Source organism: Pseudomonas sp. PMCC200344, from assembly GCF_030053095.1.
Taxonomy (GTDB): domain Bacteria; phylum Pseudomonadota; class Gammaproteobacteria; order Pseudomonadales; family Pseudomonadaceae; genus Aquipseudomonas; species Aquipseudomonas svalbardensis.
Map to the genome: position 1 here is coordinate 3,730,318 of NZ_CP125618.1, position 113,051 is coordinate 3,843,368.

The following is a 113,051-nucleotide window of genomic DNA, read 5'->3' on the forward strand; positions in this document are numbered from 1 at the left end:
CGGCATCCTCGATGATGAGCAAGTCATGCCTGCGCGCAATCGTCACCAGCGACTCGCGCTGATCGGCACTCATCACCCACCCGAGCGGATTGTGCAGCGTCGGCATCGAGTACACCGCCCGCACGCGGCGACTCCGGCACAGACGGTCCAGCGCCTCCAGATCAGGTCCCTGTTCGGTCACGGGAATGGGCACGATTTCAAGGTGCAAGGCTTCGGCCAGTACGATGAATCCGGAATAGGTCAGCGCATCCGCTGCAATCACATCACCGGGTTGCAGCAGCGCCATCATCGTCACGGCCAGCCCATGCTGGGCACCACTGACCATTAACACTTGCTCGGCATCCACCGTCAGCCCTCGGGCGAGCAAATGGCGCGCCACCGAGGCGCGCTCATGCAGGCGCCCGGCGTGTGGCTGGTAGCGCAACAGGGATTCCAGATCACCGCCCGAGGCGAGCTGGCGCAGTGCATTTCGCAAGAGTTCTGCCTGCCCGGGCAGCGAGGGATAGTTGAAATTGAGGTCGGTCATTCCCACGGCAACATTTTTCTGATCAATACCCAAGCCAGGCGGCAACGACGTCTCCCGCACGAACGTGCCTCGCCCCGTCTCGCCACTGACCAGGCCCATGGCTTCGAGCTCTGCATAGACCCGACTGGCGGTGACCAGCGCCAGCCCTTCTGTCGCCGCGAGTTGACGATGCGTCGGCAATCGCGTGCCTGGCAACAATCGGCCTGACCGGATGTCAGCCGCCAAAGCATCCACTAATGACTTGTACCGTGAGCGAGGCATACCGAGATGTATCCATGACAATTTTTTGATTGTAGTGATCGTCGATCATACGATGGAACTCTGCAAATTGAGAGTGCCCTCAGATGGAACGGACCCTGCAAAACCCAACGACGGAAAAGACCGCGAGCGGATGGCTCAACGGATTCATCGGCGTGCTGATTTTCAGCGGCTCGCTGCCGGCCACACGGCTGGCCGTGCTGGAATTCGATCCGGTGTTCCTGACCGTTGCCCGAGCGGCGATTGCCGGGCTCCTGGCGCTTTGCATGCTGGTGCTGTTTAAAGAACAACGTCCCGCCAAGCGTCAGCTTTTTCCTTTGGCTATCGTGGCAATGGGCGTCGTAGTAGGGTTTCCACTGCTGACGGCGCTGGCGCTTCAGTACGTGACGTCGGCGCATTCCATCGTCTTCGTTGGCCTGTTGCCGCTCGCCACTGCGGTGTTCGGCGTGTTGCGCGGCGGGGAGCGTCCCCGGCCGGTGTTCTGGTTCTTCTCGGTGCTGGGCAGCGCGTTGGTCGTGGGGTTTGCGGTCTCTCAGGGCCTGACCGCTTCGCCGACCGGCGACATGCTCATGCTGCTGGCCATCCTTGCCTGCGGGCTGGGTTACGCAGAAGGCGCAAAGCTTTCAAGAACCCTGGGTGGCTGGCAGGTGATCTCTTGGGCATTGCTGCTGTCGCTGCCCGTCATGATCCCGTTGACCTGGTTTCTGGCCCCGGCTTCGTTCTCGGGAATCACCCCATCCGCGTGGCTCAGCCTGGCGTACGTATCGATCTTCAGCATGCTGATCGGTTTCGTATTCTGGTACCGCGGGCTGGCCCAAGGGGGGATTGCCGCCGTCGGCCAGCTGCAACTGCTACAGCCGTTTTTTGGTTTGGCGCTGGCGGCCACGCTGCTTCACGAGCACGTCAGCATCGGCATGCTGGGGGTTACCGTCGCGGTGATCCTTTGCGTGGCCGGGGCGAGAAAGTTTTCGAAGTGAGCGGGCGCAACAAGCGTTGCTGCCAGTTTCCGCCATTGGCGCGCTGACACTCCTCTTCAGAATCGAACTGCACATGGGCCGATACCGGGCTGACGGGAACGTCCGCTTCGCTTAACGCCATTGCAGTCAACTCGACCATGCGCTCGCCCTGCCCACTGGCCAGCGCCTGATCCTTGTTGGCCTGCGTATCGAAGACCCAGATGACCCTCAGACTGGAGGGAAACAGGTCGTAATCGATCTCGTGGGTCAGCCAGCAGAACCCGACGATGTCCACTTTGGCCGTCTCACACGCCTCGGTCAGGGTGGCAATCAGGCGACGCTCGATGTGCGCCTGATCGCGTTTGCTTAACGGCATGGTTGGGTCCTTGTGACGGGTAAAAAGAAGCCATCATACGACACCTCCATGTCCTCTTTGGCGGACGCACTGCGCCCAGCGCAAATATGTCTCTTGCCCCCGTGAACCTTGTGTTGAAGCCCCAGTCATAGCCGAGCCGTGAATTCCACTTGCCCGCTCAGAGCTATTCATCCATGCGCCAAACCCTCCTGTCCGTTCGCGTTGCCTCGCTCTGTTTCATTCCTCTGTTTTCCCTGTTCGCCAACCCCGCCCACGCCGGTGCCGAAAGGCAGTTGGTGGAAGCCATCAACGACTACCGCGCTCACCCCGATCGCTGCTTGGGACGCGCCGGCCGAGCGTTATCGCCATTGGCGTTGAAGTCGAACCTGGCCTTGCCGATCGGCTATGGCGGCGGTTTGCGCGATCGATTGAAAGCGTCCGGCTATCAGGCGGTGACGGTGCGCACCATTCGCGTGGTCGGTGCGCAGGATGCCGATGAGGCCTTCGACATGCTCCAGAGTGATTACTGCGGGGCATTGCTCGATACCCAATATGCCGACATTGGCGTCAGTCGTGCCCGGAGTGAGTGGCAGGTGGTGCTGGCGCAACCCGTGCTGGACAATCGTGTGGGTGATTCGCGAGCCGTCAGCAAAGCGTTGCTGGCACAGGTCAATGCGGCACGCTCAAAGCCGCGCCTCTGCGGTCGTCAGCGCTTCGCCGCCGCACGGCCACTGGCCTGGAACGCAGCCCTGGGCGCTGCGGCGCAAGGGCACAGCAAAGCGATGGCCTACGGCAACTACTTCGCCCACCAGGACCCCGACGGTGACATGCCCGCGGACCGGGCCAGAGCGGCTGGTTTCCGTGGCCGGCAGATCGGCGAGAACATCGCTGCCGGCCAGGGTTCACCGAGCAAGGCAATGTCGGGCTGGCTGGCCAGCCCGGGGCATTGCGCCAACCTGATGAACCCGATGTATACCCAAATGGGCGCAGCCTATGCGGCGGACGCGCGTAGCGATGAAGGCGTTTATTGGACGATGTTGTTTGGCGCACCTTGAATGATTGAGCGGCGCCTTATTGAGGGCGCCGCACCGCCCTCACCTTTCCACTGCCACCGCCGCCGCAAAAAAACTGATCGCCACCGTCCGATTCAAGCCCCGACACGCCGACGCCGGCCGGCAGCTTCACGCTCTCCAGCACCTCGCCGGTGGTCGAATCGATATGGCGTAACTCACTCTCGTCTTCTTCCCAGGTGCCATGCCAAAGCTGCCCCTCGACCCAGGTCACCCCGGTGACAAAGCGGTTGGATTCAAGGGTGCGCAGAATCGCGCCGGTCTCGGGATCGATTTGATGAATCTTGCGATCCCGATATTCACCGACCCACAACGTCCCTTCCGCCCACGTCAGCCCTGAGTCACTGCCGCCAGGCGCCGGGATAGTCGCGGGTACACGGCCGGTCTGCGGGTCAATTTTCTGGATGCGATCCTCGGCGATCTGGAACAGGTGCTGGCCGTCGAAGGCGGTGCCGGCATGGGCGGCGACATCGATTGAACGCACTGTCTTGCCGCTCGCAGGGTCCAGGGCGTTGAGTTTGTCGCCGGTGGCAAACCACACGTGCTGGCCGTCCCAGGTGACGCCATGCACCTTGTCGACACCGGCAAAGGGTCCATATTCACGGAGGATTTGGGCTGCTGACTGTTTCATGTTGGCATTCCTCGTTACGGGTGGGTGGCGTTCATCCTAGTCACTCGGCAGTGGCACCGGGAGTAACAAGGTCGTCGCGAAACCCGGCACCGGCGGGGTCATCCAGCGACGTGCCCGACCGCGACCGAACGACTGCACCTTGCCCGCGCGGGCCAGTTCATCGAGCGCTCGTTGCACCGTGCGCTGGCTGGCACCGAGGGCCAGCGCCAGGGCCGAGCTCGACCACGACTCACCGTCGACGAGGAAAGCGAACACCTGCGCGTGCTTCTCTTCGGCGTGTTGCGCCAGCACCACAACGTCAGAGGCAACCAGCGCCACCAGCGCAAAACCCCGTTGGGTTGCAGTCACGCCGGCCAAGGGTTTAAGCATCGCACGCAGTCGCCCGATTTCGACTCTCAATCGTGCGCGAAGGGACTCATCGGCGTGCTTCAAACGAAAGGCCTGGGTAATCAGCGTTTCCCTCGACACGTCGGCCGGCCACGCTTCGGCCAGTGCCCGTGCGAGGGCGAACAAGACCGGGCGTGTGGCGAGGGAAACCGACATGCCGGCACCACGCACGACGTAGCGACAGGCGTCCACGACCAGCGACGTGGACGCGAGCAACGCTTCAACCTCATCCAGCAACAGAGGCCGTTCTTCGCCATGGGCAATCAAACGCGCGACGGGCGTGTTCAGGACAAGGGCAGCGTTTTCCACCTCGGCCGTCAGCGCAGGAATATCGGCGTCGCGCGCGGCGTGCTCGGCCCTCGTGAGTGCAGACCGCGCCTTGTTCGTCTCGAGTCGCCGCATCGCGATCCCCGCCACGACCAGTTCGTGGGCGGCGCGCAATGCCGGCGGCAATGGCGCGGGGTCAAGCTCGGCGAGCAGCACGTCGGCCTCGTCGAGATGCCCGATCAGCAGCAAACGCCGGATCTGCAGATACCGCGCATGAGCGGCGTTCACTCGATCGCCGTGTGCCTCAAGCGTCACCCGCGCAGCCTCGAGTGCCTTCACCGGCCAGCCCAACTCCCGGGAGGCCAGCGCGATCTCGGCCTCGGCGACCACGCACCGCGCCCGAGCCAATGCCTCCTTCGGACCGAAGGCCCGCGCCGCCCTCTGCACCAGCGCCTTGGCTCGCACCAGGTCGCCCAGTTGCGCCATCGCAATCCCGCGCAACGCCAGCGCCGGCGCATCGTCGCGCAACGCGACCCGGTTCAGCGCGCCGAGCGGATCACCCGCAGCCAGCGCCTGCGCTGCGGCCGTGATCAGCGAGTCCATCGCAATCCCGCCACCGTTGTCACTCCCACCGTCGGATGTTCGCTGTTGAGTCTAATTCACGATCCTCCACCAGGCTTCCCCAGAAGCGCTCGTAACTCTTGTTTCGCAGCACGACAGGACAAGCTTTATCTATGCGCATGGGATTTCCACGCTTTTGGCTTCGGTGAGCAACCGCATGTTTATCAGCGCCACACGACGCCCATCCAGCGCCAACCGCTCCTCAACCCCATACGGCACAAACCCGAGCTGCGGATACAGAAGCAGCCCTGCCGTATTCTCGTTGAAGCACGACAGCTGCACCTCGCGTGCACGATGACGTTCAAACGCCAGCCTCACCATCGTCTGCACCAAAAACTTCGCGATCCCTTTCCCCCGAGCCTTGGGCGACACGATCACGTTGCCTATCGCGCAAACGCCATCGCGCTCAAACCTGTAAAAGTTAGCAAAGCCCATCACAGAACCGTCCGCCTCAACCACCGTTGAGTCGGAACGTTGAGCAATCGAAGCCTGCAGTTGATCCTCCGTCAGCGGGTACTGAGCCTTCGGGAACATAAAAAACAGCTCTTGGGGATTTTGAGGAAAGTCGCAAATCGTCAGGACATCTTCAGCGCTGACGGGGCGGTGGGTCAGGTGCATGGCTTGGATCCATCCAAGTGTCGGGGTGACAGATTACTTTTTGCAGGGGATGGATAGAAGCTTCCATTTCAGGTTCGCCACGGCTCCAGTCCGACTTTTGCGACCAACGGCGGGGATGGTCGATCAGTCCCGTGGTGCCGAAGCGAAAACCGTCTAATCCGATGGTTTCAGCCCATCAATCAGACTTGGATCGTCGACTGCGCAGCACGCCACAAATAATTGCTTACAAAATAGAAAATCATTAAACCCGATCGTGTACTACCGAGTGTTAGTTTGAGCGCTTTATCGGGCCATGAGATGCCAAAGTCTTAATTATGCGCATCAAACTTCCCAGCGTTCCTGCCTTCGGTGCATACCTTGCACTCTCTTGCCTTTTTGCGGCTGCATGGTTCGTCAATCCTGCCAATACGCATTCCTCCTTTGCCCTGGTAAATCCAGTAATGGCAGTGGCCGGCCAAGTGGCCAAGCCCATCTATACCAGCCGTTTCGCCTCCTCCGGGCTGGTGGATTTCGTGCATTCCTCGGCGGTGACCGCCTTGCCCGACGGTAGCTTGATGACGGTCTGGTTCGCTGGCTCCCGCGAAGGCGCGGCCGATGTGCAGGTGCGCTCTGCCCGTTTCGACCCGAAAACCGGCGAGTGGGGTGCAGAAAAAGTATTGGCGACTCGGGATTCGACCCAACAGGGCACCCGAAAATACATTCGCAAGCTGGGTAACCCGGTGGTTGCCCTCGCGCCGGATAATCGCGTGTGGCTGTTCTACGTGTCCGTGTCCATGGGTGGCTGGGCCGGCAGCGCGGTCAATGTGATGGTTTCAGACGACTTCGGTGAACATTGGTCCGCTCCGCGCCAGCTGATTACTTCACCCTTTCTGAACATCAGCACCCTGGTCCGGTCGGCACCGGTGTTTCATGCCGACGGCTCCATCGGTTTGCCGGTCTACCACGAGTTTCTGGGCAAGTTTGCCGAGTACCTCTACTTGAGCGCAGACGGCGATGTGATCGACAAATTCCGCATCAGCTACGGCAAAAACTCATTGCAACCCACGGTGGTTCCACTGGACGGCCAGCGCGGCATCGCCTTGCTGCGCTATGCCGGCAACACCCACCACCGTGTGCTGGCGACCCGCACCGAAGACGCCGGTCAAACCTGGAGCGAACCTTATCCGCTCGATCCTTCGAATCCGAATTCATCGTTGGCTGCCGTCGCGACGCCCGAACATGGGTTGCTGGTGGCGCTCAACGACCTGCAGGAGGGGCGTTTCAAGCTGAGTTTGTATGGGACCGACGCAGAAATGGACGATTGGCGCTCGTTGCGGGACCTGGACAAGTCACCTGATCCCGAAGGCGCTCCGTTTTCCCCCGAGGCCTACAAGGAAATCATCGGTAAAGAGTTCCGCGGTTCCAGCGGCGCGCTTCGCCAACCGCTGGAGGCGCAGTTCCTGGACAACCTCGACAACCGTGTCTGTAAAAACCAAGGGTGTGAGTTTGAATATGAATACCCGTACTTCATCCGCAGCCCCGACGGGATGTATCACTTGGTTTATTCCTGGAACAACACCTTCATCAAGCACGTCACCTTTAACGATGCATGGCTTAACGAGCGTCGCAAATGATCAGCCTGTGGCAAGCCCATGTCAGCTTCGCAATGATCATCTTCCTGGTGCTGCCCTCTTTCGGCTTGCACAGGACCTGGCGGATCGCACTGTTGGCCGTATTGCTGGCAGCCAGCTTCATATCGCTGGACGGGTTATCGTTGGCCGCCTATTTGCGCAGCTACATTGATGACCTGGCGATCACCTCCATGGTGTTCATGGCGTGGGGCTGCTTGCGTCGGCTGGACATACTGCCACCTGCGCGGGGTAAAACCGGCGTACTGATCCTCTTCGCCGCGATGGCCCTGGTGCTGTACCCGGCAACCCTGGGCATGAGTGATCTGGACCCCTATCGGTTTGGCTACAGCCCGCGCCCCATGCTGATTTTCGTCGCTGCGCTGACACTGGGCCTGTTTTACCTGCGCAACGGCCTGGCCGTCGTGATGCTGGCCAGCGCGACCCTGGCCTTCATTGCCGGGATCAAACCTTCGCAAAACTATTGGGATTACCTGGTTGATCCACTGCTGGGTCTGTATTGCTGCATGGCACTGCTGATGCCTGCCGTGCGCTGGACGTATCACCGGGCAACCAAGCGCCACGGTGCAGTGGGCGATGTGTCCAGTTCCGTTTGAGATTTAACGACTTTATTAACAGGGGAACAGGGATGGGTTGGCTGCACTCGAGACGTTTACATTACTGGCTGGGCGCGACAGCGATTACGTTTGCGCTGTTTGCTGTGCTTCGGGTCATGTTCTTTTTCGGCTATTCCGGTTTCGACGCCAGAGCGCTGATCGACCAAAATGCCGTCATGGAAACGCTGGGGATCGGCTTTCGTTTCGATTTGCGCCTGGCCATCCTGGCGATGTTGCCGTTGGCGTTACTGGCCTGGATTCCTCGCTGGAACCTGATCGGCAGCCGTCTGCTTCGCCGGATCGCCCGCGTGTATCTGGTCGCGGCCCTGAGCGTCCTGCTGCTGATTTACATCATCGATTTTGGTCATTACGCCTACCTGGGCGTGAGGATCAACGCCACCGTGCTGCGCTTTATCGAGGATGCGCAAATATCCCGTGACATGGTCTGGCAGACCTACCCGGTGATCTGGATTTCATTGGGTTGGCTGGCAACGGTCACGCTGGTGACACTGGCCCTGGTGCGTCTCGAACGCGTGACGCTGGACCGCCCTCGCAAAGCCATTCGCCGGCTCTCCGCGACATTGGGTGGCGCGTTGATGGTCGTGGTGGTGCTGCTGGGCATTTTAGGTCGTGTCGAAAACATGAACCTTGAGAACCCGGTCCCGTTGCGCTGGAGCGATGCGTTCTTCTCGGGCAATAACCAGGTTGCCGCGCTGGGCCTGAACCCGGTGTTGTTCCTCTACGACACGGTCAAAGTCGGCCAGTCGCGCTATGACGAAACGCAGGTGCGCGAACACTACGCGGTGATGGCCAACTACCTGGGCGTGGACAAGCCCGATCCGCAAACCCTTGATTTCGTCCGTCACCAGGCGCCGCAACCCTACAAAATACCGGGTTCCCGGCCGCCGAACGTGATGTTCGTCATGCTCGAATCGCTGGGCACCAGCGCCGTCGGGGCCTACGGCAACCCGATCAATCCGACGCCGAACATCGATCGCCTGGCCACGCAGAGCTGGTTCTTCGAGCACTTCTATGTGCCCGTGACGGGGACCGCAAAAACCGTATGGGCCAGCATTAGCGGTGTGCCTGACGTCACTCGACAGGAAACCGCGACGCGTAATCCGTTGATCACCAAGCAAAACACACTGATCAATGCTTTTACTGGTTACGACAAGATCTACACCATCGGCGGCAACTCCGGCTGGGCCAACATGAATGCCTTGATTCGGCAAAGCATCGACGGCGTTCGCTTGTTCGAAGAGCGGGACTGGAAGTCCCCGGTGGTGGATGTCTGGGGGATTTCCGATCTGGACCTGTTCAAGGAAACCGACCAGATCCTGCAAGCACTGCCCAAGGACAAACCGTTCTTCGCCTATGTGCAGACGGCCGGGAACCACCGCCCCTTCACGATTCCCAGGACCAATGATGGATTCGAGGTCAAGCACCCTACCCTGGCCGAAGTTCAGGCCGCAGGGTCGCGCAGTGTCGAGCAGTACAACGCCGTGCGCTTGCTGGACTTCAACATTGGTCGCTTGATGGAAATCGCCAAAGCAGGCGGCTGGTACGACAACACCATTTTCGTGCTGTTTGGCGACCACAACACCCGAATCGCGCAGATCCCGTTCCTGGCACCGGCCTACGAGCAACTGGGTCTGGAAAGCAACGCGGTGCCGATGATCATCCACGCACCGGGTTTGCTGGGGACGCGTAAGGTCAAGGAAGCGGTCGGCCTGGTGGACTTGCTGCCCACCGTGGCGGGCATGGCCGGCCTTGAGTTCCGCAACAGCGGCATGGGCCGTGACATTCAGCAGCCCGCGCCCGAGGGTGAACGCGTGGTACCGCTGGTACTGCGTGAGGGAACATTCCCGCTGATTGCCGGCGTGACTCAACACTACATGGTGCAGATGGAGCACGACGGCAGCTCGCCAAGTCTCCATGACCTGGCCTCACCGACGCCGCTGGACAACGTCGCCGAGCAAAACCCTGAAGAGTTCAAGCGCCTGTCGCAACTGACCCGCGCCATGCACGAAACCTCAAGGTTGATGCTGTACCAGAACGTGCGAAAGTAGCGGCTTTCCCGCGTCTATGCTTCAAATAGACGCGGGGCCTCCCCGTGACGCCAGTAAAAGACTCTGCCTATCACGACCCAATACTCCCCCTATTAGCTGACTTCCCAACTGGGGTCTAACCTTATCCGAGCGTCGGCACCATAAGCCGGCCGGTAAAGAGCTGATAAGGAGATAGGAATGGGTCAGAAGCCTGACTAAACCTGCCGTAGGCCACCGTGCAGGCAACTCGATTGCCGCTGTTCAGAATTCCCGTGTGATCAAAACAATCAGTTGATCAAACTGCTGGCCCTGCAGCCTGTGTCATTGGTTTCGCTCGTTGCTGTTTAACGCCCACGCTGGGCCGGATAGCCGGATGAATACGACCAAAGGTAGCTCACACATGGCAAACGAATCGAAATGCCCGTTCCTTAGCGCCGCTGGCGGTGGCACGACAAACCGCGACTGGTGGCCGGACCAACTGAATCTGAAGATCCTCCATCAGCACTCGTCCCTGTCCGATCCCATGGACGAGGACTTCAACTACGCCGAAGCATTCAAAAGCCTGGACTTTGAAGCGGTCAAAAGAGACCTGACTGCGTTGATGACCGATTCCCAGGACTGGTGGCCGGCGGACTTCGGTCACTACGGGCCACTCTTCATTCGCATGGCCTGGCACGCCGCCGGTACGTACCGCACCGGTGACGGTCGTGGTGGCGCCGGTTCCGGCCAGCAACGCTTCGCGCCGCTCAACAGTTGGCCGGACAACGTCAGCCTCGACAAGGCGCGTCGGCTGCTCTGGCCGATCAAGCAAAAATACGGTCGTAAAATTTCCTGGGCGGATCTGATCGTCCTCACCGGCAACGTCGCGCTGGAGTCCATGGGCTTCAAGACCTTCGGCTTTTCCGGCGGTCGTCCGGACGTTTGGGAACCGGATGAGGACGTCTACTGGGGCTCGGAAAACAAGTGGCTGGGCGGCGACACCCGCTACGGCAAAAAAAACGAGCCCATGCAAGAGCCTGGCGAAGGCCCACTCGTTGCCGAGCCGGGGGAAAATGAGGAGAGCCGCACCGACCAGGGACGCAACCTGGAAAACCCGCTCGCCGCCGTGCAAATGGGCCTGATCTATGTGAACCCGGAAGGCCCGGAAGGCAACCCAGACCCGGTCGCGGCCGGGAAGGACATCCGCGAAACCTTCGCGCGCATGGCGATGAATGACGAAGAAACCGTGGCACTGATCGCCGGCGGCCACGCCTTCGGCAAGACCCACGGCGCCGGACCTGCCGACAATGTCGGCGCCGAGCCCGAAGCCGCTGGCCTCGAAGCCCAAGGCTTTGGCTGGAAGAACAGCTTCGGCACCGGTAAAGGCCCGGACACCATCACCAGCGGCCTGGAAGTAACCTGGACCACCACCCCCACCCGGTGGAGCAACAACTATCTGGAAAACCTGTTCGGCTTCGAGTGGGAACTGAGTAAAAGCCCTGCCGGTGCGAACCAGTGGATACCGAAAAACAACGCCGGCGCCGGGATCATTCCGGATGCTCACGACCCGTCCAAACGTCGTAATCCGACCATGCTGACCACCGACCTGTCGCTGCGATTCGACCCGATCTACGAACCGATTTCGCGGCGCTTCCTGGCCAATCCAGACCAGTTGGCCGACGCGTTCGCCCGCGCCTGGTTCAAGCTGATCCACCGCGACATGGGTCCCCTCTCCCGCTACCTCGGCCCGGAAATGCCGAGCGAGGAGCTGATTTGGCAAGATCCGATTCCAGAGGTCGACCATGCCTTGGTCAACGACAGTGACGTCGCCGCACTCAAGAGCAAACTGCTGGCCTCAGGCCTGACCGTCTCGCAGCTTGTATCTACGGCTTGGGCGGCGGCTTCGACCTTCCGCGGCTCCGACAAACGCGGTGGTGCCAACGGTGGGCGTTTGCGTCTGGCGCCGCAGAAGTTCTGGCAGGCCAACCAGCCTGACCAACTGGCGAACGTACTGGCGAAACTCGAAGGTATCCAAAGCGAGTTCAACAGCGGCGGCAAGAAGATCTCGCTGGCAGACCTGATCGTGCTGGCCGGTAACGCCGGCGTCGAACAGGCGGCGAAAAATGCCGGTCAAACCGTGACGGTGCCTTTCTCGCCAGGACGGATGGACGCCTCCCAAGAGCAGACGGACGTGGAGTCTTTCGGCTTCCTCGAACCCATCGCCGATGGCTTCCGCAACTACCTCAAAGGCAGATACAGCGTAGCGGCCGAGCAGCTGTTGATCGACAAGGCACAACTGCTGACACTTACCGCGCCAGAAATGACCGCGCTCATTGGCGGCATGCGCGTGCTGAACACCAACGTCGGGCAAACCAAACATGGTGTGTTCACCAAGCAGCCGGAGGCGTTGACCAATGACTTCTTCAAAAACCTGCTGGATATGGGCGTGGAATGGAAACCGGTGTCGGAGGCTAATGAGGAGTTTGAAGGGCGCGATCGCAAAACCGGCGAAGTGAAGTGGACAGGTACCCGTGTCGACCTCGTCTTCGGCTCAAATGCGCAGTTGCGAGCGTTGGCTGAAGTCTATGCAACCGCTGATGCGCAGGAGAAGTTCGTTAAAGACTTCGTAGCCGCCTGGGCCAAAGTGATGGACGTGGATCGCTTCGACCTTAAGTAACACGAGCGGTATCGCTGAAACTGCAACGCCTCCCACTGTGGAGGCGTTGTGCTTTTTGTCACTTGACGCTTCACGCCGTTAGATGGGAAAACGTGCGTGGCGCGGATGCAAGCGTTGGGTTCACACAAGAATCAAGGACGACTCACAAAACCATGAAAACCCTTCTGTGTTTGCTGATCGCCACCGGCGTCGGCACCGCGCTGCAATATGCCGGTCTCCCCCATGGCCTGTTGCTCGGCTCGATACTCGCGACCGCGTTGATCGCCAGCAATCTGCGTTTTTCTCCTGCGCTGCCCTTCAGCCTTGGCTACGTGCAAATCGTATTGGGGATCGCGACCGGCCTGATGTTCACGTCGTGGAACAGCCAAACCGCGGCCGCCATGTTGCCCAGTCTGGGTTTCATGCTACTGGGCCTGATGGTCCAGAGCGCCGTGGCCGGTTTGTGGCTGCTCAGAGTCTCGGGATGGAACCCGAAGGACTCCCTGTTAGCCGTGTATCCGGGCGCACTCGCCGCCGTGTTCGATTTGCTCGAGTCCGAACGCGCGTCCAGCAAAGTGATCGTCGTGCACCTGGTGCGACTGCTGTCGATCACCGTGCTGGTCAGTTTTTGCATTCCCGGACAGACCGACGTGGCACTTGCCGAGAGCAGCCCGCTGCTCATGAGCACGGTGCTGACCCTGCTGTCACTGATCGCCTTGTGCCTGTTGCTCGGCCGCTTGCTGTTGCGCGTCGGCGTTCCGGCGCCGTTCATGCTCACCGCGATCGTCGTCACCGGCGTCTACCTCAAAATGGGCTATCTCCAGGCCTTCCACCTGCCGTCATGGAGTGTCGACACCGCCGTGGTCCTGCTCGGCGTGCTGATTGGCTCGAAATTCAAAGACATCAGCCTCGCAGAACTTGTCCGCCACGGACGAGCCGGGTTGATGGCCGTCGCCTTGATGTTGCTGATCGCAGCGGCGTTTGCCGCAGTGGCCGGACGGGTCCTGGGCAGCGACCCCTTGTCGTTGTGGCTGGCGTACATGCCTGGCGCCATCGAAACCATCGCCCTCGTCGCCTTCAGTGGCGGCCTGAACGTGGTGTTCATCCTGACCCATCACCTGGTGCGAATGGTCGTGCTGCACTTTGCGCCGGCCTTGGTCGTTCAGGCGCGGCGCTGGCGGGAGGATGTCTGATCGCAGGAAGGACTAAGCGGGAGAGATCGTGGCCAGGGCACCAATCAAAATGGTCAACACCAGAAATCCACCCAGGAAAATCGCCATCTTGCCCATTGGGCCTCCTACATTATGAGTTTGCGGCGCAGCAGTTGCCGCGACTGCGGAGCGTGCCGTTATTGTGAGCCGGTGGCTGTGTGCGTTACAGATGCAGATAGCGCAGGAAAATACGGATCAGAACACCGAATTGGTGCTAGATCGTCTTTAAACGTTAATTCCGCCAGGATCTACTTATGCCGCTGAGTTTTCATAAAATGCACGCCAATGGCGATGACTTCGTCATTGTGGACTCGCGAAACGCGGCCAATCCAATGACAAGTACCCTGGCTCGGCGAATGGGTGATCGGAACCGAGGAGTCGGATTCAATCAACTCGCGGTGGTGCTCGATTGCGAGGATGCAGATGCGCGGTTGATGTTTTGGAATGAAGATGGCTCCACGCTGGATGTCTGTGGCAGCGCAACGCGGGGTGTCGCGGATATGTTGATGCGCGAATCAAGTACCACTTTGATAGCGCTCCAAACCAAGCGTGGTCTACTCACTTGCGAACGGACCTCAACCGGCGCAATTTCTGTGAACATGGGAGAGCCGCTTTTCGGCTGGTCGGATATTCCCCTGGCTCTGGAACTGGATACAGCTGTTTTGCCACTTGCTGGTGACCCATCAGCTTGCAGCATGGGAAATCCGCACTGCACCTATTTTGTGGATGATCTAACAGCCATTGATATAGCGACAATCGGACCGACAATAGAAACCAACCCCCTATTCCCCCTCAGGACGAACGTGCATTTCGTCCAGATCATCAACCGAAAGCACATTCGGTTGCGCATTTGGGAGCGCGGGGGTGGTATTCCACTCGGTTCAGGTTCCTGCTCTTGTGGCGCCGCTGTTAACGGAATTCGTCGTGGCTTGTTAGACCATTCCGTTGAGGTTGAATGTGATGGCGGAACTGTAACGGTTCAATGGGATGGCGTGGGACCTGTCTTTCTTATTGGACCGGTAGAGACTACTTTTTCGGGAATATTCATGGATAGCTTATTACACGTTTTATAGCGGCTATATCGTGATAAACGGAGGAGTTAATCATTCACGACGACCACTGATATCAGCTCAACAACCAGCGCGACATCAGACGCGTCGTCAACGGCATCAATCCGTAGACCATACTGAATGACACCACCCCGGCAACCGCAACCTTGAATAACCAGACCGGCAGACGCAAATCAGACAGTTCAAGCCCAGCCGCCAGAACCCAAGGCACAAAAACGGTCAATGGCAATACGATCATCCAGGACAATAACCACTGCTTCCATCGCTCAACCGTCACCCGCCCTTGCAGCGGCTCAAACCAGAATTTCGAATCATCGTCAGTACGGTGGTAGTCCTGCCGCAGCCAGGGCAACGACTCGCGCAACAAGGCATGACGGACCCGGGATTCCAGCCAGGCCGTGACATGCCCCTTGCTGACAAAGCGCAGGATGATTGCGTAGCGCAAGTGCGAGCCGACCGGTTTGACCACATCCGTCGCCAGGTAACCCGGAAACTGCCGATGGGCGTCGATGGCCTTGTTCATCCATTGCTCATACAACGCCTGATACTGCGGATTGACCTCATGCACAATCACACTGACGCCAATATCAGCGTCAATACTCATGGTTGCTGCCGCCGGAGCATGGCCCGCTGATAGAGGCGTTCGCGCGCTAGAATCATCGGGTCGTGACTGGGTGCGATGCCATCGGGCAAGCGCCCGGGGTTGAAATCAAGGCGCTGCTGGGCGAGCTGCTGTTCCTCGGCCGCGACAAGCGCATCAAGGGTCAGAATCCCCAGCTTGACTTCCTCGTGGCTGCGCGACCAAGGGATCGAACCATCTTCGATGGCATCCCCCGGCGCCGCCAGTTGCACCACCAGACGTAACTTCACTGCCCCCCTGACCAGTCGTGCGCCGATTTCGTCCTGCAAATAATCGGCTGGCATCGCGGCGGCTTGCTGATCACTCAATGCAGGCTCTGCCCGCAACGGTTCAATACGGTAGCGACCGATAAACACTTCACCCTGACGATTGCTGAACACCAGGGCATTCACGCCAAAGTACTCGACACTGGCGTAACTGCTCGGCGCGGGCTTGGGTGTCTGAAGGAAATGCTCCGCGCTTGGATGACTGGCCAGAAAGGTTTGCAGCGGTAGCGGATCCGCCGGCGTGGCGACGTTGGCGGCAATGCCTTGCAAAAAGCTCAGGAAGTCTTCGGGCGTGGCCACTGGAAAGCCGTTGAACGAGTGCGTCACGATATCCGTGAACTCACCGTCCGGCAGCGTAAAGCGAACGGCCAGGCCATGAGGACTGGCCTGCGGATCGCCGTCCTCGGTGGCCGGCACGCCGCTGAAGTTGGAGAACCTCAGCACCACCGGCACCGGTTGCCCCTGCAAATGGGCCGCCCGGCTTAATACCGGGGCTGATGGCGAAGCCGCAAAGGTTCCGCGTAGCAATAAACCCTTGGCATGGGTCGTGCGAAATCCCGGGTGATGGCCGAACGTCGCGGTGAGTGCATCAAGTAAAGCGTCGTAAAGTCTGTCCTGGGACATGGGGGCACTTCTCATGGGCGACACATTATTCTGGTTGGCGGCAAAGGCAGAGGACGCGGCAAGCGTCCCTGCCAGCAGCATGCCAATCAATAATCGGGGTGGCTGCATTGGATTCAGCCTTGGCGCAGACCGGGATTGAGTGCGATGTGTTTGTACTCGACAAAGTCATCCATGGCCGCCACGCCATTGAGGCGCCCCTGCCCCGACTGTTTAAAACCCCCTTCTTCGAACTCGTCGTAGACCACGGCCCAGTCGTTGACCCACACCGTGCCCGCCTCCAGTTCGCGTGCCACCCGCAACGCGCGGTCGACATCGCGGGTCCAGACACTGGCCGCCAGACCGAACTCGCTGTTGTTGGCCAGTTCGATCGCCTCGGCTTCGCTGTCGAAGACCTGCAGCGTCAGCACCGGGCCGAAAGTTTCGCGCTGGACGATCGCCATCTCGGGGTCGCTGACCCGCAGCAGCGTCGGGCGATAGAACGCGCCCTTGGCCAAAGGCCCCTCGGTCACCGGGCCACCACGAACGATGACCTGGGCACCGGCGGTAATCGCCTCCTTCACGATTTGATTGACCCGTTGCACGTTGGGCTTATCGATCAACGGACCCATTTCGCTGGCCGGGTCCGCGGCGGGCCCCACACGCACAGCTTCCAGTCGCTCGGCCAGACGCTCGGTCAACGCCGTGGCGATATCGCGTTGTACCAGCAGGCGCGAACCGGTCATGCAGAACTGACCGGCGAATACCGTCAGGGCTTTCACCAGGGTTGGTACAGCGGCATCGAGGTCGGTGTCGTTAAACACCAACATGGGTGTTTTCCCACCCAACTCAAGGCCGAAACGCTTGAGGTGTTGCGCACCCACGGCTGAAATCGCCCGGCCGGTGGTGGTGCTGCCGGTAAAACTGATCACTGGAACCCGGGGTGACTCCACCAGATGGATGGAGCCGGCCGCGCCCTGCTCGCTGAACAGATTGATCACGCCGCGCGGCAGCGACAGCGCCTCGCTCATGATCCGGGCCACCAGGCAGTTGGTCTGGGCGGTTTGCCCGGGCATTTTGATGACCGTGGTGCAACCGGCCGCCAGCGCCGGTGCCAGTGAGCGAATCATCAGCACCACCGGCGAGTTCCACGGCACGATGATGCCCGCCACGCCCACCGCCTGACGAATCACCAACGATATCTTGCCGGGCCGGGGCTCGGCTGCTCGACCGTATTCGGCACGGGCCAGGGCGGCGTAATAGCGCAATTTGGAGGGCACCATGCTGACCTCGAACTCGGCTTCGGGTCTGATCTTGCCGTTTTCCAGCGCCAGGGTATCGATCAGCTCATCGGCGTTGCGCTCGAAGGCGTCCGCCAGCTCCAGCAAAACCTGAGCGCGCAATTGGCGGTCATCTTTCCAGGGTGTTTCGGCAAACGCCCGTTGCGCCGCTTCAATCCCTTGTTGCGCTTCGTTCAAGCCTCCTTCGGCGTATCGACCAATCAGCTCGTAGGTCGCAGGGTCGATGGAGTCTTTGTAAACACCGGAGTCCAGCCATTGGCCGTCGATCCAGTTCAAAACCGGGGTGCTGTTCATAGAGGCAGGTTCCTGAGGGTCAAGCGTAAAGACGGGCAATGTGCTCGGCGGTGGCAATCACGGTGATGTTGGTGGCGACCGATGGCACGTCGGGGAAGATCGACGCGTCCACGACGCGCAGCCCCTGCACACCGATGACCCGCGCTTGCAGGTCGACCACCGCCCGCGCATCCCCAGGCTTGCCCATCGGGGCCGTCGAGGTCGGGTGGTGATAGGTGTCGAGACTGGCTTTGACACTGGCCAGCAAGGCCTCGTCCGAATCGTTGCCTTGACCGGGGTTGAGCTCGGAATGGATAAACGAATTCAGAGGCCCCGTGGTGCCGATTTTGCGGGCCAGGCGGATGCCATCCAGCAGGCGCTGGCGATCCTTGGGCTCGGCGAGAAAATTCAGGTCGATGTTCGGTGCCACGAACGGATCGCGACTGGCCAGCGTCACCTTGCCCCGAGACAGTGGCCGGGTCAGGGCTACCGCGAGCACGAAGCCAACGCCGGTCGGGCTCTGTTCATGGGGGAACAAATGGGTGGCCGTGATATGCAGATCCAGCTCGCCATTCTCGACAGAACGGCTGTGGGTCCAGAGTTTGGCCCCGATGGCGGGCGACTGGCTGCCGATCAGGTCAGGCCTGGCGGCATAGGCGTTGTAATAGAACGGGTGATCCACCAGGTTCTGCCCGACCGCAAGCTCAGCGACTTGTGGAATCTGCAAGGCTCGCAGGTCCTCGCCAGGGCCAATGCCGGAACGCAACAGGATCGCGGCGCTGCCGTAGCTGCCAGCTGACAGGATGACTTCACCGGCCAGCAGCTTCTCTCCGTTGCCCAGTTGCACACCGACCGCACGAGTACCGTCGAACAGCACTTTGTCCACCAGGCTGTCGGTACGGATATGCAGGTTGTCGCGTGCGCGCACCTCATCGGTGAGATACGCCATGCCGGTGTTGACCCGCACGCCGTTGACGATGTTCATCGGGTACGGGCCCACGCCGTGGGCGTCAGCGTCGTCAAAGTCCTCAATCACCCTGTAGCCGTTGGCGAAGGTCGCGTAGATGAAGGCTCGCTGCATGGGGGTGACATCGGCCTTGCCCAATTGATGCACCGGAAGCGGCCCTTCATGACCGTGCAACGGGCTGGCACCACCGCTGTGGGTTTCCAGCTTTTTGAACGAAGGCAGCAGCTCTTCATAGCTCCAGCCAGGCAGATCCCAGCGCTTGAAGTCGCTGGCACGGGCGCGGATGGCCACCGCTCCGTTGATCGCCGAACTGCCTCCCAGCACCTTGCCGCGCAAGGCGCCGATGGGATGATCGATGTAGCCCGGTCGGGTCTTGTAACCCCATTCGAACTCAGGATTGGCATTGGCACCGACGATGTCACTGCTGGCAATGATCTCGGGGTAGTTGTGCGGACTGTAGCTGTGGCCCGCCTCAAGCAATACCACCTGACGCTGGTTGTTCTCGCTCAAACGACGGGCCAACACCGCACCTGCCGAGCCACCGCCGACAATGATCACGTCAACCGGGGCGCTGTGAGCGGCACGCTTGCCGGTTGACTCCAACGCCTGCGCCAAACCACTGCCCGCCGCCAACGTAGCGGCGGCCACAACACCGCCGGCCAGTACAGCACGGCGAGCAGGATTGTTAAGGGTACTCTTCATCCGTCTTCTTCCCTGTCAGACGCCAGAATGCGTCTGTTGGGAAAAAGCATATGGGAGGGTGCGCAGACTCATAAGTCGGCAAAAGACGATTCCACGTTTCGCTATTCTCGAACGAATCAACGCTGTGGTTGCGAGTGAGCCGTCAGCATTTGCTCCCACGCCGGTGGGCTACCGATCTGTTCGATGAGGAAGTTGATCAGCGCCTGAAGCTTGGGCGAAGCTCGCTGGGATCGCCGGTAAACCGCCGAGATATTGCCGCCTCGAGGGGCATAAGGCGCCAACACCTCTTTCAGTTCACCAGCCACAATGGCCTGCGCCGCCAGGAAGGTGGGCAAAATCGCCAGGCCCATACCGGCCTTGGCGGCTTCCAAAAGTTGATGGCCATTATTGGTGCGCATACGGCAACGCACACGAAACGATTCCAAGGTGTTGTTCACCGGCAGCGTCCACATGCCGTGGGGTTCGCGATTCACATAGAGCATGGCGAAATGCTGGGCCAGCTCTTGCGGTGTTTGCGGTGTGCCGTGAGCGGCCAGGTACTCCGGACTCGCACAGATGATGTGACGGTTGGGCGTAATGGTCTTGGCGACCAGCGAGGAGTCAGGCAACTCGCCGATGCGGATGGCCGCGTCATACTGCTCTTCGTGCAAGTTGACGTGGCGGTCATCAAACTCGACATCCAGCCGCAACTCGGGGTAACGCACCGCGAATGACGACAGAATCGGCGTCAGGTAGCGAATGCTGAAGGCCATCGGCGCGGCAAGCCGCAGGACCCCGCGCAAACTCGATTGAAACGCCAACACTGCATCTTCGGCATCTTCGACATCGGCCAGAATACGCACGCAATAACGGTGAAACACCTCGCCCGACTCAGTCAGCCGGGCCTGACGACCACGCTCCAACAAGATGCTGCCCAGGCGCTTTTCCAATTGCTGGATCCGCAGGCTGACCATTGACTTGGCGATACCCAAACGCCGGGCGGCTTCGGAAATACTGCCGGTGTCCACCACCATGGCGAAAGAATGCATCTCGGACAGTTTGTTCAAGTTTTAGTAATCCAGAGAAAAGTCGGGGGCATACCTTTCAGATGGCATGCCCCCTCAAGGTTTTTTATGCGGACTGGAGGGATTTTTTAATGGCATCGGACAACTTTTCCGCCGTCATGATGACGGTCGGGTTCAAGTTGATCAGCGGGATCTCTGGGAAAATGGACGCATCAATAACACGTAGCCCTTCTATGCCGTAAACGCGCCCCTCCTCATCCACCACGGCGTTTGGGTCATCCGGCAACCCCATCGGGGCCGTCGAACAAGGGTGCTGCAAAGTGCCCACACCTTTTGCCAGCGCGGCACGAATGTGCTCATCACTGTCGTCAATGGATGAGCCTGGATAGAGCTCTTCCACGATCATGCTTTTAAGCGGTTCAGTGTTGGCCAGTTTTCTGGCCAGACGGAAACACTCGATCATTCTGTTCATGTCGTCTTCACTGGTCAGGTGATTCAGTTCGATAACAGGTGCCTCTTCGGGATCGCGACTTTTCAAATGCAGGCGACCGAGGGATGTGCAATGCATCAGTTCCAGACCCAGCGAAAACGCGACACCGGTCGGACTGCTGGCGGGATCGAGCAAATGCGAGGGGGAAATAGCGATATCCAGTTCTTTATCCGAACCGGCATAGGATGAGTGGGTCCACCACTGCGCCCCCACCACCGGATGATCCTGCCCTTTCAACGCTTCTGTTCCACTGAAATTCATCCAGAAGAACGCATGATCGAGCAGTCGAACACCGACCGGCGCCTCTTTGACCAAGGGAATATCCAACACTTCAAGGTCTGCCCTGGGACCGATGCCTGAACGTAAAAGAATGGCAGCAGAGCCATAGGCGCCAGCGCTAAGAATAACTTCTTTGCCGTGGACTTTTTCACCTCCGGCCAACAACACGGACTGAACCTTGCCGCCTTCAATCAGCACCTTGTCGATGAGGCTTTGATCCAGGATCGTCAAGTTTGGACGAGCGCGTACTGCCCGCGTGAGATAGGCCATCCCGGTGTTAACGCGCACACCGTTGATCACGTTCATTGGAATAGCGCCCGCGCCGTTATTAGCGTCGGGATCATTGAAATCGTCGACTTTGTTGGCGCCGCAAGCCCATGCCGCCTCGACCATTGCGCGCTGTACAGGGGTGATGTATTCCAATGACATTTGGTGAATCGGCAGCGGCCCGCTGCGGCCGTGCCATTCTTCTTCACCGTGCGGGGTGCGCTCCATTTTTTTGTAATAGGGCAGCACCTCTTCAAAGCTCCAGCCTTTCAGGCCTTTGGCAGTGAAGCGCGCAAAGTCAAAAGGCAAGGCCCGGCAGGCAACGGCGCCATTGATGGCGGAACTTCCGCCCAGTACTTTTCCACGCGGAACGTAGACCGCTTGCGATTGATCGACCGGCGTTGCGAAATATCCCCACTCATAACGTCCATCCGCGTTGGCGGCGATGATATTGCTGCTGTAGATCGCTTCTGGATACTCATCGGGTTCAAAGGCTCGACCCGCCTCAACCAATAGAACACTAAGTTGTTTGTCTTCTGACAAACGCGCCGCCAATACGGCACCGGCAGAACCGCTACCCAGAATGACAAAGTCGAAAACCTTGCTATTTACAGTCATCTTTCATATCCCTATTTATTGATGTGGCGACTTTGATTTACATCGCAGGTCATGTTCAGCGCATGGTGTTCAGCGCTTCGGTAATGACCTTGGCCACATCTGCGGGGCGGGATTGATGCGGCACATGGCTGGTAGGCAGCGCTGTCGTTGTGGCGTTTATTTTCCTGGCGAGTGCGCGCTGAAGTTCAGGTGCAATCATGCGATCGAGTTCACTGACGATGTACCACGATGGCTTCTGCTTCCACGCGGCCACGCTGATGCGTTCGTCGAACGCTCGGGCATTGATGGCGCCTTGCGTGGCCGCCATCAACCGGGCCTGCGCAGCGGGCACGTCCGGGGCAAAATCCTGCTCCATGCCGTGCTGCGTGAGCGACAGATACCCGGCCTTGTCGGCCACAAATTCGCGCATGCCCGGCGACGGCGGATAGTCTTTACCGAGCTCACCCGTGGTCTGCCCGACGTCCGGGGCGAAGGCGGCCACGTAAACCAGCGCCGCTACCTTGTCACTGGCACCGGCTTCAGTGATCACACTGCCGCCCCACGAATGCCCGACCAGCACCACTTTGCCCGGTGCCGTTTCAATCGCGCGACGGGTTGTGGCCACATCATCGGCCAGTGAATTCAAACCGTTCTGCACGGCCCGTACTTCCACACCTTTGGCCTGCAACAAAGTGATCACCTTCGCCCAGTCAGAACCGTCGGCGAACGCACCATGCACCAGCACCACGGAAGGATCGTTTGCAGCATTGGCCCAACACACCGAACCCAGTGCGGCCAAACCCACAGACATGGCGAGAACTGTCCTGCGTAACATCTGTATCTCCTTAAGTGAACCAACCAAACAGCGGCAATCTAGCCGCCGTGTTGCCTGGTCAACTAGGCCCCAATAGTTGGTTTCTCTTTCCCATACAGTGGACGATCCTTCTTGTATAGTTGGCCTCCTTTGGCTGAATGAACGTCGCCCAGTGCTCGATCTCAATGACCTTCAGTACTTTGTTATGGTGGTGGACCACGGCGGCTTCGCGCCGACTGCACGGGCGCTAGGCATTCCTAAATCCAACCTCAGCCGACGGATCGCACTGCTCGAAGAAAGACTCGGCGTGCGCCTGATCATCCGTAACACCCGCAGTTTCAAAGTGACGGAACTAGGGCTGACGTACTACGCCCATTGCCGTTCAATGCTCAAGGAAGCAGAAGCCGCTGAAGCGGCGGTTGCCATGACCCGCTCAGAACCCGGTGGCTTGCTGCGCGTCACCTGCCCGACGGTGTTACTGGAAGAATGCGTGGGCGGCATGATCACGCGATTCATGGCCATGCACCCGCGAGTCGAAGTGCATCTGGAAGCCAGCGACCGTCAAGTAGACGTGGTGGCCGAGGGCGTTGATCTTGCCCTGAGAGTACGCCCGCCTCCCCTTCAGGATTCGGACCTGGTTAACCGGGTTATGGCCCAGCGTCCACAATGTCTGGTGGCCAGCCCCGCGCTATTGCAGCGCCTGGGCGAACCCCAGGAACCGGAAGACCTGTCACGCTTCCCCAGCGTCCATCACGGCAGTCCGCAACGTGATTACAGCTGGACGTTGTTTCAACAGGATGGCGCGGAATTTACGATTCAACACCGTCCGCAACTCATCACCAAGGGACTGCCCATGCTGCGATGCGCGGCGCTGGACAGCATCGGCATTGCGCAGATGCCTATGTCCCTGGTGCACGACTACATTGATCGCGGGAAACTGGTGGTGGTTTTGCCTGACTGGGCTCCGCGGACTGAAATGATCTACGCCGTGTTTGCGAGCAGGCATGGAATGCTGCCGTCGATGCGGATGTTGATAGATTTCATGGTGGAACAATTCAAGTTGCTGGATGATCCGGCGCGGGGGATGCGGGTGAGTCCGCTGGTTTAATGCTTTTCCGGGCACTAAAAGCCCACTGACCGTCGCCGGTTCAGTGGGCTTTTTACTGCGTGATGCGTCGCTTCAGGCGTTGGGGTCTGGCGGCACAGATGGACGCGCAATTATCAAATAAATCCTTAACCGCTACGCCGCAAGCTCGACGTAGCTCGACTCCCCACCTCCAGTCGCGCCCGACAACCAACCCCATACGAAGGTCAGAGTGGTACGTCCTGCCTGATCAACGCCTACTGTGCCACGAGACCAGCCGGCAAGAATCTCACCATCCGTAGTCAAGCACTGATAAAGAAGCTCAATGGTATCGGGACCAGTCACGCGCCCGACTTGATTACCCATACGGATATGGCCGCCCTGATAAGTACCCCAAATAGCATCTTCCTCGACATGGTAGTGAAATACGGTGCGTGCATCGGATAGCCCGTGGGCGTTGTCTGCTACCGAAAATCGGCGATTGTTCAAACGCTCGCTGATTTGAGAAAAGGGGATTTCCATAAATGTCGCGTCCTTTAGTCGAGATGTTCCATTCCAGCCTTCTATTAGCTTAAGCCATTTTGTCGCGACTAATGAAGGCACTGCTTGGCCGTCTCTGGTGCTGCGAACTCAGGAGCCACCACCGTTTGTCAGCTCCTCAGCACCTTCCCCTTCCCGTTTTTTCCAACGCTGTACACCCCTCACATGGCAGACCTAAATGATGAACAGGACAATTGCTGCTCTCACGATCGCGGGCCTGGCCGCCTGCTCGCTTTTCGCACTTGCGGCCGAAAAGACAACTGAAGAATCTGCTGTGCCACCTGCCGCGCTTCCCGGAATCAACCAGGCTCAGGGCTATGAATCCAAGGAGGACAAGGCCGACAAAAAAGGTGAGGAAGCGGCGGGTTCAAACTCCGGTGCGGACTCGGAAGCGACAGACAAAGATGCGTCGACCTCTAGCGGTTCGAAGGACGTTGAGCAAAAACCAACGCAGTATTGAGATAGCGGTCCGCCCGCTTCAGCCATAGTGTTGCGTAACCTGCAAGAACTGAATGGCGCCTACAAAAAAGCCCACTGACCGTCACCGGTTCAGTGGGCTTTTGATTTGGCCTCTAGTTACAGAGCCATATCAGTCGCAGCATTAGCCTTCGGCGCCTTGGCAGGAGCAGCCGGAGCAGTAGCCGGAGCCACCACCTGACCAATCGCCGGCGGCGGAGTCAGCTGCAACACCTTGGCGGTGTAAGCCCACTCTTCAGCAACCTTCTCAGGACTGCCATTCAACTGAGTGCCATAGCTAGGCACGATCTGGTGCAGCTTTTCCTGCCAGGCTGGCGAAGCAACCTTGTCCTTGAACACCTTCTGCAGCACGGTCAGCATGATCGGTGCAGCGGTCGATGCGCCCGGCGATGCGCCCAAGAGACCAGCAATGGTGCCGTCTTGCGAAGCAACAATCTCGGTACCCAACTTCAGCACGCCACCTGCAGCTTCATCACGCTTGATGATCTGCACGCGTTGGCCGGCTTGCCACAGGCGCCAGTCTTCGGCTTTGGCGTTCGGGAAGTATTCTTTCAGGGCGTTGAGGCGATCTTCGTCAGACAGCATCAGTTGGCCGGCGAGGTACTCGACCAGCGGGTATTCCTTGATGCCGACTTTGGTCATTGGCCACACGTTGTGCGTGGTGGTGGTGGTCAGCAGGTCCAGGTACGAGCCTTCTTTCAGGAACTTGGTGCTGAAGGTCGCGAATGGGCCAAACAGGATGACGCGCTTGCCGTCCAGGACACGGGTGTCCAGGTGCGGAACCGACATTGGCGGTGCGCCAACGGAGGCTTTGCCGTAGGCCTTGGCCAGGTGTTGTTCGGCCAGGGTTGGGTTTTCGGTCACGAGGAACGAGCCGCCTACCGGGAAGCCTGCGTATTCCTTGGCTTCAGGAATGCCGGACTTCTGCAGCAGGTGCAGTGCACCGCCGCCCGCGCCGATGAAGACGAACTTGGCGTCGGTTTCGGTTTTGGTGCCGTCTTTCAGGTTTTTGTAGCTGACGCGCCAGCTGCCGTCTTCGTTCTTGGTGATGTCTTGCACTTCGCTAGACAGTTTCAAGTCGAACTTCGGCGTGGTTTGCAGGTGCGCAACGAACTGGCGGGTGATCTCGCCGAAGTTGACGTCGGTACCGATCGGAGACCAGGTGGCCGCGACTTTCTGGTTTGGGTCACGCCCTTCCATCATCAGCGGAACCCACTTCTTGATCACAGCCGGGTCTTCGGAGTATTGCATGCCGGCGAACAGCGGGCTCGCTTGCAGGGCTTCGTAGCGCTTTTTCAGGAACTTGATGTTGTCATCGCCCCACACAAAGCTCATGTGTGGCGTGGAGTTGATGAACGAACGCGGGTTCTTCAGCACGCCTTGCTGAACCTGCCAGGCCCAGAATTGACGGGAGATCTGGAAGGCTTCGTTGATTTCAACGGCTTTCGGGATCTGAACGTTGCCTTTATCGTCTTCCGGGGTGTAGTTCAACTCGGCCAGGGCGGAGTGACCGGTACCGGCGTTGTTCCAGCCATTGGAGCTTTCCTGGGCGACGCCGTCGAGGCGCTCGACCATTTCCATCGACATGCCCGGTTCCAGCTCATTGAGCCAAACACCCAGGGTCGCACTCATGATGCCGCCGCCAATGAGCAGCACATCGACTTTCTTTGCCTCTTCCGCATGCGCGGACGCGATCCCCATCGACAAAGCCAGCCCCAGCAGGGCCGTGTTCATTTTTTTAAACATGTGTAGCACCTATGATAAAACGCCATCCGCCCTTCCATCCCCACGCTTGAGGCCCCTGGTTCACGGCATGCAGGCAGCATGCTGTGGGTTCCGCACGCATTAGGATTGGAGGGTGGGCACACAAGGCCGACGTGTCTCCATCGACCTCAGTTTATATGTCCCTACTGAACTGACTTTTTATCGTTATTGGCTTCAGCTACTTGAGCGACAGTGATTCTGTTGGCGCGTCTCAAGGACGCGCAAACTGAATAGGTCAAAGCAAGTTAGGGCGAAGAATATCACGACACGGCAAACCCGCGCGTCTGTTCCCGACTTGATAGTCCGGGCACGCGCGCTGAGCCCACTATACTCATCGTGATTTTCTCGACGAGCCTGTGAGGAGCAGTCATGAGCGACAAAAACGATTTGCGCAAATATTCCTCCCTAGTGGTCGACGGTGTGGAACGCGCGCCGGGACGATCCATGCTGCGCGCAGTGGGTTTCACGGACGAGGACTTCAAAAAGCCGCAGATCGGCATCGCCTCCACGTGGGCAATGGTGACACCCTGCAACATGCACATCGACAAGCTGGCGATAGAAGCCGAAAAAGGCGCGAATGCCGCCGGTGCCAAGGGTGTCATTTTCAACACGATCACCATTTCCGACGGCATCGCCAACGGCACTGAAGGCATGAAGTATTCGCTGGTGTCGCGGGAAGTGATTGCCGATTCCATTGAAGTGGTGGCCGGCTGCGAAGGCTTTGACGGCCTGGTGACCGTGGGCGGTTGTGACAAGAACATGCCGGGCTGCCTGATCGGCATGGCGCGGCTGAATCGCCCTTCCATCTTCGTCTATGGTGGCACCATCCGGCCGGGCGCCGGCCACACCGATATCATTTCCGTATTCGAGGCCGTGGGTCAGCACGCACGGGGTGACATCAGCGAGATTCAGGTCAAGCAGATCGAGGAAGTGGCGATTCCAGGCCCCGGCTCCTGCGGCGGCATGTACACCGCCAACACCATGGCTTCCGCGATTGAGGCGTTGGGCATGAGCCTGCCCGGTTCCAGCTCTCAGGAGGCCGTCGGCAGCGACAAGGCGTCGGACAGTTTCCGCGCCGGTCAGCAGGTCATGGAGCTGCTCAGACGAGACATCAAACCGCGCGACATCATGACCCGCAAGGCCTTCGAAAACGCCATTCGCGTGGTGATCGCCCTCGCCGGCTCAACCAATGCCGTGCTGCATCTTCTGGCCATGGCGCATGCCGTGGATGTCGAGCTGACGCTGGATGATTTCGTCGAGCTGGGCAAGGTGTCCCCGGTGGTGGCCGACCTGCGCCCCAGCGGTCAATACATGATGAGTGAACTGGTGGCCATCGGTGGCATTCAGCCGCTGATGAAGCGCATGCTCGCCGCCGGCATGCTGCATGGCGATGCGCTGACGGTCACCGGCAAAACCCTGGCCGAAAACCTGGAAAACGTGCCTGACTACCCCGAAGGTCAGGACGTGATCCTGCCCTTCGACCAACCGATCAAAAAGGACTCCCATTTAGTGGTGCTGCGCGGCAACCTTTCGCCCACCGGTGCCGTGGCCAAGATCACCGGCAAGGAAGGTTTGCGCTTTGAAGGCACGGCGCGGGTCTACCACGGTGAGGAAGGCGCGCTGGCCGGCATCCTCAACGGCGAAGTCAAAGCCGGCGATGTGATCGTGATTCGCTATGAAGGCCCAAAAGGTGGCCCGGGCATGCGCGAAATGCTCTCGCCCACGTCGGCGGTCATGGGCAAGGGGCTGGGCAAGGACGTTGCGCTGATCACCGACGGCCGCTTCTCCGGCGGTTCACATGGGTTTGTGGTGGGTCATATCACGCCCGAAGCCTTTGATGGCGGGCCGATTGCGCTGATTGAAGACGGCGACAAGATCACCATCGATGCTGAAACACGGCAGATTACGGTCGATGTTTCCGACGCCGAATTTGCCGAGCGCAAGACCCGTTGGGTGCGCCCGGAATCCAAGTACAAACGCGGGGTGTTGGCCAAGTACGCGAAGACGGTGTCCAGCGCTTCGGAAGGCGCGGTGACGGATAAGTATCTCTAGGCGTTTCATGCGCGAGCTGGCGTCCGGCTCTGTAGCAGCTGTCGAGCTTGCGAGGCTGCGTTCGGTTCGGGCCGCGTTCGGACGAAGCAGTCGTAAACCCTGAGTGCGCGGTGAATCTGACACACCGCATTGTCTGACCTTACGACTGCTTCGTCCGAACGCGGCCCGAACCGAACGCAGCCTCGCAAGCTCGACAGCTGCTACAGGGATCGCGTTTTGGCTTAGAGTCTGAACCGATCCACCGACTGCGACAGCTTGCCTGCCAGGGTGGACAGCTCATCGGTGGTCGAGGCGGTCCGGCCGATGACCTTGCTGTTGCCTTCGGACATGCCGGCAATCATTTCGACCTGATGGGCGATTTCGTTGCTGGCCAGGCTCTGCTCACCGATGGTGCGGGTGATGTCATTGACCAGTTGCGTGGTGTTCAACGTGGCGTCGAGGATTTCGCGAATCGCGCGCTCGACGTCGGCGGTCACGGCCATGCCTTTGTCGACCTGCGCCACGCCCGCTTCCATGCTGGTCACCGCCTCGCGGGTGCTTTGCTGGATGCGTGAGACCATCGTGGCAATTTCCTGGGTGGAGGCGCTGGTGCGTCCCGCCAGGCTGCGCACTTCGTCGGCCACCACGGCAAATCCACGCCCTTGCTCACCGGCACGAGCGGCTTCGATCGCGGCGTTGAGCGCCAGCAGGTTGGTTTGATCGGCAATGCCCTTGATCACTTGGATGATGCTGAAAATCCCTTCGGACTCCTTGTCCAGCGTGCGGATCACCTGGGCCGATTGCTGCGCCGAACGCGCAATACCGTCCATGTCGTTGACCACCTGATGGATCACACGACCGCCATCCTTGGCCAGTGCCTCGGCTTGATTGGCCATGTTCAGCGCCCGCTCGGCATGCCGGGTGATCTCCTCGATGCTCGCGGTCATTTCGCTGGCGGCCGCCGCCATGGTGCTGGCCGCTACGCTTTGCTGCTGACTGCTCCCGGCCACTTCATGGCAGCCGCTACTCAATTGCTCACTCATGCCGCTCACGCCGTGGGCGTTGCTGCGCACAACTTCGATCATGCCGCGCAGGTCGCGCTGCATGGTCGCGAGGCTGCGAATCAGGGCGCTCGCTTCGTCGTTGTGAGCGGGTTCGACAATCGGTTCGCTCAGGTTGCCATGGGCGATGCTGTCGGCGATGCGGCTGGCGGTCTGCAACGGCCCCATGATGCTCAGAATCACCCAGCGGCCCTGGGCGAGCAGCAATAACAGGCTGGCGATGAGTACGCTGCCAAGGGTGAAGTTGGCGTTGCTGATGACTTTTTGAGTGCCGGCGCTGGTCTGTTGGGTGTTGGTTTCGATCAGTTCACTGAGAGCGGCCATCTGGTCTTCCAGCTGGCTGAACGCAGTATTGAAGGTGCCCAGATCTTTTTGAGCAGCCTCCGGATTTTCCAGCGCCAACCCGACGATCCGTTCGGCTGCGCTGATGTAGTTGTCGAGGCTTGGCTTGATCTTGCTCAGGCCCGCTTTAAGGGTGTCGTTGACCGGCAGCTTGAGGTTTTCACCGAGCATGTCACGAAAATGCGCCGCATGTTCCTCGATGGAACTGCGCACCTCGGCTTTGCTGCTGGTGCTTTTACCCAAGCCCACCACCATCGCGGAAAGCACGTCGGCGCGTAATGCGTCGTGCATCATGTCGGCTTCGAGGTGATTGCGCAGCACGGCCATACTGACCTCGTTTTCATTCACCGCCTCAGCCATCTGAGTGTTCCCCAGGTAACTGACCAGGCTCATGATCAACGCGGTAATCAGCCCGGTGCCAATCAGCAGAATCAAACGTAATTTTATGGACACTCTGTGGATCCTCTCTCAGCACGTTTGTCAGTGGCGTAAAGCCAACTGCGGATTGGTTTGCTGAGGAGGCTATCGGCTGGCGCAAGCCGTTATTTAAGCGAATATCCATACGCGCATGTCTTTACGACATGCGGTATGTTTTTTCGGTTTTGAGGGCGCCTGAATCAGGCAGCGGAGAAGAAGTAGCGCGTCAGGTGAAAGAAGATTGGTGCTGCGAAGCAAATCGAGTCCATCCGGTCGAGCATGCCGCCGTGGCCCTTGATCATGGTCCCCCAGTCCTTGGCGCTCAAACTGCGTTTGATCGCCGACATGACCAGCCCACCGAGAAAACCCATCACCACGATGACGAACGACATCATCAGTGACTGCCAGAAGCTGAAGGGAGTCATCCAGAACATGCAGCCGCCAATCAGCGTTGCAGACAGGCCTCCACCCACCAGCCCCTCCACCGTTTTTGACGGACTCACCAGCGGCGCGACCTTGTGCTTGCCGAAGATTTTCCCAAACACGTACTGCAACACGTCACTCAACTGAACGACGAACACCAGGTAGAACAGCAAAAGTGCGTTTTGCCCCGTGAATCCTTCCAGATCCAACAGCAACAGCGCGGGCGCATGGCTGATGCAGTAAATGCAGATCATCACGCCCCACTGGATCTTTGCCGTCCTTTCCAGGAAGGCGTCAGTGTCCTGACTCAGCACCGCAATCGCCGGTAGCAGCAAGAATGAATACACCGGGATCAGCAGCGTGAACATCGAATACCAGTGCGTACCGATCAGTATGTATTGCAGCGGGATCAGGATGAAGAACGCCGAAAACAGGGCGTTATGGTCACCCCGCCTGGTCGGTGTCAGGGTGATGAACTCCCTGAGCGCGAACAGTGAGATGAATCCGAACAGGACAACCGTTGCATTACCGCCCAGCAGGTAGGAAGCGAAGAAAATGATGACCATCCCCCACCAGGCATTCACGCGCTGATTGAGGTTTTCGATGGTCGAGACAGCGCCTTCCGTTTTGGCCCGCCGGGCCAGCAGTCGACCGGCGAGCGAAGCAATCGCCAGCAAGCACGCCAATCCAAAAAAGAACCACAAAAACTTTGCTTCAAGACTCATTTCGACAGCCCCACAATGGCGTTACGCGCGCGTTCCAGAAACACCTGTTTATCCTCGCCAGCAATCCTTTCCATCGGATTGCCGATACGGATCGTGCAGATGATCGGCAGAGGGACGTGTTTGCCTTTGGGCATGGAGCGATGAAGGTTTTCCAGGTAGATAGGCACCAGGTCGACATCGGGGAAGGTCTCGCTCAACCGGTATAGACCTGATTTGAATTCCCCCGGCAGTGCCTCGGATGAGCGAGTGCCTTCAGGAAAGAAGATGATCGAATGACCCGCCTGCACCACATCGAAAATGGGCTCCAGGGCGTTTTTACCGGGCGCCGGTTTACGGTCAATCAGCACGGCGTTGAGCCCTTTCTGCGAGATGTACGACAGAAACCGGTTCTTTCCCCAGTAATCGGCAGCGGCGATCGGCTTCACATTTAACCTGGCCTCGGGCGGCAGGGCTGCAATGATGGCCAAGGTGTCCATGTGACTGGTGTGATTGGCGAAATAGATTCGCTGACGCGAGAGATCCGGCGGACTCTCCCACCTGGCCGTGACGCCAATAACCAGTCGAAGAACAGAAATCAACGCATTACTGATCCACATGGTCGGCTCCTTTCAGCTGCCTGGCGATCGCCAGCGTTCGCGTGACGCAGGTTGCGACTGAGCCAATGGCGATGACAGCCAGCGCGATCAACAGTACGTAGTGAGTGCCATAAACGCTGGCTTCGACGGCATTCAGCAGCAGTCCTGCGGTCATCACGGCCATTCGATGCTGCTTGGCCATAGGGCCGATGAAGGTCTGCTTGAGGCCAATCGAGCCGCCGAACACCCTGACATAAGCAGTCAGTGCCGCCGCCAGGGCAGCAAACCATCCGAGGTCGGATTGGCCAATGGCATACCCCAACCCTACGATCAGCAGGCTGTCGGCAATCCGGTCCGGGAATTCGTTGTAGAGACTGCCGATATCGGACTTCTTGCCGCCCTCAATCGCCACCATCCCATCGAAGAGATTGCAAAGCAGGCGCAACTGAATGCCGATCGCGCAGCAGATCGAGCCAATGACACCGCTATCAATATTGAGCGCCACGACGCCGGCAAGCGCGAAGGCGATGCTGGCGACGGATATCTGATTGGGGGAAATGTCTCTTTTCACCAGAATGTCGGTGATGCGTCTTGCCCAGCCCGCAGAGCGCGTCTTGATGGGCCTTCTGTTGTCATCCACTAGCCAATATCCCTATAAATGATGAGTTACTACATGTTGCATTGTAATGGCGAGTCGCGCTGACTACACCCAGCAATATGAAGACTTTGCTAACGAACCCTGCTCGCCTAGGACAAAAGTTTTCACCTTCATTTTTCGGGACGTCGTTCTGACCTTAAACCTCGAGACAAGCCCTCAACGCAAGTTAGTTTTTTCTCGGCCGCAGAACATTGCCGAACTGAAAGCGCTGACCGCCGAGAACCTGACCATCACCGTATCGGGTGACGTAGCGTTGGTCCTTCATCACTTCTCGGCACAAGCGCTCAAAGGCACCGAAGTGGTTCCAACCGAAATCGAGAACTTCCAGATTTGGCAAAAACAGAAAGGCCACGGGTTGCTGGTAGGCCGACAAGCGTTCAAGTTCTGATTTTCGTAACGAAGGGGACATCGGTCAGCCAGGCTGCGGTGTCCCTACCCTCCCCTTTTACCTACCGTTGATCCGCGAGTGCGCGGCGGAAAAGTCTGTCGATTCAAACTGCGACCACTTGTAGAAAAGGCCAGCGAGCCTTATAACTCCGGGCCTTATGATCGAACAGATCGGGCTGATGATTCACCGGATTGATCCGTAAAAGCCCTTCTTCGACATCGCTCAAACCGTAAGGCGCATACACCTCGCCGGTCACCACATCCAGACCGATACACGTCCCCCGCAATCAGATACCGATCGATGCCATCCTTTGTCGACTGAAGCTTGGGATAAGCCCTGCCAAATCGCTGACCGTACCAAAGGTGAACCCGTGCCTGGTTCTTGATTTCGATGTTTACGTCGAGGTCGTGAAAGAGTTTCCGGGCGGCGATGATGACTTCATTCTCGGCCTCCCACGACACGTCTTTATCAAAGTAGAAAACGTCGTAATCCTTGATGCCCCAAGCGGCGGGAAGCCCGGCTTGATGATTCCAGACCGCCTGAAAAAGGCAGCCCGCCGTCAACAGGCATTGGTTCAGGCCGAGTGAAGGTAAGCGTCGGGCAATCTCGGCGTTTGCCGGATTGGCCATCGCGATCTCAATCAACGTTTCAGCGGTTAACGTCATGCTCTCTCCATGGGATGCGTCAAATCCTGGGGGCTGACGATACCTTAAAACCGCCTGACGAAAGACCGGACAACTGGGTTTCACTCCACTCGGCAGACCGCTACAGTGGCGCGACCGATACCTGAGAAACGATGAACATGGATGCACTTCACCAAGGAAGTTGCCTGTGCGGCGCAGTGAAATATCGAGTGGCCGCCGAGCTGAAAGCGGTTACCCATTGCCATTGCAGCCAATGTCGCAAGGGCCACGGGGCAGCATTCGCGACGTATGCAAGCGCCCTCAGGTCGGCGATTACGATCGTTGCGGGGGGCGAGACGCTCAAAACCTTTCACTCATCTGAAGGCGTCGCACGACAGTTCTGTGGCGAGTGCGGCTCTTCGCTGTTCTGGTCTGATTCCAAAGGTGATTATTCGGACTGGATGTCAGTGGCGATAGGCACGCTGGATACACCGTTCCTGAGTGAAAAACAGAAACACGTGTGTGTTGCATCGAAAGCGCCGTGGTACGCAATCGAGGATCAGTGGCCACGGACGGAGTGAGCGCTTTCGGCCAAGAAGCGGAACCACATGATGTACATTGATACCTGATCCCAAATTCACTGATGGGAGGGACCGTATATGACGACGCGAACTGAAACTGCCATCCTGGCAGGTGGCTGCTTCTGGGGCATGCAGGATTTGCTGAGACGTTACTCCGGCGTGCTGTCCACGCGGGTAGGCTACTCGGGCGGCGATGTGCCCAATGCGACTTACCGCAACCATGGCACGCATGCGGAAGCGATCGAGATCGTGTTCGATCCGGACCAGATCAGCTATCGCCAGATCCTCGAGTTTTTCTTCCAGATCCACGACCCGACAACGAAGAATCGTCAGGGCAACGATGTGGGTATGAGCTACCGTTCTGCACTCTTCTATCTCAACGATGAACAGAAGCAGGTGGCCGAGGACACGGTGGCCGACGCTGATGCATCTGGCTTGTGGCCCGACAAGGTCGTGACTGAAATCGTGCCCGCAGGCCCGTTCTGGGAAGCAGAGCCGGAACATCAGGACTACCTCGAACACTATCCCAACGGCTACACGTGCCATTTCATTCGGCCAGACTGGAAACTGCCTAAACGAGGGTGATGGTCAGGCCAAAAATGGTCCCGCCGGCAGCTGTCGGCGAGACCGAGTCCGTGTGCTGCACGCCGAATAACCATGCTCCTCCGCCGGAAAAGCCCCGCCCTTCCCTGCCACCACATACAGGTGGTCGGAAGATTTGCCTTTTTCCTCCAGGCGCGCCTCAATGCCCGGCAGGCTACGCTGGCCAATTCGCTCAATCGTCCTCATGCAACTTGATACCGCGGGCGTGAAGCAGATGCGGGATCACCAGCACCAGCAGCGTTAGCGCGAGGAACGCGGCCGATATCGGTTGCGTCACAAACACCAGCCAGTCTCCCTCGCTGATGGACAAAGCATTGCGCAGCTGCTTTTCAGCCATCGGCCCGAGCAGCATGCCGACGATCACGGGGGCGACGGGAAAGTCGAAACGGCGCATCAGCACCCCACCCCAACCGATCGCCAACATCAGAAAAAGGTCGAAGGAGGAATGGCGCATGCCGTACACGCCGATGGTGGCAAACACCAGAATGCCGGCGTTCAGGTACGGCCGGGGAATCTGCAGGAGCTTGACCCAAAGGCCCACCAACGGGAGGTTCAACACTAACAGGATCACGTTGCCGATATACAGCGAGGCCACCAGGGTCCAGACCAGTTCCCCCGACGTCTGGAAGAGCATCGGCCCCGGTTGCAGGTTGTAGTTCTGGAACGCGGCCAACAGAATCGCCGCAGTGGCGGACGTCGGGATGCCGAGCGTCAGCAGTGGCACCAAAGAACCCGTCGCGCTCGCGTTGTTGGCCGCCTCGGGACCGGCAACGCCCTCGATCGCCCCCTCGCCCTTGTTGCCTGCAAACTCTTTCGGGTACTTGCTCAGTTTGCGTTCCGCCGAATAGGACAGGAACGTCGGAATTTCAGCGCCACCGGCCGGAATCGACCCGAATGGAAAACCGATCAACGTGCCCCGAAGCCACGCGGGGACCGAGCGTTTCCAGTCAGAGCGCGTCATCCACAACGAGGTCAAGCGGTGCCGACCGGACGCTTCTTCTTTTTGATACAGCAGGCTGTACAAGGCTTCACCCACTGCAAACAAACCGACCGCCACGAGCACGACTTCGATGCCATCCACCAACTCCGGCACCGCCAAGGTGTAGCGGGCAATGCCCGAGGTCGAGTCCAGGCCGATCAAGCCGATGGTCAGTCCAATCCCGAGCGAGACAAAACCGCGCAGCATCGAAGCACCGAGTACCGCAGACACCGTCGTGAAGGACAGCACCAGAATCGCGAAATACTCCGCAGGACCAAACTTGAGCGCCAGCGTGGCAACAATCGGGGCAAACAACGTCAGGAACACCGTCGCGATGGTGCCGGCAACAAATGAGCCTATCGCAGCCGTTGCCAGGGCCGGTCCTGCCCGGCCGTTGCGCGCCATGAGATTGCCTTCCAGGGCCGTGACCATGGAGGACGATTCGCCGGGCGTATTGAGCAGGATAGAGGTGGTCGAGCCGCCGAACTGCGCGCCGTAATAGATGCCGGCGAACATGATCAAGGCGCCCGTAGGATCGACCTTGGCGGTAATCGGCAGCAACAACGCCACCGTCAGCGCCGGCCCAATACCCGGCAAGACACCAATGGCGGTGCCGAGCAAACAGCCGATAAAGCCCCACATCAAATTGATCGGTGTCAGCGCAGCAGAAAAACCAATGGCCAGGTTCGCAAGAGTTTCCACCTTGATTACCTCCTTCAGCCCGGGTCAGATCCAGGCGTTGACAAGGGGCGGCAGGGAAACCCCTAGCCCGGCGTTGAACAGCCAGTAAATCGGCAGGGTCAAGGCAATGCCGATGGCGAGGTCACGCACCGGACGGCGACTGCCAAACCCCCTCGCCGAACAGGCAAACAGCAGCCCGGCGGCCAACACGAACCCGATGAGGTTAATCAGCACGGCCACCCCCACAAGCCCCGCCGTCACCCAGGCTGCGCCGGCTTTGCCGCTGGGCAACGCTTGGGCAGCTTCGTCGCTGTGGTCTGCCAGCTCGCGAAAACCACCGGTGACGGCCTGATAACACAGCAACAGACCGACAACGCCCAGGAACACCGCGACGGCGTACGGATAGACGTGGGCTCCCAGGATGACGAAGCCCATCTCGGGAGGAAAGCGGAATGCGCCCACCGCCAACACGGCGCTGATGGCAATCACTCCGGCGCCGATCGCCAGTTGTACCGGCACGATTGCGCGAGGCTGAGTCATTTCGAAACCAACCCGACCTCGACCAGCATTGCACGCAGCCGCACATGCTCTTCGTCGACGAATTTGCCGAACTCATCGCCGGTCAGGACGTTGGGTGCCCATTTGTTGGTGTCGATATTGTCTTTCCAGACGTTGCTGTTGGCGGCAGCCACGACGGCGTCGATCACTGCTTTGCGCTGCTCGGGCGTGAGGTTCGCGGCACCGTAAACACCGCGCCAATTGCCGATGGTCACGTCGTAGCCTTTCTCTTTGAGGGTCGGTGCATCGATGCCTTCAGTGCGTTCTGGCGCGCCGATGGCGAGTACTCGGAACTGGCCGTTCCTGATGTATTGGCCAAGCTCGGCATAACCACCGGTGATCACCTTGATCTGCCCGCCCAATGCTTGAGCAACGACTTCACCCCCACCCGCGAAGGCGACGTAATTCACCTTGTTGACCGGCACACCCATTTTTGCGGCCAATTCGGCAATGCCGATGTGATCGATCGACCCCTTGGAGCCACCGCCCCAGGAAATACTGGTCGGCTTGTCCTTGAAGACTTTCAGCAAGTCCTCCAGGGTTTTGAATTCAGACTCCTTACGGACGGCAATCACGTTGTATTCGGTAAACAGCCGAGCAATCGGCGTTACGTCCTTCAAGGTGATTTGCGGTTTGTTCTGTTCAATGGCAGCGACCATGATCGCACCGACAACCAGCAGCGCATTCGGATCACCCTTGGTGCTGTTGGCGAACTGCGCCAGCCCCAATGTCCCCCCTGCTCCGCCCTTGTTCTCGAAGGTGGTGGATTTGGCCGTGTTGGCCTCGATCAAGGCTTTGCCCAGGACCCTGGCGGTCTGGTCATAGCCGCCACCCACAGAACCCGGGGCCATGAACTTGACGGTGTCCAGCGCAAAGGCCGGTGTCGCGAGTGCAGCAGCGGTAACGGCCGTTGCGATGCAGCGGCTGAATCGACGGAACAAGGCGGACATAAGTTGTCTCCCGATTGCATTGTTTTTATAGGTGCCGGGTGAACGTCGATCAGGGCGAAAAACCCTGTTCAATGAACATTGGCCTGCGGATAAGCGTAGGCCATGGTTAGGGAGACAGCATTCAACGAATTCGCTATCGTCATTCGCCTATGAACTGGACAAGCAAGCTATTGATATTCAAACATCTACTTCTTCAGAAACATTTGCTCGACGCAGTGCTGAAAAATGTCGGGCTATTCTAAAAATCCTCCGGTGAAAACACGTCAGGACTCAATGATCTGCAACAGGAGACTTGTCATGAACGGCATGCTCGGCAGCATTGGATTGTCACTGTTACTGGCTGCAACGGCGGCGTTCGCGCATCACGGCTGGAGTGAATACGACTCCAGCACCCCCCTGCAGTTGAACGGCACGATAGAAGAATCCGGTTACTCCCATCCACACGGCTTCGTGCGTCTCAAAACACAAGACAAAACCTGGAACGTCGTCCTGGCACCACCCTCGCGCATGGAGAACCGCGGCCTTTCCCGGGACATGCTGAGTGTGGGGAACACGGCCAGCGTGGTCGGCTATCAGAATCGAAACAAACCCGATGAAATGCGCGCCGAACGCATCACGGTCGGCGGCAAAACCACAGAGTTGAGATGATGCAGGCCATCGATACCAGCGCTGGTTCGGGTCCGGACAGCTGGCTGGACTGGGTGGGTGACTCGCAGCTTGGCGCGGCCATGCGGGGCGACCTGTGGTTGTATCCGATGGTCGAGGTGGTTCACATCATTGGATTTGCGGTGCTTGTCGGCTCTGTGGTGATGTTCGATCTACGGGTGCTCGGGCTGTCGAAAGAGATTGCGGTAACAGCCCTGGCTCGCCACCTCCTGACCTGGTCCATCCTGGCCCTGCTGTTGATCGTGCCCGCCGGGCTGATGATGTTTTCAGCCCATCCCCATGACTTCGCCTCGAATGACATCTTCATCTTGAAGCTATGCCTGATCGCTACTGCCGGGCTCAACGCTGCTCTTTTCCACGTCGGGGTGTTCCGCTCGGTGACCCAGTGGAACACGGGCACTGCGGCGCCTGGAATCGCAAAAATCCAGGCGCTGCTTTCGATTGGGTTATGGGTCAGCGTGGTGATGTGCGGTCGGCTATTGGCGTACACCTGATCATCAGGTATTGGTTTTCAACTTGGTCCACAGGCGAGTAGTCAACCGTGCGATGGCAGCGGGAAGTTCCTCTACGGTAAACAGCTTGTCCAGCACACGTGTCGGCGGGTAAATCGCCAGGTCCTGCTTCACAGCCGGAACAACATATTCATCCGCCGCAAGGTTGGGGTTGGCGTAATGGATGCTGTTGCTGATGTTGGCAATGACCTGCGGTGTCAGCAGGTAGTTCATGTAGGCGTAGCCATTCTTCTCGTGCGGCGCGCTCTTTGGCATGACCACCATGTCGAACCACAGGGTGGAACCTTCGTCAGGGATCGAATAGGCGATTTCAATGCCGTTGTTGGCTTCCTTGGCGCTGGCGGCCGCCTGCACGATGTCGCCATTGAAACCGATCACCGCGCAGACATTGCCGTTCGCCAGGTCGCTGATGTACTTGGAGGCGTGGAAATACTGGACGTAAGGTCTGATTTTGAGCAGCGCCTGCTCGGCTTTCTTGTAATCCGCCGGCTCGTGACTATGGGACGGCAACCCCAGGTAATTCAGGGTGATCGGCAGGATCTGCGTAGGGTTATCGATAATCGCCACGCCGCACTGGCTCAGCTTTTTAATGTTGTTCTCATCAAAAAACAGATTCCAGGAATGGGTGACATCGGTGCTGCCGAAGATCGCCTTGATCTTCTCGACGTTGTAGCCAATACCCGCCGTGCCCCACATGTACGGATAGCCGTATTGATTACCCGGATCATTGACCTCGAGTTTTTTCATCAATGCCGGGTCAAGGTTTTTCCAGTTGGGTAACTGGCTTTTGTCGAGTTTCTGAACCGCCCCGGCTTTGATCAATCGGGACAGAAAATGGTTCGAAGGGCTCACCACGTCATAGCCGGTGTTGCCGGTCATCAGCTTGGATTCCAGCACTTCGTTACTGTCGTGAATGTCGTACGTTGCCTTGATCCCCGTTTCCTTGGTGAACGTGGTCAAGGTGTCGTCGGCGATGTAGCCGTTCCAGTTTGAAATATTGACGACTTCGTCAGCGTAAGTGGCTGCTGACAACGTCGACAGCACGACCATCAGGGAAATGTTATTGACGCGCATGTTCAATCACCGTGTGTTTGATGAGTTTTTATTGTTTGATCGCCGGGTGTTCTAGATTTCTGTTTTGGCCCTGACCGCCTCCACGCGCATTCGAAGCATGGCACCGATATCGAGCAAGGGGCGCGGTGGCAGCCAGCCCGGCTGAGCCCTGCGCATCACCGACTCGAGGATGGGCGAGCTGTCACCCGACGCCAGTTCGGCGAGCAAGCGTCCCCAAAGGGTGCCGCGTGCGACGCCCGAACCATTGCAGCCGGCCACCGCAAACACACCCTCGTCGACCTTGGCGAAATACGGTTGCCCGGTGCGTGAAGCGCTCAAGTGTCCGGTCCAGGTGTATTGAATGTCCTGCTCGCTCAGGAACGGGAAGCGTCGTTGCAAGCCGAGCACATGGTGTTTGCGACGGTGCAAAAGCTCACTGTCGGATAAATCCCGAGATCGGTATTCCGCCGTATTGCGGATCATCACGCGGCGGTCCGGGGTCAGTCGCACCGTGGCGCCCAGTGGCCGGGTGGACAGCACGCCCCAAGGCTCAACCGCGCCGATGGACTTGAACTCGGCGTCGCTGAGTGGTCGCGTGAGGCTGGCGCTGAGTTCCATCGGGAACGTCCCGCTGTCTTCTATTCCGGAGCGCGGGATGAACGCGTTCAGGCACACCAGGACTTGCCTGGCTTCGATGCTTCCATCGGTGCCATTGGCACGAATACGCCCTTTGCCCAAACGCTCCAGACCCGTGATATCGGTGTTCTCAAACAGGGTCACCGTGTCCGGCAGCGTATCCAGCAGGCCCTTCACGTATTTCGCGGGTTGCAGCAGTGCGTTGCCATTGCCGCACCAGATCGCGGCCTGGTAATGCGCGGTGCCCAGTTTTTTGCTCAGCGGTTCGCCTTCCAGAAAGTGCGCAGAGGCGCCGACAGCGCGTAGCGTTGCCAGTTTGGCCGCGACATCGGTCAACTTGGCGGGATCGTTGACGGCGAAGTAGTAGCCCGATTCCCTGAATTCACATTCGATGCCCAGACGAGCAATGCGCTGGCGCACTTCGTCACTGGCAGCACGGGAAATCGAGGTATCGACTTCAAAACCGGCAAATCCCGGGTTGCCGATCAGCTCATCCTTGGCCGGATGTTCGTGACCCACCACGAAACCTGAATTGCGCGCCGAGGCGCCCTGTGCGGCCCGTTGTCTGTCGACAATCACGATGCGCGCCTGAGGGTGCATTTCAGCGAGTGTGTGAGCGGCGCACAGGCCGGTGATACCGGCACCGACAATCAGCCAATCGGCTTTTTGCGTGCCTTTGAGAGCATCGCGAGCGGGTGAACTCCCCGCTTGCGCAATCCAGCCACATACATTGGTCATGCATCACCTCATCTGCCTGTCGTTCTGCAAGCACCGCACATGACGTCATCGCATGAGTATTTCCGGCTAGTGCTGGCTAGAGCTAGAATCTATAAGGCCTGTAGTGATACAACCAACGTTATAAAATCATCGAGCTATTCAAAAAACGCATGGATAAAATTCACCACGTTCCTTCTCTCCAGGCCTTGCAGGCGCTGGTCGAGGTCGCAGGCTCGGGCAGCTTCACGCACGCGGCGCAAAAGCTGTGCCTGACCCAAAGCGCAGTGAGCCGAAAAATCCAGCAGTTGGAGAGCCACTTCGACTTGCCGATGTTCGTGAGGAATAGCCGCAGTGTTCGGCTGACACCGGAAGGCGAGCAGGTGCTTGCGACCGCCCGAAGTATCCTGGCGCAACTGAAAACCCTTGAAGATCGGCTGACACCGCAAAAACGACCCTTCCGCATACGCATGCATGTGTCGCTGGCGGTTCGATGGTTGCTGCCAAAGTTGAGCGAGTTCTATCGAAGTCATCCGCAGGTTTCGCTGTCGATCGAAACCGTGGCCACGGAAGTGGTGGAACCGGCCATCGACAGCGACGCCTACATCCTCTATCTGCCCGAGCCGTCCCGCGATCCTGACTGCCTGACGTTGTTCGAGGAAGCGCTGGTGCCGGTGTGCGCCCCAGGCCTGGGTAGCACGACCCAACCGTTGGAGTCGGTGGCCGATCTCGTGCGTTTCCCGCTGTTGCATCGCTCGGCGGACAAGCATGACTGGTTCCGGTGGCTGCACGCCAATGGCGGCCAGTCACTTGAGGACTACCGCCATATCCCCTTCAACCTCGACGAGTTGGCGCTCGATGCGGCGGCGCGAGGGCTGGGGGTCGCCATGACTGACCTGACACTGGCAGGAGAATCCCTCGAACGAGGCGTGCTCGTCGTTCCGTTCGGCCATCCCTTGAAGACCCGCGGCATTTACGCCTTGAACCTGCAACCTTCCGCCGCCGCTCATCCAGCCTGTTCGCTGATCATGCAATGGTTTGCCCAACAGGCCGAACAGCCAGCAGGCGAAGTTTGACCACCCGGGATTGACCACTACGTTCCGCGCCCCAACCCTTCTCTCGCATTGGCAAACGCAGCGCTCGCCTCTTGAACCAGCTTGCGCCATTCAACGCTGTTGATGAGTCCGGTGCGTTCCATCTCATCGGCAGCCTTGAGCAACTCGTCATATTGCTCTTCAGCATCCATCCGGATTTCGGGCACTTTCAGGAGCTGATACCAGGCCGCCAGGGCTTCGCTCTTTTGATCATCACTCATGCTCAAACTCCCAAATACAGTCTTCATTTGGAAGTTTTCTTATGGGTGGCGTTCCTCGCTCCCGACATACGGCAGTCAGGCATGAAGACAGTCGCACCACCGCCGCTGCCTGGCACACCAAGCCGTCCTGGTACGCAGTCTCCAGCCTCGATCAGACCATCAACCCAGACCTGGAACGCTTCCTCGCCAAACGCAAGAACGCGACCACCATCGAGCTGCCGTCGAGCCATCTGTCTTTGGTCTCCCACTCCAAAGAAATCGCTGACCTGATCCTCAAAGCCGCCGGTCGCCAATCGTAACGTCGGCGCCGTTTCATTACAAAATTGTCATTCAACTGTGGGTCGGCTGTGCGGATCGCCTGGTTAACCTGAATTCACTGTCAGGCAACCCATCGGCAGCCAACCCGCCCCTGAACAGAGGGAATCATCATGAAAATGTTAGTCCTCGGTTTTGCTGCTCTCCTCGCCACCGGTTCGGCGTTTGCCGCTACCCAGACCGCCGAACCTGTCATCCACGACAAGACCGGTTTCTTCGTCCACCTGGATATTGCCAAAGACATATCCAGCAATATCATCACGCAAGAATGCGGCATCGTCCCCGCGCAGCTGATTTACCTCGACCATCAGGGTCGCAAGCACGTGCTGGATTACCAGGTCCAGGGCATGGGTTGCATTGGTGACAATTGAGCAGACGCCTGTACTCACAAAGGATCGGGCTACACTGGCGCCACTGGCTGACCTCTGTAGCCCGCCGCCGCGACAGGTATATCTGGGCCGAACCGATGTTGCTGCGCCGCGCCCTGGCCAACCTTTGCGCCAACGCGATCAAATACGGCGCGCCTGACTCCGAACTGCTCATCCGCGCCACACCCGCGGCCGACGGCATCCGCCTGCAAGTGCGCAACCGCGGCCAGACCATTGCCGCCGAACACTTGCCCCGACTGTTCGAGCGCTTCTACCGCGTCGACGAATCCCGCGAACGCCGGCGCACTCCAACGGCCTGGGCCTGTCGATCGTGGCGACGATCATGCAGCTGCACAATGGGGCTTACAGCGTTAGCAGTGCTGACGGCATCACCTGCTTCGAGCTGTTTTCCGGCGCGGCAATTGGATGAATGAGGTCCCGACGGCATTCCCACGCGGACGGTTCGACGCCTCGACGTGGGAACGATCAAGCCCGGACATGTACCGCGGACGTGTACCGGGCTTTTTTATTTCCTTTTCTGCGCTTTCGATCTGTTCAAGTGGATCTAATATCCACTTCAATTGAAATGGCAAAAAACACCAGCGCCCTTGAGCAGTTTCGGCATAGGCCAATAACGTAACCGACTCTAGACTCGCCCCCAATAAAAATACCGAAACGCAATCGAATCCAGGGGAACCCGCATGAACCCATCCGACATTTTTGTTATCAGCGCCGTCCGCTCGGCCATCGGCAGCTTTGGCGGTTCGCTCAAAGATGTGCCACCTATCCAACTGGCCACTGACGTTTGCCGCGCCGCCATTGAACGTTCGGGGCTGGCGCCTGAACACATCGGTCACGTGGTGATGGGGCATGTGATCCCGACGGAAGCACGTGACGCCTACATCTCTCGTGCCGTGGCGATGAATGCCGGCCTGCCGAAAGAGACGCCCGCCTTCAACGTCAACCGCCTCTGCGGTTCTGGTTTGCAGGCCATTGTCAGCGCAGCACAAAGTTTGATGTTGGGAGACGCAGGCGCTGCGCTGGCGGGTGGCGTCGAGTCCATGAGCCGCGGGGCCTATCTGTTGCCGCAGGCGCGCTGGGGCGCACGCATGGGTGATATGCAAGCCATCGACTACGTGCTCGGCGCTCTGCAAGACCCGTTTGGCGGTTTCCACATGGGCATTACTGCGGAAAACATCGCCGAGCGCTATGGCATCACTCGTCAGGCTCAGGATGAGTTGGCGCTGCTCAGCCAGCAACGGGCGGCCCGGGCGATTGCTGAAGGGCGGTTTACCGACCAGATCGTGCCGATCGAAGTGGCGTCCCGCAAAGGTACCGTGACGTTTGCGACGGACGAGCATGTCCGCGCCGAGGTTAATGCCGAGCAATTGGGCAAGATGAAACCAGCCTTCAAAAAAGACGGCAGCGTCACCGCCGGCAACGCGTCGGGCCTCAATGATGGTGCCGGAGCACTGATCATGGCCACGGGGCAGATGGTTCTCGACCAAGGCCTCAAGCCCATCGCACGACTGGTCGGTTATGCCCATGCCGGTGTGGAACCAGAGCTGATGGGGTTGGGACCGATCCCCGCCACCCGCCTGGTCCTCAAACGCGCCGGCTTGACCGTTGCCGACCTGGATGTCATTGAGTCCAACGAAGCATTCGCGGCCCAAGCGTGTGCCGTGGCGCAAGAACTGGGCTTCGACCCGGAGAAGGTCAACCCGAACGGTTCGGGGATTTCTCTGGGCCACCCGGTGGGTGCGACCGGTGCGATTATCGCCACCAAGGCAATTCACGAACTGCACCGTGTTCAGGGTCGTTATGCCCTGGCAACCATGTGCATCGGCGGCGGCCAAGGCATCGCCGTGCTGTTCGAACGCGTCTGATCGGCCCAAACGAAGACGGTGCCCATTGTGGACGCCGTCTCGTTTTACCGCGATGGAATCTGTGCGAAATGCACTCCGATTTCAGCTCGGTGTAAGTCTCGATCACTGCGCAACCACACTCGCGCCCCATACTCGATTACTGACCAGGCACGACCTTGCCGCAGACACCGCGGACGACCCCGTTGCAGGCCGGTCGGTATCTCGACGGGCATCATTTTTTCAGGCCCGGAGGTTCTACTAAACTACTCAGAACTACGCAGATTCAGTGAATGATTTCACAGTACTGCTAAAGTGAAAGCACGCGTCGCCACATGCTCCCAAAGCCTGTAATTTTCGAAGGTGGGTGGCTAATCACGGTGACGCCAACGCTCTCCAGCGAGGGCAGCATGAACTGAATCGCGTCATCATCGAGCGCGAGGGGCAGCAGACATGAGGTCTAAATATGATATTTGAGCCCAACAGCACCCGTTCCGTTCTCCAGCGAAGAAGCAGTACCAGTATCGTTATTCAGGCTGGTCTCGATTGTGTTGCGGTGACCGGCGTTGCGTGGTTTTTGATCAATTATCATATCGGCTTCATAACGCAGTCCTATGTCATCCTGCTCCTGTTGCTGCTGGGGGCGTTGGCCGTCGTGTACGACCACTATGCTATTTACCGCAGCAATGTTGTTTTTACCGTCAAAGCCTTCAAGCTTTTGAAAGCATGGACTGCCACGTTTGGCTTTCTCGTTGCCATGGCCTTTCTTACCAAGCAAAGCGAGCAGTACTCGCGTTTATTGGTCGGGCAGTTATTTGTTATTGGATATTTTGCTCAGTTGCTTTTGCACCTCGCGACACGCGAGATGCAGAAGACGTTTTTGGCCCACTCGACTCAATTGGAAAACTCGCTCATCATTGGCTCGGGCGAACTGGCCAGCTATCTTCACAAGAAGATCAGCAATAATCCCTGGCTCGGTGAGCGCATAGTCGGCTGTGTGTTGATTGGCGCGGACGATGATCGGGGAAAGGAAAGTCTGGAAGGCGCGCAACGTCTGTCGATACTGGGCGATATCTCCGACCTTGATGAGTTAGTTGTTAAACATGCCATTCGTACCGTCTATTTCGTGACCCCACTGGGTGGCTCAGAGGTCATCCAGGATGTTTATTTAAGGCTGTTCGATAAACACATCTCTGTTAACTGGGTGCCTGACATTTTCTCGTTGCGCCTGATCAACCACAGTGTTCGCGAGATTGCCGGCATTCCCGTGCTGACCTTGTCTGAAACTCCGCTGATGGGGATGCGTCTGTTTCTGAAGAACCTTGAAGACAAAGTCCTGGCCTTTCTCATTTTGGTTCTTGCAGCGCCAGTCCTGGTAGCCGTCGCCATTGCCATCAAGCTCGATAGCCCCGGCCCCATATTCTTTCGTCAGCAGCGCATGGGGTGGAGTGGAGAAGCTTTTCGGATCTGGAAGTTCAGAAGCATGGTCGTCCATCAGCCGGAAGACGGCGTCGTCAAGCAGGCGCAAAAGAATGACCCGCGCATGACCAGGGTTGGGGCCTTTATTCGGCGGACCAGCCTCGATGAACTACCGCAGTTGTTCAACGTTTTGATGGGGGAAATGTCTCTGGTGGGGCCTCGCCCGCACGCTATTCAACACGATGTGCAGTACTCGCCCGATGTCTCTGGCTACTTTGCGCGTCACAACATTAAGCCGGGCATCACAGGCCTGGCTCAGGTACGTGGCTATCGTGGTGAAACGAAGGATATAGATCAGATGATCCGGCGTGTTGACTCGGACATTGAATACATTAACAACTGGTCGCTATGGCTCGATTTCGTCATTCTTGTACGAACGGTGTTTGCCTTCTCCGGCAAACATGCCTATTAGCCAGTCCTGAGTACCTGGACGATCTCAAGGCCATCCATATGTGGTTATACGGGCAAAAGCCAAAACCCATTTCGCGATATCGATTAGCGACTTCCTCGTCACCCGGACCGTCCAGCAACCCAAGATGAAGTGTCAAACTCTGGCCTTCGACAGCAAACAGAGGCGTCTCCCAAAGAAATTGCGCTGCGTCCACCTTGGGCAGTCGAACAAACAAATAGCCGTGATTGCCCAGCGTATCAACATCACCGCCACGTCTTCTCTTCCACTCAAGAAGTCCATCGTCCGGGCGTGCCAGGCAAGTGCCGATATCATAATAGTCAAAACCATTTTCTATCGGCCATTCAAGCGCCATGAACGTGGTAATCGAGTTGATTTCACTTATCCAACTTCAACTGACTATCAACCGCTTGAGATTCAGCACCCAGTAGAACCTTTACAAATTCCCGCTGTGTTTTCCTGCCCACATAGAGAATGTCGTGGAGGCTATCTTCCCGCAGTCTGAACCTGACAATTTCCCCGCGCCAAAAACAGGCTCGCCCAAGTATATCCCGCGGCCAGGCAGCAGCTTTCCTTAGCTCAAAACACATCGAAGGAGCCGGGAGATATAAACTTACGCATCAACTCTGCTATGTATTCTTTCATTTGGTTATTAGCACAACTCAAGGAAGGGGTATTTGAGTTTACAAACCATCTATTTTGAACACGTCACCTATCCCTTATCCCTGTAGATCAATGTGCGCAACAAGAACATTGGATTACCCACCACATAACGTCTGAATAATCGCTTTGGCTCACCTATCAACCTGAACACCCACTCACAACCGAGTCGACGCACCCATTGCGGAGCACGCGTCACCTTGCCACCGAGAAAATCCAGGATCGCCCCTCCGCACACGACCAGACAGGGCACGCCGCTGACGGCTAACCTGGCAGCAACGGCTTCTTGCTTGGGCATGCCCATACCCAACACAACCAGTTCCGGCTGAAACTGTCGGGCAAGGTTTATGTAAGCATCCACTGGCGCGAAACCATGGTGAGCAGAAACTACATTGACCGCAAATAGCGCTTCGCCACGCTGCACCGCATTGGCTAGAAAGGGTTCTTCTGTGCCCCAGAAAGCCACGCGCCGGCCCTTGAATGCTGCCAGTAATTTGGGGATGAAATCGGTGCCATTCATATTTAGCCCTGGCTCCAGGCCGAGTCGACGAAACAGGATGGCCATGCCGGAGCCATCCCGTAACAACACGTCCGCAGCCAGCAGCGCGTTAAAGTAGTCGGTATTGGCTGCCACCAGATTCATGGCATGGGCATTGGCGAACCCGAGCACTGTCGTCACGTCAGGTCTGGATAACGCATCAATCAAGGCTTGCTCGTCATCAACATCGCTGACCACCCTGAGTTTCTGGGTAATCGTTTGCCAGCTGTGCTGCCAGGATAAAGCACGCATTAGCTGTCATCTCGCTTCGAACGCACCCATTCAACCTGGCGCTTAAGCAAAAATCCGAGATACAGAGGGATTTTCTTCAGCGCGTAGAACGGCGCATACAACAAGGCTGAAAAAGAAATAATCCCGCGACCAAATTGGCTCCATGCCAGCAAAATAGTGACACCCAATATTGCCACCCCGGAAGAAGCTATCAATGCTGGCGCCAACGCTCCGGACAGCATAAATACCAACCATGACAGACCAAATACAACCCCCAAGGCCAACGTCAACAAGGCCAACGGAGGGACCAGCAAATCCAGCGTCATCGCCAGCAGACTCCAGTTACGCTGGCCAATCGACTCCACCAGCAACTTTGGCGTATCCCCAAGGATTACCCCTAGATGACCATGTTCCCAGCGCGTACGCTGGGTAGTTAAGCCTTCATCGCTGCGCGGAAAATAACTGGTCACCAGTGCATCGGGGCAGAACAAAGGCGGCTTGCCGCTTCGGCATAAATCCAGGCCCATCTTCAAATCTTCAACGATGTGGCCACTGGCCAAATTGATCAACGTCAGGTCCCGCCAGACGACAGCCATTCCCGTGCCCATTAGCTGACAGGGCAAACCAAGCCGGGTCCAACCCTGCGGCCGTACCCGATTCTTCACGCACCAGGCAAACTCGGCAAGCCGCACTTTCAGCCCGGAACCTGCTGGAGCACGCATTAAATTAAGTGCTTGCGCTGGCCGCCCTGAGTCGATGCAACAGATTGCCAAACGCTCAATAGAACCCTCGGCCACCTGGCAATCCGCATCGATAACAATCATGACGTCCGGCGCATCGCTCGCCAAATGACGCACCCCACAGTCCAGCGCATAACCCTTGCCCCGCTGCTGATCATTGCTGCGCTCCACCACCTCGGCACCCGCCATGCGGGCCAGCGCCGCCGTGTCGTCAGAACAGTTATCCGCCACCACCAATAGGCGATCACCCAAAAGCAACTGCGGCCGAATGCTGTTTAACGTCGCGACGATGATCGAGGATTCATTGTGTGCCGGTATCAACACCGCCACCCGCGGTCGCGATCCTTGCGCCGACACGCGCGACCGTGCAGGCAGACAGGCCATCAGCACCTGCACAAACAGCACCAACACCGGCAGGAGGATGAGTATCATCAGTGAGCTGAACAGCCAACCAAGTAATGTGATCATGCTTGCGCCCTAAACAAATTAGCCAACTTGGCCGCTTCGATATCGATGTCGTGTCGCTCCAACACTCTCTGATAAGCCGCCTCGCCCATCCGCTGCAACACCTCGACAGGTTGCGCGAGGCAGTCCGCCAGTGCCGCCGCCAACTCATCCACCGCTCCAGCGGGAAACAACCAACCGTTCTCACCCTGTCGCACTAACTCGGGAATGCCCGCCACATAGCTCGTCAGTACGGGTCGGCGTAACGCCATGGCTTCCATGATGACCACCGGCAACCCCTCGGCGAAGCTCGGCAACACCAAGGCCCGCGCCGCAAGAATCTCCGCCCGCACCTGATCGCTGCTGATCCAGCCGGTAATTCGCACCCGCGCCTGCAAGCCATGCCGTGTAATAAGGGTTTCGATTTCCGCGCGCATTTCTCCATCGCCGGCCAGTACTATCTCGAACTCCACGTCTTGTGCTGCCAGAATGCGGGCGGCCTCAAGCAACAAAAGCTGACCCTTCTGCTCACACAAACGACCTACACAAACCAACCGCGGCGTGGCTGGCACGGCAACGGCCGGGACGTCGTGAAACGCGCGCTCCAGGCCACAATGCACCACCTTTACCCTTGCCCAGTGTGCATGAGCCACCCAGCGAAACAGCTGACTGCGCCCATAAGAACTGATAGCAGCGACAAAGGCAGCGCGCCGAACTTTCTCGCCCAAGTGAATAAACTGCGGTTTGTCGAACTCTTCCGGCCCGTGCACGGTAAAACTGTACGCCGGCCCACCGAGTACATTGGCCAGCATCACCACCTCGGTTGAGTTGGTGCCGAAATGCGCATGCACATGCTCGGCCCCAAACGCCTGCAACCAGGTCAGCACGCGACACGCCTCGGACAAATAAATCAAATGGTATGGCCAAGGGCGATCGGCACGCTGGCCCATGCGTAGCGCCAGCCACAGCGCCGAAAAAAAACGTCGCGGCTGGGCGCGCAACACCTGAAGCACAGGCACTAACAGCTCTTTGACTCCGCCCTGCAGCACATACTGGGTTTTATCGCGTTCGGCCACGTCCTCGGCATCCACCAATTCGGCATCCCAGCCACGCAGGGCAATGCGCTGCACCACAAAACCCTGTCGCTCTAACGCCAAAATCTCGCGACGAATGAAGCTATGGCTGACTTTAGGGTATTGATTAATGAAATAAGCGATACGCATAGGAACCAGACTTAGTTGTCGTTGCGGTGGATTATTACTGCAAGTAATCCCACAGTAGTACAGGTATCAGGAACGTCAACTAGCCACACGGCTGCAGCTATAACTACCTATCAACACGCTGTCTATCTTTTTAAAGGTGTCGTCCAGCAGCTCATAGCGCCTGCGATACATGGCACGTTTTTTTGAAGCAATACTGTCGAGCGGTTTCCTGGACAGCATCATGGGAATCTCAAAAAAATCTTCGTGCTCCGATGGAGTCGCTCCATGCTCTAACCAGATCACATCATAATTTGCCGCCAGTTCCAGAGCTTTGTGAGCGCCAAAATACGGATGACGATGGTGGCGATACCCATCCCCTACCGCATAAATTTTTTCAACACCAATATTGATGGCAATGTATTTAATAACTTCGATCAGAAAGCTTCTTGGCCGAAGGCCTTCAAAGTCTTTTGTCAGGTCCCTATAGATACTCAACGACAGTTCACTCTCGACGCCTTTATGTATCCCTTGAACGGCGCCGATAAAAATACATAACTCTGTGTCCGTGCGACACAAGGTGAAGGCTATTGATGCAATGCGCAGGTCACCCTGAAACAAGTTCAGTACCAGCTCGCCTTCACGCATAAACCATATCGGACGATCCAGCACCAGGGAACAGCCAGCCGCAAACTCCGACAAATCACTCAGCAGCAAATTGTCACTTCGCCCCAACAGCAATAGCTGCGGACAGCTTTTGGTAACCACTTCGTAATGCGAGGCCAACACACTAAGTTTATTCTTGGGGCTCCAGCTGCTACTGATGTATGGCCAATGAACAACGCCTACACAATCCCCGCCTAACTTTTCAACACCGGACTTACCCAGAGCGCTCGACATACGCCCGCAAAACAACTTTAGCTCGGACCAGTTTTTTGCAACTAAAACCAACATTTTAAATTTATTATTCAATGCCCTTAAAGAATACCCTGCGTGTAAAAAAAACACGCTCTTTAATATCACCCAATTATTCATATAAGTCTCACTTGTATTCGATCAACGCCGTCTTGCCGGCGCCGAATCTGTTCAGTAGAAACTTGACTTGCCCGAGCATCTCGGGAAATTTCCCCAGCACGAGAAAGAAAGCCCGCAGCCAGTTTTCGCGCCTGGATCTATCGCCCCCGCGGGCGAGGCGCACGACCTGTAATGGATAGACCAGCAGCACAAGCAGCCCAAACCATCCCAACACCAAACTCGCGATAACAGTCGCCAGCGGGACACCCAATCCCCAGAACCAGGCACGGCGCGACTCACGCAACCAATGTTGCTCCGGTGCGGCCCCATGCAAAAATGCGCCCTCGGCAAAGGCATATCCACCGCGCAGGGTACGCTGCCACCATTGGCCGAACCGGGTCATGGTTGCATCGTGCAAGGTCATTTCCTCGCCCAGACGCCAGACCTTCCAACCATTCCCACGCAGACGCACGCACAATTCAGGCTCTTCCCCGGCAATAAGGCCCGGTCGAAACCCGGACGCTTCGGCGAAGGCGTCAGCCCGCATCAGCGCATCGCCACCACATGCCCTGGCCTCACCTACCGGCGTATCCCATTCGAAATCACACAGTAAGTTGTAAACCGAATGCTGCGGAAAACGTTCACGGCGCCGTCCACAGACCACCGCGACGTCAGGATGTGTATCAAGAAAGGCCTGCGCCCGGGGCAGCCAACCGTCGACAACCTCACAATCACCGTCGACGAACTGCACAAAACGCATCGTCGGCAATAAGCGTTGCATGCAGGCAAATCCTTCATTGCGCGCACGTGCAGCCGTAAAGGGAATCGTCATGTCCAACTCGACCACCTCGACCCCAAGCCTCAGTGCTATCTGCACTGAACCGTCCGTTGATCCAGAGTCGACATAAACAACCTTTTCCACCGAACCGACGAGAGAAATCAGACAACGCTCAAGCCGTAGGCCTTCGTTGCGACCGATAACAACGACACCAATCCCCATAGCCATGGCGTTCACTCAGCGACGCAATTGAAGTAATCCATCGGGTGGTTCATGAGAACTCCCTCGCTTCTGTGTACTTCCTTTTCTTGATTGTCGCAGGCACGCCCACGGCCACCGAGTCGTCCGGTACATCGGTCAGCACCACGGCATTGGCACCAATCACGACATTGTTACCAATGCGGATATTGCCCAGCACTTTGGCCCCTGCACCGATATCAACATTGTTACCCATCACCGGCGCAATCGGCTCATTCACATTCTTTAGCCCCACGACGACGCCATTGCGGATACGGCAATCATCGCCGAACTGCGCAAAGCCACTGATCACGATTCCGCCGAAATGATCGATGACGAAGTTGCGCCCGACCACAACCTCACACGGCAACTCGATACCCGTGACGATCTGCACCAGTTTGAAGAGCACTTTGTATATAAAGGAGAACAACTTGCGTAACAGTGCCGGTCGCACACCGTAACGCCAGCGCCCAAAGCGATAAACCACCATCACCCAAAATCCCTGAGCCCCCCAATCTCCGGCGTATGCACGCAAGTCAGCACGTATGTTTTCGAACATAAATGGCTCTACCGTGTTGGTTGGCTAGCGAATTTGGTATCACGCAGCAACGCCCAGGTCACACGAGTATGCTGCCAACATGGCCCTAAAGCGGCCCGACCGCGGCCTTTCAATAGCGCCTTGAGCGCCACAATCAAATCACCCAGACTCACCAGTAGCATATGTGAGGCCAAACCAGGCAGACCGTGGTGCTTGCGGAAGTACAAAAGCTCACTTTCGATTTGTAACGTGGGTAGCTGGCGACTAGCCGCATTGAGTGTGTCAACAGACTTGGCACTTTCACCGCCGATATGCACCACCGTGGTATGCGGGTAGTAAACGACCTTCCAGCCTGCCTGTTTAACGCGTTTGCAGTGATCTATCTCCTCGAAGTAAAGGAAGTAGCGCGGATCGAACAAGCCAACCTGGTCGATGACTTCACGGCGGATCAGGTAATAGCACCCGGGCACCCAGTCGCACTCACGCACCGAAGCATGATCCCAGGCCATGTCGTCGACCCTCTTCACCACAGGGAAAAAGCGTTCAAGCCCTGTATGCGAAAGGAAGACATTCAACGGCGTCGGAAAATAGCGACAGGAGGGCTGTAAATCTCCCTCTCGTCCAACCAACCGAACGCCAAGGACACCGCAATCAGGATGAGCCTCCATGTACTCGAGGGTCTTGCTCAGGGTATCCGCAGCAACGAAGGCATCGGTATTGAGCAGCAACGCATACTTGCCCTGCAGGTGTTCAACCAATTGATTATTGGCACGCCCAAAGCCAACATTATTTTCATTGGCCAGTTGCAATGCCTCTGGACAAATAGTTGCCAGGCACTCCAGCGAATTATCGGCAGAGGCGTTGTCCACCACCAAATAGCGCGTGCGACCCACACTATTTGACTGGCGTAACGCATTAAACATCGGTTGCAACAGCGCCGCTGTATTGTAATTAACTACCAACACGTCAAGGGGCGCACTAACCATTGGGTTGCTCGCCAAAAAAATATTGCACTCTCATTTTTTTAAGCTTCGGCTCAAGTTCCGGATCGAATTCACCGCTGCGTTCCCTGATGAGGTCAATCCACGGGTAAGCGGCGCAACGTTCTTCGACTTTCGCCAACAGATCTTCCAGCGTACAAATAACCTTGGCTGGATTACCCGCAACCACTACCCCAGGCGGAACATCTTTCACCACTACTGCGCCGGCTGCAACAATTGAATCCGGACCAATAGTCACACGTGGCATGATGATTGCGCCATAACCGATAAAACAATTATCACGTATATCGATAGGGCCGACAGAGTCAAGTTTTGTACCAAAGCGTACATCGAGCAAGCCGACTATTCCATCGTGGCCGAACAGTGTGCAATCAGATAAAGCTATATTATTTCCGAGTCGTACTAGCGTAGGGTCAGGTATGTTGCACCCAAGATTGATCCATACGTTTTTACCGACGGAGTGCAGAGATCCCCATCGAGCCAGGTGTTTAGCCCATTCATACCCGTCGGGTTTACAGAATTTTTTATAGAGCGAGGTTCCACGCCCCGTTGTTTTGGCAATATGAGCAATAGTACGCTTTAGTAGACCAATCATCCTGTCAGCCTCAATAATTCAGCGATAGACATCTGTGCCAAGGTTAGATACACCCTGATTCTTCATTACCACTACCCTAAGAGTAGACGCTTCCCTAAAATCAAACACTCAAATAATCCACACATGCTACCCCTCAGGAATACCTGCCCACCCCGGGCCCCATCTGATGGTTAAGATAATCTGCCAGCCTTAGAGCAAGTTGCAAAAGAGGCATCGTGGGGTTACAGGCACCGCCTGTAGCGAATACACTGCTGCCCGCAACGTAAAGATTCTCGACACCAAACACTTTGCAGTTCTCGTCGACCACGCCAAACTCAGGCGAAGCCGCCATCCGCGTGGTCCCCATATGATGAGCATGGGGATTGAGCTTCAGTGGCAAATCAACGTCATACACACATTCTTCCAACTTGACGAAGCCCAGCCCTGTGTCGGCAAAACACTTTGCCACTTCGAGCCCTATGGACTTGACGGTTTCCCTGTCTGCAGGCGTTAGCTCCCAATGAATCTTGACCTTCCTCATCCCTAACGCATCTCGCTCGTCGAGCAATGAAATGCGGCTATTGGGGTTGGGAAACTGCTCGATCAGCGTGCCGAGCACCCCATCTCCAGGGCAATCGAACTTGGCAATAAATTCAACCTTGCGCTCCGCACCCACTTCGCAAACGAGGTTCTCGAAAAAGCTCTTGATGGCAGCCATTCGCCCATAGGATTTCACTTCAGCTACGAGCGTGGCCGTCACATTCCCTTTACCTGACTTGTGCTCCATCACGAATGCATCGGTCGTGAAGTACTCCTTCCGAGCATCTGTACCCTGCCCGTCTTTCAGGATGAAGTTTCCCATTTCCACGTTCAGGTGCTCCATGAAGCATCTACCGACGAAACCATCCTTGCTTACGATACCGCCAGCTGCCAGGGACTCGCTGTTGAGCAGGTGCCTGGCATTCTCGATCGCGCCTGTCGCCAGAATGAATTGTTTTGCCGTGACTCGCTCTCGATGCAACTCGTAGTCCGAGACGATTATCGTTGCTATGCGGCCGGTCTTGCTGTCGAACTCAAGATCGACGCAATTGCAATGGATGAAGACATCCAGTCCCTCGGTCTCATTAAGTTCCTTGGCATATTTTTGTGCAAATCGCGTCGGCGGGCTTAGTAGAAAACGATCAGCGTCAAAGTCGGTGCCGTCCAAAGTCGCATTGATAGCCTTAAATCCGGAGTGCGGCGGAAGATCGACAATATCCATGGCCGCCGACAGATTACGCTCGATCTCGGAAAACGCGATGGGCCAGCCGGGCACGGGCACCGGCGGGCCTACGGTAAAGTCCGACTTTTCGAATGGACGGCATCGCCCGGCCCAGTGATTGGAGGTCCCGCCAAGAAAGCGCAGGCGTGTTTCCTGAGCGTAGACGTCAAGGCCTGACGATGAGACTTTGTAGAGGTTCTGCGAGGCCGACGAATACTCGTGCCCGCCGCCCTCGACAAGCACCACACGCCGACCATTACCGGCTAAACGCAAGGCCAGCGTAATGCCGGCCGGCCCACCACCTATGATGCAGACGTCATAGTGGTCGCGGAGTTCTTTCTGCGATTGGTAGTCTTTGATCATGCTTGTGTTTGCCGAAAATGCTGGGCGGGCAGCACCCATCCGTTGATAACAACAAACTCGGATTTAGCAGCAGAAGGCCGGGCAACGGCTTTGAAAAATCCGAACATGAGCCCTCCAATACTCAACAGAGCAGAGGCCTGGAGGAAGCCTCTGCGCCCCATCACAGAGGTATTCAAATCAGTTTCTCTCATGATTCAAAGCCCCACGACATCGAGATTGCGTTGGAAATTTCAACTACACATCAAGGCCACATTTTTTTGGCAACCGCCATCAACACCTCAATGGCGACGCTGTGCCACAGCTTTGGAAACATCAAGAGAAATAGATCAAATCAAAGCCATCTAGCAAGATCCGTCACTAACTTCCCGAACAAAGCCCCCACCGCCAGCATTGGCAGCACTACCAGTTCACGCTTGAGACTGAACAGCCCCAGACGACAATTGACATAAAAAACCAGGATAAGCGTAGGAAACGTGTACAGGGCAGCGCCCCAAATCGCATATTTGACCCCACCAATCGCCAGTAGCAGAGGCAGCAGCACCCACAACGAGACCACGCGAATAATGTTATCCATGGCCTGGTACTTGGTGAGTCCCAAGGCAATCCAGACCTGATTCGCCAGCATGTAGCGCATTGTGAAAAAAGAGAGTGAAAGAATGGCCATCATGTTGCCAGCCTGAGCGTAACGCTCATCGTACAAGATGCTGATGAGCAGTGGACTGCCGGTCAGGAACAGTCCACAGAGAAACAGGAAGGCAAGATCGATCATCAATTTCAAGCGGTAGTACAAAGCGTGGAGCCTTACGGTGTCATTAGTTCTTGAGGCCTCACTGAAGGCCGGCAAGGCAACGGCACCGGCTATCTTTTGCATCGCAAGCTGAACAGCTCCCAAAATCAGCACGGCAATGGAGTAAACGCCCAGTTCGCTGGTCGTCATGCTGCCGCCGAACCAGATACGATCACCGTACATGGCCAATACGCCCACTGCCGACGACAACAGTATCCAACGGCCGAAGCCGACTAATTCATCGAGCGCAGAACGCTCCCACTGTAGACGGTTAGAAGGGCCCTCAAACCAGAAATGCCCCAGCAGCGTGCTGACCATCGATTGGACCAGACCTGCAATCACCAGCGACCAGATGGACCTGGTGAAGTAACCGATGCCCAGCATGACCAACAGCCCGACGACCTGAGACGCAAACTCGCTGAGTACCACTTTCTTTTGCTGGAAAGCGCGCACTGCCAGGTCGATTTTGGTCGACTGAAAACCAACGATGATTGCCGAGAAACCGGTCACGGCCAACACCAGCGGCAACTCGGGTGCAGCGTAGGTGGAATTGGTCGACCACAGATTGAGGGTCTGTGCATACCAGGCGAGGGCCGCGAGGAGAAGTGTCAAAGCAAAAAGGATAAAGCCACGCACGATCTGCACGGTCCAGATGGTATTGAGAAATACTGGATCGTCGCCACGCGGGCTCTGGATGATGTTCTGGCGCAAGCCGACATCGGAAAGCATGTGCAGAATCAGCGAAACGGTGATGGCGATCATCATGATGCCGAACATCTCCGGCATCAGCAGACGGGCCATTATCAGGTTGCCGCCCAAGCGAAAGGCTTGAGACGTAACCAGCGCCCCCAGATTCCATGCCCCGGCAGAGATCGCTCGCTTACGAAGGCCCAACGATGGCGACGAATCAACTAACGACATAACATCATCCCCGGACTCAATGGCTCAAAAGGAACTATAGTCGCGTTTGGCCATTCCACTAGCCGTCGCTCATCAATCAATAAGTCCAATCATCCATGCCTGAGCACTTCCGAGCGTTAATCGTCATTCTGGTCCTTACTGGCATCGTATTTGCCATGGCACGTCGACCAGCAGCAGACCTGATTCCCGACCGTAATTTCACTCGTCGGCGCAATCTGTGGTTCATATTGACGCTTCTGGCATTTGTGTCGCACAGCTTCTGGGTGTACGCGGGCATTGCCGCGATCGTTTTGACCTTCGCACAAAATCGCGAACGCAATCCCGTGGCGCTATTTTTCCTTCTGCTGTTTCTCATCCCGCCGGCCACGGCGGAGATTCCGGGCTTCGGCCTGATCAACTATTTTTTTGCCCTTAACCATATTCGTGTGCTGGCACTGTGTGTGTTGCTTCCGGCTTTTTTCGCTCTGCGCAAGCGCGCCGACACGGTCCCTTTCGGGCGCACCTGGCCTGACAAACTGTTAGCGGCCTACCTCCTGCTGACGAGTCTGCTTTTCCTGCGCGAAACCACGGCCACCGACACCTTGCGCCAAATGCTCTACCTGTTTATCGAAGTTTTTTTGCCTTACTACGTTGCCAGCCGGGCGCTGAAGAACCTCAGCGACTTCAAGGATGCTCTGTTCGGTTTTGTACTCGCCGCCATGGTGCTGTCGCTTATAGGTCTCTTCGAATATGCCAAGCACTGGCAGCTTTACAGCGCGGTTGTCTACGCCATGGGCATGCAATGGGATCCCGGCTACTTGAGCCGTGGTGGCTCATTACGCGCCAGTGCCACTACCGGTCAGGCCATTGCGCTGGGTTTCGTCATCAGCGTGGCCATCGGCTTTTACCTGTACTTGCAGGAGGAGGTACGTAGCAAATTGCAGCGTAGCCTCGGCGCACTGTTGCTCGCCGGTGGCTTGTACGCGCCGCTGTCGCGTGGCCCCTGGATCGGTGCAGCCGTCATGATCGTCGTGTTCATCGGCACTGGCCGTAAAGCGATCAGACGCCTGATGCTGCTGGCCGCCGCCGGGGTGCTCGCCCTTCCCTTGCTGGCCGTCGTGCCGGGCGGGCAAAAAGTGCTTGATCTGCTACCGTTTATCGGCTCGGTGGAAGTCGAAAATATCACCTACCGACAGCGCTTAATTGATAACGCCGTGATCGTTATCCAGCGCAACCCTTGGCTGGGTTCTTTCAATTTCCGCAGCACACCGGAAATGCAGTCCATGATTCAGGGCCAGGGGATCATCGATATCGTGAACACCTATATCGGCATAGCGCTGTCGTTCGGTTTGATTGGTTTGACGCTTTTCGTGGTTTTTTTCGTCAGTGTTCTGCAGGGCATCCGCAAGGGGATGCGTTCGTTCCCCAACGAAGACGATGAGGCACGCCGACTCGGACGTGCACTTCTGGCGACACTGGCCGGGATCCTGATCACCATCGCTACCGTTAGCAGTATCACGGTGATCCCCGTGGTGTATTGGTCGGTGGCTGGACTGGGCGTGGCCTACGCTCAGATGGCACGCAGGTTCAAGCTCACCTCGACGGCTGTCACGGCGAGTGCCCATCTCCAACTCAGGTAGAACCCATGATCCAGTTGTTGCGCCGCCCCCAGATACTGCTCCTGCTGTTGTTTGCTATTTGGCCGTTTCGTACCTGGGCGTCGGACTGGGTCGTCAGTGTGGATGAGCGCAACGGCCTGCCAACGCTGATGCGTGGCGGCAGTCCGGTAGTTGCTACGACATTCTCGTTTTTCGGGCGCAACTGGGAATGGACGTATTTGCACACTGAATTCAAGGTAAACACCCCTTATCGATACTCCCTTGCTGGTAAAAACAAAGCGCTGGATTTCGACTTGACTGCGCAGATTCAGAAGCAAAACGAGCAAAAGCTGATCTGGAACTTTGCCCTGGATGCACACAGCGGGAAGTCTGGCGTTTCAGGTGGTGGCATCGTCTTCGAATTCGACCCCGCTCTTTTCGCTGGAGAAATGGGCGAGCCCACTTTGCTACCCGACAACCGCGGCTGGGCCTGGGGCAATGCACAAGGTCGACGCATCGAAATGCGCTTCGAGCCCGCACTGGCGGGTGTGTACTTTGAACCGGGCAGCAAATCCGAGATCCGCGCTTTTTTCTACAAGGACACAATCAAAACTGGTCGTCAGGATTTCACAGCCACCTTGAGCGTTTCGGGCGATGTAGCGGTCGGCCCGACCACTACCGAGCGCTTCGGGCTGTCGGACCCAAAGAGCTGGCCGACTGACAAGCTCGATTTGAAAACCTCGCCGGTCGACTTGTCCTTTCTCAACGCTCAGGAAAAACCTGCCGGCAAGCGCGGCTTCATCAAAGCATCCGGCGAGCAATTGCTATTTGCCGACAACACTACGGCGCGTTTCTGGGGCACCAACCTTTCGGCCTACACGCTGTTCCTCACGCCAGACGATGCAATCAAGCAGCAGGCCAAACGCCTGTCGGCACTGGGCTTCAATCTTGTACGGCTGCACCACCATGACTCGCCATGGGTCTTGCCGAATATTTTTGGCGACGGCAGGGTTACGCGCAGCACCCAGCAACTGAGCCCGGAATCACAGAAAAAAATCGACTGGTGGATCAAGTGCCTGAAAGACGAAGGCATTTATGTGTGGCTCGATCTGCACGTCCAGCGAGTCTTTACTGAAAACGACAACATTTATGGCTTCGATGAATTGCCAAAAGAAGAGCAAAATTTTACCTATCTCAAGGGCTATTCCTATGTGAATCTCACCATTCAGAAAGCCATGAAGCGCTTTACCGAAGCCTACCTGACCCATGTAAACAGCTATACCGGTCTCGCCTACAAAGACGACCCGGCGATTGCCGCCGTACTGATTACCAACGAAAACGACGTCACCAACCACTTTGGCAACGCCCTGTTGCCAGACAAGAATTTGCCGAAGCACAACCGCGTCTACATGGCGGAGGCCGAGGCTTTTGCCAAACAGCACAATCTGTCTGCAAACCAGACCTGGCGCTCCTGGGAGCCAGGCCCCTCCAAGCTGTTCCTTAACGATCTGGAGCGACGTTTCAACGTCGACATGATTCAACACCTGCGTGGAATAGGCGTGAGGGTCCCCATCGCCACGACCAGTAGCTGGGGCCGCAATGGTCTGAACTCCCTGCCGGCCCTTACTGCCGGCGACGTAATCGACGTCCATAGCTACGGGGGCTCGGGACAGATAGAGAAAAACCCGCTCTACAGCGACGGCATAGTGAATTGGATTGCCGCCGGCCAGGTCGCCGGCAAACCCCTGACCGTCACCGAGTGGAACAATGAGCCCTTCCCGACACCAGACCGTCACTCGCTGCCACTCTATATCGCCGGCACCGCCAGACACCAAGGCTGGGATGCACTGATGCAATATGCCTACAGCCAGGAACCATTGGGGGGCGAAGGAATGAGTGCCAACAACTGGCACGCCTATAACGACCCTGCAATGCTGGCCACCCTGCCCGCCGCCGCCTTGCTTTATCGCCGTGCAGACGTTCGCGAAGCAACAACGACCTACGTCTTCGCGCCGACGCCAGGCACCCTGTTCAACCAAATAATTACACCGGCCAACTCTGCTCTACTGCGCACAGCCATGGAGAAAGGCAAGCTGGAAATCGCGATGCCACAGACGCCGGAATTGCCTTGGTTGCAGCAGAGCGTTATCCCAAGCAATGCACAGGAATTTCATGACCCTGACCAGTCGCTACTGGACGCCAATGCCAGCGAGTCCACGACCGACACGGGTGAGCTAAAGCGCAATTGGAAACAAGGTGTCTACACCATCAATACGCCGCGCACCCAGGCCGCTACCGGCTGGATCGGCGGCGAGTCGATCAGCCTTGGCAACATTCAGGTTCAAGTGAAGACCGCCAACGCCAGTGTGGTAGTGCAAAGTCTGGACGACGCACCTTTGGGCCGATCACAGGATTTACTGATTTCGTTAGGCACCCGTGCCATCCCCCAAGACGGCGACAAAATACCTTTTTACGTTGAGCCCCTCGAGGGCACGCTAACCATCCAGGCGCCGCAAGGCTTGACACTGTTTACCCACGGCATTCTGGGGCAAATGAAGAAGCTGCCCGCGACCTACCTTGATGGGCGCTATACAATCAAGTTCGACAGCTTGCAGGCGTCGAATTGGTTGTTTTTGAAAAAAGGCGTCACGCAAGCACAACCTTAGACGACGCGCAGCCGACCTCAACCTGATGGAACAACGCCTTGCGGTGTTGTTCCGCGCGGGATATTTATTGGGCGTCAAAATCAAACGATGGAACATAGCCTGCGCCGAGCAGATGTGGACATTTCGACGATACAAAATCATCACTTAATAAATCATCCGAACTTTTATACTTATTCGTGAGAACCCCTGTGATATTTAAAAGAGTATGTGGCAAGGAGGATATGCTGATTTTCTGACTTTCTCTTTCCTTCAACTTTAAAAGCTTGAGCGATTGCTGGCTTGAAACATTATCGGACGCCCAGATAAATGCCGAAACCGGGAGATCATATTTATTGCCAATTCCATGACCCAAGAGCCCTCGACTGTCATCCATCATGTTTTCACCATGATCCGATGAATAAAACAAGACAGATGGTTTTTTGCTTGACTTCAATTGATCAATAATTGCGCTTAATAACCAGTCCGTATATAAAATACTATTATCATATTCTGCGGTAATCTTGTCTTTGAAGCTGCCTGTTGACGGCTTGAATTTATCGAATTGTTCCGGGTATCGGCGTGAATACTCGAAATGACTACCCTTGACATGAATAAATATGGCTTTCTTTTCTGTCTCGCTTTTATTTAGTATTTTTTCATATTCTGAAATCAATGCTCCATCATAGCTTCTCTCAAAATATTGACGGTATTGTGCCTCTGCGGCTATTTGTGGAATTATTCCGCCAAAACTATCAACCTCCTGTACAGACAACCAATAGGTCATGTACCCGGCTGCGCGATATATACCCACCAATGATTTTGTTGACGCAATGGCGTCCCAATCCGATATAGGCTCCAGGCTCAGCATTGAAGGAACCGCGAACGAGGTATAGGGGGCTGTCGTGCAGATCTGATTAAACTTGAAAAGCCCCTCCTGCTTACTTAGATTCGGGGTTGTTTCCTTGTTATAACCGTAGAGGGACCAGTTGTGCGGTCGTGATGACTCACCGATCACAAAAACAATGGTTTCTATATTTGATTGATTCGACAGGCTGGTTATTTTTACATCAGATTCCCGACGGCGCTTGATAAGCTCCTCCGTCCCCAAATACAAGTTTGCAGTAAGGGCAATTTGCGATAAATAACCTACTGGTGTGCTTTGATCTTTTGCAAGGAGATCCATGACTGCAGATTTCCCGAAAGAATTAAGTTTGACGGTTTTATAAAAGTACGCCCCATACCCCACTAGCAAGGCACTAACAACCAAAACAAAAATACCTTTGTTTTTATATAATTCGCGCTTATGCAGACCTATTAACCCAGCCCCATAGCAAAATATGAAAACCACCAAAACGATACTGATGGGCTGCCAATAGGTCGGTAGAAATTCGCTGGCTTCCTGATAGTTTGTCATGCCAATAAATATATAGGCAGCTGTTAATCTCGAGTTGAAATTCAAAACCAAAAAGAGATCAATAGCTGCTACCAAATAGAACGGCAACAGAATAATGTGAACCTTGAATTGATTAGATGCAATAAATCTAATTGCCAACAGCCACAACACCGACATGCCAAGGGTGTAAAAGACCAATAAATCAATTTTAGAGTACTGATGGTTTGTTAGCGTTCTAACAATCAACGGTGATAGCAGAAATGACCATAATACAAAATTTGGCCATTCTGCTTTAAATATTTTTGATGAGTAATCGATAATTTTGGCAGAGTTTTTCATTTGATAATTATTCTCGTAGGTAACCCGCATTCCTCCTCAGAGGGTAGCTTCAATTGGCGCGCTCGCTGTATCTTGTTCGAAGTATTCTCTCCTTTGGCGTTCCAAACGTAGCGAGTCTCGGCTATTGCCAGCAAGCTTGTAGCGAAAAATCCAACTTGACCTTTAATGTAATGGTCAGACGGATCGCACTGACGTTTCATTCGGTGCTTGCACAGCAATAGTGCCCAGGAAATCGGAGATCAGGATGAAATTTTTGGTGGTGGGTGGCGCGGGCTATATCGGCTCGCACATGGTGAAGCAGCTACTGAGTGCAGGTCACGATCTTGTGGTGGCAGACAATTTCTCAACGGGTTATCGCAGCGCGTTGAGGGGCGGGACGTTGGTCGAACTGGACATAGCCGATGAACAGGCGCTGCAGGCCCTGTTTGCGGGACACCACTTCGATGCCGTGTTCCACTTCGCCTCCTTTATACAGGTGGGCGAATCCGTCGCTGAACCTGCCAAGTACTATCAGAACAACTTCGCTGCCACCCTGACGCTGCTCCAGGCGATGGTTTGCGCCGGGGTTAAAAACTTCATTTTTTCCTCGACCGCCGCCGTCTATGGTGACCCGGTGTATGTACCGATCGACGAGGAGCATCCCAAGGTCGCGATCAGCCCTTATGGTCGCAGCAAGTGGATGGTGGAGCAGATGCTTGAAGATTTCGACCGCGCCTATGGGCTGAAATCGGTCTGCCTGCGCTACTTCAACGCCGCCGGAGCAGATCCTGAAGGACAGTTAGGTGAACGCCATGAACCGGAAACTCACCTGCTGCCCCTGATCCTGCAAGCCGCCTCCGGACGGCGCGCAACCATCACCGTCTATGGCCGTGATTACGACACGCCTGACGGCACTTGCATTCGCGACTACGTCCACGTTGTCGACCTCGTTGCCGCTCACGCGCTTGCCGTGGATTATCTGCTGGAAGGGGGTGCAAGCACGGCGTTCAACCTCGGTAACGGTCAAGGTTTCTCAGTACAGCAAGTGATAGATACCGCGCGCTACGTGACCGGCCAGGATATCTCTGTCAGCGAAGCGCCACGTCGCGCGGGCGATCCACCACGCCTTGTGGCCGATCCCCGCAGGGCCAACACATTACTTGGCTGGCAAGCGCAATTTGGCTCACTTGAACAGATAGTGGCGCACGCCTGGAGCTGGGAGCAGAAGTATCCTTGGCACTGAGCGTCGGCGCTAGCCAATAGCGCCGACCTCCTGCGGGTGATGCTCTAGTAGTAAGAGCGGTTTTCGGGCTCGGCTTTGTTCAACACCGTGCCAATCAGATTGGCTGTCCCAAGATGATGCAGACTTTCCTCGATCTCTTTCTTGCTGTTCAATCCATTAGCGACAACGAGCAGGACGCAGTCGAACCTGGGCAAGACGTTAATCACATCATCGGAACTCAACAACGGCGGCAAGTCGAAAATCACGATGCGTGAGTTGTAGCGCTCGCGCAGATCAGCAATCAAATGGCTCACTGCAGGCGATGACAACACCTCGGTGGAAAGAGGAATCGGCTCACGCGTCGGCAGGACCACAAAGCGCGGCAAGGTCGGATTGACCAGTACTTCTTGCAGTTCAGCTTCATCTGCCAACAATTCATTAAGCGATTGATCCATCGGCAGACCCAGATACTCACCCACCTTCGGACGACGCAAGTCGAAGTCCACCAGCAACGCCGTCTTGGTCGTGTGATGCGCGATACTCATCGCCAGGTTTATAGCCAACACCGTCTTGCCTGCCCCCGGAGTCGGCGAGGTGATGGCGAGCGTGCGCCAGCCATTTTCTTCCATGATTTTCAGCACTTGTGTACGCAGTAGGTCGAATGCCCCGCCCATATTCGAATTTTTGTTGTAAGCCACAATGCGGTTGCGCTCAAGGTGATCTGGTCGCAAAGGTACAACCTTGGTTTGCACATAACTGAGTGCATTCAGACCTGTGGACTGCGCGGTCGGTGTCATGGCTTTTGACGAGGTCTGTTGCTCGGCGTTTTCGGTATCGAGATTGATTATTTCCATGGCTATATTCCTTATGCAAACCGGCCCAGAGCTTTAAACATCAGAAGATCCAGAGGCATGTAGAGGAAGTGCAGGAGCACCAGAAAGATCGCGATTATCACGACTCCACAGACGATCAATAGCGTTCGCCACTTCCTGCGACGTGCCAGTTCAGCCTTGGTATGAATGTAGGGAATGGAAACCAATACGCGTCTACCCAGCACGCTGGCCAAGGCCTGGGCACCGCGCACACGCTGACTCATCATCTCGAGGAGCATCACCAGCGCGCCAGCACCCACCGGGGCAAGCAAGAAACCCATGGCAACCACTTTTTTACGGTTCGGCCGTACCGGCTTTTCGGGCATCAGCGGTGACTCCAGAAGAACAAAACGCTCGGCTTTGTTTTCCTGCTCCAGGCTTTCGGAAATTTTCGCACCCATTTCCTTCGTGCGAATCTCCTCATATTTTTTACGAGCGTTATCATGGTCACGCATCACCGTGACCAAGCCGCGTTCGACTTGCGGCGTCTCAAGAATTTGCGCCTCGTATTCGGCTATTTTTCCGAGTATTTGCTGCTTTTGATCGGCCAGCGACTTGATACGTGCTTCTGCTGCGGAGATCCGCGTCTGGGCCTTGGCAACGTCCAGATTGACCGAAGCCGCTGCACCATCAGCACCTTTGCCAGCCTTAAGTGCAGCAATTTTGCGTTTGACGGCACGCACGTCGGGGTGGGCTTGCGTATACAGCGACTGCAACCTGGTGTACTCCGCTTTGAGGCTAGCCAGATCCTGTGGTTTATCAACTGCCGCACCGGGTGCTCCAGGCTTGGTCGCTAGCCCGGCATTCGCGGCGGAAAGCTCCAACTCATTGAAGCGCAACTCCTCACGGGCAGTTTTGTAGTCACGGTCGACCTCTTTAAGCTCGGTTTCGGCGCGCGTCAACATATTCATGCGCAGCTCTTGATGCTCGGGCAGCGCGTTGCTGTGTGCCTGCTTGAAGTCCGCCAACCGGTTCTCCAGGGCTTCCAGCTCCACCCTGAGCTTGTCCGCCTCCTGCGTCAGGAACTCTGTCGTTTCACTGGCGCGTTGGGTGCGCTGCTTGATGTTTTCATCCAGAAACAGCGTCACCAGCTCCTTGGCAACTTTGTTCGCAATCTCTGGCTGCCTGTGCTCAAAGGAAAGACGGAAAGCAATCGTCACCTCTCCGCGCCCCTTGACGACAGCACTGACCAGGGAGACCGCAATCGCATTGCGCATTTCTTCGATCTTCTCGGTAACGCTCAGTTGCCGAGTTTGCGAAGCAAAAAGATTGTATTTGTCGATGATCCCTTCCAGATGCTCACGGGTCATCACGCGCTGGCGAATGACTTCGATGCGCTCATCGGCAAAGGTATTGTTGTTGGCCGCCACCAGGTCTGGCGAAATCTGTTGAGACTCCACCAGAATCGTGCCGGATGACTCATAGGTAGGCGGGAGAGACATCGCTACCGCTATGCACACGCCGAGTATGACCACGAAACTCAGGATCAACAGCAGGGCGTGGTGCTTGATGATAGCTAGGTAGTCGTTGAACGACATTTCGTATTCAGAGGCCATATTTCTCACACAGCTGAATGTCAGAGACCGGGGTAACTATAAGTCAACGTCAGCCCGACGACGTTTGCAGTGGCATCCGGCAAGCCATCTTGCTGGCGTTGTTTGTATGTGTAGGATAGGCGTGCAATCCAAAAAGGCGAGAGTTCTTGGCTAAACCAGGCACTGTAATTTTGCAGGGTATTCGGCGTCCGGCCTTTGGCGTCTTGCCAGGAGACATCGAAACCGGTGCGTCGGGTCTCGTCGACGGCATAGCTCCATGTCCCCCTCAGGGCATCAACCTCGACGAAACCACCGTCCCCGCTGGCGAGAGTGCTACGACTGGCGTCGATGCTGGTATCAATACGCTCACCGGCATATTGCAACATTAAACCGCCCTGGCCTTTGGGGCCGCTACCGGTGCCGGAGACTTGGTTGAGACCCGCGTAGGCCGTCCCCTTAAGCCGCTCGGAGAATTGGACATTCAAGCCGACCGTGGGGGTGTAGCTGTTTGAGGAAGCCACCGCAGACCCCTCCTCCGGCTCATAGCGCCTCACGCCAAAACGGGTGAACAGCTCGACCTGCTCACTCCATGCATAGTTCCAGCTGAAGCGGGTCGCCAACTCGTCATAGTCGGTCAGTGAATCAACATCGTAAGTGACATGAGTGTAGTCAGTCTCGTTAACCAGGGTACTTCTCTCGCTGAGAGCGGTGCTCCAGTTGCCGCCTACCAAATACATCTTTTGCGTGCCATCGGAGGCCACTACGCCGGTTTCCTGAACCACCGTGGAAAGCGTAGAGTTTTCTTCATACCTCGCCGTGAGTCCAAAAGCACCCGTTTCGGTCTCGCGCTGCCACCCTAACCTTAATCTGGGATCTTCACGGTCCGAAACGATCGACGTATCCGACGAACGCACGATATTTACCCCGAGACCGAACTGGAACTCATCCCGTCCGGAAGTACCCACGAGGCTGTAATCAGGGGCGATGATGGTCCGGGTCACCCCCTTCTCATCACTCGTGAGCAGCAGTGGGTTGCTGTCGTACTCGACCGTCGAAGGCACTGCTATGGCTGATTGCCAAGTAGCAGCATAGGTCATGTCTGAACACGACAATGCCAGGATTGCCGTCGCAACCCCGGTCGTTCGAAATCCAAGCAAGATAATCCTTAGTGCCTCGCGCAAGGCTAAGGCACGACCAGCGTATCGCCGGCTTTAAGTAGAAAATTGGTGGACATGTCATCCCCCGACATCAACTTGCTGTAGTTGACGCGCAGGATCTCTTGTCTAGCCCCATTGAGTCGCACGACCTTAATGTCGTCCTTATCGGCGAATTTGTCGAGCCCGCCCGCCATGCTTATTACCTGCAGCACTGACGTTTGACCTGACATATGCACGGTGCCGGGTTTCAGCACTTTGCCCTGAACGTAGACGAGATTACCTTCGGTGCCGGTGACGACAACGCTCACCTGCGGATCAGGTATGAAAGCCTCAAGCTTGACAGCGATTAGCTTCGCGACAGCGGTGGCATCAAGCCCCGCAACAATGACTTGCCCTGCCAGCGGGAAAGTAATGCTGCCATCGGGAAGTACGCGTACATCCTGTTTGAGCTTGTCTTCGCCCCACACGGAAACAGAAAGGTTATCTCCCGGACTCAGCCGGTAAGTCGGATCGTTTTCGACGGCATTGGAAATGCTGGGCCAAACAGCCAGCGCGCAGAGCACAGGTATCAATGAACGGAACATCGGGATCCCTCCGTCTAAGTAGCCATGCAAGGAGTCTAGAACAAAAAAACCTAGTCAAATCACTCTAGCCTATTTCACGCCAAAGAAATGCCTAAACAGCATTCCCCTTGAGCGTCTGGGCGGTCAATTTCGCCAATGCAACACACCCGAAACCGGAACGTTAGTACAAAACAGCAGAATCGTGTTATTTAACAACAGCTTGGAGCAAGCAATCCACCCGCAATGTATTTCGCGCCAATATTATCTACACCATGCCCGCTTGAACCGGCTCAACTGCGACACTGTCAGCCTGACGATGACTACGTTTGTCAGTGCAACTAACTGATATCAGCAATTACAAACCAAGCATCATTGCAAGACCGGTATTATCCGCAAAAACAATACATAAAGCCGTGTGCCCAGCCAGCCACTAGAGTGACCATCTAAACAGCCCTTATTGCCGAAAACGTTAACAACCACTACCTATATCTTCCGTCGGTTGGCGACCACAATAAAACCAAACAACGCGGAAGAAAATAACCATGCTGCCGCAGAAAGCGGTACTGCATTGGGTTGGTTGATATCAGATACCCCCACCAGACTTTTATCCTGGAGAGATGAATCAATCTTGAAGTTCTTATTGTCAACCGCCGCCATTAATCCGTCACGCGAAGAAGAATTGACGGATACATCCACGCCCGAGTCTGCGTGATGAATGACACTGTTAACTTTCGCAGAATGGGCATCATCAACGTAAATATCAGTAATCAATGAAGGCAAGCCAAGGCCCTTTCCAAAAGTAAGCAGTGCGCCACCCGCGTGCTCTTTGAGAGCAGTACAAAGTTGAGGCCCTAACTCCTCGCACGCGCTGCTTACGCGACTAATTTCATAGGCCAAACTGGTCGCTTGAGCACTAGCAACGGCTGCACCATTCAGGATCACAGACAACAACACGAATTTAATGACAAGTGTTGAGCGCATAACACCGCCTCCTTGCGTAGGGGGTTATTCTTTTGTCGGTTGAAGGAATCTTTATCGGCTAAATTGAGCCTATAAGCACATCGCCATTACGTCAATAGCTCGTCACAATAATAAATCGAAATTTTATCTTAGGGAGGGTGGCGTCAAAATAACGCCACGACAAGCACGTCAGTCCAGTGAATTCTATCCATGTGAAATAGCATCACGCATGGGCGCTAGCCCGCACCAGGACACTGGCACACGACCCGTCGCAGCGCCTTGCACCGGGTCACGAAGCACCTTCGCAATGGCATGGGCTCGACCGCCGACGACGCCTGTAACGGCGGGTTTGTCGGCAACTTTCTGAAAGTACCCGGCGGCTGAGAGTTTTTGACGCATGAAGACAGCATGGCAGGTAAAGATTCCCCGTGCATTCTCAGCCCTGGAACACTGTAGAAGTCTCGGCGCTGCGCCAGGGAACCATGCTCAACCTCCCTGGCACCCGCGCCGTGCAGATCAATGCAATGCGCGTAAAAGGCATCGCGATTGAAGACAGGATGAATGACTGACCATTACTTCGGTTGCGCCACCGTACGCAAATAAGGTTTCACCGTCTTGAAGCCATCCGGGTACTTCTTCCTTGCGTCGTCGTCGGATACCGAAGTAGGAATAATCACGTCCTCACCCGGACGCCAGTTCACCGGCGTGGCAACCGTGTGCTTGGCGTTTAACTGAATAGCATCGAGCAGCCGTAACACTTCATCGAAGTTGCGCCCGGCACTCATTGGGTAGACCAGCATCGCCTTGATCTTTTTATCCGGGCCGACAATGAATACTGAACGCACCGTGGCGTTGTCCACGGCAGTACGAGCGCCGCCACTGGCGTTCGGGTGAATCATGTCGTAGAGCTTGGCAACCACCAGATTCTCGTCGCCGATCATGGGGTAGTTGACCGCATGGCCCTGGGTTTCTTCGATGTCTTTGGCCCAGGTCTGATGGTTACCGACCGGGTCGACGCTGAGACCGACAATCTTGGTGTTGCGTTTGTCGAACTCCGGCTTGAGCCCGGCCATATAACCGAGTTCAGTAGTGCAGACCGGGGTGAAGTCCTTCGGATGTGAGAACAGGATGGCCCACTTGTCGCCAATCCATTCGTGAAAATGGAGCGTGCCTTCGGTGGTTTCGGCGGTGAAATCCGGTGCTTCGTCGCCAATACGAATGGTCATGTGCGTTCTCCTCGCTGTGAAGGGTAGGGAAACTCTCGGAACGACCCAGTATAGAAGACCTTGAAGACTTCGCTTTACACCCCGCCGAAGGGCTGGCGCCAGCGGTAAATACCCGGACCCATCGGAGCTTTCCGCCCGGTGCCCATTCACTGAGCACCTATCTGGTGTGTCTTCTCGAACGGGTGCTGCACGCCGATTTACGAGACAAAACTTCATCCCGAAATGCTGCCTATACTGCAATCCGGGGTCGATAGAGAAAACGGACGCCAAGCATTCAGCCTGTCAGGTTGAGGTCATGGAAGTTGACGCCGAGCCGTCAGGAAATGCAGAAAGTGGCCCTCCTCTGACGCTGCGCGAATAAACCGCCTGACGCCTGGTTGATGAGGTGTACTTCAATCGGACACAACCCAGAAGACGTAAGGAATTGCCTCCTGTCGGCAGTGCTTACGTACGATTTTTTCCGAAATCTGCGGGTTCCCCAATCCAACTGCCCCTGATTGTCTGCGCTAAGGACCTGACAGATGAATGTGATCGAATATTTTGATCGAGTAAGAATCATCAATATCTCGTCAAGAAAGGATCGCCGTTTAGAAACAGTAGAAGAATTCTCTCGCAACGGCTTTCACATTGATGATGAAAAAATAGGCTTTTTTGAGGCTGTTACGCCCAGTGAGGGAAATGGCTTCCCGAGCGTCGGGGTCAGAGGCTGCTTTTTGAGTCATCTGGGGGTGCTGGAAGAGGCTATGCGCCTGAATTTGAAAAATATCTTGATCATGGAAGACGACATACAGTTTTCCAGACATATTTCTCAATATGGAAGAGAGGCGATCGAGTCTCTGGAAGGTATGGAGTGGGACATCGTCTATTTTGGGCATCCGTTTGAAGAAAATTCAAACTTGCCCGCTTGGAAAGCAGTCGACCGGCCAATACATTTGGCCCATTTCTATGCTGTAAACGGAAAATGCGTTGGGAAGTTGAGGGATTTTTTATTCCAGGTTCTGGAGCGGCCACCGGGACATCCTGACGGAGGTCCGATGCATTATGACGCTGCGCTCAATACGCTTATTCATAAGAATAAAGAAATTCTGGCTTACTATTTCACCTGGAATTGCGGCTATCAAAGGCCCTCGCGGACGGACCTGCATGAGCTCTCCATCTTTGACAGGGTGCCTCTCCTGCGGCCGGTAATGGGTATGCTCAGGAGGTTAAAGGCAAAAAACCTGAGAAGAACTCGATAGTTTTCTCTCCAATGCCTGACGTAACCAACCCGGCACGGCGCTGGAGCCGTGTCCGGGGATTGTGGCGGACCGCCCTCCTCATTTGCGCGCCAACTTGTACCTGATGCACTCCTCGTAGAAGCTCTCGCGCAGGGCTGCGGGCTTCATCCGCGAATGACTGTCATAGGTCTGCTCGGTAATGCCCATCGCCATCATGTGCATCCACGACTTGCTGAACTTGTAGGTATGTAACTTCTGCCGCGCTGCATACAGTGAAACCCCAGACAGCTTGAGTTCCTGGGCTCTCGCCGCGGTACCTGCGCCCCAGCTGCAAAGGTAACGATCATTCGATGCCAGTTCTTTGGCCTGAACTGAGGCGTCAACGCTCGCCAAGCCTAACGAAATCAGCGCAACCATCACATTCCGCATTTGCATTCGATCCCAACTAACTGAAAATAAATTGATTTTGGTCAACATCTTCAGACTTCGGGGCCAGCAAAATGCCTTAAGTGCGCTATAGCTTGTTTTCTCAGTGTTTTACGGACGTTTTTTGCGGCATTTCAATCCTTTGCTATAGCTAACACTCTCTCCCGCCAACGAATGAGGCAACGGAATGTCAGTCGCAAAGAAAATGACAGTGGGGCAACTGACGATGTTGACAGCCGTCAACATGTTGGGCTCCGGCATTGTGCTGCTCCCCACAAAACTTGCCGAAGTCGGCGGTATTTCCATCCTTTCCTGGCTGATCACGGCCACCGGCTCCCTGGCTCTGGCCTATGCCTTTGCGCGCTGCGGGATGCTCAGTCGAAAGACCGGGGGCATGGGCGGCTATGCCGAATACACTTTCGGCAAGGCGGGCAACTACATCACGAACTACACCTATGGCCTCTCGCTGTTGATTGCCAACGTGGCGATCAGTATTACGGCGGTCGGCTATATCCAGGAGCTGTTCCATGTTGAATTGGGTTCACTGCAAGTGGGTCTGGCGACCATCGCTCTGTTGTGGATCACCACTTTCGCCAACTTCGGCGGCGCGCGGATTACCGGCCGGATCGGTGCGATTACGGTTTGGGGGGTGATTGCGCCGGTGGTGCTGGTGTCCACCATTGGCTGGTACTGGTTCGACAGCAGTGTCTACGCCGCCGGCTGGAACCCCCACAACATGGGCTGGTTCGAAGCCGCAGGTGCATCGGTGGCGATCACCTTATGGGCGTTCCTCGGCCTGGAGTCGGCGTGCGCCAACACCGATGCCGTGGAAAATCCGGAGAGGAACGTACCGATTGCGGTGCTCGGCGGCACCCTCGGCGCGGCGGTGATCTACATCGTCTCCACCAACGTCATCGCCGGTATCGTCGATAACCCTGAACTGGCCTCCTCCACTGCACCGTTCGGGCTGGTCTTTGCCAAGATGTTCACCCCTCTGGTCGGCGACATTGTGATGGCCGCGATGGTGCTGGCGTGCATCGGTTCGCTGCTGGGCTGGCAATTCACTATCGCTCAGGTCTACAAAAGCTCCGCGGACACCGGTTATTTCCTGTCGATCTTTGCCAAGTCCAACAAGGCCGGAACACCCATTGCCGGCATGCTAGTGCTGCTGGCAGTGCAGACGGCGCTGGCTTTTCTCACCATCAGCCCTGACCTGAGCAAGCAGTTCGACACACTCGTCAACCTCGCGGTGGTCACCAACCTGGTGCCCTATATCCTCTCCATGGCCGCGTTGATGACCATTCAAAAGGTATCCAACGTTCCGGCGGGCACGGCGCTGATAACCAACATCATTGCGTGGGTGGCGGCGGCTTACAGCTACCTGGCGCTGTACAGTTCGGGCGCGCAGGCACTGATGCTCGGCGGCGTGGCGACCATCTTCGGATACACGCTGTTTGGCTTCGTCAACAACCGCCTGATCCGCCTCGAAGCGCTCAATAACAGCGTACCGACACAGACCGTCAGCGCTCAGCACATCACGGGCAAGCCGGTGCCGGTCAATAACTTGCAAGCAGTCAGAGTGGAGGCTTAATCATGACGGAACATAGACATTCGCTCGGAATGCTCACGCTGTTGGTCAGCAGCCCACCGGACAAACGCACCGTCTTTGGTCGCGCCCTGCACCAGTTGATCAACGATGTGGAAGAACGCGCCGTCAGGGTGCTGGCGTCGGAAACCTTGAGCGACGCCACGTCGATCCTGTGTTCGGACCCGGCCATTCAATGCGTGCTGCTCAGCTGGGAAATGGATAAAAGCGAAGGCCACGAGGAATGCATCAAATTGCTGGTCAGCCTGCGTGAGCGCAACACGCGGGTGCCGGTTTTCTTGATTAGCGACCGCAGCACCGCGTCGAGCATTCCATTGGTGGTCATGCAGCACGCCGACGACTTCATCTGGTTGCCCGAGGACACCAGCCGCTTCCTCAGCGGACGCATCCTGGCGGCCATCGAACGTTATCGCCAAGCAGCACTCCCTCCCATGTTCGGTGCGCTGGTGAAGTTTGCCCGGACTTATGAATACTCGTGGCACACCCCCGGCCATGCCGGCGGCACAGCGTTTCTAAAGAGTACGGCGGGGCGCGCCTTCTACGAGTTTTTTGGCGAGAACCTGCTGCGTTCCGACCTGTCGATTTCGGTCGGTGAACTCGGTTCGCTGCTCGATCACAGCGGCCCCATCGGCCAGGGCGAGCGTTACGCCGCCAAAGTGTTCGGGGCCCACCGCACCTACTACGTCACCAACGGCTCGTCGATGTCCAACCGCGTCATCCTCATGGCCAGCGTCACGCGCAATCAGATCGCCCTGTGCGACCGCAACTGCCACAAGTCCGCCGAGCATGCGATGACCCTGTCCGGTGCGATTCCGACCTATCTGGTGCCGACCCGCAACCGCTACGGCATCATCGGCCCGATCCTGCCGCAAACCCTGAGCGCCGAAGGCGTAAAAGCCGCTATCGCCAGCAACCCGCTGGTCAAGCAAGGCATCGACCCGACACCGATCCACGCCATCATCACCAACTCCACCTACGACGGCCTGACTTACAACGTCACCCGCGTGGAAGAGTTGCTGGGGCAAAGCGTCGATCGTCTGCATTTCGATGAAGCCTGGTACGGTTATGCGCGTTTCAACCCGCTGTATCGCGAGCGCCACGCCATGCACGGCAGCCCGGACGATCACGACGACTCGAAGCCAACCGTGTTCGCCACCCAATCGACCCACAAGTTGCTGGCCGCCCTCTCCCAGGCCTCGATGATTCACGTGCGTAACGGCCGCAACCCGATCGAACACGGGCGCTTCAACGAGTCGTACATGATGCACGCCTCGACTTCGCCCAACTACGCGATCATGGCTTCGTGCGACGTCAGCTCGGCGATGATGGAAGCGCCCAGCGGGCAAATCCTCACCACCGAATCGATCGAAGAAGCCATCAGTTTCCGCCAGGTCGTCTCGCGCATGCACAACGAGATGCTGAGCAAGGATGACTGGTTCTTTACCTGCTGGCAGCCGCCGACCGTGCAGGTTGGCGCGGCCACAGTGCCGTTCCATGAAGTCGACCCGGTGCTGTTGAAAACCGAGCCGAACTGCTGGGTACTGCATCCCAACGCGGTATGGCACGGCTTCGGTGACATCGAAGAAGGCTACTGCATGCTCGACCCGATCAAGGTCTCGGTGCTCAGCCCCGGCATGGGCGACGACGGCAACCTGCTCGACTCGGGCATCCCGGCCTGTGTGCTCACAGCCTACCTGGGACGTCAGGGCATCGTGGTCGAGAAAACCACCGACTTCACCATCCTTTTCCTGTTCTCCATCGGCATCACCAAAGGCAAATGGGGCACCTTGCTCAATGCCCTGCTCGACTTCAAACGTGACTATGACGACAACGTCGAACTGGAACTGTGCCTGCCGGACCTGCTGGCCGCCAACCAGACTCGTTACGCCGGCATGGGCCTCAAGGACCTGGCCGACGAAATCTTCGCCGCCATGAAGAAACACAAAACCACCGCCAACATGGCCCAGGCGTTCGGCACTCTGCCGCAAGCCGAATTCAGCCCGGTGGAGGCCTACGAAAAACTGGTCAGAAACGACATCGAACGGGTGACACTCGAAGAAGCGGCCGGGCGCATCGCCGCGACCGGGATCGTGCCCTACCCTCCCGGCATTCCACTGTTGATGCCTGGCGAAAACGCCGGGCCTGCGGACGGGCCGTTGCTGGCCTATCTCAAGGCACTGGAAGCCTTCGACAAATCCTTCCCGGGTTTCACCCATGACACCCATGGGATCGAAAGTGAGGGCGGAGTTTATCGCTTGCTGGTGTTGAAATGAGCTAGCACCTGTAGGTGCTGCGAAGTAAAAAACGGGCGCCCTAAGGGCGCCCGTTTTATGTGTATTCTCCTGAACGATAAACCCGTCGGGTTCAAACCCTCACATTGCGTCCCGGCAACGATGATCGCTGGCTGGTTTCCCAATCCTGGACTAGCCCGACGGGCGCATCGGACGCTGGCGGACGACCGCGCCAAACAGCTGTTCGGCGCCGATTACGCCAACTTCCAGCCGCACTCTGGCAGCCAGGCCAACGCTGCGGTCTATCTGGCGTTGCTGCAAGCCGGCGACACCGTTCTGGGCATGAGCCTGGCCCACGGCGGTCACCTGACCCACGGCGCCAAAGTGTTCGTCTGGTTCGCCGAACAAGGTACGCGGATGGGCTTCAAGAACGTTGCCTCCGGTCCTCTGGTGCGCTCGTCCTACCATGCGGACCAACAAGTTCAGCGGGCAACGAACACTGTGGATTCCCTCCTTACTGCTGGATTCGCCCCCCTTTGAAAGCCTCACGCCGTGCGTTGCGTTCGCGCACGCCGGTACAGCGCCATGCCGCCATGCTCCGAACCGGTGACCGTCACAGCCTTGATCAACGGATGATCGACCAAGGCTTCGCCGATTGTGTTGCCGCTGCCACGTACCATCGAGAAAACACCCTCTGGCAGTCCGTTCTCTTGCACCGCCTTGCGGATGATTCGCGCCTGAATTTCTGATGCGCCTGGATGAGCAACGCCCCGACCCCATTCCCGTATTCACCGAGATGACCAGCGTCAACCCCACGTTCATCCTGCCCTATGCGCTGGCCGCACGCGGAGCGCAAATCGGCGATGGCTTTGTCGAGCGCATGCTGGTCAATGTGGGGCAAGCCTGCCTCAGCAACGTCGGACAGCCGCTTCACCTCGTAGACGGCCAATAAAAGCCATCCTTGAAGCAGTCTTTGCCAACCCGCCCGGCGGCGCCCACTCGTTGAGCTGGACCGCCGGTCAAGTCCGCGGACTCAGCCCTTGGCCGCCATCGCGGTGACTTCCACGCGCATGCCTTCGACCGCCAGGGAGGCGACGCCAACGGCAGCCCGAACCGGCCAGGGTTTGGCGAAGAAGCGCTGGTAGACCTCGTTGAAGGCGGCGCGGTCGGCCATGTCGGTGAGGTAGATGGTCAGATGCAGGACCCGGTCCATGGAACTTCCGGCGTGCTCCAGAGCAACCTTGAGCGCCTGCAGCGTGCATTCGCTTTGCAGGGCGATGTCGCCCAATTCCAGACTGCCGTCGGCGCGGGTGGGGATCTGAGTGGAGACCAGTAGGCCGCCGAAACCGGCGACATCCGAGGAGATGGATTGCGGATCGGGGTCGGGGAGAAAGGTGAGATCGTGGTTTGCCATGGGTGTCTCTTGCTTGAGGGGGTAAAGGGGCCGTCGAGTATATAGCGGCTGGAAAACTCAGTGTGGAACGCCCAGTTTGGCAAGGCCCTGCTGACAGAAAAAACTACAATCCAGGGAAAGGTCATTCCAGCAGCGAGACCAGGCGCGGCTCAATTGAGGTCTCAAACACCTCAAGCAGAGCCAGCGTCACCGGCAGCTTGAAGCGCCGGCGTCCCGCGCTGCCGGGATTGAGGTAGAGCTGTTCGCCGCGCCATTCTATGCGGGGCTTGTGCGAATGGCCGGTGATCACCAGCTTTATGCCTGCATCAAGCACGGCTGGGACATCGGCACTGTCATGTACCAGCAAGGTTTGCCATCCGTTCAGGTCGAAACATAAGCAGTCGGCGAGATTTGCTGCCCAAGGGGCGTCCAGATCATTGTTCCCGCGGACCACGTGCAGCGGGGCTATTGACGCCAGTTGATCGAGGATTTCGGGATTGCCGATGTCGCCCGCATGAATAATCCGTTCACAACCCTGCAGTGCAGCAAGGGCTTCGGCGCGGAGCAAGCCATGGGTATCGGAAATCACGCCCACTTTCATACAACGCTCCAGACCCGGTTCACGCATCGGCACCTACTCCTCAAAGCGACTCGTGGCGTCACGGTCGCGCTCGTATCGTCTCGTGAGTGGAAACGGCGGTAACCAGGACTCGCGACGCACAATCCAGCTTTCGTAGGTTGGCATCAGTTGGTCAGGGGCATCCAGGGACCCCAGGTTCACTTCGATTTCGTCGTCGGTGCGCGCAAAAACGGACGAGCCGCAGCGGGGACAGAAAAACCGCCCGGCGTAGTCGCGTGTTTCGCCTTCGATCGTCACCGCACGCTGAGGGAATATCGCGGAAGCGTGAAAAAGCGCCCCATGATGCTTGCGGCAGTCGAGACAGTGACAAAGGCCGACCCTATAAGGGAGTCCCGACGCCTCAATTCGGACGTTGCCGCACAGGCAACCACCCGTGAATCGCTCCATGCTGCGTATCCTCTAAAATCAAGCGGTCGGAATGTGATCCCCCCGACTCAAGGCGCATTGACCACGACATAAGTCACATCGCTGCCCTGATACTGCGGTTGATACCAGGTTGAACCGCACTGCATGTAAGCCGTGTTGTACTGGATGACTTGCACGCAACTGGGGGGCAATTGCGCTGGCGTGAAGATGGACCCGACCACTGCGGCTGTCACCGCGACCGTTGCGGTGACGGCCGCCGCCGCGGCGATCGGATGGTAGTGATCGTCGTAGCCATAGCGACCATTCCCGTCTACGTCGATGTCCACGTCGCGACTGTTGTCGATGTTGACGTTACGGCTGCTGTTGTTGACGTTGGTTCGGTTGCCGACCGTGTTTCCGTCATTGACCCGATTGCCCGCGTTGACGTTGGTAGCGCGTTGCGCGGTATTGCCGGTGTTGACGCGCTGAGCCCTTTGGGCCGAGGGCGGCGGCGCACGATTGACCGATGCCCTGGCGTGCCCTTGGGCGCGCTGGGGTCGGGCATCCACATAAGTGACCAGGCTCAGCGTCAGTACCGAGGTGGTTACGAGCGATAACAACAGGCTCCACGACATCGTCCTGCTCATGTCATTCCCCTCCCTGATCACGGGCTTTCTTCAAAGGAATCGCCACATCGCCCTTACCCGGGGCAAAGGTGAAGATCGAGTCCTTGATGCCCGGCTTCAGGTTCCAGCGATACACCGCGCTGTATTCCGGAAAACCCGGTTCATCGGTGGTAGTGATCACCAGTTTGCACGGCAACGGCTTGTCGGATCGGGTGATCCACAACTGCCAGTCAACGCCCTCCTGCCGAAATGCCAGGTGATCACACAGTTGCCCCTTGATCGTCGACGGGCCGACGTACAGCGCCTCTTTCAGCGCATCGATCTGTGCCTGATCGCTGCCAAACAGAAACAGGTCCTCCATGGGCACCTGAATCCCGTAATGGTTTTCTATCAAGTGCAGCGTATCGGAGACTTCAGGCGGCGCATCCACGGTGGTGTAGTACTTGAGAAACGGTGAATACTGGGTCAGCTTCTTGCCGTTGTAGAAGAACTCTCGCGTTCGAACATCGCCTTCCGTCTTGGCATACATCCGATCGTGACCCACCACTTTCAAGACAGTAGAGGCTTCGGTCTTGATCTTCTGGCCGGACTCCAGAACGGTATCCCGGGACACTTCGGCGTCGACCTGAAACGTCGGCAGACTGCGTAGGTAGTTGCCCATATCGATGAGTTTATCGACGACTTGCGGGTTAATCGTCGGGGTGGCGTCCGGTGTTGACGGATCGTCGGCGCGAGCGCCCGGGGCCAGTGCAAGGGTGAACAACAGGCAGAAAGCACTCGCGTTGACTTTCATTGATCCCGCTCCTGGGCCTGTGCACGACTCTTAAGCCTAGACCCGGCGTGTCTCGTTCGCCAGAAGGGCAAAAACCCTATGGGCAAACCGGATTGGAGCACTCTATGATTGAACCCCATGACCACCACGCCTCCGATCCGCCAACCCTGCCCGCCCGGCGCCTGCGACTGCGGGCGTGACCCGCTGCTGGAAACACTGGGGGCGGACGTGCGTATCCTGTTTCTGACCCGTTCGGAAGAAAAGCGCCTGGTTGAACGCCTGGAAAACCTCCAGAGCCTGAGTGACCTTGAGCGTGTGCAACGGCGGATGTATGAGCAGTTGGGCATCCGCGTGGATATCGTTCCCAGTTTCAACGAAGTACGCACCATGCGTGGTATCGGTATTAACCTCAGTGAACAACCGGGGCTATGCCGCAAAACCCGTCAGTCGATCCCGGCCGCGATTCGTCGCTCACTGGAGAAACGCCCGGAGATTGCCTACGAGCTGCTCAACGCCAACGACCTGTTGCGCGATGCGTGAAATCAGCCCCCATGAACCTCGTCCTCGAAGCACCTGCAAAATTCGTTGCCATGCAACGAAACAGGATCAGCGGTCATACGCAGAGTCTGGCCTGCTGCTATGCCTTCTCATGGGCGCAATGCTTTCAAGCCAGTCAAGGATGAAGCTGGACACTCAAGCGTGACCGTGGTCCCGGCACCCGCCAGGTGCGCGAAGAGCAACAGGTGCCAATCCGTAGCAGGAGGTGGCAAAGGTTATTCATAGTCAATTGGTCTATCAGTTCGGCAAATCGTAACAGCGCGATCGAGCGTTTCCTCAAGACTGGGGGTGCTCCACCCGCTGGCGTCAAGATGCTGGGACGCTGGCACGCCGTCGGTGGTGCAGCCGGTTTTGGCGTGGCAGAGGCCAGTGATCCGGAAGCCATTCAGAAGTGGGTGCTGGAATGGAGCGACCTCATGACCATGGAGGTCCAGGCGGCACTGACCGATGAACAGATAGCGCCGCTGCTGGCGGGCGCTGTCCGCAAGCAATAGTCGTTGGGGCGGCGAGCCGGGCTCGCCGCCTCATGCCCTCCCCGCACGAACTTTTACTGAGCCCATGGGCGAATTCTGGCGCATTGCGGCCGGCCACCTATGCTCTGAACGAGGTCACCGACATAAATCCATGGAGCACACACCACAATGAACCTGTCCCGAAAACTGTTTATTGGCGCTGCGCTGGCCAGCCTGCTGCTCGGCGGTTGCACCTCGAAAGTCACCGAGCGTGAGCAGTATTCCGGTTTCCTTTCCAACTACAACAACCTGCAGCAGGTCACCACCACCAGCGGCGAAACAGCCATGCGCTGGGTGAGCCCGTCCTGGAATCCAGAAGCCTACAACACCGTAGCCTTCAACAAGCTGGAACTCTACCCGGCGCCCAAGCCCACTGAGCGGGTTAACCAGCAAACCCTGGACGAGTTGCAGAGCTACATGACCAGCAAGGCCAAAGGCGTGCTGGGCCAGAAATATCGGGTGGTGACGAGCGAAAAATCAGCGCCGGCCGGTTCTAAGACATTGATCATGCGCGCGGCGATCACCGGGGTGAGTGCCGAAACCGAAGGCATGAAGTGGTATGAAGTGGTGCCGATTGCCGCCGTCGTGGGGGGTGTTTCCGCTGCCAGTGGTCATCGCGATCAGGACACCACACTGTTCATCGAAGCTGAGCTTGTCGACGCCAGCAACAACCAGACCGTGGCCAAAGTGGTGCGCAAAGTCTTCGGCACCACACTGGAAAACGCCAGCCAGAAGATCACCACCAAGGATTTCAAAGTGGCGATCGACAAGCTGACCAGTGACTTACAGGCATTTATCAAATAGTCCGATTGCTTTTTGTAGGAGCACGGCTTGCCGGCGATGGCGTTCTCAAGGGCGCTATCGCCGGCAAGCCGTGCTCCTACAAGGGTGTGCAGGCTATTTTTTCATCCCTACCCGCCGCCGCATCTCGGCGGTGATCGACTGCCGGGTTTTCTTCAGGTCCTTCCAAGGCTCATCACCGACCTCGGCCAGGCGTTCATGCACCGTGTGCACGTTCCACTGATTGCCACCCTTGAGCTCGCCTACCTCCTCGCGAAAGATCGGCACCGACACCGGCAGCCCTTCTCGGGTGCGCACGGCGTAGGCGCAGATGGTCGTCGCGCCGAGACCGTTGCGCAGGTAATCGATGAAGATCCGCCCTACCCGGTTCTTCGGGCCCGACACGGCGGAAAAACGCTCCGGCAGCAACTTGGCCATGTGGCTGACAATCGCATGGCTGAAGTCTTTCACCTCATCCCAGCCCAGCTTGCGGGTCAGTGGCACCACCAGGTGAATCCCTTTGCCGCCGCTGGTCTTGAGGAACGCCTTGAGCCCCAGTTCATCGAGTACCGAGAGGGTCAGTTGAGTCGCCTCGACCATGCTTTTCCAGGGCAGCGCCGGGTCCGGGTCGAGGTCGAGGACGAAGCGGTCGGGTTTGTCGAGGTTGTCCGAGGTGGCGTTCCAGGTGTGCAGTTCAACGGTGCTCATCTGCACGGCGCCGATCAGGGCTTCGGCGTTGTTGATGATCATCACCGGTTGGCCGGTGAGTGCCTTGTCCAGCGCGGTGATCCCCGGAATGGCCAGGCGCTCGGCGTTCTTCTGGAAAAACAGTTCTCCGGCAATGCCGTCCGGGGCGCGCACCAGCGCCACGGGTCGGTCCTTGAGCTCGGGCAAAATCCATTCGGCGACGCTGGCGTAGTACTCGGCCAGTTGCACTTTGGTGGTGCCGCTGCTGGCGTCGATCACCCGATCCGGGTGAGTGATGCGGACCTTGCCCTCGCCCAGGCCGATTTGTGAGGGCGCGGGCGCGGCTTTCTTTTTGGCAGGGGTGGAAGGTTTTTCGACAGTGGTTTTTTTCGCGGCTGAAGTCTTCACGGCTTTCGGACGCTCCTCGGTAATGTCTTCGGCAGGTTTGTCGTCACGCAGGCCATGGAACACCGCATGACGGACTGAACCTTCCTTGGTCATTTCGGCATAGGCGACCTCAGCCAGCAGCGTGGGCTTGAGCCAGTGCACACCCTTGGCGTCAAAACCGCTCGGCGGATTGACCACCGAAATCTTTTTGCTTTGCAACGGTTTGAGTTGCCCGTAGATGCGCTTGAGCGTCGTCTCGTTGAATCCGGTGCCGACCTTGCCCGCGTAACGCAACTCACCGCTGTCGCGGTCATGCAACCCCAGCAGCAAGGCACCGAAGGCATTGCGCGAGCCTTTCGGGTCGGTGAAACCGACGACCACAAATTCCTGCCGATGCTTGCACTTGAGCTTGATCCAGTCGCTGCTGCGCCGCGACACGTAAGGCGAGCCCAGACGCTTGCCGATCAGCCCTTCCATCTGCATTTGGCAGGCGCTGTTGAGCAAGGCTTCCGGTTCTTCGCTAAAGGCATCGGAGAAGCGCAGCAGCGGGTCTTGATTGGGGTTGAGCACGGTCGACAGCGCCACCCTTCGCTCCTCGACAGGCACCTCGCGCAGGTCCACGCCGTTGAGGTAAGGCATGTCGAACAGGTAGTAGACGATGTTGCCGCTGCGGCCCGAGTCGAAGGCGTTTTGCAAGGCCTGAAAGTCCGGCACACCTTGCTCGTCGGCGACCACCATTTCACCGTCGAGCCAGGCGGATTCGAGGCGTAGCGCCGCCAACGCCTCGGCTTGTCTGGGCAGTTTGTGGGTCCAGTCGTGGCCGTTGCGGGTGAACAGTTTGACCTCGTCGTGGTCGATGCGCGCCATGATCCGATAGCCATCGAACTTGATCTCATAGCTCCACTCGCCGCCCGGTGCCTTTTCGACCAACGTCGCTAGTTCCGGTTTGAGCAGCTCCGGCATTTTGGCTTTGCGGGCACCCGTCAATGGCGCCGACTTTTCCTTGCGCGCCGGGGTGGCGGGTTTTTTGACGGGTTTGGGTTTGGCAGCGGTCTTCGGCTTTTCGGCCACGATGGTCCGGTCACTGAGCACGCTATCGGGTTCGGCGGCAACCACGTCGTAATCGCTCTCGGGTTTCGCCGCGCCGTCCTGATGCTTGATCAGAAACCATTGCTCCTGCTTGCCCGGCATGTGCGTGCGCACCAGGTTCCACAGGCCGCCGAGCTTCTCGCCTTTCAGCTCGAATTTAAGCTTGCCCTTGGCGTACGCCTTGGCCGGATCGTCCTGAGGAATCCACACCCCCCGGTCCCAGACAATCACCTCGCCGGCGCCGTAATGCCCTTCGGGAATACTGCCCTCGAAGGTGGCGTAATCAATCGGATGGTCCTCGACGTGGACCGCCAGGCGCTTGACCTTGGGGTCCAGTGATGGGCCTTTGGGCACCGCCCAGCTTTTCAGTGCGCCATCGAGTTCCAGGCGAAAGTCGTAATGCAGGCGCGAGGCGTCGTGCTTCTGGATGCAGAACTGCAAGGCATGGTCTTTCGCGTTTTTTTTGCCCGAACGTTTACCGGCGGCCGGTTCAGAGGTCGCCGAGAAATCGCGCATGCGATTGTAATCGTCCAGGCTCCTGCTCATGGCGCACCGGCTGACGTAACGCTGCCCCCGATGCCTGGGCCGATACGCGTGACAATCAGGGCGACGACGGCAATGCGTTCCACCCGCTGATAGCCAGGGGTCAACAGTTCTTCACCGAACACATCGGGGTCGAGTTCGTGGTAGGTCCAGCCGAACATCGGCGATTCCAGACGCGGCGCCACCGCATCCAGAAACGGGTCGCGGCCATCGATCATCGCCACGCCGGTGTACAGCACCAGGGACCCACCGGGGGCCAACCGATACAAGGCTTGCTCGACAATGCGCAACGACAATTGCGCGCCAAGCGCGCCGCCGCCATGCCGGTAAGCACGCTCGGCCGGGTCGGCCATGTAAGGCGGATTGGCGACGATCAAGTCGAAGTGGCCGTCGACGTCCTGCAGCACATCGCTGGCCTCGATGCTGACGTTAGCCACCTCGGCGAGCGCGGTATTGACTGCCGTCATGCGTAACGCCAAAGGGTTGATGTCGACGGCCAGCACTTCGGCCTCACGGCGGGCGCGGGCAATCACAATCGCTCCGACGCCAGCGCCGCAACCAATGTCCACGGCGCGCCTGATCGGCGCGAAGCTCTGTTGCAGATGAGCGTGAATCAGTTGTGCAAAACGATAAGTGTCGGGACCGAAGAACACCGCGTCAGCGGCATCAGTGGGGTAACCCGAATGCACGAACAACAGGTCATCGAGGCTTGACCAGCGCACACGACTTTTCAGTCGACCATTGCATTCCTCGAGGACGCCTGCCTGTTGCAACTGCCGCTGCTCATCCACCGACAACAGACCGGGCTCAAACGGCCGCGACCAACCAAATACTTCGCGCAGGGTCCGGGCGCTTTGTCCGAAGACACGGTCGTTGACCCGCTGATGGGTCAGCGGCGTTGGTGTGATGAAACGATAACCGTCGGCCTGCAAGCGGCGCCCCAGTTGCAGTAAGGCCAGATCGGCGGCGCTAAGGTGTTCTTCCTGATTCATGAAAGGCTCCCTATCGAAAACCGGATTTGAGTTCGATGAACCGTCGCGTGGCCATCAGGCCAGCGGGGTGGGCGTGCCGATGGGCGGACAACCACGGAATCAAGACCTGCATTTGCTCGTCGGCGGCAAGCCCTTTAAGTGTAGCGTGCAGGCTTTGGACATCCGGGTCATTGACGGACACTGGCGGTTCGGTCGCGGCACTGCTACCGCGTCGAACCGCGGCCGGCGCTCGCACAGGTCGCCAGTCCCCGGCAATCCAGTCGTGCAGCAGTTGTTTTTCGTAGGGGCTGAACACCCCGAACATGGCCGCGCCGTCGCCATCGACCAATTGCCAGAAACGGCTGGCTTGCGGGTCCTGGTGACGCTTGATCCAGCCCTTGTTTTCCAGGGCGCTGAGGAAGCCTGGCAACTGCTCCGGCGACGACAGCCATTGATTGACGGTCTTGCCTTCAAACCGGCAGTAGTCGGAATGCATGTGCTGACCAAACGGGCGCTTGCGTTCAAGCATGTTCAGCAACTCGCCGTACAGGGCGAACGACTCGATGATCGCGCGACTGCCCTGCCCCAGATCGTTGAGCCGATAACCCAACGCAACCCTGCGCAGAAAGTCTTCACGGTCGCCTTCCACCGGCAACAATTGCAGCACCGATTGCACGGCCTTTTGCGCGTGGCCGGTGCTGGCATTGTCGATGGTCACGTGCAGGGTGAAGTAATACGGATCGATGCCCAGCTCGCTGAGTTCATAGGCGCTGATCAGCAAGTGCAGCGGCAGTTGTTCATAACCGAGGTTGTAGCCGATCACTTCCGGCAAAAAATCGTCGCTGCAATAACCCAGCGCCAATTGCACCGCGCCTTGCAGGTAACGCTGGTCCGGGATGAACGTGTTGTCCAGCAAGCCATGTTCGGCGAGTAGCTTGCGGTAAATCACCACATGATTTTGCGCCGGATTGCCGTCGCCCAATTCTTCCAGATAGGTGCAAATCAGCCCTTCGAAACGCGGGTCATGCCAGTGTCGCAGCAGCCCATACAGCCACGCGCCGTCCACCAGTTTGGTCGGGGCAACGGCTTGCAGGAAAAACAACGCGTGCGCCTTGTTAGTGAAGAACTGCCGTGGCCCGCCGTCCTTGCGCTGTTGCAGGTAGTCGGCGTATTGGCGTGCCACGTCGGTGCAGTGCTGTTCGACAAAGGTTGGCAGTGCCGACAGGTCTCGCGGCATGTCCTCATGCAGGTCCGTTGCTTGCGCAAGTTGAGCCTTGAGGAAGGTTTTGCCGAGTGCGCGCTGGTGTTCGATATCGTCGCTCAGCAATAACTGTTCGTAGATAGGTTTTATGCTGCCGACGGTCAGGATCGCGCGTTCGTGAGCCGGCGGGGATTCAAGTCGTGTCAGGGCAGTCATGGGGTCTTCTCTCGGTCTGAGGCCAGTGGCAGGACGCTGAATCAGCACGTCTCTACATCAGCAGAGCGACACCCCCGGAAGAAAATTCCATCGGCGTTGAAATCCCCCGGACAGACGGGCAAGTGGCGCGGCACCTGGCGCCAGATCAAGTGAATATACTCAGCGAGTGTGGACACACCCTCCGGAGAGCAATCATGCGAACGGTTCATGTCATCGAGCCCGAAAAAACCCCCGACCCGGTCAATGTCGTGGGTGAGGCCATCACCATTCTCGCGGGCGGGGATCTGAGCAAACCTTTTGAAATGCATATCCAGGAAGGCGTGCAAGGCGGCGGGCCACCCCCGCACTTTCATCCTTGGGACGAAGCGTTCTACGTCATTGACGGGCAGGTGGAAGTGACGGTTGCGGGCAAATCCACCACCGTTTCGCCTGGGGGATATGTGCATATTCCTGGTGGGACTGTTCATGCCTACAAGAACATCAGCGCGACGGCGAAGATGATCGGTGTGGTGTCTGATCCGCTCGGCGGTCAGTTCTTTGCCGCGGTGGATCAGCTCAAAGTGCCGCAGGATTTGCCGCGGATACTGGCAATCGCCGAGAGCTTCGGCGTTACGTTTCTGGTGCCGAAAAACGCCTGAAACCCGGTAGAGGCCAGGCTGTTTTTGCATGGAACGATCATCAGGCCATGCCACCTTTGGCCTGTTGTTCCAGATGCACTTGCAGCTCCGGATCGATGTTCAGCGCCGCAGCCAGTTCATCCAGATAGCTACGTTCGGCGTCTTGCTGATCGTCCACCAGCATCACACTGGCCATGTACATCTCCGCCGCCATTCCGGAATCCGTGGCCGACTGCGCCACATCGGCGGCGTCCAGGGGCCGTGCGACTTCGTCATCCAGCCATTGCTGGAGCTCTGGGTCATCCGTGTGGCGGCCGATTTCGGTGCTGATCATCTGCTTCTCGGCGTCATCAATCCGGCCATCGGCCTTCGCCGCCGCAATCAATGCACGAAGGATCGCATGGCTGTGGTCCTCGACTTCCGGGCCGGACAACAGGTCGACAGTGCGCGGTGCCTGTTGCGGCGCCGAGGCCTGGCTCCGTTGCCAGGCTTGATAGGCCTGGAATGCCATCATTCCGAGCGAAGCCAGTGCCGCGTAGTTAGTGCCGCCACCCGAACGGGTCTGGGGCGAACCGCCCATGGTTGAGCCACCGCCCTGCAGACCACCGAGCAAACCACCCAGGCCACCGCCCCCGGCGCTTGAACCGGCACCACCGCCCAACAGGCCACCGAGCAATCCGCCGAGACCGCCGAGGCCGCCTTGGGCCGACGCACCACCGCCACCCTGTTGCGACATTGAGCCTTGGCCGGCCCTTAGTAACTTTTCGAGCAAATCGCTGGTGTTCATGACGATGTCCTCATCGGTTGGAGTGATCCAGTCAGGCAACGATAGTCCTCGCCGGCAAATGCGCCACCACCGTTTGGCTGACGTGAACCCCTTATCGCCCTTGACCCTGATGACCATCGGCTGCAAGTGTTCTACCCTCGCTAACCCGATGCCCACCGGATCAACGAACACATGGACCGCCAAGCGTACGAGGACGAAGGCTGTCGTCGCGGTTGCCGCTCGGCGGTGCTCTATGCCCTCAGTTTCCTGTTCATGAGCAAGGCGCTGTGAATGAGCCTGTCTGGACCCGATCAATCCGTCGATCACTGCGCTTGAGTAAAGCGTATCGCCCTGCGCCGATGTTTCATTTAATACCCCCGGATTTATCCGCGGTATTTTTTTGCGGCCCAGCTAAGATTTACAGATGGTGAACCTTATCCCCGGATATCCGGTCGATACATGCAACCTGACTTGGTTTGCCGACACCCCCAATTGAAGGGGTGATAACAGGCTTGCTTCACTTTCTGGAGAACGCCCCCGTGATATCGACCCTACACATCGCCAGGCTCAAAGCATGGGGTGCCCATGGTTTTACCGCCACCGGCGTGGTCACTGCCTTCCTCGCGACCCTCGCCCTGCTGGAAAACCAGGCCACAAACTGCCTGCTGTGGCTGGGCGTCGCCCTGATCGTCGATGGGCTGGATGGCGCGTTGGCACGCAAGGTCAATGTCCAGTCGGTACTGCCAAGTTTCGATGGCTCGATCCTCGATCTGGTCATCGACTACCTGACGTACGTGTTTATCCCCGCGCTGTTCATTTATCGTTACATCCCCTTGCCGGACTACACGCTGCTGCTGTCCGTGTCGCTGATTCTGGTCTCGTCGCTGTTTTGCTTCTGCAACGTCAACATGAAGAGCAAGGACAACTACTTCCAGGGCTTCCCCGCCGCCTGGAACGTGGTCGCCCTGTGCCTGTACATCATCGCCCCGTCGCCGTGGATCACTTTTCTCACCATCATCGGCCTGGCGCTGTTGACCGTGACCCGGATGAAGTTCCTCCACCCGTTCCGCGTGCGCAAGTTCATGCCGATCAATATCGCGGTGACGGCCATCTGGCTGCTGTGCAGCTTGTCGCTGGTGGTCAACCATCCGGTGATCAACCCGCTGGTGATGGGGCTTTGGCTGCTGATGTCGGCTTACTTCCTGGGGATCTGCATCTGGCGCACGGCGCTGGAGTGGTTCGACAACTCGCGGGGGTAAAGGACTGTAGAGCGTGGCCGACTTCTCCCGCGCACTGCAGAAGTAGGCCATACAGGCTTGAGGGGAACACTTCGACCATGCCCATCCATATCGTGCGCCTCGGTTCACCGCGTGCTGCCAATGAAGGCCTGCGCCTGGGCACGGTACGTCGCCCGCCGCGTGGTGTGCCGAAAGCCGAGTTTGCCAGTCGGGATTTTTATGACGTGTGGCAGCCGCTGTTGTCTCCCAGTGCAGAGTTGGTCGCAGAAGCCAAAGCCGCGGAAGACGCCAAGGCGTGGGAAGCCTTCAAGCGCAAGTTCAAGACTGAAATGAACCACCCGGCGCCCAGCCAATTGCTCGATTTGTTGGCGGCGCTGTCCCATCAAACGTCACTGGCCATTGGCTGTTATTGCGAAGATGAAGCGCATTGCCATCGGTCGGTATTGCGAGAGTTGTTAGAGGAGCGTGGTGCGCAGCTCAAATAGTCGCTCAAGATCGAGCTAACGGATTTCGGTAAGGACACAAGGATTGGGGTCTTCAAATGAATAACCAGATTCGACTCGCCACCCCTGACGATTCGACCACTTCATGACAATTGAAGACGAGGACGCCGTCAACGCCATGCGCATGCTGGCGCGGGGCAGTGATCGGGACGTTCCGCTGGTGGCCGGTGAATCGGCGGTGGCCGGGCTCGCGGGGTTGATCCAGTTGCTCAAGTCGCCCCACCTGGCCGCTGAAGTGGGCATTGATGAGTGCTCACGGATTCTGCTCATCAGCACCGAAGGCGCCACCGCTCCTGCCGTTTACAGCGAACTGGTGGGAGAGACGGTTCAATCGGTTCTGCAACGCCAGCAACTCTGGCTGCAACGAAAATAAGGTGTGGCTGGAGGTTATCAACTTGTCAGTAGAATGGGCTGCCATTCAAAACAGGTAGGAGTCGATCGATGCGCATCGCCTTGCTGTCTGACATCCATTTGTCCGTCAACGCGTTACCTTTTCCCGATGTGGATGCCGATATTGTCGTCCTCGCTGGAGACATCTCCCGACCGGCTACGGCCATCGAGTGGGCCAAATCGTGCCCTGTTCCGATCGTGTACGTGGCAGGGAATCACGAGTTTTATGGCAGCGACTTGATCGCTACCTACCGGCACCTGAACAGGTTGTCGGAAGGTACACAGATCCACGTATTGGAACGTTCGGAGTATCTCCACAACGGCGTGCGGTTTTTGGGTTGCACCCTGTGGTCTGACTATCGACTTTTCGATTCTGCAGAGGATCGGGCACAGGGTATTGATCTGGCTACGAAGCTCATGCGGGACTTCACCCACATAAAAATCTCGCCAGATTTTCCAGATCTGTTCAGCCCGGCAGTTTCCCAACTGATTTTTTTACAGACCGTCGCCTGGCTGGAAGACTGCTTCACCCGCGACAGAACCACTCCCACGGTGGTGGTTTCCCATTTTGCACCGACACGGTTGAGCATAAGCCCGCTGTTTGAGAATTCGCCGATTAACGCGAGTTTTGTTTCAGACCTCGAAGACCGGATCAAGCTATGGCAGCCGGCACTTTGGCTGCATGGCCATACCCATGGGAGCTTTGACTACCAGGTGGGCAAAACTCGCGTCATTTGCAACGCCCGGGGCTATGCAAAAAATGGCATTAATGAAAATCCGGATTTTAATGGCTCATACGTGATTGACCTGGATATCTGAGGCAACACGGCCCTGCCTCCCGGAAGCTGGGTCCAGAAAACCGAGCAAGGCCTGCCGGGTGTCATGCCAGGCCGCCGGATGTTCCATATCGAGGAAGTGCCCGGCGTTCTTGATTGTATGGAACCGGGACTGAGTCGCATGATCGGCGAACAGCCGGGCGTCTTCGACCGAGGTGTACTCATCCCACTCGCCGTTGACAAACAGCAGCGGTATTTCGATGGCAGCGGCACAGGCGACATAGCAATGGGTGTCTTGGGTCAGCACCTCATTGACGTGGAAATGCATCTGCCTGTACTCGTGCTCGGCCAGGCTGCTGACATGGCGGTCATTAAAGCGTTTGAACAGCGATGGCAGGTGCTTGCCGATCGTGCTGTTGATCAAGCGACCGACATTGAGGCGGTCGCAAGCCTGGAGATGGTTCAGGCCGCTCTCCAGGTAATCGCGCATCGGTGTATTGATACGCGCTGCGAATGAATTGATCACCGCCTTCTCGATTCGTCGCGGCCGCTGGGCAAGCGCCAGCAAGGTAGCCGCACCGCCCCAGGAAAAGGACAGCACATGGTGCGCACCAAAGTGTTCGATTAAATCCAGCAGTATCGCTGCCTCGTCTTCCTTTCGGATCGGTTGGCCGTGGAGGTTGTGTTGCTTCGACTGACCGGCGTAGGGCTGGTCGTAGAGAACTACATTGAATCGTGGCTGCAGGTAACGCACCGTTTGGGCAAAAGATGCGGTCGTTGCCAGTGAGCCGTTGACCAGAATGATTGTCTTGTCAGCGGCAGTGTTGAGATAGTGCTCGGTATAAACCTTGTACTTCCCGCAGATCTCGACGATGGCGGTTTTCGGCATCATGACATTTACTTCCTTGAACCCATTGGACTAAGCGCACAGCGTGAGGGATTCCCACAGGGCCCTATCGCAGACAGCAGAACACGTGGACCTGACAGCGAAGTGCCAGGCCAATACATTAATAACTCAGGGTGATTTTCAAGCGTCAACGCATAGGCCTCCTCGGGCTTAATCTGGCAACACGGACAAGCAACAACGGCGCGAGGGTGCTCGGATGGTTACCGTGACCGATTAGTCACTGACTGACCATGTGTTCAGAGTTAAGCAGGGATTTCCTCGTCTGCAAGAACGCAGACGAGTTATTGCGTCGAAGACGGCGTGATGGTCGAACGATGTCACCCAAGACGAGGCGACGCGCGAAAGCTCCGCGGGCGGCCCCCGAGTTATCGGTCCCGTCGAAATACTTGGCTATTGGCCCAGGCCTTGCCTTGGCATCTTTTGCAGTACCTGGCCATCTTTGCGGAATTTCGAGTGTTTATGCCTGATGCTTAGTAGACGACCGCTGCTGCTGATGCAGACCGCAAGCCTGGTGACGATCATGGAATTTATGCAGGACCTGAACAGGGTGTTGAGGTCAGCTACTGAAACGCTGAAAAAACGGGGCATCAACGACGCTTGTATTATTGCCGCTTCATACCCGAAAACGTTCACCTATTGCCGAGAAGGATCGTCAACGCTCTGGAAGTATCTGGCTTTGGATCTGGAACAACAGGCGGCGATCCTGAATCGCGAAAAGCGGCACCTGATTGGTTTGCGATATACGTACCGGGCATCTATTTGACGAGTCGCGTTTCCTTGGAAGGCCTGTATCCGAAGTACGAGCTATAGCACTTGCTGAAGTGGCTGGGCGATACAAAGCCACACGCAACCAACACGTCCACCTGGGACAGCTCCGTGTGCTGGAGCAGTCGACGCGCTTCGGTAATTCGCAGCTCCATGTAATACCGTTGCGGCGTTGTGCCCAGTTGCTCCTTGAACAATCGCTCGAGTTGTCGACGCGAACGGCCGGCGTAAACCGCCAACTGCTCCAACTCCAGAGGCTCTTCGAGGTTGGCATCCATCAGCTTCACCACCTCGCGTAATGGCGCACTCACGCAGACATTCTCAGTCGGTTTTATCCGCCGATAACGCGATTCCTCGAAAGCCAGGATGTCCTCGATACCCTCGACGAGGGCTTTGTCGTGCAGTCCTTTGATCCAGTCCAGCGCCATGTGGAATGCCCCCGAGGGACTGGAAGCCGTGAGCCGGTCTCGATCGATGACGTAGGGCTCACTGGTGACATGCGTCGCCTTGGAGATTTCCGCGAGTGCGGGTCGATGTTCGGGATGAATCGCGCAACGATATCCGTCAAGCAAGCCTGCCCTTCCCAGGAACCATGCGCCGTTCCACAACCCGGCCAGACTGACACCTTGGTCCGATGCAGCCCTCAATAGGGAGATGAGTTCATCCGTCGCTTTGAGTTCTGTCCTGTAACCGCCACAAATGACCAGGAGGTCCAGGTCCTGGATCTTTGAGCCATCGAAACGGGCATCTGGCCGAATGACCAAGCCCAGGTCACTGATGACTTCCTCATCGGTCAAGCCGAACGTTCGGGAAGAGAACAACCCGGGTCGTAGAAGATTCGCGGTGACAATCGTATCCAGTGCTTGCGTGAATGCGGGCAGCGAGAAATGCTCAAGCAACAGAAATCCTGCCCGAACCATTTGAGTTTTCTCGTTGGGGTTCTCATTCAGATAGCGGAGATTTTTCCCCTTCATGCCTCCGCTAAATTGGCGTCGCTCGATCAATGTTCGACCTACTCGGTTACGTAACCCAACCTGTCGTTGGGTGCGTTGATAAACCTCAATGCTAACTGTAGAAGTTTCAAAACCACTAGCGCCATTTTGCGATTGATCAGGCGAGCTGAAAGCCGTGACGTAGCTTTGTGTCACTCGCAAGCTGCGCCTATACGATGGCGGGATACCCATCGACACTATCGGGCCAACGGGTCAGAACCTCGAAGCCGTCATCAGTGACTGCGACCATATGCTCCCACTGAGCCGAGAGTGAGTGGTCCTTGGTGACCACGGTCCAGCCATCAGCCAGGGTTTTCACATGGCGTTTGCCAGCGTTCAACATGGGTTCAATGGTGAAGATCATGCCGGTTTTCAGTTTCAGGCCCTGGCCTGGGTAGCCGTAGTGAAGTATCTGCGGCTCATCGTGATAAATCTTGCCGATGCCGTGACCGCAGTATTCGCGCACGACGCTGCACCCGTCTCTTTCGGCCACCGTCTGAATGGCATGGCCAATGTCACCCAGGGTAGCGCCGGGGCGGACGACGCGAATACCGGCACACATCGCTTCATAGGTCGTCTTTGCCAGGCGTCGGGCATCCGGGCCGGGCTCACCCACGAAGTACATGCGGCTGGTGTCGCCGTACCAACCCTCCTTGATAACGGCAATGTCGATATTGACGATGTCGCCATCCTTTAGTGGCGTGGCCGAAGGAATGCCATGGCAGACCACCTGGTTGACCGATGTACACACGGTTTTCGGGAAACCGTGATAGCCGACATTGCCCGGAATCGCTTTCTGCACGTTGACAATGTAGTCGTGACAGAGCTGATCAAGTTCGTCGGTGGTGACCCCCGCTTTGACATGCGGAGCAATCATGGCCAGCACCTCGGCGGCCAGCGTGCCCGCAGCACGAGACATGGCTATTTCTGCCGGCGTATTGAGCGTGACATTGGCCTTCATTGCTTGGCTCCTGATGCTGCATCAACCTGCGCGCTTTGAGAAAAATCGGCGAGTTCGCACAGCTGTTTTACATCGAGGCCACCAGCCAGTTCGGCACGAATCAGCAAGCGGCAGATGTCGCTGTGGTCCAGGTTGGGATGTAACTCCACAAGCATCCCGATGCGCATCCAGTGCTCGGCTTGGGCGTTGATCGAGCGACTCAACGCATCGCTGGCGACGCGCAGATTCTCGTGCATGGCTTCTGAAATTTTTACGATACCCACTGTCAAATCCAATATGAAATGCATATGGAACGTATATTAGTCGGTAGTCGTGTGAAAATGCAATTTTACGATTTGTAGTCACGCCTGAAGCACGCGACAGCCTAAAAAGTCGCTGGGCGACTTGAAGTCCGACTTCAATAGCTGAGGGAATGAAGTGCTGAGCAATCATCGTTTGTACCCCTACTTGATGATGCTCAGAATTCGTGGCGCAGACGTTAGCCGTTGTTCTTCCAATTGATCGAGTCAGTACCTGCCAGAAAGAGCGCGATTCACCCTTCCACACCGCACCATTCGACTCAGGAGATAACAATGAATAAAACCATTTCTCGTCGTAGCGGAGGTCAAATATTGGTGGATGCCTTGCGCATCCATGGCGTCAAAAGAGCTTTTTGTGTTCCTGGAGAAAGCTACCTCGCGGTTCTCGATGCATTGCATGACGTGCAAGAAGAAATCGATCTGGTGGTGTGCCGCCAGGAAGGTGGGGCGGCCTATATGGCAGAAGCCTACGGCAAGCTCACTGGAGAGCCAGGCATCTGCTTCGTGACTCGAGGCCCGGGTGCAACGAACGCCTCGGTTGGCGTTCACACTGCGTTCCAGGATTCATCACCGATGATTCTGTTCATTGGTCAGGTCGCTCGCGATCAGCAGTATCGCGAAGCCTTTCAGGAAGTTGATTTTCGCCAGATGTTTGGCCCCTTGGCGAAATGGGTCGTGCAAATAGACGACACCCGCAGAATTCCCGAACTGATCAGCCAGGCGTTCCACCGAGCGGTCAATGGAAGGCCAGGGCCTGTAGTGGTCGCACTGCCGGAAGACATGCTGACTGAAATGGCGGAAGTCAGTGATGCCGGGCCTTTCAAACGCGTATTGATGACCCCGGCAGCCGAGCAAATGGCCGCCATGCAGCAACTGCTTGAGCGATCAGAGTGTCCATTGATGGTGCTGGGTGGCAGCGGTTGGGACACCGCGTCAGTGCACGACATCCGGCTTTTTGCTGAACAGCAAAACATCCCGGTTGCCGCCTCCTTTCGCTGCCAGGACCTGTTCGACAATCGACACCCGAACTATGTCGGCGATCTTGGTTTCGCCGCATCAGCGCAACTGTCCTCAGCGGTAAAAAACGCCGATCTGCTGCTGGTCGTGGGCTCCAGAATGGGTGAGGTTTCAACGGGCGGATATGCTGCCTTGGACATCCCGGTACCGCAGCAAACCTTGATCCATATTCACCAAGGCATCGAGGAACTGGGGCGGGTTTACCAACCTGCGTTAGCGATCAACAGCAGCATGTCGACCTTTGCCAAATCAGCCGCAAAGCTTCCAGCGGTGACCAGCCAAATAAAGAGTGAATGGACACGCACCCTCAACAAAAACTACCGCGAAAATCTGCAACACTCGCCCTCCCCAGGCGACGTCCAGATGGCCGAGATCTTTGAGTGGTTGAATCGCAGACTTCCGGATGACGCGATCCTGACCAATGGCGCTGGAAACTATGCCGTCTGGCTTCAACGTTTCTATCAGTTCCGCCAATACCGCACCCAGTTAGGCCCTACCAATGGCTCCATGGGCTACGGCGTTCCTGCTGCTGTGGCCGCCAAACTGACTTACCCGGACCGAGTGGTGGTTTCGTTTTCAGGAGATGGCTGCTTCTTGATGAACGGTCAGGAGATAGCGACGGCCGCGCAATATGGGGCCAATGTGATTTTCGTTGTGATCAACAACGGAATGTACGGAACCATCAGAATGCACCAGGAACGCAATTACCCTGGACGCGTGTCAGGCACTGAATTGCGCAACCCGGATTTCGCCGCACTGGCCCAAGCCTATGGACTGCATGGCGAGGTGGTAACAGCCACGTCCGACTTTGCGCCAGCGTTTGAACGCTGCCTTGAAATGTCCCGGCCATCGTTGATTGAGGTCAGAGTCGACCCTGAAGCATTGACCCCTCGACTTAGCCTGACTCAGATCAGAGAACAATCAAGCAACAAGTGAGCGGGAATTTCTTCTGTTTTGGGCGCCCGGTTCACGCTGTAAAAGGCGCCTTTTTTTAGTTCTTCCCTCGCACGTAATGATTCGCCTGCCTGCTACTGAATTGACAACGGTGCGTTACCACCCAGCGAAAACCCATGGATTGCTGCTTGTGACTCGTGAGTTCATCGACCTGCCCCATCAGGGGGAGGCGCCATCACCCATCAGGATGGGAGCAAGTCCAGTGTGCGCTCAACCTCTTGAATGTCGATTTTGAAGCCATCGCCCTCTGGCGTTCCGACCACAAAGCCAAAATTCTGGTTGTCGCGATCCGTCAGGTACTTGAAGTAGCTGACGAAACGGTTCGGTGGCTGCAGTACCAGCAACGAACCACCCTGCGGCAGTACATTGACACCATGGACAAGCTGGCTCCCTTCGACCCCCACCACGGTTCGCGCCCCGGCACACGTCGCCACTATGGTCGGGACATCGGTTTTCAAAGGATCGACTATGCGAAACCCTCTGCTCTTGCGCAGATGTTCAGCGAGCTCCATTTCATTGCGCAAAAAACGCAAGTCACCGTCGCCACCCCGGAGAATGAACACGCCAGGGTGAGTGTCATAGCTCACGTGCGACAGTAGCTTTTCACCCATGGCACGGAAACGTAAATGCCTGCTTTGATTGTTGCTCACATCGTCGAACAGCACGAGCTCACGAAAAAACGCACTGTGCAAGCGAAGCGGCTTCATATCAAACCAGTCCTCATAGGCGGGGGCCTGGGTAAATAGAGGAAACCTGGCGGATGGCGCTGTGGTTACCGGGACGCCTTCGTCGCATGCCAATGAATAGGTCGGGCAGTCTTCCATCAACCATGTACCAAACCATGTATTCCCATTTTGCGTGCAGTAGGCGGCACCGCGCTCGATCTCGTTTTCCACGAGAATTCGCGGAAACAAACCAGGCTTGAGAGACAACCAGTGACTTGCCTTGTTCTTGTAGAGCGCTCCATCGATCAGCCAGACATCCTTGAGCAGGTAGCCACGTGTCGGGCCTTGTACTACGTCGCCCAGCCCTTCCATTGTGCGAGCGGGATGTTCGAAAGGATAAAAGCGCTTCGCCTCCCATCCTGTCACACGGTCCATTTGATTGGGCAGGAAGAAAGCCGGCGGAGAATGCGATATCCCACCCGGAGCAACATCCCAGCTTTTCACCGCCAGGCTTTTCAAGTTGATCTCCGCCTTTCGTGCGAGTCTTTTTCTTGCCATATACCTGTAGGCGGCAAGGGTCCATTTTTTCCGACTGCCAGTGGTCGAAGTGCTTATTTGCGAGACATCGCTTTCCATGAAGAGTCCTCCCTGCGGGACAGGGTCAATAGCCAGACGCGAAGCGCTCTGTTTATTTCAGTCGTGGAAATTGCTCAGCTGGATGCAATCCTTTTCATAATGGGTGGGGTCTGCAAACTGGCGTAGCGACTACGCAAGGTTTCGAGAAACTGTTCGCCCGAGCTCTTGGCGCAATAAAGATAAATTTTGTGCAGCCCGCCAAATACCATTTCATGATAACGGCTGGCGACCTCCTCATCGCTTGGTCCGTCCGGCAAGCCAAGGTGAAGGGTCAATTCCTTTCCTTCGACAGCGAACAGCGGCGTGTCCCAGAGGAATTTGGCTGTCCCTGTCTTGGGCAGCCGGACAAACATATAAGCGTGATTTCCCAGGGAATCAATATCACCGCCGCGCCTTCTTTTCCATTTCAGAAGTCCGTCATCTGGCCGTGCCAGGCAAAGACCGATGTCGTAATAATCGAAGCCATTGTCTATCGCCCATTCAAGTGCCATGAAGGTGGTAATCGAGTTCACTTCACGCAGTCTTTTGGCATCTGAAAAAATCGCCTCGGTATATCCGAAACGTAGCGTGCTCCAGTAGCGTTTTCCGCCCCGGGTTATTACGCAGCCAAGGTGGCATGCAACAACCTCGTCCTCCAGCATGATCAGGTCGAGCCGACCGACAGTCCTGGCGATCCTGAAAACCTCCTGCGTGGCAAATTGCGCGGCGTGGATGCCTTGCCTTGCCGTGGCATAAGGTCGAAGCATTTCCTTGTCTGCCTTTTCAATGTCTTCATCCAACAGCGTCTGGACCATTCGGTAGCGCGGTCGGTTCTTGCGTATATTTCGACGCAATTCGCTATCGTATTTTGTGGTGATCTCCTCGATGGATCGCCCCAGCGGTACGACGGCACTCAGATACAGGGGTACAAACAAGGCCCCCGAGGTCGGCATTTCACTGACCACTACCACATGATTCGACGCGCCAGATTCCGGTTCGCTGTCGACCATAGGGGAATCACCTTGGGACTTTCCCCTTATGAGAAGCTTGGCCATCTCCCGCTTCTTTTTCCTTCCGATATAGAGGATTTCGTAAGGACTTTCGTTCTGCACTCTGAACCTGGCAATCTCCCAGCGCCAGAAACACGCACGTCCAAGAATGTCTCGCAACCAGTTTGAAGCGTTTCTTATCTCATACCGCATTGAAGGAGATATAAGTTTCCTGACAACTGCCGCCAAGTTCTCTTTCATTTCTTCGTCATCCTTTGAGCTTTCTTTTGGGTAGATCAGAAAAAGATCAAGGCGGAACTTCAAGAGGCGTGCTTAAACCTTGATATAAAAGACATATTTGATGAGGAACGTTCTCACGTTCAGTGACTAGTAAAGATCAAGGTAGCGACTTTGCAAGCGACATGGGGTGTCGCCAGTCGTCTATTTCATGACGCCAATTTTTCTTCCAGACCCGGTAGAAGCGCCGTCAGTATGGCGTTGTCGATCGCCCCCCCCGATCCCGGCCGTCGAGGAGTGGAAGCGCCCTGTTAACTGACGTGGAGTGTCACCCCCAAAATCGTCCTTAGTCAGCGCCCGAAGTATTTAACGGAGCGACTACGTCAGTGCTTGAAGCAGAGACATTAAGAAAGGCATTCCAGATCTCGTAAGCATCGTGATGCCGTTTGGTCGCCTCTTCCCATTCTGGTCCTGAAACACATCTGGAAGAGACCAGCGTCATCATGCCCATCGTTGCGGCGTCCAACTCGATCAGGAAAGCGTGAGACTGGATCCTGAAATCTTCGACCGATGGCATTACGTGTTCCCCCGGCGGATTACACCGCTGTTAAGGAGCGACTGCTCCTCGGACGGTGGAGTACCGCCAGGAGGGAAAATTCAGCGAGTCTGACCGCCGGTACGTTTCATTGCCCTAGCTGATCGACGCCGACAAAAAATCTCGAACTCAAGCCATGGCATTGAATCCAATGTTCAGGTCAATGGAGGTCAGTGATATGAACAGCGATAACAGTGTCAACGACGTCAAATCAAATGCAACGTCAAACGCCGAAAGAGATCTTGAGGACAGGGACCCTGACGCCAAAGGTGTCGATCAGACCAATACGCCCCCTTCAACTCGAACCAAGGAGCAGGAAGCTGAGGAGCTCAGTCGGAAAATAGCTGAGATAGAACGGAAAGTGGCGGACGGTAACTAGCCAGATGCTTGACGCTGGCTGGCGTCAAAAGCGGCCAGAGACGGGGGTCGAGTTGGCCGCTTTTTAATCTTGTTGGGCGCGTAACCGTTGCAAGTGTCGGTGATGTTTTGACGTCAACTCATCCAGTTTCCACCGTCGACGTTGTAGGTCTGAGCTACCACGTATTCACTCTCGGACGACGCGAGGAATATGGCCATTCCCGTCAGGTCATCAGCAGTCCCCATCCGTCCGAAAGGCACCTCTTGACCCACGAGCCTTTTCTTTTCGCCCAATGGCCGATTCTCGTATTGAGCGAACATCGCATCGACGCCATCCCAGTGCTCGCCGTCTACCACGCCTGGCGCGATGGCGTTCACATTGATCCCATGCTTGATCAGATCCAGACCTGCTGATTGTGTAAGGCTGATCACTGCCGCTTTCGTCGCGCAATACACACCCACCAGTGCCTCCCCTCTGCGACCTGCCTGGCTGGCCATGTTGATGATTTTGCCGCCATGCCCCTGCCTGATCATCTGACGAGCAGCCGCCTGAAGGGTGAACAGTGTTCCTGCAACATTGATCGAAAACAAACGCTCGAAGCTGTCGCGGGTGATGTCGACTATGGGCGCGAGATCAAATAATGCGGCGTTGTTGATCAGAATATCCAACTTGCCTGTCTGTGAAATCACAGCTGCAATCGCATCATCGATAGACGCTTGGTCGGTCACGTCCATCTCGACAGCGTAAGCGTTTGGTCCGAGTTCGGCAGCCGTGGCCCGGGCGCGCTCAAGGTTAATGTCAGCGATGGCTACCGTTGCCCCTTCATTAACATAGGCCTGAGCAAAAGAACGGCCGATGCCTCGGGCGGATCCGGTGACAAGCGCGCTTTTACCTTCTAGTCGTTTCATTGAGTGTTCATCCGTTTTCTTGAATGTCGAGTACGCCCAACCGAGGGCATTGAAGTGGATTAAGATCAGGCGGCGCGACGCACCAACGGGGCGACAGCCTTGCCGTGTTCATCGAACAAATGGCAATGCGAAACGTCCAGCGCGACCCACCGCTGCTCTCCATAAGCGACGTCGCAGTCGCCATTGACTCGTACGGTGAGTGCTTCACCGGACTTGGCGACGACGTGGCAGAAGGTGTCACTGCCCAGGCGTTCGGTGACGTCCGTGGTGATGGGCAGTTGCCCTTGATCATCCAGGCTGAGGTGTTCGGGACGTATTCCCACGGTGACCTCGTTGCCCTTGCCCAATGTGCTTCCATCACGAGGGATCAGCAGACGTCGACCGGAGGTCAGTTCGACCTCTACGCCCTGATAACTGTTGGCAACCACGGTGGCCTTGAGAAAGCCCATTTTCGGGGTGCCCAAAAAACCTGCTACGAACAGATTGGCCGGTTGGTGATAAAGCTCGAGCGGCGAGCCAATCTGCTCGATACGACCGCCGTTGAGCACCACCACCTTGGTGGCGAGCGTCATGGCTTCGACCTGATCATGAGTCACGTAGATCATCGTGGCCTGCAGTTCTTTATGCAGCCGGGATAGCTCCAGGCGCATCTGCACCCGCAGGGCGGCGTCGAGGTTGGACAGCGGCTCGTCGAACAGAAAGATTTTCGGATTGCGCACGATGGCCCGGCCGATGGCCACGCGCTGACGCTGACCACCGGACAGTTGCTTCGGCTTGCGCTCCAGCAGGCGTTCCAGCTCCAGGATCCGTGCAACCTCAGTCACCTTGCGCTCGACGTCCTGCTTGTTATCACCCGCCAGATCCAGCGCGAAGGACATGTTCTTGCGCACCGTCATGTGCGGGTACAAGGCGTAGGTCTGGAACACCATCGCCAGGTCGCGCTTGGCCGGGCTGACTTCGGTGATGTCGCGGCCATCCAGTTCGATGGTGCCGCCGCTGACTTCTTCCAGGCCGGCAATCAGGCGCAGCAACGTGGATTTGCCGCAGCCCGACGGGCCGACGAACACCACGAACTCACGGTCGTTCACTTCCAGGTCGATGCCTTTGATGATGGAAAAGCCTTCGAAGCCTTTTTGCAGATTCTTGATTGTCAGGTTGGCCATAATGATGGGCCTCCACTTGTTGTTATTCAGTTGAGCCGTGCGGGCTTTTTTGTGGGAGTGAGCCTGCTCGCGATAAGGCCGTGTCAGTCAACATCACTGTTGAATGACACTCCGCCATCGCGAGCAGGCTCGCTCCCACAGTGGATCGCGTTGAGTCGGCGATCTTCATTTCACGGCGCCGAACGACAGGCCGCGGACCAATTGTTTCTGGCTGATCCAGCCGAAGATCAGGATCGGCGCGCAGGCCAGCGTCGACACCGCCGACAACTTGGCCCAGAACAGACCTTCGGGACTTGAGTACGAAGCGATCAACGCGGTCAGCGGTGCGGCTTTCGACGAGGTCAGGTTCAAGGACCAGAAAGCCTCGTTCCAGCACAGGATCAGCGACAACAGCACCGTGGACGCCAGGCCGCCCTTGGCGATTGGCAGCAGCACCCGGACCATTTCCTGCCACAGCGTGGCACCGTCGAGGCGCGCGGCTTCGAGGATGTCCTTGGGGATGTCTTTGAAGTAGGTGTAAATCATCCAGACCACGATCGGCAGGTTGATCAGCGTGTAGATGACGATCAGCGCGATGCGCGTGTCCAGCAGGCCGAAACTCTTGGCCAGCAGGTAGATCGGCATCAGCACGCCCACCGGTGGCAGCATCTTGGTCGAGAGCATCCACAGCAGCGTGCCTTTGGTGCGTTGGGTTTCGTAGAACGCCATCGAGTACGCCGCCGGCACCGCGATCAGCAGGCTAAGGGCCGTGGCGCTGAAGGAAATCACCACCGAGTTCCAGGCGAAACTGAAGTAATCGCTGCGCTCGTTGATGTGCAGGTAGTTCTCCAGCGTCGGGGTGAAGATGAACTGCGGCGGCGTGGCGAACGCGTCGATTTCGGTTTTGAAACTGGTCAGCACCATCCAGAAGATCGGGAAGAAGATCAGGATCGCGATGGCCCAGGCCAGGGTGCCGAGCAGCAGTCTTTGCAGACGGCGGGATTGTTGAAGGGTCATGGCGCAGGCCTCAGGCTTTGTCTGTCAGGTTTTTGCCGATCATGCGCACCAGCACGATGGCCGCGATGTTGGCGATCACCACCGCGATCAAACCACCGGCGGACGCCATGCCGACGTCGAACTGCACCAGCGCCTGGTTGTAGATCAGGTAGGCGAGGTTGGTCGAGGCGTAGCCGGGGCCGCCGTTGGTGGTGGTGAAGATTTCGGCGAACACCGAGAGCAGGAAGATGGTTTCGATCATCACCACCACCGCAATCGGCCGTGCCAGGTGCGGCAAGGTCAGGTGCCAGAAAATCGCGATCGGCCCGGCACCGTCGAGGCGCGCAGCTTCCTTCTGTTCCTGGTCGAGGGACTGCATGGCGGTCATCAAGATCAGGATCGCAAACGGCAGCCATTGCCAGGACACAATGATGATGATCGACAGCAGCGGGTAGTGCGCCAGCCAGTCCACCGGCTGCGCGCCGAACAGCTTCCAGACGTAGGCGAGAATCCCCGACACCGGATGGAATATCAGGTTCTTCCAGATCAGCGCACCGACGGTGGGCATGATGAAAAACGGCGAGATCAGCATCACCCGGACGATGCCGCGACCGAGAAACTCACTGGCCTCCAGCAGTGCACTGATCAACACGCCGAACACCACGCTGATCAACAGCACGCTGCCGACCAGCAACAAGGTGTTGGTGGCGCCGGGCAGAAAACCCGAATCGCTGAGGAAGTAGCTGAAGTTCTCAAGCCCGACGAACTCGTTCTCGCCGGGGTAGAGCAGGTTGTAGCGGATCAGCGAGAAGTAAACGGTCATGCCCAGCGGCACGATCATCCACAGCAGCAACAACGCCACCGAGGGGCTGACCAGGAACCAGCCGGGGTTGGCCAACCGGCTTTTACGCACCGGTTGGGGAATGTCCATGTGAGCTTTGGCAGTTGAAATATTCATGGCGATAGAACCGATAAGGAACAGACATATGAAGATCAACTGTGGGAGCGAGCCTGCTCGCGAAAGCGGTGTTCCAGTCGCCAGAGATGCATCGGATGTACCGACCTCTTCGCGAGCAGGCTCGCTCCCACATTGAAATGGCGGGTTACTTGGGGTAACCGGCGCGCTTCATTTCACGTTCGGTGGAGGCCTGTGCGGCGGCGAGGGCTTGATCAACCGACATCTGCCCGGTGAGCGCCGCCGAAAAAAGTTTCCCTACAGACGTGCCGATCGCCTGGAATTCGGGAATGGTGACGTACTGGATGCCAACGTAAGGAACAGCCTTGATCGATGGGTGCGCGGGATCTGCGTGCTGCATCATCTGCAAGGTCACTTGCGCGAAAGGTGCAGCCTTCAAATAGGCCTCGTTGTAGGTGGACTGCCGCGTGCCTGGCGGTACGTTGGTGATGCCGTCCTTTTCAGCGACAAGCTGGATGTATTCTTTCGACGTTGCCCACGTGATAAAGGCCTTTGCGGTGTCTTTGTGTTTGGAGGTTGCCGGTATCGCCAGCGACCACGCATACAGCCATGACGAACCTTTGTCGGTCACCTCAGTCGGTGCAGGCGCAAAGCCCACACTGTCGACAACCTTACTCTGCTCTTTATCGGTGGTGAACGAGCCCGCGACGCTGGCATCCACCCAGATCGCGCATTTACCGCTGTTGAACAGCGCGAGAGTTTCGTTGAAACCATTGCTCGACACGCCCGGCGGCCCAAACTTCTTGAGCGTATCAACGTAGAAGTGCGCCGCTGCTGTCCACTCAGGGCTGGACAGTTCCGGCTGCCACTTTTCATCGAACCAACGGGCACCAAAGGCGTTGGCCATGGTGCTCATCAGCGCGATGTTCTCGCCCCAACCGGCCTTACCGCGCAGGCACATGCCGTACTGCCCTTTGTCAGGCTGGTGGAGCCTGGAGGCAAATTCGCCGAGCTGCGTCCAGGTCGGGTGCTCCGGCATGCTCAGGCCTGCTTGCTTGAACAGATCGGTGCGGTAATAGGTGATCGTGCTTTCGCCATAGAAAGGCAAGGCGTAGAGCGTGTTGTTGACTGACAGGCCTTGGCGTACCGAAGGGAAGATGTCTTCCAGGTCGTACTCGGGTGGCAGCCCCGTGATGGGCTCGAGCCAACTCTTGGCCCCCCAAAGCGGCGTTTCATAGGTACCAATCGTCAGCACATCGAACTGTCCGCCCTGAGTGGCGATATCGGTGGTCAGGCGCTGACGCAGGACGTTTTCTTCCAGCACCACCCAATTGAGCTTCACATCAGGATGCTGCTGTTCAAACACTTTGGAGAGCCGCTGCATCCGGATCATGTCGCCATTGTTGACGGTGGCAATGGTCACTGTTTCAGCGGCTTGACTGACAAGGGCGAAGGATAGGCCAGCGGAAAGGAAAAGCGCTTTCGGGATTTTCATCGTAGTGCTCTCCGCTCCGCGCCTTGAACGACGGGAGCTATTATTTTTGTTTGTTAACCACCGCTGATCAAATACGTCTGACCGGCAATGGTGGACGACTGGATTACAACAGCTTAAAAAAGCCCGGACAAACGCATAGCGGATGCTCATCTGATACTTTTTTAACCGAGCGCAACAGAGCGGCCTGAGATCAAAAAAGTATCAGTTGCAGGCAATACGTGAGCTAGCGGGTGCCGGACGAGTAGGCGTATGTTGGTCGCATTCGAAGAACAAAAAAGGGGCATGAGATGCCTGATTCCCGAGCAGCCCTGTTTGAGCAGCGACCCGCCGAGCTGGAGGTCATTCTTCCAGAGCCCGATCATTGCTTTCGCTGGTACGAACACGATTACCCCTACTCCCTGGCTCGCTGGAACCATCACCCTGAATTCGAAATTCATCTGATCCGCCAAGGCAGCGGCAAGCTCGTCGCGGGCGATTACATTGGTGCGTTCGGTGCAGGTCACGTGGCGCTCATCGGCCCCGACCTTCCCCATGACTGGATAGGGGATCTCGCGCCAGGTGAATACCTGGCGGGGCGCGATGTGGTGCTGCAGTTTGATGGCGCAGCCATTTTGGCCTTACGCGCAACGATGCCTGAGCTGGGCGAGCTGCAAAACCTTTTCGAACAAGCACGTCGCGGCCTGGAATTCACCGGGACAACGGCTGCACAGGCAGCACGACTGCTGGAAGACATAGGCCCGGCGCAAGGGCTCGAGCGTTTGATTCTGTTCCTGCAATTGATCAACGCGCTGATGAAAGCCCCCTCGCCTGACGTTCACTTGCTCGCCAGCGCGTGCTACGCGCCCACCCTGGATGCCCGCAGTTCCGAGCGCATCAACAAGGCATTTGACTATCTACTGACTGAGCTCACAGGCGACATTCGCCTGTCGGTTATCGCTCAGCGCCTGGAGATGAGCGAGCCCGGTTTTTCGCGTTTCTTCAAAAGGATTACCGGCCACGGCTTCATCGATCTCATGCGCAAGCTCAGGGTTCAGCGCGCCTGCAGGCTGTTATTGCAAACAGAGAGGTCAGTGGCGGACATCTGCTTTGAGGTTGGCTATGAAAACCTTTCTAACTTCAACAGGCACTTTCGCATCGAAATGGAACAGACACCGAGCGAATATCGTCGAGCAATGGCGATGACGTTATTCAATCGCAACGGTGCTCACCCCTCCCTGCCTTTCAGCAACGCCCATTGAGTGAATGATGCCCCGCGATCGACTCCGATCAGCCAGCAGCACTCCTCTGAGAAAACATTGAGGAAATGACGATGGTATTGCCTCGCGCAGTCGTATTTGGCGAAGCCCTGACCGACCTTGTCCAAGGCATCCCCGGACAATGGAAAGGCTATCCAGGCGGCGCGCCCTGGAACGTTGCACGAGCGCTAAGTCGCTTGGGCGTCAGTAGCGCTTTCGCAGGCTCTATCAGCACGGACTCCCTGGGCGACGAGATCGCCCGGCAGTCAGAGGCGGCAGGTCTGGACGGGCGATTTATCCAACGAGTAGACCGAGACCCCTTGGTGGCCATCGTTCCATCGAGCCGCCCTCCACGATATTTTTTTGCTGGAGATGCCGATCAGTTTTTCGATCCGGGTCTGATGCCGGAAGGATGGATTGACCATGCCCTGGTGTGCCATTTCAGCTGTATCAGCCTGACTCGTCAGCCGCTTGGCGACCGATTGGTAAAACTCGCTCAGCAGGCCAAAGACGTGGGTAAACGGATTAGCTACGATCCGAACTGGCGTAATTTGATGGACAGCCGTTATCGGCAGCAGACGTTCCCGACGATGACCGCCCTGGCCGACATGATTAAACTTTCCGACGAAGACCTTCGGCACCTTTATCCAGGGCTCACCGAACACCAGGCATTGGACGAGCTTCGCGCACTGAATCCAGTGGCTGAAATCCTGTTTACCCGAGGTGAACACGGCATGGTTCTCTATACCCCCAACAGGCGGTACGAGCAGCCGGCTATCGCCGTAGACGTGGCCGATACGGTAGGTGCAGGAGACGCTTGCATGGCCGGTTGGCTGGCATCGGAGTTGCTCGGAATGACCGATTTGGCGGATCGCTTGCGATTTTCATCAGCTTGCGCATCCCTGTCCTGCCGCCATGCCGGGGCCCATGCTCCGACGTTGGCCGATGTGACAGAGTTAATTAATGCGCCATAATCTTGAAGACACGCCGCTCCTTCACTACTGTAATTTGCATTGACATTGGACGGGGCTGGACCGGGTTCCGGTGCTACGCTTTCATTTCCTCGAATAGAGAACGAAGCGATGTCCACCGAACTCACAATCCCCAGACTTTCACGACTGTAGCCATGAAACGGATCCTGATCGGTGGTATCACCGTAGCGATTATCGGCACGATGACGTATGGATTTTTCCAATGGAAAATCGTCGAAAGCCAAAAACAGGACATGCTGTGCGGACAGGCCAAGCAGACGCTGAAAGGCGTGGAAATCCGGGCGCGGGCGTTGGCTGCCGGACTGTCTGTAGAAGCCTATGGCAAGGCTGAAGAAGACGAAGTGGCGACACTCATTGGTGCGCTCGACGCCGCCAAGAGCGACGCTGAGGTCGACTCGGTCATAGAGGCTCACGCTGCCACCATCGAAGCAGAGGATAAGGCTATTGACGCTCAGGTTGATACCCGAGGCGATCAGACATTCCTCGAGCAACGACTCGTGAAACAGCGGATACCGGTCGACGTTAAACAAGAACTGCAACGCGCCGCGAAGGCCGTTAGCGTCATGTGCAGTTAGTGTTCAACAGTGCCCTACCCCACGGCCCCCAAGTAACAGTTCTGGATATCCTCGCGCGCGGCCAACTCGGCCGCCGAACTTTCATCCCCTGTTCTATGCCGACCAGCCCCACCGCAACCGCAACCCGGCCGACAGTCAGGCAGTGGCCTATCTGGTGGTGACGTACCCAGAACGCCTGGACTGAACGAAAAACAATGTGGGAGCGAGCTCCCACAGGAATCTCTTTCACAGGGATCTGTGGTGTTTGCTGGAATGCAAAAGCCCCGGCGGCTGTATGACCGCGGGGGCTTTTTTATGCTTCAGGGATCAGCAGGTGCAGCACATCAGCGGCTTGCCATTGCAGCTCATCATCATCGGCATGCTGCAGTCGTTCATCATTTTTATCATCAGGATGCAGCAGTTTTTCATCATGTCCATGTTCATGCCGGCCATCGGCATGATTTTGCACATCATGCAGTCGGCCATCAGTGTGCATTCCATCACGCACTTCATCGGTGGCATCGGCATGCCCATCATCGGCAGCATTGGCATGGTGGTGTTCATCGGCATTTGCATTTGCATGGCGTTCATCTTGGTGTTGCTCCCTGAAGGATTGAATAGTTGGACGAAGCTGATGGAGTGAATTCCAAGGACTGACGCAGAGGCGACAAGATGATGATCGAACAGCAAAAACGGACGTTAGAACCGCCCAAGTGGGGCCTTCAGGGCAATCATTGCTGTTACAACGACCAGGCCGCTGTTATCACGGACCCAGACAAAGTCATGACGCGTTTTTATAGGTCATGGATATGCGAACAACAGCTATATAAATAACCGAAAGAAATAATCGATCTAAACAGGATCCGGTTTTTTTAAATTCAGCTGCTTATCAGCTCAATAAGGACGTGCCATGCCTAAATGCCTTTTACTGGCCGCACTTTTCCTGGCAGTTGCCGGGTGTGCCAGCCCGCCGCCCGTTTCCGTTCATACAAAAGATCCCGCCAGTTCGACACTGCAAGGCGATGCCTCGCGTCCGGCACAGGCGCAATGGGTCCGCACCGAACTGTATTTTTCGGTGGGGCCATTGGAGAGCAAGGAAGGTGTGATCAGCCCCGCTCGCTGGCGCGAGTTTCTCGATCAGGAAGTCACACCACGCTTTCCGGACGGTTTCAGCGTGCTGGATGCCTACGGCCAGTGGCGCGACCACGGCGCCAGGGAGCCGGAGCGCCTGGGCACCAAAGCCATCGTGATTGTCCACGAGAACGATGCCCGGCATGGCAATGACATCGAAGCGATTCGCCTGGCCTGGAAGCGCATGACCGGCGATCTGTCGGTACTGCGGTTGTCGCAACCGACAGAGGTTTCTTTTTAAGCAGCCGAGATTTACCGGGTGGAAGCTGATCGGCTCAATGCCAGAGACTCGGCAGAAAACACTTGAGTGTCGGTCAGCTTCGGACTACCTCAAGGCGTAATCGCAACCTTCATCACCCCGTCCCGCTGATGCGCAAACAACTCATAGGCGGCTTCGATGTCGTCGAGTTTGAAGCGATGCGTCACCAGCGACGACAGGTCGACGCCACCGCTTTGCACCACCGCCATCAACCGTCGCATGCGTTCTTTTCCGCCGGGGCACAGGGTGCTGACGATGCTGAAATCCCCGAGCCCCGCGGCAAAGGCTTCGAGTGGAATGCGCAGATCACTGGAGTAAACCCCCAGGCTGGACAAACGACCACCGGGGCGCAACACCCGCAGTGCGGACTCGAAAGTGCCTTGAGTGCCCAGCGCTTCGATGGCCACGTCGACACCTCGACCGTCGGTCAGGGCCATGATCTGCGCCACCACGTCGCCGTCCTTGAAGTTGACCACGTGGGTCGCTCCCAACTGCCGGGCGACGCTCATTCGTTCAGCGACAGTATCGATGCCGATAATGGTGGTGGCGCCCTTGAGGCGCGCGCCGGCCACGGCACATAGGCCGATTGGCCCGAGGGCGAACACCGCGACGGTATCGCCAATCTTGACCTCGCCCCGCTCCGCCCCGGAAAACCCCGTGGACATGATGTCCGGGCACATCAGCACCTGTTCGTCGCTGAGGCCATCGGGGATCGGGCACAGGTTGGCCAACGCATCCGGCACCAGCACATACTCGGCCTGGCAGCCATCGATGGTGTTGCCGAACTTCCAGCCACCGGCAGCGCGAAAGCCATGGCGGGTGTCCGGGCCATCCTGTGAGCTGCAACCGCACAGGCAGGCGTAACTTTGTCCGCTGGGGGTAATGGCGCCGGCAATCACCCGCTGTCCTTCGACAAAACCACGCACCTGCGAGCCCAGCCGTTCGATGATGCCCACCGG

Annotated in this window: 107 protein-coding genes and 10 pseudogenes (2 of these 117 only partly in view); 48 read left to right on the top strand and 69 right to left on the bottom strand. The window is 57.1% G+C overall.

The features are described from left to right. A protein-coding gene (locus QFW87_RS16905; RefSeq protein WP_283188315.1) for a PLP-dependent aminotransferase family protein crosses the window boundary here: on the bottom strand, positions 1–787 show its 5' portion. It extends 545 nt beyond the left edge of the window; 787 of the gene's 1,332 nt are visible here — the first part of the coding sequence; it begins with the start codon at positions 785–787; its stop codon lies off the left edge, out of view. Positions 788–870: 83 nt separating this feature from the next. Between QFW87_RS16905 and QFW87_RS16910 the strand changes: the two genes are divergently transcribed. Further along, complete coding sequence (locus QFW87_RS16910; protein ID WP_283188316.1) at positions 871–1,761, top strand: DMT family transporter; 891 nt, start codon at positions 871–873, stop codon at positions 1,759–1,761. Here the strand turns inward: QFW87_RS16910 and QFW87_RS16915 are convergent. Then, a complete protein-coding gene (locus tag QFW87_RS16915; RefSeq protein ID WP_283180640.1) occupies positions 1,709–2,116 on the bottom strand; it encodes a hypothetical protein in 408 nt (135 codons plus the stop codon). The two genes, QFW87_RS16910 and QFW87_RS16915, sit on opposite strands and share 53 nt — an antisense overlap. Before the next feature lie 173 nt (positions 2,117–2,289). Between QFW87_RS16915 and QFW87_RS16920 the strand changes: the two genes are divergently transcribed. Further along, positions 2,290–3,150, top strand: coding sequence for a CAP domain-containing protein (locus QFW87_RS16920; protein ID WP_283188317.1), 861 nt, complete (start codon positions 2,290–2,292; stop codon positions 3,148–3,150). Positions 3,151–3,166: 16 nt separating this feature from the next. Here QFW87_RS16920 and QFW87_RS16925 read toward each other — a convergent pair whose 3' ends face one another. The 3 genes from QFW87_RS16925 to QFW87_RS16935 form a co-directional block, all read right to left on the bottom strand. Continuing rightward, the gene (locus QFW87_RS16925; RefSeq protein WP_283188318.1) at positions 3,167–3,796 is read right to left on the bottom strand and encodes a PQQ-binding-like beta-propeller repeat protein; all 630 of its coding nucleotides are present in this window, start codon (positions 3,794–3,796) and stop codon (positions 3,167–3,169) included. Positions 3,797–3,832: 36 nt separating this feature from the next. Beyond that, a complete protein-coding gene (locus QFW87_RS16930) occupies positions 3,833–5,053 on the bottom strand; it encodes a helix-turn-helix domain-containing protein (protein WP_283180643.1) in 1,221 nt (406 codons plus the stop codon). 129 nt (positions 5,054–5,182) lie between these two features. After that, positions 5,183–5,689: a GNAT family N-acetyltransferase gene (locus QFW87_RS16935; protein WP_283188319.1), complete on the bottom strand. Its 507-nt coding sequence runs from the start codon at positions 5,687–5,689 to the stop codon at positions 5,183–5,185. 314 nt (positions 5,690–6,003) lie between these two features. Here QFW87_RS16935 and QFW87_RS16940 point away from each other — a divergent pair, with 314 nt between their 5' ends. The 6 genes from QFW87_RS16940 (at position 6,004) to dapF (ending at position 14,880) form a co-directional block, all read left to right on the top strand. Beyond that, entirely contained in the window at positions 6,004–7,302 is a 1,299-nt protein-coding gene (locus QFW87_RS16940; RefSeq protein ID WP_283180645.1) for a sialidase family protein, read from the top strand. After that, positions 7,299–7,913, top strand: a complete 615-nt coding sequence (locus QFW87_RS16945) for a hypothetical protein (RefSeq protein ID WP_283188320.1) — start codon at positions 7,299–7,301, stop codon at positions 7,911–7,913. The genes QFW87_RS16940 and QFW87_RS16945 overlap by 4 nt, the downstream gene beginning before the upstream one ends. Positions 7,914–7,945: 32 nt before the next feature. Next, complete coding sequence (locus QFW87_RS16950; protein WP_283188321.1) at positions 7,946–9,982, top strand: LTA synthase family protein; 2,037 nt, start codon at positions 7,946–7,948, stop codon at positions 9,980–9,982. Between the two features lie 379 nt (positions 9,983–10,361). Continuing rightward, positions 10,362–12,617 carry a catalase/peroxidase HPI gene (gene katG / locus QFW87_RS16955; RefSeq protein WP_283180648.1) on the top strand — a complete coding sequence of 752 codons (2,256 nt, stop codon included), beginning with the start codon at positions 10,362–10,364 and terminating at the stop codon, positions 12,615–12,617. 152 nt (positions 12,618–12,769) lie between these two features. Beyond that, on the top strand, positions 12,770–13,789 hold the full coding sequence (locus tag QFW87_RS16960; RefSeq protein WP_283180649.1) for an AbrB family transcriptional regulator: 1,020 nt from the start codon (positions 12,770–12,772) through the stop codon (positions 13,787–13,789). A 272-nt stretch (positions 13,790–14,061) separates the two neighbouring features. Continuing rightward, a complete protein-coding gene (gene dapF / locus QFW87_RS16965) occupies positions 14,062–14,880 on the top strand; it encodes a diaminopimelate epimerase (protein ID WP_283188322.1) in 819 nt (272 codons plus the stop codon). A 52-nt stretch (positions 14,881–14,932) separates the two neighbouring features. Here dapF and QFW87_RS16970 read toward each other — a convergent pair whose 3' ends face one another. The 7 genes from QFW87_RS16970 to QFW87_RS17000 form a co-directional block, all read right to left on the bottom strand. Next, complete coding sequence (locus QFW87_RS16970) at positions 14,933–15,481, bottom strand: hypothetical protein (protein ID WP_283180651.1); 549 nt, start codon at positions 15,479–15,481, stop codon at positions 14,933–14,935. After that, on the bottom strand, positions 15,478–16,407 hold the full coding sequence (locus QFW87_RS16975) for a catalase family peroxidase (RefSeq protein WP_283180652.1): 930 nt from the start codon (positions 16,405–16,407) through the stop codon (positions 15,478–15,480). The genes QFW87_RS16970 and QFW87_RS16975 overlap by 4 nt, the downstream gene beginning before the upstream one ends. A gap of 113 nt (positions 16,408–16,520) precedes the next feature. After that, entirely contained in the window at positions 16,521–17,978 is a 1,458-nt protein-coding gene (locus tag QFW87_RS16980) for an aldehyde dehydrogenase family protein (protein WP_283180653.1), read from the bottom strand. 19 nt (positions 17,979–17,997) lie between these two features. Continuing rightward, positions 17,998–19,626: a GMC oxidoreductase gene (locus tag QFW87_RS16985; protein WP_283188323.1), complete on the bottom strand. Its 1,629-nt coding sequence runs from the start codon at positions 19,624–19,626 to the stop codon at positions 17,998–18,000. A 116-nt stretch (positions 19,627–19,742) separates the two neighbouring features. Continuing rightward, the gene (locus tag QFW87_RS16990) at positions 19,743–20,672 is read right to left on the bottom strand and encodes a LysR family transcriptional regulator (protein ID WP_283188324.1); all 930 of its coding nucleotides are present in this window, start codon (positions 20,670–20,672) and stop codon (positions 19,743–19,745) included. Between the two features lie 64 nt (positions 20,673–20,736). Continuing rightward, a complete protein-coding gene (locus tag QFW87_RS16995) occupies positions 20,737–22,284 on the bottom strand; it encodes a GMC oxidoreductase (protein WP_283188325.1) in 1,548 nt (515 codons plus the stop codon). A gap of 55 nt (positions 22,285–22,339) precedes the next feature. Beyond that, complete coding sequence (locus tag QFW87_RS17000) at positions 22,340–23,074, bottom strand: alpha/beta hydrolase (RefSeq protein WP_283188326.1); 735 nt, start codon at positions 23,072–23,074, stop codon at positions 22,340–22,342. 175 nt (positions 23,075–23,249) lie between these two features. Between QFW87_RS17000 and QFW87_RS17005 the strand changes: the two genes are divergently transcribed. Further along, a complete protein-coding gene (locus QFW87_RS17005; RefSeq protein ID WP_283188327.1) occupies positions 23,250–24,185 on the top strand; it encodes a LysR substrate-binding domain-containing protein in 936 nt (311 codons plus the stop codon). Between the two features lie 132 nt (positions 24,186–24,317). Here the strand turns inward: QFW87_RS17005 and QFW87_RS17010 are convergent, their stop codons facing one another. Further along, a complete protein-coding gene (locus tag QFW87_RS17010) occupies positions 24,318–24,683 on the bottom strand; it encodes a hypothetical protein (RefSeq protein WP_283188328.1) in 366 nt (121 codons plus the stop codon). Positions 24,684–24,882: 199 nt separating this feature from the next. Between QFW87_RS17010 and QFW87_RS17015 the strand changes: the two genes are divergently transcribed. Further along, positions 24,883–25,161: a hypothetical protein gene (locus QFW87_RS17015; protein WP_283190925.1), complete on the top strand. Its 279-nt coding sequence runs from the start codon at positions 24,883–24,885 to the stop codon at positions 25,159–25,161. Positions 25,162–25,277: 116 nt separating this feature from the next. Here QFW87_RS17015 and mqo read toward each other — a convergent pair whose 3' ends face one another. Next, positions 25,278–26,924: a malate dehydrogenase (quinone) gene (mqo, locus tag QFW87_RS17020; protein WP_283180663.1), complete on the bottom strand. Its 1,647-nt coding sequence runs from the start codon at positions 26,922–26,924 to the stop codon at positions 25,278–25,280. Positions 26,925–27,311: 387 nt separating this feature from the next. Here mqo and ilvD point away from each other — a divergent pair, with 387 nt between their 5' ends. Then, positions 27,312–28,994: a dihydroxy-acid dehydratase gene (gene ilvD / locus QFW87_RS17025; protein WP_283188329.1), complete on the top strand. Its 1,683-nt coding sequence runs from the start codon at positions 27,312–27,314 to the stop codon at positions 28,992–28,994. Positions 28,995–29,215: 221 nt separating this feature from the next. On the opposite strand, the gene QFW87_RS17030 is transcribed toward ilvD, so the two are convergent. The 4 genes from QFW87_RS17030 to QFW87_RS17045 form a co-directional block, all read right to left on the bottom strand. After that, positions 29,216–30,829 carry a methyl-accepting chemotaxis protein gene (locus QFW87_RS17030; protein WP_283180665.1) on the bottom strand — a complete coding sequence of 538 codons (1,614 nt, stop codon included), beginning with the start codon at positions 30,827–30,829 and terminating at the stop codon, positions 29,216–29,218. A gap of 164 nt (positions 30,830–30,993) precedes the next feature. Continuing rightward, a complete protein-coding gene (locus tag QFW87_RS17035) occupies positions 30,994–31,941 on the bottom strand; it encodes a phosphatidate cytidylyltransferase (RefSeq protein WP_283188330.1) in 948 nt (315 codons plus the stop codon). Further along, entirely contained in the window at positions 31,938–32,537 is a 600-nt protein-coding gene (locus QFW87_RS17040) for a lysophospholipid acyltransferase family protein (RefSeq protein WP_140681266.1), read from the bottom strand. Before QFW87_RS17040 ends, QFW87_RS17035 begins: the two co-directional genes overlap by 4 nt. Continuing rightward, complete coding sequence (locus QFW87_RS17045) at positions 32,524–33,156, bottom strand: CDP-alcohol phosphatidyltransferase family protein (RefSeq protein WP_283188331.1); 633 nt, start codon at positions 33,154–33,156, stop codon at positions 32,524–32,526. The genes QFW87_RS17040 and QFW87_RS17045 overlap by 14 nt, the downstream gene beginning before the upstream one ends. Positions 33,157–33,202: 46 nt before the next feature. Here QFW87_RS17045 and QFW87_RS17050 point away from each other — a divergent pair, with 46 nt between their 5' ends. Beyond that, positions 33,203–33,562, top strand: coding sequence for a hypothetical protein (locus QFW87_RS17050; RefSeq protein ID WP_349294094.1), 360 nt, complete (start codon positions 33,203–33,205; stop codon positions 33,560–33,562). A gap of 103 nt (positions 33,563–33,665) precedes the next feature. Here QFW87_RS17050 and QFW87_RS17055 read toward each other — a convergent pair. Continuing rightward, positions 33,666–34,227, bottom strand: a pseudogene (locus QFW87_RS17055) (nucleotidyltransferase family protein). A gap of 137 nt (positions 34,228–34,364) precedes the next feature. On the opposite strand from QFW87_RS17055, the gene QFW87_RS17060 reads away from it, so the two are divergent. After that, the gene (locus QFW87_RS17060) at positions 34,365–34,766 is read left to right on the top strand and encodes a GFA family protein (protein ID WP_283188332.1); all 402 of its coding nucleotides are present in this window, start codon (positions 34,365–34,367) and stop codon (positions 34,764–34,766) included. Between the two features lie 78 nt (positions 34,767–34,844). After that, positions 34,845–35,351: a peptide-methionine (S)-S-oxide reductase MsrA gene (gene msrA / locus QFW87_RS17065; RefSeq protein WP_283188333.1), complete on the top strand. Its 507-nt coding sequence runs from the start codon at positions 34,845–34,847 to the stop codon at positions 35,349–35,351. A gap of 190 nt (positions 35,352–35,541) precedes the next feature. On the opposite strand, the gene QFW87_RS17070 is transcribed toward msrA, so the two are convergent. Genes QFW87_RS17070 through QFW87_RS17080 form a run of 3 tightly spaced genes read right to left on the bottom strand, consistent with a single transcriptional unit; the run spans position 35,542 to position 38,537 of the window. After that, positions 35,542–37,050: a tripartite tricarboxylate transporter permease gene (locus QFW87_RS17070; protein WP_283180671.1), complete on the bottom strand. Its 1,509-nt coding sequence runs from the start codon at positions 37,048–37,050 to the stop codon at positions 35,542–35,544. Between the two features lie 24 nt (positions 37,051–37,074). Next, a complete protein-coding gene (locus QFW87_RS17075; RefSeq protein ID WP_283188334.1) occupies positions 37,075–37,569 on the bottom strand; it encodes a tripartite tricarboxylate transporter TctB family protein in 495 nt (164 codons plus the stop codon). Beyond that, positions 37,566–38,537, bottom strand: a complete 972-nt coding sequence (locus QFW87_RS17080) for a tripartite tricarboxylate transporter substrate-binding protein (RefSeq protein ID WP_283188335.1) — start codon at positions 38,535–38,537, stop codon at positions 37,566–37,568. Before QFW87_RS17080 ends, QFW87_RS17075 begins: the two co-directional genes overlap by 4 nt. Before the next feature lie 297 nt (positions 38,538–38,834). Between QFW87_RS17080 and QFW87_RS17085 the strand changes: the two genes are divergently transcribed. Both QFW87_RS17085 and QFW87_RS17090 read left to right on the top strand, forming a co-directional pair. Then, the gene (locus tag QFW87_RS17085) at positions 38,835–39,185 is read left to right on the top strand and encodes a DUF6152 family protein (RefSeq protein WP_283180674.1); all 351 of its coding nucleotides are present in this window, start codon (positions 38,835–38,837) and stop codon (positions 39,183–39,185) included. Next, entirely contained in the window at positions 39,185–39,697 is a 513-nt protein-coding gene (locus QFW87_RS17090) for a DUF6644 family protein (protein ID WP_283190927.1), read from the top strand. Before QFW87_RS17085 ends, QFW87_RS17090 begins: the two co-directional genes overlap by 1 nt. Positions 39,698–39,700: 3 nt before the next feature. On the opposite strand, the gene QFW87_RS17095 is transcribed toward QFW87_RS17090, so the two are convergent. Then, positions 39,701–40,789 carry a polyamine ABC transporter substrate-binding protein gene (locus QFW87_RS17095; RefSeq protein WP_283180675.1) on the bottom strand — a complete coding sequence of 363 codons (1,089 nt, stop codon included), beginning with the start codon at positions 40,787–40,789 and terminating at the stop codon, positions 39,701–39,703. Positions 40,790–40,840: 51 nt separating this feature from the next. Then, positions 40,841–42,142, bottom strand: a complete 1,302-nt coding sequence (locus tag QFW87_RS17100; protein ID WP_283188336.1) for an FAD-dependent oxidoreductase — start codon at positions 42,140–42,142, stop codon at positions 40,841–40,843. Between the two features lie 149 nt (positions 42,143–42,291). Here QFW87_RS17100 and QFW87_RS17105 point away from each other — a divergent pair, with 149 nt between their 5' ends. Further along, positions 42,292–43,194, top strand: a complete 903-nt coding sequence (locus QFW87_RS17105; protein ID WP_283188337.1) for a LysR substrate-binding domain-containing protein — start codon at positions 42,292–42,294, stop codon at positions 43,192–43,194. 17 nt (positions 43,195–43,211) lie between these two features. On the opposite strand, the gene QFW87_RS17110 is transcribed toward QFW87_RS17105, so the two are convergent. Further along, on the bottom strand, positions 43,212–43,433 hold the full coding sequence (locus tag QFW87_RS17110) for a hypothetical protein (protein WP_283180678.1): 222 nt from the start codon (positions 43,431–43,433) through the stop codon (positions 43,212–43,214). A 104-nt stretch (positions 43,434–43,537) separates the two neighbouring features. Here QFW87_RS17110 and QFW87_RS17115 point away from each other — a divergent pair. The 5 genes and pseudogenes from QFW87_RS17115 to QFW87_RS17135 form a co-directional block, all read left to right on the top strand. Beyond that, positions 43,538–43,732: pseudogene (locus QFW87_RS17115) on the top strand (alpha/beta hydrolase); the annotation flags it as partial. 129 nt (positions 43,733–43,861) lie between these two features. After that, complete coding sequence (locus QFW87_RS17120) at positions 43,862–44,119, top strand: DUF2790 domain-containing protein (RefSeq protein ID WP_283188338.1); 258 nt, start codon at positions 43,862–43,864, stop codon at positions 44,117–44,119. 80 nt (positions 44,120–44,199) lie between these two features. Further along, positions 44,200–44,546: pseudogene (locus QFW87_RS17125) on the top strand (ATP-binding protein); the annotation flags it as partial. A gap of 271 nt (positions 44,547–44,817) precedes the next feature. Next, complete coding sequence (locus QFW87_RS17130) at positions 44,818–46,002, top strand: acetyl-CoA C-acyltransferase family protein (RefSeq protein ID WP_149629676.1); 1,185 nt, start codon at positions 44,818–44,820, stop codon at positions 46,000–46,002. Positions 46,003–46,444: 442 nt separating this feature from the next. Continuing rightward, complete coding sequence (locus tag QFW87_RS17135) at positions 46,445–47,869, top strand: undecaprenyl-phosphate glucose phosphotransferase (RefSeq protein WP_283180680.1); 1,425 nt, start codon at positions 46,445–46,447, stop codon at positions 47,867–47,869. 58 nt (positions 47,870–47,927) lie between these two features. Here the strand turns inward: QFW87_RS17135 and QFW87_RS17140 are convergent. The 12 genes and pseudogenes from QFW87_RS17140 to QFW87_RS17195 form a co-directional block, all read right to left on the bottom strand. Then, positions 47,928–48,511 (bottom strand): annotated as a pseudogene (locus QFW87_RS17140) (hypothetical protein); the annotation flags it as partial. A 67-nt stretch (positions 48,512–48,578) separates the two neighbouring features. Next, on the bottom strand, positions 48,579–49,316 hold the full coding sequence (locus tag QFW87_RS17145) for a WecB/TagA/CpsF family glycosyltransferase (RefSeq protein ID WP_283188339.1): 738 nt from the start codon (positions 49,314–49,316) through the stop codon (positions 48,579–48,581). Continuing rightward, complete coding sequence (locus QFW87_RS17150) at positions 49,316–50,503, bottom strand: glycosyltransferase family 2 protein (protein WP_283188340.1); 1,188 nt, start codon at positions 50,501–50,503, stop codon at positions 49,316–49,318. Before QFW87_RS17150 ends, QFW87_RS17145 begins: the two co-directional genes overlap by 1 nt. After that, positions 50,500–51,702 (bottom strand): glycosyltransferase, encoded by a 1,203-nt coding sequence (locus QFW87_RS17155; protein WP_283180683.1) that lies wholly within the window; start codon positions 51,700–51,702, stop codon positions 50,500–50,502. The genes QFW87_RS17150 and QFW87_RS17155 overlap by 4 nt, the downstream gene beginning before the upstream one ends. A 75-nt stretch (positions 51,703–51,777) precedes the next feature. Further along, entirely contained in the window at positions 51,778–52,713 is a 936-nt protein-coding gene (locus QFW87_RS17160) for a DUF535 family protein (RefSeq protein ID WP_283188341.1), read from the bottom strand. A 7-nt stretch (positions 52,714–52,720) separates the two neighbouring features. Further along, a complete protein-coding gene (locus QFW87_RS17165; RefSeq protein WP_283188342.1) occupies positions 52,721–53,698 on the bottom strand; it encodes a glycosyltransferase family 2 protein in 978 nt (325 codons plus the stop codon). A 43-nt stretch (positions 53,699–53,741) separates the two neighbouring features. Beyond that, positions 53,742–54,266, bottom strand: coding sequence for a serine acetyltransferase (locus tag QFW87_RS17170; protein ID WP_283188343.1), 525 nt, complete (start codon positions 54,264–54,266; stop codon positions 53,742–53,744). An 8-nt stretch (positions 54,267–54,274) separates the two neighbouring features. Beyond that, the gene (locus tag QFW87_RS17175; protein WP_283188344.1) at positions 54,275–55,231 is read right to left on the bottom strand and encodes a glycosyltransferase family 2 protein; all 957 of its coding nucleotides are present in this window, start codon (positions 55,229–55,231) and stop codon (positions 54,275–54,277) included. Continuing rightward, positions 55,224–55,841 carry an acyltransferase gene (locus tag QFW87_RS17180; protein ID WP_283188345.1) on the bottom strand — a complete coding sequence of 206 codons (618 nt, stop codon included), beginning with the start codon at positions 55,839–55,841 and terminating at the stop codon, positions 55,224–55,226. Before QFW87_RS17180 ends, QFW87_RS17175 begins: the two co-directional genes overlap by 8 nt. A 133-nt stretch (positions 55,842–55,974) precedes the next feature. Further along, the gene (locus tag QFW87_RS17185; RefSeq protein ID WP_283188346.1) at positions 55,975–57,444 is read right to left on the bottom strand and encodes a GMC family oxidoreductase; all 1,470 of its coding nucleotides are present in this window, start codon (positions 57,442–57,444) and stop codon (positions 55,975–55,977) included. Next, complete coding sequence (locus tag QFW87_RS17190; RefSeq protein ID WP_283188347.1) at positions 57,441–57,635, bottom strand: hypothetical protein; 195 nt, start codon at positions 57,633–57,635, stop codon at positions 57,441–57,443. The genes QFW87_RS17185 and QFW87_RS17190 overlap by 4 nt, the downstream gene beginning before the upstream one ends. 140 nt (positions 57,636–57,775) lie before the next feature. Beyond that, entirely contained in the window at positions 57,776–59,152 is a 1,377-nt protein-coding gene (locus QFW87_RS17195; protein WP_283188348.1) for an oligosaccharide flippase family protein, read from the bottom strand. A 95-nt stretch (positions 59,153–59,247) separates the two neighbouring features. Between QFW87_RS17195 and QFW87_RS17200 the strand changes: the two genes are divergently transcribed. Both QFW87_RS17200 and QFW87_RS17205 read left to right on the top strand, forming a co-directional pair. Further along, positions 59,248–60,771 carry an O-antigen ligase family protein gene (locus QFW87_RS17200; protein WP_283188349.1) on the top strand — a complete coding sequence of 508 codons (1,524 nt, stop codon included), beginning with the start codon at positions 59,248–59,250 and terminating at the stop codon, positions 60,769–60,771. 5 nt (positions 60,772–60,776) lie between these two features. Then, complete coding sequence (locus QFW87_RS17205; protein ID WP_283188350.1) at positions 60,777–63,395, top strand: glycosyl hydrolase family 5; 2,619 nt, start codon at positions 60,777–60,779, stop codon at positions 63,393–63,395. A gap of 64 nt (positions 63,396–63,459) precedes the next feature. Here QFW87_RS17205 and QFW87_RS17210 read toward each other — a convergent pair whose 3' ends face one another. Further along, positions 63,460–65,106: a phosphoethanolamine transferase gene (locus tag QFW87_RS17210; protein WP_283180694.1), complete on the bottom strand. Its 1,647-nt coding sequence runs from the start codon at positions 65,104–65,106 to the stop codon at positions 63,460–63,462. 244 nt (positions 65,107–65,350) lie between these two features. On the opposite strand from QFW87_RS17210, the gene galE reads away from it, so the two are divergent. Further along, positions 65,351–66,328, top strand: a complete 978-nt coding sequence (galE, locus tag QFW87_RS17215; RefSeq protein ID WP_283188351.1) for a UDP-glucose 4-epimerase GalE — start codon at positions 65,351–65,353, stop codon at positions 66,326–66,328. A gap of 44 nt (positions 66,329–66,372) precedes the next feature. Here galE and QFW87_RS17220 read toward each other — a convergent pair whose 3' ends face one another. The 5 genes from QFW87_RS17220 to QFW87_RS17240 all read right to left on the bottom strand — a co-directional run bounded on the left by QFW87_RS17220 (position 66,373) and on the right by QFW87_RS17240 (position 71,415). Continuing rightward, positions 66,373–67,104 (bottom strand): CpsD/CapB family tyrosine-protein kinase, encoded by a 732-nt coding sequence (locus tag QFW87_RS17220; RefSeq protein ID WP_283184592.1) that lies wholly within the window; start codon positions 67,102–67,104, stop codon positions 66,373–66,375. A 68-nt stretch (positions 67,105–67,172) separates the two neighbouring features. Beyond that, complete coding sequence (locus QFW87_RS17225) at positions 67,173–68,735, bottom strand: lipopolysaccharide biosynthesis protein (RefSeq protein WP_283188352.1); 1,563 nt, start codon at positions 68,733–68,735, stop codon at positions 67,173–67,175. Positions 68,736–68,755: 20 nt separating this feature from the next. Further along, positions 68,756–69,871, bottom strand: a complete 1,116-nt coding sequence (locus tag QFW87_RS17230) for a hypothetical protein (protein ID WP_283188353.1) — start codon at positions 69,869–69,871, stop codon at positions 68,756–68,758. A gap of 26 nt (positions 69,872–69,897) precedes the next feature. Then, positions 69,898–70,455, bottom strand: coding sequence for a polysaccharide biosynthesis/export family protein (locus QFW87_RS17235; RefSeq protein WP_283180698.1), 558 nt, complete (start codon positions 70,453–70,455; stop codon positions 69,898–69,900). A 462-nt stretch (positions 70,456–70,917) separates the two neighbouring features. Then, the gene (locus tag QFW87_RS17240; protein WP_283180699.1) at positions 70,918–71,415 is read right to left on the bottom strand and encodes a hypothetical protein; all 498 of its coding nucleotides are present in this window, start codon (positions 71,413–71,415) and stop codon (positions 70,918–70,920) included. Between the two features lie 407 nt (positions 71,416–71,822). Between QFW87_RS17240 and QFW87_RS29850 the strand changes: the two genes are divergently transcribed. Further along, positions 71,823–71,963, top strand: coding sequence for a hypothetical protein (locus tag QFW87_RS29850; protein WP_349294095.1), 141 nt, complete (start codon positions 71,823–71,825; stop codon positions 71,961–71,963). Between the two features lie 3 nt (positions 71,964–71,966). Here the strand turns inward: QFW87_RS29850 and QFW87_RS17250 are convergent, their stop codons facing one another. After that, positions 71,967–72,620 carry a peroxiredoxin gene (locus QFW87_RS17250; protein WP_008155786.1) on the bottom strand — a complete coding sequence of 218 codons (654 nt, stop codon included), beginning with the start codon at positions 72,618–72,620 and terminating at the stop codon, positions 71,967–71,969. Between the two features lie 521 nt (positions 72,621–73,141). Here QFW87_RS17250 and QFW87_RS17255 point away from each other — a divergent pair. Further along, positions 73,142–73,858 (top strand): glycosyltransferase family 25 protein, encoded by a 717-nt coding sequence (locus tag QFW87_RS17255; RefSeq protein ID WP_283188354.1) that lies wholly within the window; start codon positions 73,142–73,144, stop codon positions 73,856–73,858. Between the two features lie 78 nt (positions 73,859–73,936). On the opposite strand, the gene QFW87_RS17260 is transcribed toward QFW87_RS17255, so the two are convergent. Next, the gene (locus QFW87_RS17260; RefSeq protein WP_283190928.1) at positions 73,937–74,266 is read right to left on the bottom strand and encodes a hypothetical protein; all 330 of its coding nucleotides are present in this window, start codon (positions 74,264–74,266) and stop codon (positions 73,937–73,939) included. Positions 74,267–74,450: 184 nt separating this feature from the next. Here QFW87_RS17260 and potE point away from each other — a divergent pair, with 184 nt between their 5' ends. The 4 genes and pseudogenes from potE to QFW87_RS17280 all read left to right on the top strand — a co-directional run. Continuing rightward, positions 74,451–75,854, top strand: a complete 1,404-nt coding sequence (potE, locus tag QFW87_RS17265; protein WP_283180701.1) for a putrescine-ornithine antiporter — start codon at positions 74,451–74,453, stop codon at positions 75,852–75,854. A 2-nt stretch (positions 75,855–75,856) separates the two neighbouring features. Continuing rightward, on the top strand, positions 75,857–78,142 hold the full coding sequence (locus QFW87_RS17270) for an Orn/Lys/Arg decarboxylase N-terminal domain-containing protein (protein ID WP_283188355.1): 2,286 nt from the start codon (positions 75,857–75,859) through the stop codon (positions 78,140–78,142). Between the two features lie 174 nt (positions 78,143–78,316). Further along, positions 78,317–78,487: pseudogene (gene glyA, locus QFW87_RS17275) on the top strand (serine hydroxymethyltransferase); the annotation flags it as partial. After that, positions 78,488–78,640: pseudogene (locus QFW87_RS17280) on the top strand (lipoyl synthase); the annotation flags it as partial. It lies immediately after the preceding pseudogene. Positions 78,641–78,663: 23 nt separating this feature from the next. Here QFW87_RS17280 and QFW87_RS17285 read toward each other — a convergent pair. Next, a pseudogene (locus QFW87_RS17285) lies at positions 78,664–78,864 on the bottom strand (aldehyde dehydrogenase family protein); the annotation flags it as partial. Between QFW87_RS17285 and QFW87_RS17290 the strand changes: the two are divergent. Further along, positions 78,849–79,052: a hypothetical protein gene (locus QFW87_RS17290; protein WP_283190965.1), complete on the top strand. Its 204-nt coding sequence runs from the start codon at positions 78,849–78,851 to the stop codon at positions 79,050–79,052. The pseudogene QFW87_RS17285 and the gene QFW87_RS17290 sit on opposite strands and share 16 nt — an antisense overlap. A gap of 81 nt (positions 79,053–79,133) precedes the next feature. Here the strand turns inward: QFW87_RS17290 and QFW87_RS17295 are convergent, their stop codons facing one another. From QFW87_RS17295 to QFW87_RS17315, 5 genes are all read right to left on the bottom strand, one after another. Then, positions 79,134–79,514, bottom strand: a complete 381-nt coding sequence (locus QFW87_RS17295) for a RidA family protein (RefSeq protein WP_123369193.1) — start codon at positions 79,512–79,514, stop codon at positions 79,134–79,136. Between the two features lie 121 nt (positions 79,515–79,635). Beyond that, the gene (locus QFW87_RS17300) at positions 79,636–80,094 is read right to left on the bottom strand and encodes a metallophosphoesterase family protein (RefSeq protein WP_283188356.1); all 459 of its coding nucleotides are present in this window, start codon (positions 80,092–80,094) and stop codon (positions 79,636–79,638) included. Between the two features lie 33 nt (positions 80,095–80,127). After that, on the bottom strand, positions 80,128–80,520 hold the full coding sequence (locus tag QFW87_RS17305) for a GFA family protein (protein WP_283180703.1): 393 nt from the start codon (positions 80,518–80,520) through the stop codon (positions 80,128–80,130). 47 nt (positions 80,521–80,567) lie between these two features. Next, complete coding sequence (locus QFW87_RS17310) at positions 80,568–81,125, bottom strand: hypothetical protein (protein WP_283188357.1); 558 nt, start codon at positions 81,123–81,125, stop codon at positions 80,568–80,570. 1 nt (position 81,126) lies between these two features. Further along, positions 81,127–81,897, bottom strand: coding sequence for a DUF2092 domain-containing protein (locus QFW87_RS17315; protein WP_283180705.1), 771 nt, complete (start codon positions 81,895–81,897; stop codon positions 81,127–81,129). Between the two features lie 117 nt (positions 81,898–82,014). Between QFW87_RS17315 and QFW87_RS17320 the strand changes: the two genes are divergently transcribed. The 3 genes from QFW87_RS17320 (at position 82,015) to QFW87_RS17330 (ending at position 83,750) form a co-directional block, all read left to right on the top strand. After that, positions 82,015–82,416: a hypothetical protein gene (locus QFW87_RS17320; RefSeq protein ID WP_283188358.1), complete on the top strand. Its 402-nt coding sequence runs from the start codon at positions 82,015–82,017 to the stop codon at positions 82,414–82,416. 209 nt (positions 82,417–82,625) lie between these two features. After that, positions 82,626–82,928 carry a DUF3303 family protein gene (locus tag QFW87_RS17325; RefSeq protein ID WP_283190929.1) on the top strand — a complete coding sequence of 101 codons (303 nt, stop codon included), beginning with the start codon at positions 82,626–82,628 and terminating at the stop codon, positions 82,926–82,928. A gap of 147 nt (positions 82,929–83,075) precedes the next feature. Then, positions 83,076–83,750, top strand: coding sequence for a DUF3313 domain-containing protein (locus tag QFW87_RS17330; protein WP_283180708.1), 675 nt, complete (start codon positions 83,076–83,078; stop codon positions 83,748–83,750). A 93-nt stretch (positions 83,751–83,843) separates the two neighbouring features. Here QFW87_RS17330 and ligD read toward each other — a convergent pair whose 3' ends face one another. From ligD to QFW87_RS17345, 3 genes are read right to left on the bottom strand one after another with little or no spacing between them, the layout of a single operon-like run. After that, on the bottom strand, positions 83,844–86,435 hold the full coding sequence (ligD, locus tag QFW87_RS17335) for a DNA ligase D (protein ID WP_283188359.1): 2,592 nt from the start codon (positions 86,433–86,435) through the stop codon (positions 83,844–83,846). Beyond that, a complete protein-coding gene (locus tag QFW87_RS17340; protein ID WP_283188360.1) occupies positions 86,432–87,424 on the bottom strand; it encodes a class I SAM-dependent methyltransferase in 993 nt (330 codons plus the stop codon). The genes ligD and QFW87_RS17340 overlap by 4 nt, the downstream gene beginning before the upstream one ends. Before the next feature lie 10 nt (positions 87,425–87,434). Continuing rightward, the gene (locus QFW87_RS17345; protein ID WP_283180711.1) at positions 87,435–88,820 is read right to left on the bottom strand and encodes an iron-containing redox enzyme family protein; all 1,386 of its coding nucleotides are present in this window, start codon (positions 88,818–88,820) and stop codon (positions 87,435–87,437) included. Between the two features lie 194 nt (positions 88,821–89,014). On the opposite strand from QFW87_RS17345, the gene QFW87_RS17350 reads away from it, so the two are divergent. Next, positions 89,015–89,458, top strand: coding sequence for a cupin domain-containing protein (locus QFW87_RS17350; RefSeq protein ID WP_283188361.1), 444 nt, complete (start codon positions 89,015–89,017; stop codon positions 89,456–89,458). A gap of 40 nt (positions 89,459–89,498) precedes the next feature. Here the strand turns inward: QFW87_RS17350 and QFW87_RS17355 are convergent, their stop codons facing one another. Then, positions 89,499–90,224 carry a tellurite resistance TerB family protein gene (locus QFW87_RS17355; RefSeq protein ID WP_283180713.1) on the bottom strand — a complete coding sequence of 242 codons (726 nt, stop codon included), beginning with the start codon at positions 90,222–90,224 and terminating at the stop codon, positions 89,499–89,501. Between the two features lie 518 nt (positions 90,225–90,742). Between QFW87_RS17355 and pcsA the strand changes: the two genes are divergently transcribed. From pcsA to QFW87_RS17375, 4 genes and pseudogenes are all read left to right on the top strand, one after another. Beyond that, positions 90,743–91,462 (top strand): phosphatidylcholine synthase, encoded by a 720-nt coding sequence (pcsA, locus tag QFW87_RS17360; RefSeq protein ID WP_283180714.1) that lies wholly within the window; start codon positions 90,743–90,745, stop codon positions 91,460–91,462. 77 nt (positions 91,463–91,539) lie between these two features. Continuing rightward, complete coding sequence (locus QFW87_RS17365) at positions 91,540–91,926, top strand: DUF488 family protein (protein ID WP_283180715.1); 387 nt, start codon at positions 91,540–91,542, stop codon at positions 91,924–91,926. 94 nt (positions 91,927–92,020) lie between these two features. Continuing rightward, positions 92,021–92,317, top strand: a pseudogene (locus QFW87_RS17370) (diaminopropionate ammonia-lyase); the annotation flags it as partial. Positions 92,318–92,385: 68 nt separating this feature from the next. Further along, a complete protein-coding gene (locus QFW87_RS17375; protein WP_283188362.1) occupies positions 92,386–93,153 on the top strand; it encodes a metallophosphoesterase in 768 nt (255 codons plus the stop codon). Here QFW87_RS17375 and QFW87_RS17380 read toward each other — a convergent pair. Further along, entirely contained in the window at positions 93,127–94,002 is an 876-nt protein-coding gene (locus QFW87_RS17380; RefSeq protein ID WP_283188363.1) for an alpha/beta hydrolase, read from the bottom strand. The genes QFW87_RS17375 and QFW87_RS17380 overlap by 27 nt on opposite strands. A gap of 508 nt (positions 94,003–94,510) precedes the next feature. On the opposite strand from QFW87_RS17380, the gene QFW87_RS17385 reads away from it, so the two are divergent. After that, positions 94,511–94,780, top strand: coding sequence for a hypothetical protein (locus tag QFW87_RS17385; protein ID WP_349294096.1), 270 nt, complete (start codon positions 94,511–94,513; stop codon positions 94,778–94,780). On the opposite strand, the gene QFW87_RS17390 is transcribed toward QFW87_RS17385, so the two are convergent. The 3 genes from QFW87_RS17390 to QFW87_RS17400 all read right to left on the bottom strand — a co-directional run bounded on the left by QFW87_RS17390 (position 94,773) and on the right by QFW87_RS17400 (position 96,998). Beyond that, a complete protein-coding gene (locus QFW87_RS17390) occupies positions 94,773–95,786 on the bottom strand; it encodes a GlxA family transcriptional regulator (protein ID WP_283180718.1) in 1,014 nt (337 codons plus the stop codon). The two genes, QFW87_RS17385 and QFW87_RS17390, sit on opposite strands and share 8 nt — an antisense overlap. Positions 95,787–95,943: 157 nt before the next feature. Beyond that, the gene (gene map / locus QFW87_RS17395) at positions 95,944–96,735 is read right to left on the bottom strand and encodes a type I methionyl aminopeptidase (RefSeq protein WP_283188364.1); all 792 of its coding nucleotides are present in this window, start codon (positions 96,733–96,735) and stop codon (positions 95,944–95,946) included. Next, the gene (locus tag QFW87_RS17400) at positions 96,732–96,998 is read right to left on the bottom strand and encodes a ParD-like family protein (RefSeq protein WP_283184595.1); all 267 of its coding nucleotides are present in this window, start codon (positions 96,996–96,998) and stop codon (positions 96,732–96,734) included. The genes map and QFW87_RS17400 overlap by 4 nt, the downstream gene beginning before the upstream one ends. Positions 96,999–97,307: 309 nt before the next feature. Here QFW87_RS17400 and QFW87_RS17405 point away from each other — a divergent pair, with 309 nt between their 5' ends. Further along, positions 97,308–98,987, top strand: a complete 1,680-nt coding sequence (locus QFW87_RS17405) for a thiamine pyrophosphate-binding protein (RefSeq protein WP_283188365.1) — start codon at positions 97,308–97,310, stop codon at positions 98,985–98,987. 200 nt (positions 98,988–99,187) lie between these two features. On the opposite strand, the gene QFW87_RS17410 is transcribed toward QFW87_RS17405, so the two are convergent. The 3 genes from QFW87_RS17410 to QFW87_RS17420 all read right to left on the bottom strand — a co-directional run bounded on the left by QFW87_RS17410 (position 99,188) and on the right by QFW87_RS17420 (position 102,088). Further along, positions 99,188–100,306, bottom strand: a complete 1,119-nt coding sequence (locus QFW87_RS17410) for a glycosyltransferase family 61 protein (protein WP_283180721.1) — start codon at positions 100,304–100,306, stop codon at positions 99,188–99,190. 74 nt (positions 100,307–100,380) lie between these two features. Next, positions 100,381–101,535 carry a hypothetical protein gene (locus tag QFW87_RS17415; RefSeq protein WP_283190930.1) on the bottom strand — a complete coding sequence of 385 codons (1,155 nt, stop codon included), beginning with the start codon at positions 101,533–101,535 and terminating at the stop codon, positions 100,381–100,383. Positions 101,536–101,857: 322 nt separating this feature from the next. Continuing rightward, on the bottom strand, positions 101,858–102,088 hold the full coding sequence (locus QFW87_RS17420; protein WP_283180722.1) for a hypothetical protein: 231 nt from the start codon (positions 102,086–102,088) through the stop codon (positions 101,858–101,860). 196 nt (positions 102,089–102,284) lie between these two features. Here QFW87_RS17420 and QFW87_RS17425 point away from each other — a divergent pair, with 196 nt between their 5' ends. After that, positions 102,285–102,485 carry a hypothetical protein gene (locus tag QFW87_RS17425; RefSeq protein WP_283180723.1) on the top strand — a complete coding sequence of 67 codons (201 nt, stop codon included), beginning with the start codon at positions 102,285–102,287 and terminating at the stop codon, positions 102,483–102,485. A gap of 113 nt (positions 102,486–102,598) precedes the next feature. Here QFW87_RS17425 and QFW87_RS17430 read toward each other — a convergent pair whose 3' ends face one another. From QFW87_RS17430 to QFW87_RS17450, 5 genes are all read right to left on the bottom strand, one after another. Continuing rightward, positions 102,599–103,372: an L-iditol 2-dehydrogenase gene (locus QFW87_RS17430; protein WP_134104233.1), complete on the bottom strand. Its 774-nt coding sequence runs from the start codon at positions 103,370–103,372 to the stop codon at positions 102,599–102,601. Between the two features lie 65 nt (positions 103,373–103,437). Further along, complete coding sequence (gene ugpC, locus QFW87_RS17435; RefSeq protein ID WP_283188366.1) at positions 103,438–104,535, bottom strand: sn-glycerol-3-phosphate ABC transporter ATP-binding protein UgpC; 1,098 nt, start codon at positions 104,533–104,535, stop codon at positions 103,438–103,440. 165 nt (positions 104,536–104,700) lie between these two features. Continuing rightward, positions 104,701–105,531, bottom strand: a complete 831-nt coding sequence (locus QFW87_RS17440; protein WP_283188367.1) for a carbohydrate ABC transporter permease — start codon at positions 105,529–105,531, stop codon at positions 104,701–104,703. Between the two features lie 10 nt (positions 105,532–105,541). After that, positions 105,542–106,441, bottom strand: a complete 900-nt coding sequence (locus QFW87_RS17445; protein ID WP_223431080.1) for a sugar ABC transporter permease — start codon at positions 106,439–106,441, stop codon at positions 105,542–105,544. A gap of 172 nt (positions 106,442–106,613) precedes the next feature. Continuing rightward, a complete protein-coding gene (locus QFW87_RS17450; protein ID WP_283184597.1) occupies positions 106,614–107,921 on the bottom strand; it encodes a sugar ABC transporter substrate-binding protein in 1,308 nt (435 codons plus the stop codon). 287 nt (positions 107,922–108,208) lie between these two features. On the opposite strand from QFW87_RS17450, the gene QFW87_RS17455 reads away from it, so the two are divergent. From QFW87_RS17455 to QFW87_RS17470, 4 genes and pseudogenes are all read left to right on the top strand, one after another. Further along, positions 108,209–109,159 (top strand): AraC family transcriptional regulator, encoded by a 951-nt coding sequence (locus QFW87_RS17455; protein ID WP_283188368.1) that lies wholly within the window; start codon positions 108,209–108,211, stop codon positions 109,157–109,159. A gap of 71 nt (positions 109,160–109,230) precedes the next feature. Beyond that, positions 109,231–110,130: a carbohydrate kinase gene (locus QFW87_RS17460; protein ID WP_283180726.1), complete on the top strand. Its 900-nt coding sequence runs from the start codon at positions 109,231–109,233 to the stop codon at positions 110,128–110,130. A 152-nt stretch (positions 110,131–110,282) separates the two neighbouring features. Then, positions 110,283–110,723 (top strand): hypothetical protein, encoded by a 441-nt coding sequence (locus QFW87_RS17465; RefSeq protein WP_283180727.1) that lies wholly within the window; start codon positions 110,283–110,285, stop codon positions 110,721–110,723. An 88-nt stretch (positions 110,724–110,811) separates the two neighbouring features. Beyond that, positions 110,812–110,907: pseudogene (locus QFW87_RS17470) on the top strand (XRE family transcriptional regulator); the annotation flags it as partial. A 122-nt stretch (positions 110,908–111,029) separates the two neighbouring features. Here QFW87_RS17470 and QFW87_RS29855 read toward each other — a convergent pair. Beyond that, positions 111,030–111,245, bottom strand: a pseudogene (locus tag QFW87_RS29855) (hypothetical protein); the annotation flags it as partial. A 367-nt stretch (positions 111,246–111,612) separates the two neighbouring features. On the opposite strand from QFW87_RS29855, the gene QFW87_RS17480 reads away from it, so the two are divergent. Further along, entirely contained in the window at positions 111,613–112,074 is a 462-nt protein-coding gene (locus QFW87_RS17480; RefSeq protein ID WP_283188370.1) for a DUF3574 domain-containing protein, read from the top strand. 89 nt (positions 112,075–112,163) lie between these two features. Here the strand turns inward: QFW87_RS17480 and QFW87_RS17485 are convergent, their stop codons facing one another. Beyond that, positions 112,164–113,051, bottom strand: partial view of an NAD(P)-dependent alcohol dehydrogenase gene (locus tag QFW87_RS17485; protein ID WP_283180730.1) — the 3' portion only. It continues 186 nt past the right edge of the window; the window shows 888 of its 1,074 coding nt (coding positions 187–1,074); the start codon falls outside the window, past its right edge; the stop codon is at positions 112,164–112,166.

Excerpts from the sequence above, each read along its gene's own strand:
- QFW87_RS17405 (WP_283188365.1), top strand. The coding sequence starts at position 97,308 with ATGAATAAAACCATTTCTCGTCGTAGCGGAGGTCAAATATTGGTGGAT.
- QFW87_RS16960 (WP_283180649.1), top strand. The coding sequence starts at position 12,770 with ATGAAAACCCTTCTGTGTTTGCTGATCGCCACCGGCGTCGGCACCGCG.
- QFW87_RS17440 (WP_283188367.1), bottom strand. The coding sequence starts at position 105,531 with ATGACCCTTCAACAATCCCGCCGTCTGCAAAGACTGCTGCTCGGCACC.
- QFW87_RS17220 (WP_283184592.1), bottom strand. The coding sequence starts at position 67,104 with ATGACACCGACCGCGCAGTCCACAGGTCTGAATGCACTCAGTTATGTG.
- QFW87_RS17450 (WP_283184597.1), bottom strand. The coding sequence starts at position 107,921 with ATGAAAATCCCGAAAGCGCTTTTCCTTTCCGCTGGCCTATCCTTCGCC.
- QFW87_RS17340 (WP_283188360.1), bottom strand. The coding sequence starts at position 87,424 with ATGAATCAGGAAGAACACCTTAGCGCCGCCGATCTGGCCTTACTGCAA.
- QFW87_RS16995 (WP_283188325.1), bottom strand. The coding sequence starts at position 22,284 with ATGACTGTAAATAGCAAGGTTTTCGACTTTGTCATTCTGGGTAGCGGT.
- ilvD (WP_283188329.1), top strand. The coding sequence starts at position 27,312 with ATGAGCGACAAAAACGATTTGCGCAAATATTCCTCCCTAGTGGTCGAC.
- QFW87_RS17080 (WP_283188335.1), bottom strand. The coding sequence starts at position 38,537 with ATGTCCGCCTTGTTCCGTCGATTCAGCCGCTGCATCGCAACGGCCGTT.
- QFW87_RS17320 (WP_283188358.1), top strand. The coding sequence starts at position 82,015 with ATGACCACCACGCCTCCGATCCGCCAACCCTGCCCGCCCGGCGCCTGC.
- QFW87_RS17260 (WP_283190928.1), bottom strand. The coding sequence starts at position 74,266 with ATGCGGAATGTGATGGTTGCGCTGATTTCGTTAGGCTTGGCGAGCGTT.
- QFW87_RS17120 (WP_283188338.1), top strand. The coding sequence starts at position 43,862 with ATGAAAATGTTAGTCCTCGGTTTTGCTGCTCTCCTCGCCACCGGTTCG.
- map (WP_283188364.1), bottom strand. The coding sequence starts at position 96,735 with ATGAAGGCCAATGTCACGCTCAATACGCCGGCAGAAATAGCCATGTCT.
- QFW87_RS17170 (WP_283188343.1), bottom strand. The coding sequence starts at position 54,266 with ATGTTCGAAAACATACGTGCTGACTTGCGTGCATACGCCGGAGATTGG.
- QFW87_RS17190 (WP_283188347.1), bottom strand. The coding sequence starts at position 57,635 with ATGAGAGAAACTGATTTGAATACCTCTGTGATGGGGCGCAGAGGCTTC.
- ugpC (WP_283188366.1), bottom strand. The coding sequence starts at position 104,535 with ATGGCCAACCTGACAATCAAGAATCTGCAAAAAGGCTTCGAAGGCTTT.
- QFW87_RS17225 (WP_283188352.1), bottom strand. The coding sequence starts at position 68,735 with ATGGCCTCTGAATACGAAATGTCGTTCAACGACTACCTAGCTATCATC.
- QFW87_RS16925 (WP_283188318.1), bottom strand. The coding sequence starts at position 3,796 with ATGAAACAGTCAGCAGCCCAAATCCTCCGTGAATATGGACCCTTTGCC.
- QFW87_RS17355 (WP_283180713.1), bottom strand. The coding sequence starts at position 90,224 with ATGAACACCAGCGATTTGCTCGAAAAGTTACTAAGGGCCGGCCAAGGC.
- QFW87_RS17155 (WP_283180683.1), bottom strand. The coding sequence starts at position 51,702 with ATGCGTATCGCTTATTTCATTAATCAATACCCTAAAGTCAGCCATAGC.
- QFW87_RS17385 (WP_349294096.1), top strand. The coding sequence starts at position 94,511 with ATGCAGACCGCAAGCCTGGTGACGATCATGGAATTTATGCAGGACCTG.
- potE (WP_283180701.1), top strand. The coding sequence starts at position 74,451 with ATGTCAGTCGCAAAGAAAATGACAGTGGGGCAACTGACGATGTTGACA.
- QFW87_RS16970 (WP_283180651.1), bottom strand. The coding sequence starts at position 15,481 with ATGAGTATTGACGCTGATATTGGCGTCAGTGTGATTGTGCATGAGGTC.
- QFW87_RS17180 (WP_283188345.1), bottom strand. The coding sequence starts at position 55,841 with ATGATTGGTCTACTAAAGCGTACTATTGCTCATATTGCCAAAACAACG.
- QFW87_RS17295 (WP_123369193.1), bottom strand. The coding sequence starts at position 79,514 with ATGGCAAACCACGATCTCACCTTTCTCCCCGACCCCGATCCGCAATCC.
- QFW87_RS17290 (WP_283190965.1), top strand. The coding sequence starts at position 78,849 with ATGCGCCTGGATGAGCAACGCCCCGACCCCATTCCCGTATTCACCGAG.
- QFW87_RS17210 (WP_283180694.1), bottom strand. The coding sequence starts at position 65,106 with ATGAAAAACTCTGCCAAAATTATCGATTACTCATCAAAAATATTTAAA.
- QFW87_RS17195 (WP_283188348.1), bottom strand. The coding sequence starts at position 59,152 with ATGTCGTTAGTTGATTCGTCGCCATCGTTGGGCCTTCGTAAGCGAGCG.
- QFW87_RS17205 (WP_283188350.1), top strand. The coding sequence starts at position 60,777 with ATGATCCAGTTGTTGCGCCGCCCCCAGATACTGCTCCTGCTGTTGTTT.
- QFW87_RS16950 (WP_283188321.1), top strand. The coding sequence starts at position 7,946 with ATGGGTTGGCTGCACTCGAGACGTTTACATTACTGGCTGGGCGCGACA.
- QFW87_RS17310 (WP_283188357.1), bottom strand. The coding sequence starts at position 81,125 with ATGAGCAGGACGATGTCGTGGAGCCTGTTGTTATCGCTCGTAACCACC.
- QFW87_RS17380 (WP_283188363.1), bottom strand. The coding sequence starts at position 94,002 with ATGATGCCGAAAACCGCCATCGTCGAGATCTGCGGGAAGTACAAGGTT.
- QFW87_RS17100 (WP_283188336.1), bottom strand. The coding sequence starts at position 42,142 with ATGACCAATGTATGTGGCTGGATTGCGCAAGCGGGGAGTTCACCCGCT.
- QFW87_RS16975 (WP_283180652.1), bottom strand. The coding sequence starts at position 16,407 with ATGTCCCAGGACAGACTTTACGACGCTTTACTTGATGCACTCACCGCG.
- QFW87_RS17270 (WP_283188355.1), top strand. The coding sequence starts at position 75,857 with ATGACGGAACATAGACATTCGCTCGGAATGCTCACGCTGTTGGTCAGC.
- QFW87_RS17135 (WP_283180680.1), top strand. The coding sequence starts at position 46,445 with ATGATATTTGAGCCCAACAGCACCCGTTCCGTTCTCCAGCGAAGAAGC.
- QFW87_RS16940 (WP_283180645.1), top strand. The coding sequence starts at position 6,004 with ATGCGCATCAAACTTCCCAGCGTTCCTGCCTTCGGTGCATACCTTGCA.
- QFW87_RS17415 (WP_283190930.1), bottom strand. The coding sequence starts at position 101,535 with ATGAAAGAGAACTTGGCGGCAGTTGTCAGGAAACTTATATCTCCTTCA.
- QFW87_RS17050 (WP_349294094.1), top strand. The coding sequence starts at position 33,203 with ATGGCGAGTCGCGCTGACTACACCCAGCAATATGAAGACTTTGCTAAC.
- QFW87_RS16920 (WP_283188317.1), top strand. The coding sequence starts at position 2,290 with ATGCGCCAAACCCTCCTGTCCGTTCGCGTTGCCTCGCTCTGTTTCATT.
- QFW87_RS17150 (WP_283188340.1), bottom strand. The coding sequence starts at position 50,503 with ATGATCACATTACTTGGTTGGCTGTTCAGCTCACTGATGATACTCATC.
- QFW87_RS17095 (WP_283180675.1), bottom strand. The coding sequence starts at position 40,789 with ATGCGCGTCAATAACATTTCCCTGATGGTCGTGCTGTCGACGTTGTCA.
- QFW87_RS17240 (WP_283180699.1), bottom strand. The coding sequence starts at position 71,415 with ATGCGCTCAACACTTGTCATTAAATTCGTGTTGTTGTCTGTGATCCTG.
- QFW87_RS17330 (WP_283180708.1), top strand. The coding sequence starts at position 83,076 with ATGAACCTGTCCCGAAAACTGTTTATTGGCGCTGCGCTGGCCAGCCTG.
- QFW87_RS17430 (WP_134104233.1), bottom strand. The coding sequence starts at position 103,372 with ATGAAACGACTAGAAGGTAAAAGCGCGCTTGTCACCGGATCCGCCCGA.
- QFW87_RS17350 (WP_283188361.1), top strand. The coding sequence starts at position 89,015 with ATGCGAACGGTTCATGTCATCGAGCCCGAAAAAACCCCCGACCCGGTC.
- QFW87_RS17160 (WP_283188341.1), bottom strand. The coding sequence starts at position 52,713 with ATGAATAATTGGGTGATATTAAAGAGCGTGTTTTTTTTACACGCAGGG.
- QFW87_RS17480 (WP_283188370.1), top strand. The coding sequence starts at position 111,613 with ATGCCTAAATGCCTTTTACTGGCCGCACTTTTCCTGGCAGTTGCCGGG.
- QFW87_RS17420 (WP_283180722.1), bottom strand. The coding sequence starts at position 102,088 with ATGCCATCGGTCGAAGATTTCAGGATCCAGTCTCACGCTTTCCTGATC.
- QFW87_RS16915 (WP_283180640.1), bottom strand. The coding sequence starts at position 2,116 with ATGCCGTTAAGCAAACGCGATCAGGCGCACATCGAGCGTCGCCTGATT.
- QFW87_RS17465 (WP_283180727.1), top strand. The coding sequence starts at position 110,283 with ATGAAACGGATCCTGATCGGTGGTATCACCGTAGCGATTATCGGCACG.
- QFW87_RS17305 (WP_283180703.1), bottom strand. The coding sequence starts at position 80,520 with ATGGAGCGATTCACGGGTGGTTGCCTGTGCGGCAACGTCCGAATTGAG.
- QFW87_RS17000 (WP_283188326.1), bottom strand. The coding sequence starts at position 23,074 with ATGTCTGTGGGTTTGGCCGCACTGGGTTCGGTGTGTTGGGCCAATGCT.
- QFW87_RS16980 (WP_283180653.1), bottom strand. The coding sequence starts at position 17,978 with ATGAACAGCACCCCGGTTTTGAACTGGATCGACGGCCAATGGCTGGAC.
- QFW87_RS16930 (WP_283180643.1), bottom strand. The coding sequence starts at position 5,053 with ATGGACTCGCTGATCACGGCCGCAGCGCAGGCGCTGGCTGCGGGTGAT.
- QFW87_RS17315 (WP_283180705.1), bottom strand. The coding sequence starts at position 81,897 with ATGAAAGTCAACGCGAGTGCTTTCTGCCTGTTGTTCACCCTTGCACTG.
- QFW87_RS17090 (WP_283190927.1), top strand. The coding sequence starts at position 39,185 with ATGCAGGCCATCGATACCAGCGCTGGTTCGGGTCCGGACAGCTGGCTG.
- QFW87_RS17105 (WP_283188337.1), top strand. The coding sequence starts at position 42,292 with ATGGATAAAATTCACCACGTTCCTTCTCTCCAGGCCTTGCAGGCGCTG.
- QFW87_RS16945 (WP_283188320.1), top strand. The coding sequence starts at position 7,299 with ATGATCAGCCTGTGGCAAGCCCATGTCAGCTTCGCAATGATCATCTTC.
- katG (WP_283180648.1), top strand. The coding sequence starts at position 10,362 with ATGGCAAACGAATCGAAATGCCCGTTCCTTAGCGCCGCTGGCGGTGGC.
- QFW87_RS17175 (WP_283188344.1), bottom strand. The coding sequence starts at position 55,231 with ATGGTTAGTGCGCCCCTTGACGTGTTGGTAGTTAATTACAATACAGCG.
- QFW87_RS17060 (WP_283188332.1), top strand. The coding sequence starts at position 34,365 with ATGGATGCACTTCACCAAGGAAGTTGCCTGTGCGGCGCAGTGAAATAT.
- QFW87_RS17375 (WP_283188362.1), top strand. The coding sequence starts at position 92,386 with ATGCGCATCGCCTTGCTGTCTGACATCCATTTGTCCGTCAACGCGTTA.
- QFW87_RS16935 (WP_283188319.1), bottom strand. The coding sequence starts at position 5,689 with ATGCACCTGACCCACCGCCCCGTCAGCGCTGAAGATGTCCTGACGATT.
- dapF (WP_283188322.1), top strand. The coding sequence starts at position 14,062 with ATGCCGCTGAGTTTTCATAAAATGCACGCCAATGGCGATGACTTCGTC.
- QFW87_RS17040 (WP_140681266.1), bottom strand. The coding sequence starts at position 32,537 with ATGTGGATCAGTAATGCGTTGATTTCTGTTCTTCGACTGGTTATTGGC.
- QFW87_RS17075 (WP_283188334.1), bottom strand. The coding sequence starts at position 37,569 with ATGACTCAGCCTCGCGCAATCGTGCCGGTACAACTGGCGATCGGCGCC.
- QFW87_RS17035 (WP_283188330.1), bottom strand. The coding sequence starts at position 31,941 with ATGAGTCTTGAAGCAAAGTTTTTGTGGTTCTTTTTTGGATTGGCGTGC.
- QFW87_RS17185 (WP_283188346.1), bottom strand. The coding sequence starts at position 57,444 with ATGATCAAAGACTACCAATCGCAGAAAGAACTCCGCGACCACTATGAC.
- QFW87_RS17110 (WP_283180678.1), bottom strand. The coding sequence starts at position 43,433 with ATGAGTGATGATCAAAAGAGCGAAGCCCTGGCGGCCTGGTATCAGCTC.
- QFW87_RS17410 (WP_283180721.1), bottom strand. The coding sequence starts at position 100,306 with ATGGAAAGCGATGTCTCGCAAATAAGCACTTCGACCACTGGCAGTCGG.
- QFW87_RS17145 (WP_283188339.1), bottom strand. The coding sequence starts at position 49,316 with ATGCGTGCTTTATCCTGGCAGCACAGCTGGCAAACGATTACCCAGAAA.
- QFW87_RS17455 (WP_283188368.1), top strand. The coding sequence starts at position 108,209 with ATGCCTGATTCCCGAGCAGCCCTGTTTGAGCAGCGACCCGCCGAGCTG.
- QFW87_RS17255 (WP_283188354.1), top strand. The coding sequence starts at position 73,142 with ATGAATGTGATCGAATATTTTGATCGAGTAAGAATCATCAATATCTCG.
- QFW87_RS16910 (WP_283188316.1), top strand. The coding sequence starts at position 871 with ATGGAACGGACCCTGCAAAACCCAACGACGGAAAAGACCGCGAGCGGA.
- QFW87_RS17235 (WP_283180698.1), bottom strand. The coding sequence starts at position 70,455 with ATGTTCCGTTCATTGATACCTGTGCTCTGCGCGCTGGCTGTTTGGCCC.
- QFW87_RS17165 (WP_283188342.1), bottom strand. The coding sequence starts at position 53,698 with ATGGCTATGGGGATTGGTGTCGTTGTTATCGGTCGCAACGAAGGCCTA.
- QFW87_RS17250 (WP_008155786.1), bottom strand. The coding sequence starts at position 72,620 with ATGACCATTCGTATTGGCGACGAAGCACCGGATTTCACCGCCGAAACC.
- QFW87_RS17345 (WP_283180711.1), bottom strand. The coding sequence starts at position 88,820 with ATGACTGCCCTGACACGACTTGAATCCCCGCCGGCTCACGAACGCGCG.
- QFW87_RS17300 (WP_283188356.1), bottom strand. The coding sequence starts at position 80,094 with ATGAAAGTGGGCGTGATTTCCGATACCCATGGCTTGCTCCGCGCCGAA.
- QFW87_RS17085 (WP_283180674.1), top strand. The coding sequence starts at position 38,835 with ATGAACGGCATGCTCGGCAGCATTGGATTGTCACTGTTACTGGCTGCA.
- msrA (WP_283188333.1), top strand. The coding sequence starts at position 34,845 with ATGACGACGCGAACTGAAACTGCCATCCTGGCAGGTGGCTGCTTCTGG.
- mqo (WP_283180663.1), bottom strand. The coding sequence starts at position 26,924 with ATGTTTAAAAAAATGAACACGGCCCTGCTGGGGCTGGCTTTGTCGATG.
- QFW87_RS17445 (WP_223431080.1), bottom strand. The coding sequence starts at position 106,441 with ATGGACATTCCCCAACCGGTGCGTAAAAGCCGGTTGGCCAACCCCGGC.
- QFW87_RS17425 (WP_283180723.1), top strand. The coding sequence starts at position 102,285 with ATGAACAGCGATAACAGTGTCAACGACGTCAAATCAAATGCAACGTCA.
- QFW87_RS17200 (WP_283188349.1), top strand. The coding sequence starts at position 59,248 with ATGCCTGAGCACTTCCGAGCGTTAATCGTCATTCTGGTCCTTACTGGC.
- QFW87_RS17460 (WP_283180726.1), top strand. The coding sequence starts at position 109,231 with ATGGTATTGCCTCGCGCAGTCGTATTTGGCGAAGCCCTGACCGACCTT.
- QFW87_RS17365 (WP_283180715.1), top strand. The coding sequence starts at position 91,540 with ATGCCCATCCATATCGTGCGCCTCGGTTCACCGCGTGCTGCCAATGAA.
- QFW87_RS17015 (WP_283190925.1), top strand. The coding sequence starts at position 24,883 with ATGAACAGGACAATTGCTGCTCTCACGATCGCGGGCCTGGCCGCCTGC.
- ligD (WP_283188359.1), bottom strand. The coding sequence starts at position 86,435 with ATGAGCAGGAGCCTGGACGATTACAATCGCATGCGCGATTTCTCGGCG.
- galE (WP_283188351.1), top strand. The coding sequence starts at position 65,351 with ATGAAATTTTTGGTGGTGGGTGGCGCGGGCTATATCGGCTCGCACATG.
- QFW87_RS16985 (WP_283188323.1), bottom strand. The coding sequence starts at position 19,626 with ATGAAGAGTACCCTTAACAATCCTGCTCGCCGTGCTGTACTGGCCGGC.
- QFW87_RS17010 (WP_283188328.1), bottom strand. The coding sequence starts at position 24,683 with ATGGAAATCCCCTTTTCTCAAATCAGCGAGCGTTTGAACAATCGCCGA.
- QFW87_RS17130 (WP_149629676.1), top strand. The coding sequence starts at position 44,818 with ATGAACCCATCCGACATTTTTGTTATCAGCGCCGTCCGCTCGGCCATC.